The 115343-nt window shown below is 56.8% G+C and carries 107 protein-coding genes and 4 pseudogenes (1 of these 111 running past the window's edge); 51 read left to right on the top strand and 60 right to left on the bottom strand.

Going from position 1 to position 115343, the window contains the following annotated elements; genetic code table 11:
• Both UB90_RS10065 and UB90_RS10060 read left to right on the top strand, forming a co-directional pair.
• A protein-coding gene (locus UB90_RS10065) for a hypothetical protein (RefSeq protein ID WP_065326824.1) crosses the window boundary here: on the top strand, positions 1–155 show its final stretch. It extends 424 nt beyond the left edge of the window; the window shows 155 of its 579 coding nt (coding positions 425–579); its start codon lies beyond the left edge, outside the window; it ends in the stop codon at positions 153–155.
• Entirely contained in the window at positions 152–1564 is a 1413-nt protein-coding gene (locus UB90_RS10060; protein WP_065326825.1) for a T6SS phospholipase effector Tle1-like catalytic domain-containing protein, read from the top strand. Before UB90_RS10065 ends, UB90_RS10060 begins: the two co-directional genes overlap by 4 nt.
• Positions 1565–1569: 5 nt before the next feature.
• Here UB90_RS10060 and UB90_RS10055 read toward each other — a convergent pair whose 3' ends face one another.
• The 5 genes from UB90_RS10055 to UB90_RS10035 form a co-directional block, all read right to left on the bottom strand.
• Entirely contained in the window at positions 1570–2631 is a 1062-nt protein-coding gene (locus tag UB90_RS10055) for a DUF4123 domain-containing protein (RefSeq protein WP_065331938.1), read from the bottom strand.
• A gap of 216 nt (positions 2632–2847) precedes the next feature.
• Positions 2848–4050, bottom strand: coding sequence for an acetylornithine deacetylase (gene argE, locus UB90_RS10050; RefSeq protein WP_065326827.1), 1203 nt, complete (start codon positions 4048–4050; stop codon positions 2848–2850).
• Complete coding sequence (locus UB90_RS10045) at positions 4050–5534, bottom strand: tripartite tricarboxylate transporter permease (protein WP_065326828.1); 1485 nt, start codon at positions 5532–5534, stop codon at positions 4050–4052. The genes argE and UB90_RS10045 overlap by 1 nt, the downstream gene beginning before the upstream one ends.
• A gap of 12 nt (positions 5535–5546) precedes the next feature.
• Positions 5547–6041, bottom strand: coding sequence for a tripartite tricarboxylate transporter TctB family protein (locus UB90_RS10040; protein ID WP_009178314.1), 495 nt, complete (start codon positions 6039–6041; stop codon positions 5547–5549).
• Between the two features lie 105 nt (positions 6042–6146).
• Complete coding sequence (locus UB90_RS10035; protein WP_065326829.1) at positions 6147–7118, bottom strand: Bug family tripartite tricarboxylate transporter substrate binding protein; 972 nt, start codon at positions 7116–7118, stop codon at positions 6147–6149.
• A 120-nt stretch (positions 7119–7238) separates the two neighbouring features.
• Here UB90_RS10035 and UB90_RS10030 point away from each other — a divergent pair, with 120 nt between their 5' ends.
• Positions 7239–8150, top strand: a complete 912-nt coding sequence (locus UB90_RS10030; protein WP_065326830.1) for a LysR family transcriptional regulator — start codon at positions 7239–7241, stop codon at positions 8148–8150.
• A gap of 62 nt (positions 8151–8212) precedes the next feature.
• Here UB90_RS10030 and UB90_RS10025 read toward each other — a convergent pair whose 3' ends face one another.
• From UB90_RS10025 to UB90_RS09990, 8 genes are all read right to left on the bottom strand, one after another.
• Complete coding sequence (locus UB90_RS10025) at positions 8213–9223, bottom strand: ABC transporter permease (protein WP_005613843.1); 1011 nt, start codon at positions 9221–9223, stop codon at positions 8213–8215.
• Complete coding sequence (locus UB90_RS10020; protein ID WP_065326831.1) at positions 9220–10722, bottom strand: sugar ABC transporter ATP-binding protein; 1503 nt, start codon at positions 10720–10722, stop codon at positions 9220–9222. Before UB90_RS10020 ends, UB90_RS10025 begins: the two co-directional genes overlap by 4 nt.
• A gap of 63 nt (positions 10723–10785) precedes the next feature.
• Positions 10786–11856, bottom strand: a complete 1071-nt coding sequence (gene torT, locus UB90_RS10015) for a TMAO reductase system periplasmic protein TorT (RefSeq protein ID WP_065326832.1) — start codon at positions 11854–11856, stop codon at positions 10786–10788.
• Between the two features lie 92 nt (positions 11857–11948).
• A complete protein-coding gene (locus UB90_RS10010; RefSeq protein WP_065326833.1) occupies positions 11949–12920 on the bottom strand; it encodes a 5-oxoprolinase subunit C family protein in 972 nt (323 codons plus the stop codon).
• The gene (locus UB90_RS10005; protein WP_005613853.1) at positions 12910–13785 is read right to left on the bottom strand and encodes a 5-oxoprolinase subunit B family protein; all 876 of its coding nucleotides are present in this window, start codon (positions 13783–13785) and stop codon (positions 12910–12912) included. The genes UB90_RS10010 and UB90_RS10005 overlap by 11 nt, the downstream gene beginning before the upstream one ends.
• Complete coding sequence (locus UB90_RS10000; RefSeq protein ID WP_065326834.1) at positions 13782–15158, bottom strand: acetyl-CoA carboxylase biotin carboxylase subunit; 1377 nt, start codon at positions 15156–15158, stop codon at positions 13782–13784. Before UB90_RS10000 ends, UB90_RS10005 begins: the two co-directional genes overlap by 4 nt.
• Positions 15159–15161: 3 nt before the next feature.
• Complete coding sequence (locus UB90_RS09995; RefSeq protein ID WP_009178373.1) at positions 15162–15395, bottom strand: acetyl-CoA carboxylase; 234 nt, start codon at positions 15393–15395, stop codon at positions 15162–15164.
• 36 nt (positions 15396–15431) lie between these two features.
• Positions 15432–16211 (bottom strand): 5-oxoprolinase subunit PxpA, encoded by a 780-nt coding sequence (locus tag UB90_RS09990; RefSeq protein WP_198528126.1) that lies wholly within the window; start codon positions 16209–16211, stop codon positions 15432–15434.
• Between the two features lie 276 nt (positions 16212–16487).
• Here UB90_RS09990 and UB90_RS09985 point away from each other — a divergent pair, with 276 nt between their 5' ends.
• Positions 16488–17405: a LysR family transcriptional regulator gene (locus UB90_RS09985; RefSeq protein ID WP_005613861.1), complete on the top strand. Its 918-nt coding sequence runs from the start codon at positions 16488–16490 to the stop codon at positions 17403–17405.
• Here the strand turns inward: UB90_RS09985 and UB90_RS09980 are convergent.
• Positions 17402–17974: a cupin domain-containing protein gene (locus UB90_RS09980; RefSeq protein ID WP_065322419.1), complete on the bottom strand. Its 573-nt coding sequence runs from the start codon at positions 17972–17974 to the stop codon at positions 17402–17404. The two genes, UB90_RS09985 and UB90_RS09980, sit on opposite strands and share 4 nt — an antisense overlap.
• 144 nt (positions 17975–18118) lie before the next feature.
• On the opposite strand from UB90_RS09980, the gene UB90_RS09975 reads away from it, so the two are divergent.
• The 6 genes from UB90_RS09975 to UB90_RS09950 all read left to right on the top strand — a co-directional run bounded on the left by UB90_RS09975 (position 18119) and on the right by UB90_RS09950 (position 24317).
• Positions 18119–19396 (top strand): 4-aminobutyrate--2-oxoglutarate transaminase, encoded by a 1278-nt coding sequence (locus tag UB90_RS09975; RefSeq protein ID WP_065331936.1) that lies wholly within the window; start codon positions 18119–18121, stop codon positions 19394–19396.
• Position 19397: 1 nt separating this feature from the next.
• Positions 19398–20867: an NAD-dependent succinate-semialdehyde dehydrogenase gene (locus UB90_RS09970; protein ID WP_065331935.1), complete on the top strand. Its 1470-nt coding sequence runs from the start codon at positions 19398–19400 to the stop codon at positions 20865–20867.
• A gap of 409 nt (positions 20868–21276) precedes the next feature.
• Positions 21277–21636, top strand: coding sequence for an RtcB family protein (locus UB90_RS09965; protein ID WP_065326837.1), 360 nt, complete (start codon positions 21277–21279; stop codon positions 21634–21636).
• 206 nt (positions 21637–21842) lie between these two features.
• Positions 21843–22259 (top strand): hypothetical protein, encoded by a 417-nt coding sequence (locus UB90_RS09960; protein ID WP_065326838.1) that lies wholly within the window; start codon positions 21843–21845, stop codon positions 22257–22259.
• 97 nt (positions 22260–22356) lie between these two features.
• A complete protein-coding gene (locus UB90_RS09955) occupies positions 22357–22632 on the top strand; it encodes a hypothetical protein (protein WP_065326839.1) in 276 nt (91 codons plus the stop codon).
• A gap of 11 nt (positions 22633–22643) precedes the next feature.
• On the top strand, positions 22644–24317 hold the full coding sequence (locus UB90_RS09950) for a S8 family peptidase (RefSeq protein ID WP_065326840.1): 1674 nt from the start codon (positions 22644–22646) through the stop codon (positions 24315–24317).
• A gap of 240 nt (positions 24318–24557) precedes the next feature.
• Here the strand turns inward: UB90_RS09950 and UB90_RS09945 are convergent, their stop codons facing one another.
• Positions 24558–25328: a helix-turn-helix transcriptional regulator gene (locus UB90_RS09945; RefSeq protein WP_131818804.1), complete on the bottom strand. Its 771-nt coding sequence runs from the start codon at positions 25326–25328 to the stop codon at positions 24558–24560.
• A 179-nt stretch (positions 25329–25507) separates the two neighbouring features.
• Here UB90_RS09945 and UB90_RS09940 point away from each other — a divergent pair, with 179 nt between their 5' ends.
• Genes UB90_RS09940 through UB90_RS09930 form a run of 3 tightly spaced genes read left to right on the top strand, consistent with a single transcriptional unit; the run spans position 25508 to position 29640 of the window.
• The gene (locus UB90_RS09940; RefSeq protein ID WP_227512082.1) at positions 25508–27400 is read left to right on the top strand and encodes a transcriptional regulator; all 1893 of its coding nucleotides are present in this window, start codon (positions 25508–25510) and stop codon (positions 27398–27400) included.
• Between the two features lie 12 nt (positions 27401–27412).
• Positions 27413–28261, top strand: coding sequence for a phosphatase PAP2 family protein (locus UB90_RS09935; protein ID WP_081285556.1), 849 nt, complete (start codon positions 27413–27415; stop codon positions 28259–28261).
• Positions 28261–29640, top strand: coding sequence for a S8/S53 family peptidase (locus UB90_RS09930; RefSeq protein WP_065326843.1), 1380 nt, complete (start codon positions 28261–28263; stop codon positions 29638–29640). The genes UB90_RS09935 and UB90_RS09930 overlap by 1 nt, the downstream gene beginning before the upstream one ends.
• 58 nt (positions 29641–29698) lie before the next feature.
• Here the strand turns inward: UB90_RS09930 and UB90_RS09925 are convergent.
• Positions 29699–30045 (bottom strand): annotated as a pseudogene (locus UB90_RS09925) (integrase core domain-containing protein); the annotation flags it as partial.
• 285 nt (positions 30046–30330) lie between these two features.
• On the opposite strand from UB90_RS09925, the gene UB90_RS23225 reads away from it, so the two are divergent.
• Positions 30331–30456, top strand: coding sequence for a hypothetical protein (locus tag UB90_RS23225; RefSeq protein ID WP_264753310.1), 126 nt, complete (start codon positions 30331–30333; stop codon positions 30454–30456).
• 2022 nt (positions 30457–32478) lie between these two features.
• Here UB90_RS23225 and UB90_RS23220 read toward each other — a convergent pair.
• On the bottom strand, positions 32479–32853 hold the full coding sequence (locus UB90_RS23220) for an ArsR/SmtB family transcription factor (RefSeq protein ID WP_065326846.1): 375 nt from the start codon (positions 32851–32853) through the stop codon (positions 32479–32481).
• A gap of 49 nt (positions 32854–32902) precedes the next feature.
• On the opposite strand from UB90_RS23220, the gene UB90_RS09910 reads away from it, so the two are divergent.
• Entirely contained in the window at positions 32903–33349 is a 447-nt protein-coding gene (locus tag UB90_RS09910; protein WP_065326847.1) for an SRPBCC domain-containing protein, read from the top strand.
• Positions 33350–33389: 40 nt separating this feature from the next.
• Here UB90_RS09910 and UB90_RS09905 read toward each other — a convergent pair whose 3' ends face one another.
• From UB90_RS09905 to UB90_RS09875, 7 genes are all read right to left on the bottom strand, one after another.
• Positions 33390–35123 carry a SulP family inorganic anion transporter gene (locus UB90_RS09905; RefSeq protein ID WP_065326848.1) on the bottom strand — a complete coding sequence of 578 codons (1734 nt, stop codon included), beginning with the start codon at positions 35121–35123 and terminating at the stop codon, positions 33390–33392.
• Positions 35124–35242: 119 nt separating this feature from the next.
• Complete coding sequence (locus UB90_RS09900) at positions 35243–36922, bottom strand: bifunctional protein tyrosine phosphatase family protein/NAD(P)/FAD-dependent oxidoreductase (RefSeq protein WP_065326849.1); 1680 nt, start codon at positions 36920–36922, stop codon at positions 35243–35245.
• Positions 36923–36943: 21 nt separating this feature from the next.
• Complete coding sequence (locus tag UB90_RS09895) at positions 36944–37828, bottom strand: MBL fold metallo-hydrolase (protein ID WP_065326850.1); 885 nt, start codon at positions 37826–37828, stop codon at positions 36944–36946.
• 27 nt (positions 37829–37855) lie between these two features.
• Positions 37856–38284, bottom strand: a complete 429-nt coding sequence (locus UB90_RS09890; RefSeq protein ID WP_065322353.1) for a DUF6691 family protein — start codon at positions 38282–38284, stop codon at positions 37856–37858.
• 4 nt (positions 38285–38288) lie between these two features.
• Positions 38289–38720 (bottom strand): YeeE/YedE family protein, encoded by a 432-nt coding sequence (locus UB90_RS09885; RefSeq protein ID WP_065326851.1) that lies wholly within the window; start codon positions 38718–38720, stop codon positions 38289–38291.
• A 3-nt stretch (positions 38721–38723) separates the two neighbouring features.
• Complete coding sequence (locus UB90_RS09880; RefSeq protein ID WP_065326852.1) at positions 38724–38936, bottom strand: YgaP family membrane protein; 213 nt, start codon at positions 38934–38936, stop codon at positions 38724–38726.
• Between the two features lie 98 nt (positions 38937–39034).
• Positions 39035–39700: a Crp/Fnr family transcriptional regulator gene (locus tag UB90_RS09875; protein ID WP_065326853.1), complete on the bottom strand. Its 666-nt coding sequence runs from the start codon at positions 39698–39700 to the stop codon at positions 39035–39037.
• Between the two features lie 267 nt (positions 39701–39967).
• Here UB90_RS09875 and UB90_RS09870 point away from each other — a divergent pair, with 267 nt between their 5' ends.
• Both UB90_RS09870 and cydB read left to right on the top strand, forming a co-directional pair.
• A complete protein-coding gene (locus UB90_RS09870) occupies positions 39968–41392 on the top strand; it encodes a cytochrome ubiquinol oxidase subunit I (protein WP_204161387.1) in 1425 nt (474 codons plus the stop codon).
• Positions 41389–42390, top strand: coding sequence for a cytochrome d ubiquinol oxidase subunit II (gene cydB / locus UB90_RS09865; RefSeq protein ID WP_065326855.1), 1002 nt, complete (start codon positions 41389–41391; stop codon positions 42388–42390). Before UB90_RS09870 ends, cydB begins: the two co-directional genes overlap by 4 nt.
• Before the next feature lie 149 nt (positions 42391–42539).
• Here the strand turns inward: cydB and UB90_RS09860 are convergent, their stop codons facing one another.
• The 7 genes from UB90_RS09860 to UB90_RS09830 form a co-directional block, all read right to left on the bottom strand.
• Entirely contained in the window at positions 42540–44159 is a 1620-nt protein-coding gene (locus UB90_RS09860; RefSeq protein ID WP_081285555.1) for an FGGY-family carbohydrate kinase, read from the bottom strand.
• On the bottom strand, positions 44156–44803 hold the full coding sequence (locus UB90_RS09855; RefSeq protein WP_065326856.1) for a nucleoside/nucleotide kinase family protein: 648 nt from the start codon (positions 44801–44803) through the stop codon (positions 44156–44158). Before UB90_RS09855 ends, UB90_RS09860 begins: the two co-directional genes overlap by 4 nt.
• Positions 44803–45651 carry a sugar phosphate isomerase/epimerase family protein gene (locus UB90_RS09850; RefSeq protein ID WP_065326857.1) on the bottom strand — a complete coding sequence of 283 codons (849 nt, stop codon included), beginning with the start codon at positions 45649–45651 and terminating at the stop codon, positions 44803–44805. The genes UB90_RS09855 and UB90_RS09850 overlap by 1 nt, the downstream gene beginning before the upstream one ends.
• Positions 45651–46661 (bottom strand): ABC transporter permease, encoded by a 1011-nt coding sequence (locus UB90_RS09845; RefSeq protein ID WP_065326858.1) that lies wholly within the window; start codon positions 46659–46661, stop codon positions 45651–45653. Before UB90_RS09845 ends, UB90_RS09850 begins: the two co-directional genes overlap by 1 nt.
• Complete coding sequence (locus UB90_RS09840) at positions 46658–47650, bottom strand: ABC transporter permease (RefSeq protein WP_065326859.1); 993 nt, start codon at positions 47648–47650, stop codon at positions 46658–46660. Before UB90_RS09840 ends, UB90_RS09845 begins: the two co-directional genes overlap by 4 nt.
• Positions 47643–49148, bottom strand: coding sequence for a sugar ABC transporter ATP-binding protein (locus tag UB90_RS09835; protein ID WP_065326860.1), 1506 nt, complete (start codon positions 49146–49148; stop codon positions 47643–47645). Before UB90_RS09835 ends, UB90_RS09840 begins: the two co-directional genes overlap by 8 nt.
• A 75-nt stretch (positions 49149–49223) precedes the next feature.
• Entirely contained in the window at positions 49224–50207 is a 984-nt protein-coding gene (locus UB90_RS09830) for a substrate-binding domain-containing protein (protein WP_065326861.1), read from the bottom strand.
• Positions 50208–50444: 237 nt separating this feature from the next.
• On the opposite strand from UB90_RS09830, the gene UB90_RS09825 reads away from it, so the two are divergent.
• Complete coding sequence (locus UB90_RS09825) at positions 50445–51467, top strand: LacI family DNA-binding transcriptional regulator (RefSeq protein ID WP_225264278.1); 1023 nt, start codon at positions 50445–50447, stop codon at positions 51465–51467.
• 215 nt (positions 51468–51682) lie between these two features.
• Here the strand turns inward: UB90_RS09825 and UB90_RS09820 are convergent, their stop codons facing one another.
• The 5 genes from UB90_RS09820 to UB90_RS09800 all read right to left on the bottom strand — a co-directional run bounded on the left by UB90_RS09820 (position 51683) and on the right by UB90_RS09800 (position 57681).
• Positions 51683–53311, bottom strand: a complete 1629-nt coding sequence (locus tag UB90_RS09820) for an ABC transporter ATP-binding protein (protein ID WP_065326863.1) — start codon at positions 53309–53311, stop codon at positions 51683–51685.
• Positions 53308–54147 carry an ABC transporter permease gene (locus tag UB90_RS09815; protein ID WP_005613188.1) on the bottom strand — a complete coding sequence of 280 codons (840 nt, stop codon included), beginning with the start codon at positions 54145–54147 and terminating at the stop codon, positions 53308–53310. The genes UB90_RS09820 and UB90_RS09815 overlap by 4 nt, the downstream gene beginning before the upstream one ends.
• A complete protein-coding gene (locus tag UB90_RS09810) occupies positions 54144–55115 on the bottom strand; it encodes an ABC transporter permease (protein ID WP_005613190.1) in 972 nt (323 codons plus the stop codon). The genes UB90_RS09815 and UB90_RS09810 overlap by 4 nt, the downstream gene beginning before the upstream one ends.
• A 75-nt stretch (positions 55116–55190) precedes the next feature.
• Entirely contained in the window at positions 55191–56765 is a 1575-nt protein-coding gene (locus tag UB90_RS09805) for an ABC transporter substrate-binding protein (protein WP_065326864.1), read from the bottom strand.
• 97 nt (positions 56766–56862) lie between these two features.
• A complete protein-coding gene (locus UB90_RS09800; RefSeq protein ID WP_065326865.1) occupies positions 56863–57681 on the bottom strand; it encodes a GntR family transcriptional regulator in 819 nt (272 codons plus the stop codon).
• On the opposite strand from UB90_RS09800, the gene UB90_RS09795 reads away from it, so the two are divergent.
• From UB90_RS09795 to UB90_RS09775, 5 genes are read left to right on the top strand one after another with little or no spacing between them, the layout of a single operon-like run.
• Positions 57643–58674 (top strand): histone deacetylase family protein, encoded by a 1032-nt coding sequence (locus UB90_RS09795; protein ID WP_227512081.1) that lies wholly within the window; start codon positions 57643–57645, stop codon positions 58672–58674. The two genes, UB90_RS09800 and UB90_RS09795, sit on opposite strands and share 39 nt — an antisense overlap.
• Positions 58671–60233, top strand: a complete 1563-nt coding sequence (locus UB90_RS09790) for an acetolactate synthase large subunit (protein ID WP_065326867.1) — start codon at positions 58671–58673, stop codon at positions 60231–60233. The genes UB90_RS09795 and UB90_RS09790 overlap by 4 nt, the downstream gene beginning before the upstream one ends.
• Before the next feature lie 18 nt (positions 60234–60251).
• Positions 60252–61541, top strand: coding sequence for an ArgE/DapE family deacylase (locus tag UB90_RS09785; RefSeq protein ID WP_065326868.1), 1290 nt, complete (start codon positions 60252–60254; stop codon positions 61539–61541).
• The gene (locus UB90_RS09780; RefSeq protein WP_065326869.1) at positions 61538–62647 is read left to right on the top strand and encodes a phosphotransferase; all 1110 of its coding nucleotides are present in this window, start codon (positions 61538–61540) and stop codon (positions 62645–62647) included. Before UB90_RS09785 ends, UB90_RS09780 begins: the two co-directional genes overlap by 4 nt.
• Before the next feature lie 8 nt (positions 62648–62655).
• Positions 62656–63981 (top strand): aspartate aminotransferase family protein, encoded by a 1326-nt coding sequence (locus UB90_RS09775; RefSeq protein ID WP_065326870.1) that lies wholly within the window; start codon positions 62656–62658, stop codon positions 63979–63981.
• A 47-nt stretch (positions 63982–64028) separates the two neighbouring features.
• Here UB90_RS09775 and UB90_RS09770 read toward each other — a convergent pair whose 3' ends face one another.
• From UB90_RS09770 to UB90_RS09760, 3 genes are all read right to left on the bottom strand, one after another.
• Complete coding sequence (locus UB90_RS09770; RefSeq protein ID WP_009178354.1) at positions 64029–65168, bottom strand: AI-2E family transporter; 1140 nt, start codon at positions 65166–65168, stop codon at positions 64029–64031.
• Between the two features lie 320 nt (positions 65169–65488).
• On the bottom strand, positions 65489–66058 hold the full coding sequence (locus UB90_RS09765) for a tetratricopeptide repeat protein (RefSeq protein WP_065326871.1): 570 nt from the start codon (positions 66056–66058) through the stop codon (positions 65489–65491).
• Positions 66059–66106: 48 nt separating this feature from the next.
• Positions 66107–66583: an Lrp/AsnC family transcriptional regulator gene (locus UB90_RS09760; protein ID WP_005613216.1), complete on the bottom strand. Its 477-nt coding sequence runs from the start codon at positions 66581–66583 to the stop codon at positions 66107–66109.
• Positions 66584–66695: 112 nt separating this feature from the next.
• Here UB90_RS09760 and putA point away from each other — a divergent pair, with 112 nt between their 5' ends.
• The 3 genes from putA to UB90_RS22445 all read left to right on the top strand — a co-directional run bounded on the left by putA (position 66696) and on the right by UB90_RS22445 (position 71465).
• Positions 66696–70103, top strand: coding sequence for a bifunctional proline dehydrogenase/L-glutamate gamma-semialdehyde dehydrogenase PutA (putA, locus tag UB90_RS09755; protein ID WP_065326872.1), 3408 nt, complete (start codon positions 66696–66698; stop codon positions 70101–70103).
• Between the two features lie 178 nt (positions 70104–70281).
• Positions 70282–71052 (top strand): rhomboid family intramembrane serine protease, encoded by a 771-nt coding sequence (locus tag UB90_RS09750; protein ID WP_065326873.1) that lies wholly within the window; start codon positions 70282–70284, stop codon positions 71050–71052.
• A 26-nt stretch (positions 71053–71078) separates the two neighbouring features.
• Positions 71079–71465: a GFA family protein gene (locus tag UB90_RS22445; protein ID WP_065322378.1), complete on the top strand. Its 387-nt coding sequence runs from the start codon at positions 71079–71081 to the stop codon at positions 71463–71465.
• A 183-nt stretch (positions 71466–71648) separates the two neighbouring features.
• On the opposite strand, the gene UB90_RS09745 is transcribed toward UB90_RS22445, so the two are convergent.
• On the bottom strand, positions 71649–72434 hold the full coding sequence (locus UB90_RS09745) for an inositol monophosphatase family protein (RefSeq protein WP_005613750.1): 786 nt from the start codon (positions 72432–72434) through the stop codon (positions 71649–71651).
• Between the two features lie 187 nt (positions 72435–72621).
• The gene (locus UB90_RS09740; RefSeq protein WP_065326874.1) at positions 72622–73527 is read right to left on the bottom strand and encodes a LysR family transcriptional regulator; all 906 of its coding nucleotides are present in this window, start codon (positions 73525–73527) and stop codon (positions 72622–72624) included.
• Positions 73528–73684: 157 nt separating this feature from the next.
• On the opposite strand from UB90_RS09740, the gene metF reads away from it, so the two are divergent.
• Complete coding sequence (gene metF, locus UB90_RS09735; protein ID WP_009178414.1) at positions 73685–74554, top strand: methylenetetrahydrofolate reductase [NAD(P)H]; 870 nt, start codon at positions 73685–73687, stop codon at positions 74552–74554.
• 58 nt (positions 74555–74612) lie between these two features.
• On the top strand, positions 74613–75095 hold the full coding sequence (locus UB90_RS09730; RefSeq protein ID WP_065326875.1) for a PaaI family thioesterase: 483 nt from the start codon (positions 74613–74615) through the stop codon (positions 75093–75095).
• 21 nt (positions 75096–75116) lie between these two features.
• Here UB90_RS09730 and UB90_RS09725 read toward each other — a convergent pair whose 3' ends face one another.
• Entirely contained in the window at positions 75117–76130 is a 1014-nt protein-coding gene (locus UB90_RS09725; RefSeq protein ID WP_065326876.1) for an alpha/beta hydrolase, read from the bottom strand.
• Positions 76131–76181: 51 nt separating this feature from the next.
• Between UB90_RS09725 and UB90_RS09720 the strand changes: the two genes are divergently transcribed.
• Positions 76182–76790: a GNAT family N-acetyltransferase gene (locus UB90_RS09720; RefSeq protein WP_065326877.1), complete on the top strand. Its 609-nt coding sequence runs from the start codon at positions 76182–76184 to the stop codon at positions 76788–76790.
• A 25-nt stretch (positions 76791–76815) separates the two neighbouring features.
• Here the strand turns inward: UB90_RS09720 and UB90_RS09715 are convergent, their stop codons facing one another.
• A complete protein-coding gene (locus tag UB90_RS09715; RefSeq protein WP_009178488.1) occupies positions 76816–77901 on the bottom strand; it encodes a DUF2235 domain-containing protein in 1086 nt (361 codons plus the stop codon).
• Positions 77879–80188 carry a xanthine dehydrogenase family protein molybdopterin-binding subunit gene (locus UB90_RS09710; protein WP_065326878.1) on the bottom strand — a complete coding sequence of 770 codons (2310 nt, stop codon included), beginning with the start codon at positions 80186–80188 and terminating at the stop codon, positions 77879–77881. Before UB90_RS09710 ends, UB90_RS09715 begins: the two co-directional genes overlap by 23 nt.
• 553 nt (positions 80189–80741) lie before the next feature.
• Here UB90_RS09710 and UB90_RS09705 point away from each other — a divergent pair.
• From UB90_RS09705 to UB90_RS09665, 9 genes are all read left to right on the top strand, one after another.
• Positions 80742–83828 (top strand): valine--tRNA ligase, encoded by a 3087-nt coding sequence (locus UB90_RS09705; RefSeq protein WP_065326902.1) that lies wholly within the window; start codon positions 80742–80744, stop codon positions 83826–83828.
• 215 nt (positions 83829–84043) lie between these two features.
• Complete coding sequence (locus tag UB90_RS09700) at positions 84044–84337, top strand: DUF1330 domain-containing protein (protein ID WP_009178550.1); 294 nt, start codon at positions 84044–84046, stop codon at positions 84335–84337.
• A gap of 22 nt (positions 84338–84359) precedes the next feature.
• The gene (locus UB90_RS09695) at positions 84360–84830 is read left to right on the top strand and encodes a tellurite resistance TerB family protein (RefSeq protein ID WP_009178455.1); all 471 of its coding nucleotides are present in this window, start codon (positions 84360–84362) and stop codon (positions 84828–84830) included.
• Entirely contained in the window at positions 84827–85270 is a 444-nt protein-coding gene (locus UB90_RS09690; RefSeq protein WP_005613680.1) for a tellurite resistance TerB family protein, read from the top strand. Before UB90_RS09695 ends, UB90_RS09690 begins: the two co-directional genes overlap by 4 nt.
• A complete protein-coding gene (locus UB90_RS09685) occupies positions 85267–86037 on the top strand; it encodes a phosphate/phosphite/phosphonate ABC transporter substrate-binding protein (RefSeq protein WP_065326879.1) in 771 nt (256 codons plus the stop codon). Before UB90_RS09690 ends, UB90_RS09685 begins: the two co-directional genes overlap by 4 nt.
• Before the next feature lie 180 nt (positions 86038–86217).
• A complete protein-coding gene (locus UB90_RS09680) occupies positions 86218–86997 on the top strand; it encodes an ABC transporter ATP-binding protein (protein ID WP_065326880.1) in 780 nt (259 codons plus the stop codon).
• Positions 86998–87034: 37 nt separating this feature from the next.
• Positions 87035–87742, top strand: coding sequence for a transporter substrate-binding domain-containing protein (locus UB90_RS09675; RefSeq protein ID WP_065326881.1), 708 nt, complete (start codon positions 87035–87037; stop codon positions 87740–87742).
• Positions 87743–87855: 113 nt separating this feature from the next.
• Positions 87856–88749 (top strand): ABC transporter permease, encoded by an 894-nt coding sequence (locus tag UB90_RS09670; RefSeq protein ID WP_074712595.1) that lies wholly within the window; start codon positions 87856–87858, stop codon positions 88747–88749.
• Positions 88746–89552, top strand: coding sequence for an ABC transporter permease (locus UB90_RS09665; RefSeq protein ID WP_005613672.1), 807 nt, complete (start codon positions 88746–88748; stop codon positions 89550–89552). The genes UB90_RS09670 and UB90_RS09665 overlap by 4 nt, the downstream gene beginning before the upstream one ends.
• Positions 89553–89616: 64 nt before the next feature.
• Here UB90_RS09665 and phaC read toward each other — a convergent pair whose 3' ends face one another.
• Positions 89617–91443 (bottom strand): class I poly(R)-hydroxyalkanoic acid synthase, encoded by a 1827-nt coding sequence (gene phaC, locus UB90_RS09660; protein ID WP_065326882.1) that lies wholly within the window; start codon positions 91441–91443, stop codon positions 89617–89619.
• A gap of 148 nt (positions 91444–91591) precedes the next feature.
• Here phaC and phaZ point away from each other — a divergent pair, with 148 nt between their 5' ends.
• Together phaZ and UB90_RS22965 are read left to right on the top strand one after the other, a co-directional pair.
• Positions 91592–92863 carry a polyhydroxyalkanoate depolymerase gene (gene phaZ, locus UB90_RS09655; RefSeq protein ID WP_005613670.1) on the top strand — a complete coding sequence of 424 codons (1272 nt, stop codon included), beginning with the start codon at positions 91592–91594 and terminating at the stop codon, positions 92861–92863.
• Between the two features lie 11 nt (positions 92864–92874).
• Positions 92875–93465, top strand: a complete 591-nt coding sequence (locus UB90_RS22965; protein ID WP_065326883.1) for a DUF6151 family protein — start codon at positions 92875–92877, stop codon at positions 93463–93465.
• 8 nt (positions 93466–93473) lie between these two features.
• Here the strand turns inward: UB90_RS22965 and UB90_RS09645 are convergent, their stop codons facing one another.
• The 3 genes from UB90_RS09645 to UB90_RS09635 form a co-directional block, all read right to left on the bottom strand.
• The gene (locus UB90_RS09645) at positions 93474–94397 is read right to left on the bottom strand and encodes an alpha/beta fold hydrolase (RefSeq protein WP_050774636.1); all 924 of its coding nucleotides are present in this window, start codon (positions 94395–94397) and stop codon (positions 93474–93476) included.
• 100 nt (positions 94398–94497) lie between these two features.
• Positions 94498–94923, bottom strand: coding sequence for a VOC family protein (locus UB90_RS09640; RefSeq protein WP_005613665.1), 426 nt, complete (start codon positions 94921–94923; stop codon positions 94498–94500).
• 68 nt (positions 94924–94991) lie between these two features.
• Complete coding sequence (locus tag UB90_RS09635; RefSeq protein WP_065326884.1) at positions 94992–95744, bottom strand: alpha/beta fold hydrolase; 753 nt, start codon at positions 95742–95744, stop codon at positions 94992–94994.
• 244 nt (positions 95745–95988) lie between these two features.
• Between UB90_RS09635 and thrS the strand changes: the two genes are divergently transcribed.
• The 5 genes from thrS to UB90_RS09610 all read left to right on the top strand — a co-directional run bounded on the left by thrS (position 95989) and on the right by UB90_RS09610 (position 100749).
• Positions 95989–97935 (top strand): threonine--tRNA ligase, encoded by a 1947-nt coding sequence (thrS, locus tag UB90_RS09630; RefSeq protein ID WP_065326885.1) that lies wholly within the window; start codon positions 95989–95991, stop codon positions 97933–97935.
• A gap of 219 nt (positions 97936–98154) precedes the next feature.
• Positions 98155–98460: a BufA1 family periplasmic bufferin-type metallophore gene (locus UB90_RS09625; protein WP_005635688.1), complete on the top strand. Its 306-nt coding sequence runs from the start codon at positions 98155–98157 to the stop codon at positions 98458–98460.
• Positions 98461–98570: 110 nt separating this feature from the next.
• On the top strand, positions 98571–99431 hold the full coding sequence (gene bufB, locus UB90_RS09620; RefSeq protein WP_065326886.1) for an MNIO family bufferin maturase: 861 nt from the start codon (positions 98571–98573) through the stop codon (positions 99429–99431).
• Positions 99431–100177, top strand: coding sequence for an HvfC/BufC N-terminal domain-containing protein (locus UB90_RS09615; RefSeq protein ID WP_065326887.1), 747 nt, complete (start codon positions 99431–99433; stop codon positions 100175–100177). The genes bufB and UB90_RS09615 overlap by 1 nt, the downstream gene beginning before the upstream one ends.
• Before the next feature lie 8 nt (positions 100178–100185).
• Positions 100186–100749: a DoxX family membrane protein gene (locus UB90_RS09610; RefSeq protein ID WP_065326888.1), complete on the top strand. Its 564-nt coding sequence runs from the start codon at positions 100186–100188 to the stop codon at positions 100747–100749.
• A gap of 77 nt (positions 100750–100826) precedes the next feature.
• On the opposite strand, the gene UB90_RS09605 is transcribed toward UB90_RS09610, so the two are convergent.
• Positions 100827–101144 carry an ArsC/Spx/MgsR family protein gene (locus UB90_RS09605; RefSeq protein WP_065326889.1) on the bottom strand — a complete coding sequence of 106 codons (318 nt, stop codon included), beginning with the start codon at positions 101142–101144 and terminating at the stop codon, positions 100827–100829.
• A 222-nt stretch (positions 101145–101366) separates the two neighbouring features.
• Between UB90_RS09605 and UB90_RS09600 the strand changes: the two genes are divergently transcribed.
• Positions 101367–101573, top strand: coding sequence for a cold-shock protein (locus UB90_RS09600; protein WP_009178415.1), 207 nt, complete (start codon positions 101367–101369; stop codon positions 101571–101573).
• Positions 101574–101681: 108 nt separating this feature from the next.
• Here the strand turns inward: UB90_RS09600 and UB90_RS09595 are convergent, their stop codons facing one another.
• A complete protein-coding gene (locus UB90_RS09595) occupies positions 101682–102164 on the bottom strand; it encodes a dihydrofolate reductase (protein WP_065326890.1) in 483 nt (160 codons plus the stop codon).
• A 27-nt stretch (positions 102165–102191) separates the two neighbouring features.
• Positions 102192–103025, bottom strand: coding sequence for a thymidylate synthase (locus tag UB90_RS09590; RefSeq protein WP_009178470.1), 834 nt, complete (start codon positions 103023–103025; stop codon positions 102192–102194).
• A 149-nt stretch (positions 103026–103174) separates the two neighbouring features.
• Between UB90_RS09590 and UB90_RS09585 the strand changes: the two genes are divergently transcribed.
• Positions 103175–103603, top strand: coding sequence for a VOC family protein (locus tag UB90_RS09585; RefSeq protein ID WP_005640090.1), 429 nt, complete (start codon positions 103175–103177; stop codon positions 103601–103603).
• A gap of 546 nt (positions 103604–104149) precedes the next feature.
• Here the strand turns inward: UB90_RS09585 and UB90_RS09580 are convergent.
• The 3 genes from UB90_RS09580 to UB90_RS09570 all read right to left on the bottom strand — a co-directional run bounded on the left by UB90_RS09580 (position 104150) and on the right by UB90_RS09570 (position 105403).
• On the bottom strand, positions 104150–104647 hold the full coding sequence (locus tag UB90_RS09580) for a MarR family winged helix-turn-helix transcriptional regulator (protein ID WP_009178464.1): 498 nt from the start codon (positions 104645–104647) through the stop codon (positions 104150–104152).
• Between the two features lie 79 nt (positions 104648–104726).
• Positions 104727–105005 (bottom strand): succinate dehydrogenase assembly factor 2, encoded by a 279-nt coding sequence (locus UB90_RS09575; protein ID WP_065326891.1) that lies wholly within the window; start codon positions 105003–105005, stop codon positions 104727–104729.
• Complete coding sequence (locus UB90_RS09570) at positions 105002–105403, bottom strand: helix-turn-helix domain-containing protein (RefSeq protein ID WP_005640082.1); 402 nt, start codon at positions 105401–105403, stop codon at positions 105002–105004. Before UB90_RS09570 ends, UB90_RS09575 begins: the two co-directional genes overlap by 4 nt.
• Positions 105404–105487: 84 nt before the next feature.
• Between UB90_RS09570 and UB90_RS09565 the strand changes: the two genes are divergently transcribed.
• Positions 105488–106690: a pyridoxal phosphate-dependent aminotransferase gene (locus tag UB90_RS09565; RefSeq protein ID WP_065326892.1), complete on the top strand. Its 1203-nt coding sequence runs from the start codon at positions 105488–105490 to the stop codon at positions 106688–106690.
• Between the two features lie 287 nt (positions 106691–106977).
• A complete protein-coding gene (locus UB90_RS09560; protein ID WP_065326893.1) occupies positions 106978–107382 on the top strand; it encodes a hypothetical protein in 405 nt (134 codons plus the stop codon).
• A 65-nt stretch (positions 107383–107447) separates the two neighbouring features.
• Here the strand turns inward: UB90_RS09560 and UB90_RS09555 are convergent, their stop codons facing one another.
• The 4 genes from UB90_RS09555 to UB90_RS09540 form a co-directional block, all read right to left on the bottom strand.
• Positions 107448–108866 (bottom strand): MATE family efflux transporter, encoded by a 1419-nt coding sequence (locus tag UB90_RS09555; protein WP_065326894.1) that lies wholly within the window; start codon positions 108864–108866, stop codon positions 107448–107450.
• Positions 108867–109027: 161 nt separating this feature from the next.
• The gene (locus UB90_RS09550; RefSeq protein WP_065326895.1) at positions 109028–110011 is read right to left on the bottom strand and encodes a nickel/cobalt transporter; all 984 of its coding nucleotides are present in this window, start codon (positions 110009–110011) and stop codon (positions 109028–109030) included.
• A gap of 4 nt (positions 110012–110015) precedes the next feature.
• Positions 110016–110654 carry a DUF1007 family protein gene (locus tag UB90_RS09545; RefSeq protein WP_065326896.1) on the bottom strand — a complete coding sequence of 213 codons (639 nt, stop codon included), beginning with the start codon at positions 110652–110654 and terminating at the stop codon, positions 110016–110018.
• 96 nt (positions 110655–110750) lie between these two features.
• On the bottom strand, positions 110751–111359 hold the full coding sequence (locus UB90_RS09540; RefSeq protein ID WP_009178326.1) for a peroxidase-related enzyme: 609 nt from the start codon (positions 111357–111359) through the stop codon (positions 110751–110753).
• A 373-nt stretch (positions 111360–111732) separates the two neighbouring features.
• Here UB90_RS09540 and parE point away from each other — a divergent pair, with 373 nt between their 5' ends.
• A complete protein-coding gene (gene parE / locus UB90_RS09535) occupies positions 111733–113691 on the top strand; it encodes a DNA topoisomerase IV subunit B (RefSeq protein WP_065326897.1) in 1959 nt (652 codons plus the stop codon).
• Between the two features lie 142 nt (positions 113692–113833).
• On the opposite strand, the pseudogene UB90_RS22440 reads toward parE, so the two are convergent.
• Positions 113834–114144: pseudogene (locus UB90_RS22440) on the bottom strand (IS3 family transposase); the annotation flags it as partial.
• 52 nt (positions 114145–114196) lie between these two features.
• On the opposite strand from UB90_RS22440, the pseudogene UB90_RS09530 reads away from it, so the two are divergent.
• Positions 114197–114448, top strand: a pseudogene (locus UB90_RS09530) (integrase core domain-containing protein); the annotation flags it as partial.
• 376 nt (positions 114449–114824) lie between these two features.
• Here UB90_RS09530 and UB90_RS09525 read toward each other — a convergent pair.
• Positions 114825–115343: pseudogene (locus UB90_RS09525) on the bottom strand (hypothetical protein); the annotation flags it as partial.

The raw sequence follows: 115343 nt of genomic DNA, 5'->3' as shown, positions 1-115343 counted from the left end.
GCAAGGATCTCGCGTCCGAATGCGGTACACGCACCCCCACGCAAGATCGAGATATCTCTGCCGAGGTCGATGCACACGCGCTATTGGCCGAAGCGCTTCGTTTTGATTACCCACCCGTCCCAGATCAGACCACCTGCCCGGAGCCTGCATCATGAGCTTGACCGAGAGCGCATCACAACAATCTCAAGGCCTCAACCGATCTGCCGGGAATATCGCGCAGACCTGCCCGGCGGTCACACTCGAAATCGGGGTGTTTTTTGATGGCACCGGTAACAACGCGGCAAACGTCCGGGGACCTTCAAGTGACTATTCGGACAGTTATAACTCGTCGCTCACAAACGTCGTGCTGCTCAATGACCTTTACCAATATTCCTCTCGTTACTGGACCCGCAACTCTTGCGGTTATGCCATCAAGCGCGATCGAATTTACATGGAAGGCATTGGCACCACTGCTGGCGAAGCTGACTGGAACCCACGAAACAAAACTGGCGCAGCGGTGGGCATGGGCCCAACCGGTGTAGAAGCCCGTGTTTTTGACGCCTGTGTCGAGGTCGGCAATCGCGTGAGACGATTAAGCCCCGGTGTGGAGCCGACTGAGGTCGTGCTGGACGTGTTTGGCTTTAGTCGAGGCGCGGCGGCAGCGCGCTACTTCGTCAATTGCTTTCGTCAGGGTTTCATCGAATATGACGCGCTGGACTATTCTCTGCTGCGTGGCGTTCATGTCGATCATAATCGCGCCTCCCTCCCCGCAGGGCGCAATGTACGCATTCGGTTCGTTGGAATTTTCGACACGGTTGCAGCCGTCGGGCTTGGCACCAATGACGACAACGGCCCCGTAAACGTCCATATGTCCACTGCCCAGGCTGATGGCATTATGCACCTCGTGGCAGAAAACGAATATCGAGAGAATTTCCGCCTCAATCATAACACACCCGGAGGGGGGCCATATAAATCCTGCACAGGCGCGCATTCGGACATCGGTGGCGGTTACGCGGGCACCGGCAGTGAAGCGCTGGTGGAGAAAGCAAGAACCAGAACCTTTCATAGCCGTGCAGATGCCGAGGCAGCACGTGCTGCGGATGTCGCCGAAGCCGCTGCGGCGCGAGACTCGCTCGAGAGTTTCTATGTTAGCGAAGGCTGGATTGATCGAGGCGACCCGCGTGGCGGCCTGATTAACGAGCCGGGTCCGATCAGAGAAACACCCGCTCGGGGCCTTGCCGGTTTCGTGGCGAATATTTACAGCTATACCACCGCTGCGCGCCTCGACAGACCGTGGGTTCAGCTCGGCCTGTCCCGTATCCCACTTGCGATGATGTACGACGCGGCCGTTGCAGGCGGCGTTCCATTGGGCGATCTGCCAACCAGTGGCGAATATGCCATCCCAGGAGACCTGCAAACCTTAGCTCAAACCATGCGATCCGGCGGAACACCCTCTGCTGATATGCGACGCGTCGCCTTGCGCGATTTTGGGCATATGTCGTCAAACTTCGACAAGATCGGCATGTCGCCAGAACCGGGCTTTGAGCGTTCAATCGACTGGAATGACGCCGGTCAGGCCAAATGATTTGATCACTCGGCCTCGTGCGCGATCATCTCGTCTTTGACTTGGGCAAACCGCCATTCGGCGGGTTTCTCCATACGCCCCATGATCTGAAGCACTGACTTTGCGTCCTTTTGCTGTTCAAACGTGGGGCCGTATTGAACCTCCCAGACGCAGAGCAAATACAGCATATCCAGCTGCGTAAAACCGTATCCAATCATCCGCCGCATGGTCGCATCACATAGCATGAGCAACTGATCTCGGTCCGGCAGGTCTATTTCAAACGGTGTGTCTCTTAGTTTATCCGCAATCAGCCCTACATCACGTCGCCACTGTAAATGCGAAAAGATCTCTAAATCTGCCTGATCAAGCCGAAAGCTGCCGCGCTCAGCTGTCACGTGTTTGAGCTCGCGATTGGGCGTACAACGGACCAGAGAGTTTGCGCCATCCAACGCATGCACTGGAAACCACATCGCCATGAGTGGCTCCGACATATCATGAGGATGAAACCAACGCGCCGCTTTTGGCGCACGAGTATCAAGTCCAGAGAAATACGCCTCGGCACATACAGGCTCCCAGAAACGGAAAAAATACGCCCGTTCGTGCGCGTCCAGCACCCGCATAAAACGCCGCAAATGCGTCCGCAGCTGCGAGAGCGAGAGCGACGTTTGCACAAAAATCCCAGCTTGCGCCGCCCAGAACGCACCGGCTTTGACCGTTCCATCCTCTGATGTGGTCAGCAATGCGCGCAGCAGGTCAGACTCTTTTGGCAACCTGACCAGATAGGGGGCCGCATCGCCCGCGGCACTCGCCAGTTCCCCGGAAAACAGGCTCACATGCTCAAGACCTTCCGCCTCCAACAATACAGGGAGGCTTTCAAGACAGCTGGCATCCAAGACCGCAAAGATTGCACCATCTGGGGACAAGAAATCATCAGGAAGAACCTCCTGAGGTGTCACCGCTTGACCGATCTTTTGGACGACCGGCAAGCCTTCATCAAAGCGCTTGATTTCTACCGCAGACACGGGCGAAGGGCCTTTTCCATTCACCGCATCAGCACCAATATTTTGCCAATAGTCCTCGTCTGCCATTGTCCCGGCACATCCCAAAATCATACAATAATTTTAAGGCACTATGAGCCTGCGGAGGGACAAATTCAAGGTAGAGTTGAAATAGGAATGCTCTGGTCACAACGCCGCAAACGATACCGCGAAAGGCCTCCTAACCGATCCCCAAAAGACAAACGCGGACCCGTTACAAGAACGAGGCCGCGTCAACTCAGTAATAAAAGACACTAGAGATATTGATCAGGGGGTCGGCTCTGACAAAAACTCAACGACCTTTCCCAGAAAACGCAGGCATTCCCCAAGTTGTTCAAGCTCGACAAACTCGTTGGGTTTATGCGCTTGCTCGATTGATCCCGGCCCTACGATGACGGATGGAATCCCACCGATTTGTTCGAAGACACCACCCTCTGAGCCATACGACACCTTACCGCCCCACGCGGGCATAAGATGCGCGTATCGATTAAACCCAGTGGTGTTACGAGCCTCTCCCATCGCTGGATACGAGAATATTTGCTCAAAACGAATACCTGTTCCGGGGATTTTCTCTTCCATGGGGCGCACGATATCGCAGGTGATGTCCGCCAGCAGGCTCTTCATATCCTGCTCGGGCTCCATCCCGCTGATAGAGCGTAATTCGAACGTAAATTCACAGCTGTCGGGCGTCACATTGGTTGCAACGCCACCCTGTACCATCGTCACCAGCATAGTGGCGTGCGCAACGGTAAAGTCCTGATCAAACGGGCCCTCCAGCTCATAGCGCTTGCCACATTCAGAGATGCGCTCCACCGCTTTGGAAGCGAATTCAATCGCGTTCACATGCTCAGGAGCAAAGGAAGAATGGCCAGCCGTTCCCGTCACATGAGCCCGCATGGCGATTTTGCCTTTTTGCCCAGTGATCAGCTTCATCATCGACGGCTCACCGATGATCGCAAACTCTGGTGGTACCGGCAATTGCTTCAGATACTCTGCAATCGCTGGCGCTCCCAGACAGCCCACTTCCTCATCATAGGAAAAGCACAGATAGACAGGACGCGACAGCTTGGCCGCCGCCAGCTGCGGTGCAACAGCCATTGCGCAGGCCGCGAACCCTTTCATATCGCAGGCCCCACGACCATAGAGCTTGCCGTCTCGGACCTCCGCCACGAAAGGGTTGCTCTGCCATTCCGGCTCCTCTGCGGGGACCACATCCGTGTGGCCCGACCAAACAACCCCGGCAGTGTCCTTTGGACCAAAGGCCGCGACAAGGTTGGCTTTGGCTCCGGTCTCATCCGGCAAAATCGTGATCCGCGCGCCCAAGTCACCGAGGTAATCCGCCATGTGATCAATGAGCGGGCGGTTGGGATTACGAGAGACCGTATCGAATGAGATCAGCTTTGCCAGATGCTCTGCAGCCTTTCCGGTCAGGTCATCAGATGCGAAGCTCATTTCGCTCAGGAGTGTCATTACGCGACTCGCCTTTCTTTTGATTTAGTAAATTCGCGGCGGATGGTTAGCCCAACGACAAAGATGATCAGCGCTGCGAAGACCCATGTGATCGGTGAAGAGAGCAACACCGCGGGATCACCACGCGAAATCGCCAATGCGCGGCGCAAGTTTTCTTCGATCATTGGCCCCAGGATAAACGCGATCAGGAAGGGTGCAGCGGGAATGTTCAGCAGGAACATTGCAAACCCCACAACTCCCATGACCAACAACACCGCCACGTCGAATGTGCTGGAGGCAATGGAGTAAATTCCAAAGATACAAAGCAGGAGCACCAAGGGTGTCAGCAATGTCTGTGGAATATGCGCCACCTTGGAGAACATGCGCATGGTGATTTTTCCTGCGAACAGCAAAAGCACCGAAGACACCAGCATACCAATCAATAGCATGTAGATCTCATGCATGTTGGTCTGAAACAGCAGTGGACCGGGTGTCAGGCCTTGGATCATGAATGCGCCAAGCATCACACCGGTGATCACATCACCCGGCACGCCAAGCGCCAGCAAAGGGATCATCGTTGCACCACATGCGCCATTGTTGGCGGATTCCGATGCGGCGATCCCTTCTAATTCACCTTTGCCGAAATTGCTGCCGTTCTTTGAGCTGCGTTGGGCTTCGCCATAGGAGAAGAACGCCGCAGATGATGGGCCGATGCCCGGAATAGCACCAAGAATAGACCCGATCACGGACCCTTTCAGGATACTGCGCAGCGACCCCATGAACTCTTCTCGGGTGACATGTTGTGCGCCGAGTGCAGCAGCCTCTTCAGTTTTGCTGGCGCGCATCACCACCAGTTTAATCAATTCAGGCAACGCAAAGAGACCGATCAAGACGGGCGCAATTGAAAGACCCGCCTGCATGTCAGGTACAAAGGCAAACCGGAAGGAACCGTACATGTCCTCGCCCACCGTCGCCAGCAACAGCCCAAGAGATGCCGAGACCATCCCCAAGAGCAGCGAATTCCCGGAAACCCCTGCAACAGTGGTTAATGCAAAGAGCATCAGCATGAAGAACTCGGGCGGCCCGATATGGAGCGCCAGCAGCGCCAAAGGTGCCGCAAAGAAAATCAGCGACATGTTCGACAAGAAATCGCCGATCACCGAAGAATAAAGCGCCATGTTCAGGGCTTTGCCTGCCTTGCCCTGTTGCGCAAGCGGGTAGCCATCAAGGGCCGTACACGCCGCCGAGGCGGTGCCAGGCGTCTTGATCAGGATGGCTGAAACCGACCCGCCGTAGGTAGACCCTTTATACAAGGCAACCAGCAGAAGGATCGACGGCACCGGATCCATGTAAAAGGTAAACGGCAGCGCCAGCGTCACCGCCATCGTCCCCGTCATGCCGGGGATAGCCCCGACGATCACACCGCCCCAGATGCCAGCGACCATGATCAGAAGGTTCTGCAACGTGGCAACAGCCACCAGTGCAGCGAGAATCTCGTTTAGCATCAGTATCTCCGATCAGAAACCGAGCATCTTGGTGAGTTCACCCTTGGGGAACTGCGTACCAAGCGCGGAGTGAAAGAACATCAACAGCAGTATCGGCGCACCGATGGATAGGAGTGCAATCCAGACCCGGTAACTGCGTTCTCCGGTCATCAAGACAATGGAGAAGGTCAAAAGCATCGTCGCGACCAGGAATCCGACGTAAGGCATCACGACGAAGAACAACACAAAGGCCAGCAGCAAGCCCGCAAACCGAAATCCCATGCGAGCAAGTGAACTGCCGTCTGTGTCGATGGGTTCCTCTGCGTCCTCATTGCCCTGTCGCGCAACAATCAACGCCAAAACGCCAAGCACGATACCAACCACGGAAACGGTCCACGGCCACATGTCAGGCGGTGGCGCAAACCCCGGGATAAAGGCGGGACGTGGCACAAATACGGGCACAAGATAGAAGGCACTGAGCGCAAAGAACGCGACAACCAACAGCCCCCGCAAAACGGGCTTCGTCATGGCAATGCTCCTGAAGATGTAGGGATCTCGTTTGAGGTGGCCCCAGCCACAACGGCTGGGCCTATGAGCGGCAGGTGGATGCCAGAGCACCCACCTGCAACAGGCTTAGTTCGGCAGATAGCCAAAGTCTTTGGCAAGGCCATTGAACAGTTCGTACTGGCTCTTTGCGTAGTCAGTCATATCGACAGTTCCAATGGTCGAGATCGAGCCGCGACGGGACGCAAGCTCCAGCCATTTTTCATCCGTCGCGACTTGGCCCAGAACCTCCTGCCATTTGGCGAGTACCTCTTCAGGCAGGTCTTTGGGGGCATAAAGCGCACTCCAGCCGGTGATCTGACCGGCTTTTTCGTAACCAAGCTCTTGGGCGGTCGCGACCTCCGGCAGGCTTTCTACGCGCTTCGGTGCAAAAACCATCAGCGCTTTCATGTCGCCACTCTCGATATGGGGCATCAGCGAACCCGCAGCCATGGCCACAAAGTCTACATGCCCACCCAAGAGCGCGGTCGCAAGCGCACCGCCACCTTTGTATGGCACCAGCGTGGCAGCTGTGAGGGGGTCCAGATCATTATCGGCCAAGAGCGCCTGCGTGGTGAAACCATCAATCGCAGTTGCACCGGACGCGGCATAAGTCATAGCGCCGTTGCTGTCTTTGATCGTTGTGACCAGATCCTCGACGTTTTCATAAGGCGCATCGCTGCGCACGGCCAAAATCATTGGCGTCGCCTCGAGCGCGCCTACAAATGTGTAAGCATCCCACGGAACTGCGGAATCAGGCGTCACGGCAGGAGAGAGCGCCATGCCAACCCGCGCGAGCAGCAGCGTATAGCCGTCCGCATCGGCCTCGGAAACGAAACGCGCGCCGTTCATACCACCTGCGCCGGGTTTGTTCATCACGGTGACAGGCTGTTCCAGAAAAGGCTGCGCGGTTTCTGCCAGTGCACGACCAGCAAGATCGGATGCGCCGCCCGGTCCGTAAGGCACCACAAGCGTCACCGCCTGCTCAGGATAAGACTGAGCCAGCGCGGCTCCGCTTGCTGCCACCACTGCAAATGCAATCGATCCGATTAGTTTTTTCATGAGTACCTCACGTTTCGTCCGGGTTTCCGGAGCTGTTGGATGGCACCAACATTCACAGTATGCGAAATTTGACAATAGAGGCGTATTAGTTGCATAAACTGCATACTGAGGGGGCGATTTATGTTCAAGACACGGGAATTAAAGGCCTTTGACGCCTATATGCGGCTGGGTGGCGTGAAGCTGGCGGCGGAACAATTGGATACAAGTCAGCCAATGGTGAGCCGCTTGCTGTCCTCATTAGAGGAAAAAACAGGATTCGAACTGTTCCAACGCAAGCGAAACCGGCTCGCTCCGACGGCAGAGGCCTTTCGGTTTCATCAAACTGTGGTGCGACATTTGGCCGGGCTTCGCAATCTGGAGCAAGAGGCCAACGCCATCGCGAGCGGTCAGGTTGGGCATCTCGTGATCGCGGCGCAACCGGTGTTTTGCGATACATTCTTGCTTGATGCACTGGCGCAGTTTCGGAAAACTCATCCTGAGGCCACTGTACAAATCGCTGATGTCGGAATGGAGGAAATGCTGCGTATGATCAGCGAACAGCGCTGTGATCTGGCGTTTGGCATTACCCTCAACGCTGAGGCATTTGGCGGTGATGCACTCTCTTTGGCCCATTGTGAGGCTCAGTGCATTCTTCCCAAAGGCCATTCGTTAGGAGAAGTGGAAGAGATCCCCCTTCCCCGCTTACGCCGGGAAATGTTCATTGATCTTGCACAAGGCAGCCCGCTGCGACGCCGCATCGATCACATGATGGACACCATTCAGGTTCATCGCACGATTGCTGCTGAACTGCGTACGATTCACGGTATTGTCCGTCTCGTGGAACGTGGTGAAGGTGTCGCAATTGTCGATCCCGTCGCCCGGCAACTCCTTGATCTGGAAAAGGTTTCCATCCACCGCCTGATCCCTGCAATCACGTGGGACATTGCGCAGTTCATCCCCCATGAGCGTCCGCTCAGCACCGTTGGACAAGCCTTTGCAGCAGCGGTCGCGCATGAAATCGACAATCTGAAACGCGATGGTGTCGTGTCCTGAGCCTCTGCACCATGCTGGCGGTCACGGCTAAAGCGCGAACCCGCCAGCACTGAATTGCAGTGTCATGAGCCACCCATAATCATCCGGTAGCGAAGTTGGTCGAAAATCACCGCCAAGATCAGAAGCGCGCCCAGCAGAACCATTTGCATATAAGAGGAAATCTGCGCGAGGTTCATCCCGTTTTGCACAAGAACAATGAAGAACCCGCCCAAAACCACGTTTTCAACACGCCCGATACCACCCCGCAATGAGACTCCCGCGATAACACAGGCCGCAATCGACTCCAGCGTGATGGTACCACCCAGATTGGCCTCGCCACTTTCAACCCGCGCCGTCAGTAGCAACCCCGTCAACGATGCAATCAAGGCGCACCCGACGTAGGCCATCATCAGCGTGCGTTTCGTGTTAATCGCCGACAGATGCGCTGCTTTGATGTTGCCGCCAACGGCATAGACTTGTGTGCCAAGCGATGTACGTGACATAAATACCCACATCGCCACGATACAGAGCAGAGCAACAATCACCGGGACTGGAACGCCCCAAAGGCGACCAAACCCAAACACATCCGCAAACGCAAAAGGCAGACCCGAGACCGGCACGCCACCCGTAAGCAACAGCGCAGCACCACCAGCGAGAGAAGACGCCCCGAGTGTCATGATGAAGGGCGAGACATCGAAATAGGCGACACCAATGCCATTCAGCAACCCCACACAGGCCGCCGCAGCAAAACCTGCCAAAGCACCAAGCAGGATCACTAGAAAGATCGCATCCGGAAATATGCCAGCGAGCCAGACCATGACCGTTGCACTCACAACAGACGTAAGCGCAATCGCCGTCCCAACCGAGAGATCAAACCCGCCGGAGATCAGCACCAGCATCTGCCCGAGCGAAACCAGCACCAAATAGACCGACTGACGCATCACATTGACGAGGTTCTGGCCCGTCAGAAACTTGGGCGACAGCAGGGTGAAAACCACCAGCGCCCCAAGCAGAAAGAAGGGTAAGACCCCAACCCGGACGAATATTTTTCGGATCAATCCGGGAAAGCTGAATGGCATGGTGTCGGTGGTCATAGTGTGGCTCCGGTTTCATCGAAGAAGTATTTGAGGACAGTGTCCTCCGTCATGTCCTGCCCACTCAGCTCTGCCGAGATGCGGCCATGGGCGAGGACCAGAAGGCGGTGTGCGATATTCATCGCTTCGGGCAGATCAGAGGAGATGACGACAATCGCCTTACCGGCCTCAGCAAGCTGTTTGATCAACAGATAGAGCGCCGCACGGGTACCCATATCGACGCCTACGGTAGGCTCGTCAAAAATGAGCAGATCAGCCTCCTGACCAAAGCATTTGCCAAACAGCGCCTTTTGCTGATTGCCCCCTGAGAGTTGCGAGACAGGCTTATTCCGGTAGCCTGCGTGCAGCTCTACATGATCGGATATCTGATCAATTGAGCCGTTGACCGCTCGCCAGCGAACAAACGGGCTCCCGCCCTCATTCCGCATCCCCGACACGATATTCACAGCGAGGTTGTCTCGGGCGGTAGTGGCCAGATCAAGCCCTTCGGCCTTTCTGTCAGGTGACAAATAGTACATACCACCTTTGATGATATGGCGGGTGGTCGCGCCGGTAATATCGCGCCCCTTAAAGGTCACTGTGCCTGATTGAACTGGCGTTAACCCCATGACAGCACGGAACAGACGGGATTTCCCCGACCCGACCAACCCGGCGACTCCGAGCACCTCGCCCCTGCGAACTTGAAAACGCGCGTTTGAGATGCCCGGCGCATGAAGCCCTGCGACCTCCAGAAGTATCTCACCGGGATCATTGGTGATGCTGGGATAGATCTGATCAAAAGAGCGCCCCGTCATCATCTCGACAAGGGCATCGTCATTGGTATCGGCCATCGCGACCGTGCCGATGACCGCGCCATCCCGAAGAACTGTGACCCGTTCGGCGATCCGCGCAAATTCCTGAATACGGTGCGAGATATAGACAATGCCGACGCCACGCGCTTTCAGCTTCGTCACGAAATCAAACAGATGGTCGACCTCTCGATCTGTGAGCGATGCCGTCGGCTCATCCAAAATCAGCACCTTGAGGTCGCCGTGAAAGGCTTTGGTGATCTCAACCATCTGCTGCTGCGCCCGCGACAGACGTGCAACGATGGCAGACGGGTCTATGTCAAATCCCAACTCTTCAAGCATCTCTCGCGATCGCGCCCGCATGGCGCGGTGGTCCAGAAACGGGCCGCGCCGCAGTTCCCAGCCGAGGAAAATATTCTGGGCCACTGTCAGGGTCGGGATCAGCGAAAATTCCTGAAAGACTGTGTAGATACCTTTGGCCTGCGCTTGGGCGACACTGTCAAAACTCACAGTCTCACCGTCGAGCCGGATACTGCCTTTGGTTGGGGTATTCGCGCCTGCGAGCATCGAAATCAGCGTGGATTTCCCTGCGCCGTTTTCACCAAACAACACATGCACCTCGCCCGGCTCCAGATCGAAATCGACATGATCCAGTGCCACAACGCCGGGATATTGCTTCGTCAGGCCGCGTGTCTCGATCAGCTTGGACATCGCTACTTCCTTGTATATTGCAGGCCGGGCGGGGAGAAAGGTCCCGACCTGCAGTTGTCTTGCTTACTGAGTGACGCTGAAGACCGGAGAGAACCCATCTGGCGGCAAAATATTCCCGCGCGCCACGTCCTTCATGTTGTTCTGATCCACAACAAAGATCTTGGGGCCCACGTGTTTGAGGTAATCCTTGCCCTCAAGCACACGCACCGCCTGATCGATCGCAATGCGACCCTGAATAACCATCGAGTCCGCTGGCGCACCGGTGATGAATCCGCGTTGAATGCCGGTGTAGACGCCCGGTGTCATGTAAAACGCAAGAATGTCGACCTCACCTTTTAGACCCCGCTCGCGGATCACACCCTGTGCGGCCTCTGCTGTAACGGCCGTACCTGCGATGTACTTGATCTCCGGATTGGCCTGCAGCACGTCCTCGACCAGCTTGAGCTGCGCCTCTTTGCCGGTGTCGCCATAACGTGGTTCCAGCACGTTGACTGCGGAGCCTTCGACCGCCGCAAGAAAGCCCGTATTGGCAGCCTCAACCCAACCAGCACCTGCCGGTCCGGGGAACCAGCCCACAGTCACAGGGTCAGAACCTGCGGGGTGTTTTTCTGCAAGATATTTGCCGGTCTCAAACCCCATGGTGCGGAACGAGACCAGAGATTTGGCCGCAATATCGGTGGAAGACACGCCATTGATCACGTCAATCACAGGGATGCCTTGCCCCGCTACTTCACTGATGACGTTGTTCAAACCATCATATGAGATCGCACCAACGACGACCGCATCTGCACCGCTTGCCACGCAATCCTCGATCTGACTGATCTGAGAGTTGAGCTCGGTGTATCCTCCGGCTTCGACCACATTCAGATTGACGCCAAGACGCTCAGCCTCAGCCACAACGCCATAGTCGACTCCCAGCCAATATGCATCTTTCATATGGGGAAAGGAGACGCAGATATTCCACGGCTTCTCCGCAGCCGCCAGTGGTTCGTAGGTGACGTCCGACACCGTGCCACCTGCGGAAAACGCAGGCGTGACTTCTTCAGCGGGGTAGGGAAACCACGCCTCGTCGGCGAGGGCCGGAAGGGCCACCGACACCAGCAGCGCGGAGGCTGTATTCAGGAAAAGCTTCATCGTTCTGACTCCTTGTTGGTTCATCAGGTATTGGGCGAAGGGCATCGCCAGACTGATTTTAGGTGGAGACGGGCTCCGGGAGTTGTCAGGCGCTACAAGAGCGCCTGACGGATCTGCTCGATGGTCTCTTTTCGAACCTTTCGAGCGGAAAGCGCCTGATCCATATCAACGCGCTCAAATTTGACCGGGGCGTTGGGCTGCAACTGCCCGATCAGGTCCATATCGGCGGAAATCACGGCCCCCAGGGTAAAATACCCCCCACCGGAAACCGCATCGCGGTGTAGCACGATCGGCTCCAGGCCGCCGGGCACCTGAATGGAGCCGTAAGAATAGCAGCCATCCACGATATTGGAGGGGTCAGAGCCAGCCCCAAAGGGTTGCTCGCGCGCGACAAATTCCATCTGCTGCCCGCCCCGGAACCGATAACCCATCCGGTCCGCTTCTGGCGCAACAGTCCAGTCATCGTCAAAAAAGGCGTTCTGGCTCTTTTCCGTGAGGCGGTGCCAGTACAGACCGGGCAGAACCCGCAACACTGCAGGTTTCCCAGGACGGCGACGTAACGCTTGCGGAACACTGCGCCCGTCAGAACCTTCCATAGCCTTGCCCACCGGGATCACGTCCCCCGCAGCAACCGGACGCCCCTCAAAACCACCAAGCGCCCCAATGGCATAGGTTGAGCGCGATCCCAGAGCAGGAGGCGTGTCGATTCCGCCGGACACAGCGATGTAGATGCGCGCGCCCTCTTTCAGGAACCCAAAGGACAGCACTTGCCCAGCTTTTACTCTGAAACTCGTCCAAGTGTCGCGCGGCGCACCATCCAGCATCACAGGCAATTCTGCACCGGTCACGGCAACTGTCATATCCGCGCCAAATTTGACCTCTGGCCCCATAAAGACCGCTTCCAGACAGGCGGCCCCATCCTCATTCCCGACCAGCATATTGGCGGCAGTCAACGCCAGGCGATCCATCGCACCCCCCTCGGGGATACCAAGGTGGAAATAGCCCGGACGGCCCAGATCCTGAACGGTGGTTGCAAGTCCCGGTTTGACAATCTCAAGCGTCATTGAGCGCCTCCATCAGTTTGGCGTTGAAACCGGTCATGTCCTTATTGAAGGCATCAAGATCAAAGGCGACCTCTGCGATCTTGGGCGTGTAGCTGCCCTCTTCGACCTGCTGGGAGATCACATCATATTCCGCTCGGTCAATCGGCTTCCATTTGACGATATCTCCGGGGCGGAAGAAGACCATGAAGTCTTTGAGATAGCTAATCTTTTGCTCGGGATCGAAGATCGGCATCGGGGTAATCCCGAACATCTGATACCCGCCGGCACCGCGCACCGAATAGATACAGGAAAAACAGCCGCCATAGCCTACCGTCAGTTTTGGTGTATCTGTTCGCGGCCTCAGATACTTGGGCACTTCCAACTGCTTGTCACGTTCAACCAACTGATAAAGGAAGGGCAATCCCGACACGAACCCAACCATGGACACAAACCATGGTTGTGAATGATGCGCCTCAATGAACGCGGCAGCGCTGTCGTAACCATTGATCCGCGCGGCATAATCCAGATCAGTACCCGAAGGATCCTGATGACGCTCACGAAACCGCATCAGTGTTTCATGCGTCCAAGGATCTTCATAAAAAACCGGAATCTCGATAATCCGCGTGTCCAGACGTTTTTCCTGCGCCTGAGCCTCGCCTTCGAGCTCCTTGATCCGGGTCATCATCTCATCCGGAGCGATGACATCCGGGTCGAACCGAACCTCAAAGGAGGCATTCGCCGGGCAAATCTCGGTCACACCGGGGATGTCGGCTTCCCGCACCAGTTTTGACAGCGAGAGCGCGATAAAGAACGCATCAAGCGACATCTCATCGTCGACCTCGACATAAACATGTTCATCGCCCCCGTAGGTGTAGCGCGTTTTCATGCAGCATCTCCTTTCGCGGTGAGGTTCCCAGCTTCGAGCCAAGGTTCGAGCCATTGGGTGTGAAAGTCGCCCGCCCGCACATTCGGGTCGGCCGCCAGAGCAAGGTGCAGCGGCGCCGTAGTCTTGGTGCCTGCGATTTCCAATTCGGTGAGAGCATTCACCAGCTTGTCGATCGCCGCATCACGGGTTTCAGCATGCACAATGACCTTGCCCAAGAGAGAGTCATAGAAGGGCGGGATCTGATATCCCTCTGACAAGAAGTGATCAAAACGCACCCCCTCCCCTGATGGCATTTTCAAAGACGTCACCTGACCGGGCCAAGGCATAAAATCCATGTAGGGATCTTCTGCGCAGAGACGCACCTCAATGGAATGACCAGTGCGTGTAATTTCATCCTGCGTCATCGACAGCTTTGCCCCGCCGCAGACGTTGATCATCTCGGCAACCAGATCCACCCCGGTCAGCATTTCCGTTACCGGATGCTCAACCTGGATGCGGGTGTTCATCTCGATAAAGAAGAATTCGTTCGCGGCCTCGTCAAAAAGATATTCAAGCGTACCCGCCCCGCGATAGTTCACGGCTTTTGCAAGCGCGACAGCAGACGCGCAAAGCGCCTCGCGCGTCTTCTCATCCAGACAGGCCGCCCCGGCCTCTTCCCAGACTTTTTGGCGGCGGCGCTGCAACGAACACTCTCGCTCAAAACAATGAACAGCAGCCTCACCATCGCCAAGAATTTGCACCTCGATATGGCGCGGCGACAGGATGGCACGTTCGACATAAAGTCCGCCATCGCCAAAGGCGGCCTCGGCTTCGGCCTTGGCTTGCGGCGCGAGGGACTTCAGCTCTTCGACGGTTTTGGCAACACGGATGCCGCGTCCGCCGCCGCCCGCGGCGGCCTTGATCATCACTGGAAAGCCAATCTGTTCGGCAATGGAGACGGCCTCAGCGACACTCTCAACGCGCCCATCGGACCCCGGCACCACCGGCACGCCCGCAGCCTCGGCGGCTTGCCGGGCGGCAACCTTATCCCCCATCCGCTCGATGGTGTCGGCGGACGGGCCGACAAAAATGAGACCTGAGGCCTCTACCGCACGCACAAATGCCGGGCTTTCGGACAAGAACCCATAGCCGGGATGAATGGCATCAGCGCCCGTGGCTTTGGCCGCCTGCAGGATCGCATCGATGTTCAGATAGCTTTCCTTGGCAGGCGCGGGACCAATGGAGACCGCCTCATCCGCGAGTTTAACGGCCAACATGTCGCTATCGGCCTCGGAGTGAGCCTGAATGGAATGGATGCCGAGCGCCTGCGCGGCCCGAACGATCCGCACGGCAATTTCACCCCGGTTTGCAATAAATAGTCGCTGGATTGCCATGGCCTATTTCAACTCCGCCACGACATCACCCGCAGTGACGGGCGCTGCATTTTGAACGGCATATTTTTCAAATGTGCCCGGCTCTTCGGCGGTGACCTGAATGAAGGTTTTCATCACTTCGATCAGACCAATGACGTCACCCACAGCGACGGCATCTCCAGCAGATTTAAACGGAGGCTCTTCTGGCGAGGCCTGATGATAGAAAGTACCGGGCAGCGGAGATTGGATATTGGACATGTTGGTATCCCTGTTGTTATCTTTTGTAGGTGCGGTTCAGGCCGCTTGGATCACCGCCGAGGACGGCGCGATCGTGATGTTGTTTGCGGTCAATTCGCGACGGATTGCGCGACCGATTTCAACGGCACCGGGCGTGTCTGAGTGAAAGCAGATCGATTCAAACTCGATATCGATATCGCTGCCATCGACCGTGGTCACCTTCCCCTCAAGACAGGCCCGCAGGCATTTCTGCGCGATCGCATCCGGGCTGAGCCGCCCCACCTTACGGGTGAAGACGATGGAACCATCCTTGCCGTAATCGCGATCTGCATAGAACTCGCGCACCACCGGATGGCCTAGGCGTTTGGCGATGGCATAGGTCTTTGAGATATCCATACAGTAGACGATCAAATCCCCGCTGATGGCCGCGAGGCTTTCGATCATCAACCGGGACAGCTCCTCATTGCGCGCAGCCTCCATGTAGAGCGCGCCATGCGGTTTTACATGTTGCAGGCGGATGCCATGGCGACGCCCAAACTCGCGCACCGCGCCGACCTGATAGATGATATCATTGACCAGTTCCTCAGGCGTGGTGTCGATGTATCGACGGCCAAACCCCTGCAGGTCGCGGTAACCCGGATGTGCCCCGAGACCGACACCGTAATGATTGGCCAGCTTAATCACCCGATCCATCGAATTTGGATCACCTGCATGAAAACCAGCAGCAATATTCGCGGATGAAATGAGCTCCATCAGCTGGTCATCAGGTGCTTCGCCCAGCACCCAGTGGCCAAAACCTTCACCCATGTCACAGTTGAGATCGACAATATTTCGCATCACACGCCCTTGGAATTTCTGATCCTTCGAGCATGCGGAGCCGCTCGCATTTTTGTAAAGTTCATTTATCAGAAACCGCATTATCGCAAAATCCGAACACACTAGCCTCGCGAAAATCCTGAATATTAGGCATGGTTAGCGCTTAGAGGCGGTGCGAGATCACTTTTTCCGCAACCAATGATTGCATTATCGGATATTTCGATAATATGGTTGCGGAGTTTCAGAAGGAGAGGAATAGTCGCGCCAAACTGTACGCCCCTCAGAGAGGACAAATCTATGAATCTGAGACAGCTAAAATACTTCCTCGCCACCGCCGAACTGGGTCAGGTCAGCCGTGCCGCGTCAGAGCTGTCGATTTCTCAATCCTCCGTCACCTCCGCCATAAGAGAACTGGAACAGAGCATGGGCACGACGCTGTTTAATCGCACAGCTCATGGCATGGATCTGACTCCAACCGGCCGCGATCTTCTAAGCGCTGCGCGCGACGTGATGGAGAAAGTGCAGATCGCGCAGGACATCGGGCAGAACCATTCCGATGTGACCGGCACCATCAATATCGCTGCCACCTATACGGTCTGCGGCTACTTCCTGCCCTACCATCTTGATCGGTTGAGCCATCGCTTTCCCAATCTGACGATCAATATCTCTGAGCTGAACCGCGAAAGTATCGAAGAGGGCCTGATTTCCAACCGGTTTGATGTCGCCGTGATCCTGACATCAAACACCTCCAATCCTGAACTGGCCACGCAAACCCTAATGCGTTCACACCGCCGTTTGTGGGTGCCGCAGAACCACACGCTGGCCGGGCGCGAATTTGCTACGTTCGAGGAAGTGGCAGAACACGACTACATCATGCTGACGGTGGACGAAGCCGCCAATACGTCGATGAAGTACTGGGGGCCGACTGGACTGGTGCCGCGTGTACGCATGCGCACGTCCTCGACCGAAGCTGTACGGTCCATGGTCGCCAATGGGCTTGGGGTTACGATCCTGTCCGATATGGTCTACCGACCGTGGTCTCTGGAAGGGCGCCGTATCTCGACGCTGGTGATGGACCGTGAGATCCCCTCCATGGATGTGGGCCTTGCATGGCGGCGCAATCAGGACATGCCCAATGCAGCCCGCCACTTCGTCGATTATTTCCGCAACGCCTATTTGTCGCCGCAGATGGCACACACAGCTTGGCGCGGCTAAAATGTTGGCGGGGTGCAGGCGCTGACCAGAACGCATTTCTCAGGCCCGATCTGACGAAATCTATGCGGGGCGCGGCTGTCAAAATAGTAGGCATCTCCGGGTCCTAGAATTTTGCGCTCGGCCCCAACCGTGATTTCCACCCGACCGGACAGCACGATCCCGCCTTCCTCACCTTCGTGACCATACATGACACGACCAGTATCAGCGCCGATCTCGTAGGTCTCATAGAGGATCATCATCTGACGCCCAAAGAGGTTTGCACCCACTTGTTTCAAGGAAAGCTTCCCCTTGCCGATCTCCGTCAGGTCCTCAGCCGCATAAAAACTGGTTTTTTCCAGCTCCGGTTCAAAGGCAAAAAACTCTGACAGGCTGATCGGAATCCCATCCAGAATTCGCCTGAGCGCACCAACGGATGGGTTCATCTTACCCGATTCAATCAGCGAGATCGTGGAGTTCGGCACGCCGGTTTTCTTTGCCAACGCCCGTTGTGACACACCGCTCTGTTCACGCACGGCGCGCAGACGCTGTCCCAGTTCGTAGTCTTCAGAGTTTGCGTTTGTGTTGTTCAATATTGACAAACTCCTGATATCTGACCCAGTAAAAACAGTATGTTATTATAAATAAGAAACAAACTATCGCGCAAAACTCAACGCCATATCCTGCTGTGCATCTCAACAACCCGGCCGATGCGCCACTCACACAGGACTGATCAGATGCTCAATGCCGAAATTTCCCGCCGTCGCGACGCCGCTATATCCCGGGGTGTCGGCATGCAAACGCAGGTCTATGTCTCCCGTGCGAGCGGTGCAGAAGTCTGGGATGTGGAAGGACGCCGCTATATTGATTTCGCGGCTGGAATTGCCGTTGTGAATACCGGCCATTGTCACCCCAAGGTGATGGAGGCCGTGCGCGCACAAAGCGAGGCATTTACCCACACTTGCCACCAGGTCCTGCCATATGAAAACTACATTCGGCTGGCCGAACGCCTGAACGACAAGGTGCCGGGCAACTTTGACAAAAAGACCGTTTTTGTCACCACCGGAGCCGAAGCCGTCGAGAACGCGATCAAAATCGCGCGTGCCGCAACCGGACGATCTGCCGTCATCGCCTTTGGCGGCGGATTCCACGGTCGCACCTTCATGGGAATGAGCCTCACCGGCAAGGTTGCACCCTATAAGAAAGGGTTCGGTGCGATGATGCCCGATGTCTTTCACGTCCCCTTCCCTGCCGATCTTCATGGGATCTCAACATCCGATGCCCTGACGGCGATCGAGAAGCTGTTTAAAGCAGACCTCGATCCTGATCGCGTCGCCGCAATTATTCTGGAGCCGGTTCAGGGTGAGGGTGGATTTTATCCCGCACCGACTGAGCTGATGCGCGGATTGCGCGAACTTTGCGACTCCCATGGCATTTTGTTGATCGCAGATGAGGTCCAGACCGGGTTTGCCCGCACCGGACATCTCTTTGCGATGGAAGGCTATGATGTGGCTGCGGACATCACCACAATGGCAAAGGGTCTTGCCGGTGGTCTGCCACTTGCAGCTGTGACCGGACGCGCTGAAATCATGGACGCCGCCGCACCCGGCGGCTTGGGTGGCACCTATGGCGGCAACCCTTTGGGCATTGCCGAAGCGCATGCGGTCTTGGATGTCATCGAAGAAGAAGACCTGTGTGGCAGGGCAAATGAACTCGGTTCGCGGCTCAAGCAACGTCTCAGCGCGATCCGCGAAACAGTACCCGAAATCGCTGACATACGCGGCCCCGGTTTCATGGTTGCGGCAGAGTTTTATTCGGCGGATGGATCTGTACCGAACCCGGATATGGCCAATGCAATCCGTACCGAGGCCCTGAACCGGGGGCTGGTTTTGCTGACCTGCGGTGTCTACGGCAACGTAATCCGTTTCCTCGCTCCGCTCACCATTCCCGATGGCGTGTTTTCTGAGGCTCTCGACATTCTCGAGGCATCAATCTCTGCCGTGAAGGGAGCCTGAAATGACCGACCTATTGTCTGTTTGGTTAAAAACCCCAAGCCTGCTGGAGACCCGCGCTTATGTGAACGGCCAGTGGATAGAAAGCGGTAGAAAGTTCGATGTTACCGATCCAGCCACCGGTCGACTGGTGGCGCAGGTCTCAGATTTCGACGTCGCAACGACCGCAAACGCAATTGATGCTGCCCAGGCTGCTGGCCCTGCATGGGCGGCTCTCACCGGCAAGGAACGCAGCACGATTTTGCGGCGTTGGCACGATCTGCTCATTGAAAATGCCGACGACCTTGCCACCATTCTCACCGCTGAAATGGGTAAACCATGGGCGGAGGCACGCGGCGAGATCCTATATGGGGCGTCCTTTATCGAATGGTTCGCAGAAGAGGCCAAACGGGTCTACGGCGACGTGATCCCCGGCCATCAGCGTGACAAGCGCATTATGGTTCTGAAACAGCCCGTGGGCGTTGTCGGCTCCATCACGCCTTGGAACTTTCCAAACGCGATGATCGCGCGCAAGGTTGCGCCGGCTCTGGCTGCAGGCTGCACCTTTGTTGCGCGCCCAGCCGAATTGACCCCGCTGTCGGCGCTCGCCATGGCTGTTTTGGCAGAACGGGCGGGTGTGCCCGCTGGCGTGTTCAACGTCATCCCCTCCACCGATGCATCCGGCGTGGGGCAAGAACTTTGCACAAACCCAAAGGTGCGCAAGATTACCTTTACCGGTTCCACGCGCGTCGGGCGCATTCTGATGGAACAGGCTGCCGGTACGATCAAAAAAATGTCGTTAGAGCTGGGCGGAAACGCACCCTTTATTGTGTTTGATGACGCCGATCTTGATCAGGCAATTGAGGGGGCCATGATTGCGAAGTTCCGAAACAACGGCCAAACTTGCGTCTGCGCAAACCGTATTTATGTGCAAGACAGCGTCTATGATGCCTTTGCTGCCAAGCTCGCCGACAAGGTTCAGACCCTTCAGGTCGGTAATGGCTTTGATCAGGATGTGACCACGGGCCCGCTGATAAATGATGCAGCCCTGCGCAAAGTAGAGGCTCATATCTCTGATGCAGTGGGGAAAGGCGCAAAGATCCTCACCGGCGGCGCACGTTCCGATCTGGGTGGTACGTTCTTTACACCAACCGTGCTGCGCGATGTGAACCAGCATATGGTGGTATGCCATGAGGAAACTTTTGGCCCGCTAGCAGCCTTGGTTCGCTTTGAAACAGAAGACGAAGTGATCGCGATGGCCAACGACAGCGACTTTGGACTGGCAGCCTATTTCTACGCGCGCGATCTGAGCCGCGTCTGGCGCGTGGCCGAAGCATTGGAAAGCGGCATGGTCGGGATCAATACTGGCCTTATCTCTACCGAGGTCGCTCCTTTCGGTGGCATCAAACAGTCCGGGCTTGGGCGCGAAGGGTCCAAATATGGCATCGAGGATTTTCTAGAGATCAAGAACATCTGCCTCGGTGGCATGGCCTAAGGCGTACCTACATACGCCGGGATGCCCACTTAAAGTAGGCTTCTCGTGGTGCCTATTTGGCCCAACAAACTCTGGCGCGTTCGCTTCCAAGCTGCCTCATACGTGGCTTGGTAAAGCGCCTGCATCAGGCCAGCAGCCTTCGTTCAACAGGTGGCAGGCTGTCCTGTCACGCGATTGCATCACTTCCCTCATCTTCTGGGAGCGGGGGCTACACAAGATGAGAGCCACGATCTAACAAGGCGATACTTTTCACCCGCAACAGACAGGAGGGTAAGACATGACCGATACCATCAACACTTCCCTTCCGCTGGATCTGATGCGGCTCTGATCCCCACTCGGGTTTCCCACATTCGTATCGATCCATCTGCGACCCTCTCAGGTCGCTTTTACTTCTATGGAAAGATGAAAGATGGGCAATCCCATTTCTGGGGAACGAAGCGCTGCTGGCGCTCAGGTTTCCAAATTTTACAGCCACGCAACATGGATTGACGGGCGCTCTGAAGAACAACTCCAACAAGTGGCGGGCTGGCCCGGCATGAAAGCTGTCGCTGGCTTTCCTGATCTGCATCCAGGTCGCTACGGCCCGGTGGGGGCGGCCTTTTTGGCCGACCGGATTTGGCCTCAACTTGTTGGGCCAGATATCGGCTGTGGCATGGCACTGTTTCGCCTCGATCTGCCCAGGCGTCGCCTGAAACATGGACGCTTCATGGGCAGTTGCAGCGTGGTGAACCACATCGAGTTTTTGAGGGTCGCCATTTCAAAGAGGTAAAATGAACTACTCGGGGTGGCTCGGTGCCGCCCCTTTCTCCCTTAATTGGGCAAACCCAAAAGAAGCAGGCACGCCGCCCGCACAAAATCACGTCCCCCATAAGAGACCCGGATTTCTCCAAAGAGGTCCTCACCTCTCCTTTGCCGCAGCGAAAACAGACCTGCCAGATCACTGGCGCAGTTTTCAAACCGATAAAGGATTACCAAATGTCTGATTATACCGCCGCCGAATTGCAGGAAATGGAAGCTGAGTTTTCGGCTATGGATGCCGAATTCGCAGGCCTCGGCCTTGAGGAGATGGACAGCGAGTTTGGCGAGGCTTTTGCCGAACTGGACGCGGAACTGGATGCTGCAGGGATCAGCCTGCTGGATGTCGAGGCGACGTCGATCAGTGAAATGGCCGACAATGACTATGATGCACAGTTCATTGGCCGGTTTCTGCGGAACAAAGCAAAAAAGCTGATCGCCACCGTCGTCCGTCTGGTCAAGCGTTACGGCAAATGCGCCAAATGCGCCCCCAAAGTTCTGGCGGCTGTGAAGTATTTCAAAGCAAAGAAATACGCCTCCGCAATCCGTGCAGCCTATGACGCCTATCGCTGCATCCGGGCTTGCACAAAGAAGTAACACCCGCCCGCGAGACCATGCATCTCCTCCCTCATGGTCTCGCGACCCCATTGGCCGGGTCTGCAACAGTGTCCGGCACGCCCAACAGGAGCCCCCAATGACACGCCCTATCATCCCCAGCGATCAAGAGATAATTGATGCATTCCTCGCGGAACATGAGGCCACTGAAATTGTGGCCGAACCGCTGTCAAATGACGCGTCCATCGACAGGTTGATCGCTCAACTCGAGGCCAGCTTTGCAACCGTCACAGAACTGACCAAACCCACCCGTACCAACGAAGAAAATCTACGCCACGCAGTGCGCGACCTTGCCAGCCGTCTCGAAGAGATCGCCACCGATCTGGCGCTGATCAATCAGCAACTCAACGCGTGAAGGATAAGACAATGCATGAGGTCACATCCCGCAAAGATCGCAAGCCTACCCGCCGTTTCATCATCGGCAAACCGGCAAGCCAACCCGCTCACCTGCAAGAAGTGGATCTTGAAGCACTGGGAGCGGAACTCGCACAGCGCCAAGAGAAAATCGCCGCCCAAACCGTGGATGGTGCGCCAGCTGCACCGATGGCTTTTAAAGCGATGCGCGACCCGGACAGTCAAAAAATCCATACTCTGCAAGTCGAACTGACCGACGCACACGCAGATGAGTTGCGCACCCGTCATGGCGAGGCCCTGATCATCGAAGAAGATCATGATCTTGAAATGTTCACCCTCAGCCCCGGCATTGATGCATTTGAAATGAGCATGGCCCGTGAGCTATCCACGCAAAGCGACGAGTTGAAAGTCACTTTGAAAGTGGTGGACGAAAACGACACGCCGCTGCCCAAGGTGCAGGTCGATCTCGCCGGTGATTTATGGTCAGATCGGCAAGTGACCAATACCCAAGGCAAAGTGACGCTTAAGCTGTTTGGCGAAACGCTGGACAGTCTGACCCAACTGCGCCTGAAACCTGCCAATGGCTATTGGAGCCGCGTGATCAAGGCCCCGTCGCTGGCAGCACAGAATAACGTCGTACGGCTCACCGCATTGCCGGTCTCACTTGAAGGGCCACAGGCCAACATGTGGGGCAATGAGACCATTGGCAATGTCGCAATGCCCCAAGGTGAGAGGGTGCGCGTTGCCGTGATCGACAGTGGCTTTGCTGATGGGCACCCTGATGTCGTTGCCGCCGGTGGCCGCGGGTTTGCCGAAGATGGTGATCCGGAAGAAGATTGGAAAACCGACGACAGCGGCCATGGCACCCATGTGACTGGCACCATTGGTGCGCTCAACAATGCCATCGGAATGCGCGGCGTTGCAGACAAGGTCGATATCTTTGCTTTGCGCGTTTTTCCGGGGGCCAGTATCTCTAAGCTCATGGCAGCGATCGACACCGCAATCCAACTGCAGGTCGACATCGTCAATATGTCCCTTGGCGGCCCCAATCCCAGCACGCTTTTGCAACAACGTATGCAGGCCGCGCGGCAAGCGGGAATCCTATTGGTAGCCGCTGCCGGGAATAACGCAGGCCCCGTGATGTATCCTGCCGCCTACCCGGAGGTCATGGCCGTTGCTGCCATCGGCAAACTGGGAACCTTTCCCGAAGACAGTTTCCACGCCCGCCACATTACCCCGCAAGTCAGCGCCGACGGCACCTATTTTGCGGCGGGATTCACCTGCCGGGGCCCAGAGATCAATGTTTGCGGTCCGGGGGTTGCAATTATCTCAACTGTGCCCGGCGATGCCTACGTTTCAAATGACGGCACATCCATGGCTTCGCCTCATATCGCAGGTGTTGCGGCCGTCCTTTTGGCTCAAAATCCTCAGATCCAGGCGATGCCGCGCAGCGACGCCCGTTCGCAGTCGCTGTTTCAAGCTGTGCTGGATGCTGCCCACCCTCTCGGTCTACCCGCAGACTTCGAGGGAAGCGGACTGCCCCTTCTCACTGGGAATGCCCCCCCCATGCCGCAGCCGGGTGAGGGCGAAATCCCGTCCAAACCGCCTATGGACGGCCTAGATACGGTGGCTGACCTGATCCAAAAAGCACTGGACGCGGCAAAATTAATTCGTGAACAGGCCTGATGCATTACCTCAAGGCCACGGGCAACCACACTCCGCATGGCTCATCCATGCGGAGATTTCGTGGCTTTCTTCGTCGCAGACGATAAAGGGCTTCGCCCCTCTTGGCCTATGGCCAATTCACCCGAGGATATTTGCCGTTAGAAGAGATTAGAGGCAGCACGTTTCTTCTAACTCCAAATATCCCGGAGCACGAGGCAGAGCCTCGCCTCGCCGCTGCGATCTCAGCATATACCGGATGGCTCACGCACAGTGCAACGTCGCCTGTTCCACTTGCATCACTCCCGCCTGAACCGCTGAAACCGCCAGTGCTGTGCGGTTCGCAGCACCAGTTTTTTGCATAATTGATTTCACATCGCTCTTCACTGTCGTGAGCGGTACACTCAGCACGCGGGCAATCTCTTTATTGGGTGCCCCGCGCAACAACTGCCCCAATACCTGTGTTTCACGTTGGGTCAAACCCGTCTTGATCGACCGAAAATTCGCCAGTGGACGGGTACTTTGGACAAGCCGGTGCAGAACATCAGCTGCCCCATCAGGAAGGACACGCTGACCTTCTGCCACCAGTCGCACATATTGCGGAAACGTCGAAAGCGGCGCGCTAGACTGAACGCATCCGACAGGCCCGCTCGCAAATATTCGTGCCAACTGCGCCGCATCGAAGCCCGGCACCACCAACATGGATCGCAATCGCGGTTGATCTTGATGCAGCTTCGCTAACGCCCCAAATGTCACTTCGGACAATCCTTCCCCCACATCCATCACAAGAACATCGGCGGTGCCGACCGCATTGCCCCTGCATTTGCACAGCGTTAGAAAGCTCTCGGTCGAGATGGAGAAGCGAATGCCATCTTGCTCCAATACGGCGCCCAAAGCAGATGTGAAAAACGAATTTCGAGACACTAATAAAACTTTCATGGTGTGATCCCCGCAGAAAATCGAAATCTTTAAAACGCGTCCATGATGGCGGAGCCGCGTTAGCTCGCCGTGAAGCTTACCCAGCGTAAGCTTCACGCATCATGCGAGGGAATTACTCCGTACGATCAAGGAATTGGCGGTAACATGCGCGCACTGCTTCGCATCGTCTGCAGAGTGTCTGCATCAGCGCCTAACGCTCTAGGCTCCAATACGTTAACGCTTCACTAACGCCAGCCTTGGCAGGGTGATTCCTGCATTTGGGCGGGAAGTGGAAAATGCTTTTGAACACGAAACCATTGGAATACGCCTTAAACGTAAACGGAAAGTCGTCCTTTTCACAGCCTAGCCTTTCCTCAACAGGTGGGGCCTGCGCCGCGATCACAAGGACGCACACTAGTCCCTCTTCTCTTCCAAATGCACCAGATTCTCCACATACTCGGTCTATGCCGACGCCAACACAAATCGTAGCTAAGCTTTTTGTGATCGGCCCCCTCCGATTGAGTGATGGGGCCGGGAACACGGTGACGCCGCGCAGTAAAAAGGCCTGCGCGCTTTTGGCTCTGTTGGCATTGGCACCACGGTGTCAGCGCACGCGTGTGTGGCTGCGCGACAAACTCTGGAGCGAAAGCTGCGAGCGAAAATCCTCGACAAGCCTGCGTCAACTTCTGTTCGAACTGCGCCGTGATCTAGGTGGGCTTTTTGATGCGATGTTCGAAGTGGACCGGCATGCCATCATGCTCCGGCGCGATGCAGTCTGGATCGACATACGCAATATCGAAACGGACATTAACACGTTCACGGCCCTCAGAGTAACGGCTGAAACCGATCTTCTTGAAGGGATTGACGTGGCGGATGAAGAGTTCGAGGACTGGTTGCTGCTGGAACGTCAAGCTTGGCGCAATCGCGCAGCAGATCTCTTTGAACAAGTCGCGCAACTGCCTCACACCGCCCTACCGCCTGAACAACCCTCGGTCGCAGCCTTCAGTGAAACGGCCCCCGAGGCCCGTCTTTGCGTTGGCGTCATGCCGAACATACAGCAAGGGTGTGGTGCCGACACAGCGTTTATCGCCGATCACCTCGTTGAGGGGATTGTCCAAAACCTCAGAGAGTTGCATCCGCTCGACATTTACGACCTGCGCGACTCAAGTGGCCCATCCGATGGGCTGCTCAGCGCTGGCAACACCGATTATCTGCTGCGCGTGCGGGCACTTCAAATCCGTCATTCTCTGACACTCACGTTCTTCTTTTACTCAGCCAAAAACATGGCTTTGGAGTGGAGCCAGTCCATTCAGACCAGCGTTAATGAGGCGCTGACGTATGACAGTTACGTGCTTGCGGGTTTCATCAATCAGAATGTCGACCGCATTTCGCGGCATTTCGAACGACGCCTGAAATCAGATTTCACGGAACAACCCAAGCCCATGGTCGCCGCCATGTCGGCGCTGAACATGATGTTTCGACTTGACGATCGCGCTTTGGAAAACGCCGAGGCCATGTTGCGTGATCATGCCGATAAGACCTCATCGGGTCTGTTCGATGCCATGCGCGCCTATGCGACCAGCTTCAAAGTGGGCGAGAACCTTGGCGTGCTTGGTCCTCGCGATGTGAATGCCACGGACGCGCTGGCCCGCGGCGCACTGAGCGGCAACCCGTTTAATTCAATTTCACTGGCCTGTTTGGCACATGCAATGGGTTATGTGTTTCATGAACACGGGCTCGCCAGCGACCTGCTGGAAAAGGCATTGAGGCTCAACCCGAACCAGGCATTTGTGTGGGATCATTACGCGCTGAACCGGATGTATGTTGGTGATTTCGAAGCCGCGCATAAGGCGGCCGAGCGTGCAGTCTACTTGGGCAGCTTCAGCCCGCTGAGCTACAGCTACGACACCACACTCGCGATGACCTCGACCATGCTGGGTCGGAACCAACTGGCCATCGCATCGAGTCGCAATGCACTGCGCAAACAACCCAAATTTGCGGCTGCCATGCGATATCTGCTCGTAAATCTCTCAAGACTGGACCGAGAAGACGAAGCGCGTAGCACTTACGAAACGCTCCTTCTACGCGACCCCGATTTCGCCGATCCAGAAGTTCAAAAAGCTCGTTTTCGCCTTGTTCAAAAAGGCACTGAAACAGACCTGATTTCAACGATCAAGAAGTTTACTTAAAGGGAGACACCATTGAGTATTCAGGATATTTTAACCCAGCACCGGTTCACCGTGACCTCCACGGGCCTGCGCCTTGACGATCAGGCCGAAGCGCCGGTCGACAACCCTGACGCCGCAGCGATCGCAGGCGCGACCCTGTCGCTGTTATCATTAAATCGCAATAGAAACAGAAATCGCAACAGGAACCGCAACCGCAACAGATCTCTGAACAACGCCGCCGGTGCCGCGCTGCAAGAACCGTGGAAAGAACGTGAACTTCTGCATGATCTACGGTCAGAGTGGCAGGATTTGCCTTTGCCTTTGCCACCCAATGCCGAAGGGTTACGCCGACATGCTCTTGATCTTCTGGTCAAACAAGCCCTGCGTACCACTCCCCAAGAGTCCGGGCGCGAAGCAGAGATTCTCCGCGAGGCCAATATCGAACTTTCGGGCTATCTGCGCCCTTTGGGTATTGAGGAACTGGGGGGGTATGACGCCACCGAAGGGCTTTTCTACCTTATCCTCGCCCTAACCGATGAAATCGGATTGCGCTACAAGGACCGCTATAACGTGTTACGCCCCAATCAGATCGAGCCGCGTCTGCGCCCGCTTCTGCCCAATCCGCCGCATCAATCCTATCCGTCAAACCATTCCTTCCAGTCATTTTCGATCGCGTTTTTGTTCTCTCGGATCTTGCCAGAACATCCTGCAAGTTCTGAGCTATTCAACAGCGCCCGACGCATTGCGGAAAATCGTGAATGGGCCGGACTGCATTATGCCTGCGATACGCAGGCCGGATATCAATTGGCTCGTATGATCGCGCCGGTGCTTGAAAAAGTCTGCAAGAAGCAAATGCTCGCAGCCCAAGCGGAGTGGCTCTAATGGGACAAACTGAAACCGATCTGACCGTCACCGGGCAGGAAAACTATCCGCACTATGACGCGCTGTGGCACTTGAAAACACTGGGTGTTCTGGATGCCCGGAACGCGCCCCTCGGTTGGACACCGACACCGCCTCAGAAACCGACGCGTGTGGCGGTGATTGACACATCTGTCGCACCAGAGCACCCCAACCTGAAGAACACGATCAACACAGCGCTTTCAATCGACTTCTTTTCTGCACGCCTTGGCTCTTTTCCCTATCGTGGCGCGCTGGATACGCTCGATTTGGACTGGGACACCAACATCGCTGATGGGTTACCACATTCTGTACGCCTGCTAACCGAGTTCACCGACAGGCTATCCAACGGAAGCGCGGCCCATAACAATAGGGTTCAGCCCTGCACGCTACCCGATTTTTCGGGTCACGGAACCTGTATTGCTGGTCTTGTCGGCGCCCGTCCCTGCATCACCGAAAAACGCCTTGCGTCCGGCGAGACTGAGCCGCTCGCTCTGCCCTATTCCGGTGTCGATCCGATGTGCGAAATTGTCCAGATCTCCACCAATTTTGATCCCGAACCAGAGGGCATGATCCTTGCCTTTTTATATGCGGAACTCATTCAGGCCGATGTGATCCTGCTGCCGCGCACGATCTCAGACCCCAGTCGGGTAGTACCGGAACTGGGTGATGTGATGCTGGGCAGTCACAACATCAAGGATCTAGTTCGGCAGGTGGCTGCTTCTCCGGTCCATGACGACATGTGGAGCGAACTGGCGGAACTCATTGTTAATATCTCACAAAACAGGCCGATCGTCTGCGCCGCTGGCAACGCCAATGAAGAAGGCGCGATCTACCCTGCCAATCTGGCCACCGAACACAATGGCATCATCTCGGTCGGGGCGATCAACGCCAAAGGCTTTCTCAGCAGCTATTCCGGGCGTCAGGGTATCACCGTATTCGCCCCCAGCAACGATGCCGAGGCCTTCGATGCCAGTCAGGTGCGTCTTGACGAACGGAATCCCGAATACGACCCCATCGGAGTGCCCCCAAGCACCGACAATGACAAGTTCTCAAGCTTTGACGTGATCAGCACCGACGTCCCCGGCCCCGCAGGGTATTCCGGCAGCCCGTTTGCCGGTGCGTCATTGGATGGCTCCTTGCGCGAGTACGGATCCTATTTCAGCCGGTTCGGGGGAACGTCTGCGGCCTCCGCGTTGGTGGCCGGCTTCATATCGCTGGGGCGTTCTGTTGGCGATTGTCCCGCAGACTCCGGAAGCGCAGCAAAATCCTGGCTTCTGGCCAAAAGCCATCCGCAGTCCGACGGCGATATTCCTTTAAACGTGCCATGCTGGTCTGGAAGTCCTCAGTTCCCTGATACATAATACAAAATCTAAGACGAGGCGCAGGGGACACTCCTCTGAGTGACCTGCCACTGAATTTTCATCCAGCCGCGACCGGAGCCCGGTTGGTATTTACGCAGGTTAAGAAATCGCCCGACGCGCGGAGCTTTCATCTCGCGCAGCGGGGTGGGCGATTGCGATGGTGAGGGCCAGCGCGTAGCCAGCCGGGGTCTGGTAATCCACGGCCGAATGCGATCGCTCTGTGTTGTAGTCGGCGGCCCAGTCAGCGATCACAACACGCGCGCGAGCCGAGTTGCAGAACATGGTCCCATTGAGCAGCTCATCGCGCATCCGACCATTGGAACTCTCGACGAAGCCGTTCTGCATCGGCTTGCTTGGCGCGATGTAATGCCATTCGATCTTCTTTTCGGAGCACCATCGCAGAATTATCCGTCGTCACGGGCATCGACATGGATCCTCATCTGGGCATTGATACGACCTGCCATCTCCTCACTCACGCCCATGGAAGCGAGGCGGGGCTTGCCCGATCTCTTCGGGCTTAGGGCGCTTGTTGGCCATCTGTTTCCTCCGTTTTCCTAAACATAGCGGAGGACCACTTCAGTGGGGGAAGACCACGAAGGCTGCGTCAAGTTTGCAGCCCGCCTCGATCTTTAGCAGTTCTTCTTGTTGATGGGTGGCGCGGCAGTCACCCACCACCAAGACGCACAGCGCATGAGGGCACTGGTGGTCGAGCGAGACAGGCTTGCGATGCAGCTTGAAGACGTTGCCCGAAAAGCCACCGAGCAGGCAGAGCAGATCCTGTCACTCAATGCAGAACTAGGAAAATTCCATGGCTGAGCAGTCAAATATCGAATGGACAGATCACACGTTCAACTCATGGGGAGGATGCCAGAAAATCGCGCCGGAACGGGCGCGCCTGACTCTGTGCGCTGACCGAAGTGCAAACTGCTGACAAAAAGCCCGCCACCCGCGAGTTTGCCAGATGGAAAAAGGAACGCCCCCACGCAAAATCTGTGCGTGACCATCCCAGAAACTGTGATTGAGGCCCGATCCGCAGCCGTTATCACCCCAGAAATTGGGGCGCTATCCGGGAAAATCGTTTGTTTCCTCTACCCAAAATTTGGGGGCATTTATAGATATAGCCATGGGCAGAAGGTTCTTCAGAGCGGTTTACTCACATTCCAATGACGGCTGACGGAAACCATCAACGATATAGTCCCGCCCCTGCCTCACAGCCGTAAGCGTGTAAACGCAGTCATTGGAATAGGGAACGTATGTTGTTGTGGAGCCAAGAACGGTTGCAGATCCTCCCGCCCCATAAATCGTGGCGGATGTTGGCGACGTCGTGGGAAACATCCCGCTATTGGTCCTTTTCCATTGGAAAGCTCGGCGACCGTCCGACAGGTCAAGCGTATGCGAGGGGGGGCCGTAATCCAGAATAGCTTCCGAAATCGGTTTCCCCACGTATCCTTGCATAACTTGGCTCGCGCATCCGGCGAGAAACAATACGGATAGAAGTAACAGGCGCATTGAGTAGAATCCTTTCAAGCAATCTCCCTATTCATTTCGAAAGAGAGAGGCAGGTCAATGGTCACTCACGGTCGCCACACTCGCAACCCATTCTCAGCAAAGGACGCGACCGATAGCTTGCGGGCGCTGGATATCCGGCGCTGGGCACGCGATGGACTGTTGCGGCCTGCAACCCGGTTTCATTGGCAGTGGAGGGTTGGCGAGGAAGTAACTGCGTCCATTGAAGTGCAGATCGAAACACGTCACACCTTGCGCCTGATCTATCGCAGCCGATCACCCGGCACAGAGTTTAGGGGCTTTGATTACGCAGTCTTGATGGATTGGACCTCTTGCCAGTTCGGAGGCGAACGCCCTTGGTTCCGTTGCCCAGCAAAAGGTTGTGGAAGCCGCGCAGCCAAGCTGTATGGGGGCGCTGTATTCGCATGTCGGCGTTGCTTACCCTTCTCAGCAAGAAGATGCCCCTGATCGCGCAGCGCGGCGTTGCGAGCGACTGCGGGCGCGCCTTGGTTGGCATGGTGGAATTTTTGACTTCCCGGAGGGCAAACCCAAAGGGATGCACTGGCGAACCTATGAGCGCTTGCGGCGCGGCGCAGATGATGCCGCGCGGGAAGCCTGCGCTTTGTTCTTGGAGTGCTATGGACACGACCCCGCGACTAGACGCTTGATTTCGAGCATGACGGATTTTGACGACGTAGCAATACGTGAAAGGGGGACTTAAAGGGAGACTAGACGAGCATCACCTGAAAGTACCTGATATTTTTCATGTAGTTAAGATGGCGCAATGGTGCCCCCACACGGACTCGAACCGCGGACCTACTGATTCATACCACTACGACTTTCGCCGCCACGCATATGGCGCTTTGTGGTCTGGACTTTCTCTTCACCATGACCCCGAAAGGCTTTAGGTGGGTGCCGTCAAGTCTCTACACGTTCAATCCAAGTCGCCTCGGAAAGCTTCGCTCGGGATTGCCAACAGCCGAAGCTGCTAAGGTTTCCCCGAATTTGACACCAGTTCACCTCAACGTTTCCATCGAGGGCTGCAACTTGCCTCAGAATTGAGCCTGAGACGACGCTACAAATCAGTTGCTCTACCAGCTGAGCTATAGGGGCACAAACACTACACTTTTTCTCACATTCAGTGACCAACCAAAGGTTACAGCCAGCTAAAACGCAAGTAGCGAGAACGTCGTCCTCGCCGTGCAGAGCGTTTATCGCGACAGGATTTAAAAGACAAGATCGTTTCTTGCCAAATGTGTTGAGTTTTTTTGCCCGTCATGAAGGTGGGGCATAACCTTAGGTTTCACCGGTCGCATGGACAGTTGCCTTCGTTTACTTGATCTGGTCCTGAGCCTGCATGGACAGCTCATTCAGCTCTGCGTCATCGCTTTCAACGCCCGCTTTTAGATCAGAAAGCACAGAAGCTGCATATTCTGCATAGGGCCCAATCCAGCGCGTCTGCAGATCGTGGATGGGCAGTGCGTCAAAGTGGTTCCACCTCTCTCTTCCGCGTCGCTCGACGACGACCAACCCAGCTCTTTCCAGTACGCGCAAGTGCTGCATCACAGTGCACCGATCAAGTTCATGCATCGCCTCGCACAAGTGACCTGTCGTTTGCGGTCCTGACCTCAACAGGTCAAGGAGCCGCCGTCTCACTCTGTGCCCAAGTGCTTTGAACAAAGCATCGTATTGGTCTTCTATTGACATGTTATAATTTTATAACATTAATTGTGTGAAGAAAAGGGAGGAATACCCAATGGAACCAAAATTCACCGTCGCTGGACGTATTTCCAAACCTGTCGAAGAGGTTTTCAAAGCTGTGGTCGAACCGGGTCAGCTTACGCAGTACTTTGCGACGGGTGGTGCGTCAGGGAGGCTGGAGGCCGGTGTAGAAGTCGCGTGGAATTTCCATGAAAGCACTGGCGCATGCCCTGTACTGGTTCAGGAGGTCGTGCCCAACCGCAAGATTGTCCTACAGTGGGAGCCGGAAAAAGACTCCGCAACATGGACGACAGTTACTATGGAATTTCAACCGCTTGATGATGGTCGGACATTGGTTCGGATCACTGAATTTGGTTGGCCTTCAACGCCTGACGGTCTGTCCTCGTCTTTTGTAAACTGCGAAGGATGGACAGGCATGATCTGCGCGATGAAGGCATGGCTTGAGCACGGTATCAACCTGAGAGAAGGTTTCTACAAGTAACCACATTTTTCCCGGTCAGACGAACGAAGTCACGCGGTCGCTAACGCGCAGCGTTGGATTGCGGCGAGTTCATGAGACTGCTCCAAGCCTCATACTGCGACAGGTAGATTCTACCGTTCAACTCCTCGACAAAGTGCGAACGTTGCAATCGATCCATCACTGGCCCCTTCACCTCGGACAAATGCAGCCCCACTCCCATGTCTTTCAGGCGATGATTGATGGCTTCCAAGCTTTCGAGAGCGGAATAATCGACCACATTCACTGCAGAGAACATCAATACCACGTGTTTGATGGCGCAGCCCTCGGTGACTCGCTTCTGGATCAGATCCTCTAGGAAGCGCGCGTTCACAAAATAGAGGCTCTCATCCACCCGCAGCGATACAAGTGTAGGGTCGGTTTCGACGTCGTGACGGTCAATGTTGCGAAAATGTTGCGTGCCGGGGACCAAGCCAACTTCTGCGACATGCGGACGCGAGGTTTTGTAAAGGTGCAAAACAATGGAGGTCAACACACCTGCTGCAACACCGATTTCGACCCCGAATGTCAGCGTCAGCAGGATCGTTGCCGCCACAGCCACAAAATCCGCGTGAGAATAATTCCACGTCTTTTTCAGGATCGAGAGATCGACGAGACTTAGAACAGCGACGATGATCGTCGCGGCGAGCGTTGCGTTGGGTAGAAAATGCACCAACGGGGTAAGTGCAACGGCAGCGATCGCGAGGCCGATCGCGGTGAATGCCCCCGCTGCAGGCGTTTCAGCGCCAGCGTCAAAGTTCACAACCGAGCGCGCAAAACCACCCGTGACAGGATAGCCGCCTGTAAAAGCGGCTCCAAGGTTTGCCGCGCCCAGCCCTATCAACTCCTTATCTGGGTCTATGCGCTGACGTTTCTTTGCTGCGAGCGTCTGAGCGACCGAAACGGATTCAACAAATCCAATGATGGAAATGAGGATCGCAGGGATCAAGAGCGCGCTGAGCAGATCAGGCGAGAGGCCAGGCCATGTGAGTGGGGGTAGGCTTTGCGGAACTTCTCCAACGATTTTCACTCCTCGATCCGCGAGATCAAAGATCCATACCACCAGGGTTGTGGTCACGACAGCGGCTACCGGACCAGCTTTGGTCAGGATGTCGGCCAGCAACGTAGGGGTTCCGACCCGCAGCAATGTTGGTTTCAGATTTTTACGTACCCAAAACAGAAAAACCGTTCCGGTGACACCAATAGAAACCGTGATCCAGTTGATATCCCCGACATGCGTTAGGATCGAATAGAGCATCTCTGGCAATGTATGCCCACCCGCATTGATGCCTAGGATATGTTTGATCTGACTGGTTGCGATCAACACACCAGAGGCCGTGATAAACCCTGCAATGACCGGATGGCTCAGGAAATTGGCCAGAAACCCAAGCCTGAAGACGCCCATCAGCACCAAAAAGCTACCTGAAAGGAAGGCAAGCGTGAGCGCTGCGACTGCGTATCCTATTGTCCCTTGTTCAGCGACCTGCCCCACCGCTGAAGCCGTCAATAAAGAGACCACAGCGACCGGGCCGACAGCCAATGCGCGGCTAGTTCCAAACACCGCGTAAAGAATGATGGGAGCGATAGAGGCATAAATCCCGGCTTCCGGCGGCAATCCGGCCAACAAGGCGTAAGCAAGCGACTGCGGGATCAACATGATCGTTACGATCACGGCCGCAATCAAATCATTGGAGAGCGCCGATTTGTTATAGGTCCGACCCCATTCGAGGATTGGGAAGTACTGACGCAAACTGTGCATCTTTAATTTACTGTCCTTTCGCAGCCTTCCGCGTCTCGTGAACTGAGGCACAGCTGGTTTGGATGGGGGGCAGGGATTATTGCGTTTTGCGCGCCATCCCTGATCGCGTGATCGCGTGTCTATTCGGCAGCGGCCTTCAGATTTTCCGGCTTAGCCATCCACTCTTTACCTTTCAACATGGCTTGCCAATAAATTGGCGGGAGCATCTTTTCCTTGAGAAACCATGCTGCACGGGTTGGTTTAGTGCCATCCAAAAGCCACCTTGGAAACGAGGGATTCAACACACCGCCATACCCAAACTCTGCCAGCACAATCTTGCCGCGCTCAACGGTCAGCGGGCATGAGCCATAGCCGTCATACTGAGCCACAGCAGATCCTCCGGCAATGTCGGCGACAATGTTCTCGGCCACGGTCGGCGCCTGTTTGCGCGCCGCAGCGGCTGTTTTGGCGTTTGGCGCGTTCATCACATCTCCCAGAGACCAGATGTTATCGAACTGAGCGTGACGCAATGTTGCCTGATCCACATCGACCCAGCCAGCCGCATCCGCAAGCGGCGAAACCCGAATGAAATCGGGTGCGACCTGCGGCGGGCAAACATGCAGCATGTCAAACTCTACGTTGATCTCGCGGGAATCTGAACCCGGTTGCGATAACTTGAAAGTTGCTGTTTTTGCAGGTCCATCTACGGCAATCAGAGTGTGGAAAAAGTTCAGCGTTGCGTTGTATTTCTCGACGTATTTCATCAGGGCGGGAACGTAGTCCTTCACACCAAACAACACTCCCCCTGCGTTCATAAACTGGATGTCGATGTCCTTGCCGACACCTCGGCGGAACCAAGCATCGCCAGACAGATACATCGCTTTTTGTGGCGCACCTGCGCATTTGATTGGCATTGGCGGCTGTGTAAAAACCGCCCTGCCCCGCGTCATCTCTTGCACCAGTTGCCAAGTATATGGGGCAAGGTCGTAGCGGTAGTTTGATGTTACGCCATTGCGCCCCAAGGTTTCTTCGAGGCCTTCAACCTGCCCCCAATCGAGCTTAAGGCCCGGACAGACGACGAGGCGGCCATACTTCACCACCCGGCACCCGTCCAAGATGACCGCATTGTTCTGGGGTTCAAAGGCGGCAACTGCGGCCTTGATCCACGTCACATCGCGGGGAATGAGGCTGCCCATGGTTTTGGCGGTTTGGCTCGCACTGAAAATTCCACCGCCCACCATCGTCCAACCGGGCTGATAGTAATGGATATCTGCGGGATCAATCACTGCAATCGAGAGATTTGACTTGCGCGCTTTCAGGCTCGCTGCGACCGAGATGCCGGCAGCGCCGGCGCCAACGATGACCACATCAAATTTTGCGTCTCCGGTATCGGTCGGCGTTCGGCCTCCATTGGCGATACGCCGCGCAACCCCGCTCATATCAAACCCAGCCGCCTTGGTTGCCGTAAGAATTTCGGACATTGGGCGCGTCTGTGCTTCGCTGAGCGACCAGAGAGTCGCTGAGCGGGTGCCACTGCGGCAATAGGCTAAAAGCGGGCGGGGCGACTCTTCTAAGGCGTCACGAAACGCGGCGACATCCTCATCTGTAACCATGCCGGACTGGACAGGCAGGTAGCGCGCTTCAATTCCAGCAAGCTTTGCTACGGCATCGATTTCTTCAAACGAAGGCTGATCTGCCCCTTCTCCATCAGGCCGGTTGCAAATGATTGCGCGAAACCCTTTGGCCTTGATCTCGGCCACATCCTTTTTCGTGACCTGCGGGCTTACCGTGATTTTGGATGAAATCTCTCTGAGTTCCATGAATTCCTCCCGGGCAGATTGTTACAGACCGTTGACGGGTACCTTGAGCATTGGGCGCCCATCCTTATCGGTTGGTACTTCACCAGCGCGCATATTCACCTGCAGGGACGGAATGATGAGTTTCGGCATATCAAGCTGGGCATCCCGTTCAGTGCGAAACTTGACGAATTCCTCCTTCGTCTTGCCACCGCCGACATGGATGTTGTGCTCTTTTTCTTCGCCTACGGTGGTTTCCCAAGCGATATCGCGACCATTGGGGCCATAGTCGTGACACATAAAGAGGCGCATCTCATCAGGTAGCCTGAGCACTTTTTGAATACTGTCATAAAGCGTTCCGGCGTCGCCTCCCGGGAAATCGGCGCGTGCGGAACCGCCATCAGGCATAAAGAGCGTATCACCGACAAAAGCCGCATTCCCCACCACATGGACCATGCATGCGGGTGTGTGGCCCGGCGTATACATCGCAAATGCCTGCATAGTGCCGATTGTATAGGTGTCGCCATCCTCAAGGAGGCGATCAAACTGCGAACCGTCTCGCTGAAACTCGGTTCCTTCGTTAAAGATCTTGCCGAAGGTATCCTGCACGACCATGATCTTTGAACCAATTCCGATTTTGCCACCCAACTTGTCTTGAATGTATGGCGCGGCGGAAAGATGGTCTGCATGCACATGGGTCTCGATGATCCATTCGAGTTGCAGGCCCTGAGATTGGATTTGATGGATCAGTTCATCCGCATGATCGTAAGTGATACGCCCGGCGGCATAGTCGATGTCCATCACACTATCGATGATTGCGCAGGCATTTGAGGCTGGATCTTTTACGATGTAGCTGATGGTATTGGTGGCGTCGTCAAAGAAGGACTGAACCTCAGGTTTGACATCCATATTCACGGGATAAGTGGTCATTTGGCCTCCTCCGGGCATTGTGTCGCGTTACGATGTGGCCTTTAGCGGCAAATTGGACAGCAGGCGGCGCAGGAAGAAACCGCCGACGACAGCGCATAAAAACAGCGCAACTTCCCAACGGCCTGTTCCAAGGGCGGGAATGGCTGCACCGGGGCAAAATCCTGCAATGCCCCAGCCGATACCAAAAAGCGCCGAGCCACCAATCAGCTTCGCATCGATCAGTGTTGATGTGGGGATCTGAAAGCGATCCGAAAAGAGGGGCGTGTCGCGCTTCCACACCAGCCGGTAGCCAAGAAAAGTCACCGTCAGAGCGCCCGCCATCACAAAGGCCAGACTGGGATCCCAACTCCCCATCACATCAAAGAAATTCAGCACCTTGGCAGGATTCATCATGCCAGAGAGCGCGATCCCGATCCCAAAGACGAGCCCGGTAAGAACCGTGTAAATCAGTTGCATAGGTTCAGCCTCCGAACGCGTGTCGTATCAGGTAAACCGTGATGGCAGCCGTCGCCATAAATGTCGGCACCGCCACAATGGAACGCAGAGAGAGGCGGGACAATCCGCATATGCCATGCCCCGATGTGCAGCCAGAGCCAAGACTTGCACCTAATCCCACGATGAGACCGCCAACCACGATCATGATCGGGCTTGAGGGGACTGAGATCTCAGGCATCGTGCCCGTCACGACAAAAATTGCGCCCGGCGCAATCAACATGCCAGCAATCAAAGCAACACGCCATGTGGCCTCTTGGCGCGAGGTCACGAACACTGCACCAGACAATATCCCCGTCGCCCCCAAAATGCGCCCAAGTCCAAGCATGAGCAGTACCACAGCCAGCCCGACTAAAGCCCCGCCGCCGAAAGACATCAAAGGTGTAAAGGCCGTTTCCATCAATTATCTCCTGCAGGTTTTCACGCCGAGGATCGAATAGATCGGGCACACCCTGAGCGCGGCGACCAACAGCATCACGACGCCTATTGCTGCAGCGCCATATTTGGCGAGAACGCTATCGAAAAACGGCATCCCACTCAGAAATGCGAGGTATAATAGCGCGAGACCGAGCGCGATGCGCAGCAGGCGATCAAGTGTTCCGACATTGGGCGCCATAACGTCCTCCAAACTGAATTCGATTGGACAAGAGGTACAGGACGGGCTTGGGCGGTTCAGTGATATTGTCACTTAAGCGCGATTTTCATGCTGCAAGCTCAATCGCTATCCGCAAGCCCCCGCAGTGCTGGTTTGTTGGTGATGGTGATCCGCCCCCGAGATTGCGCGATCAACTCGCGCTTTTGGAAATCATGTAACACGCGCGAGATCACCTCGCGTGCTGTACCCAACTCGCTGGCGATCTGCTGGTGCGTTGCGGCGATCTCTTTGTCGCCACCTGCAAGTGTCAGAAGTCGATCCGCGAGGCGCACATCAATCCGACCAAAGGCCACATCATCCACCACGCGCAGCAAATCAATCAGCCTGCGTGAATAGGCTGCGAAAACAAACGAGCGGAACGCGGGCTCCTCTGCCACCAATCTGTCAAAGGCCAACTTGGGCAACACAATAACGGTGATATCACTCTCTGCGACGCCTTCGGCATTATAAGCCTCTTCGGTCAGCATACAGGCGGTTGTCAGCACACAGCTTTCCCCGGCATCGACCCGATAAAGCACAATATCGCGGCCATTGTCAGACGTCTGAGAAACGCGAATGGTGCCGTCAAACAGGAACAATAAACTGTCGGGCAGGTTTTCCGGGCCAAAGACCTGCTGTCCTTTTGCGTAGTGCCGAATCTGTGCGACGTTAAGCAGGCGGTCGCGGACCAGACGCGGCAATGCCTTCGTGCCCTGAAATTTCTCTGTCCAGTCACCTATGGCCATAAACCCCTCCCTAAATGCGACAAAGCCGCCCAACAGCCGCGCCAATTGACGCAGCGATCATGCGGCAAGTTGAAGCGATTACAGAGTATTACGAGGACGCCCCCCATAGTTCGCTTGCTCTCGTCGCTCAAATTTCTATTTGCGATGTAGGTTATGTGCAACTTCGGTGACCTTGTCACTGACCCGGTGAGCCGCGAGCCGCTAGGCAATCACCAGCCGCACTTGCCCATCGCGGATATCGAGGACCGAGCGAAAAGGACCGACATCATGCTCGACAGTTTCAGTGCAGAGACATTGGCACGCATACAGTTCGCTTTCACCGTTTCATTTCATATCATCTTCCCCGCGTTCTCCATCGGGCTTGCCAGTTTTCTGGCGGTTTTGAACGGGTTATGGATGAAAACCCGAGATCAAACCTATCTGACACTGTTCAACTACTGGAAAAAGATCTTTGCCGTGGCCTTTGGGATGGGGGTCGTGTCGGGGATTGTAATGTCATATCAGTTTGGCACCAATTGGTCGGTTTTTTCCGACAAGGCCGGACCGGTTGTGGGCCCCCTCATGGCCTATGAAGTCCTGTCGGCCTTCTTTCTGGAGGCGGGTTTCCTCGGCATCATGCTGTTCGGGCGAGAGCGCGTGGGCGAGAAGCTCCATATGTTTGCAACCGCCATGGTCGCCTTTGGTACGTTGATGTCGGCCACATGGATCCTGAGCGTAAACAGCTGGATGCAGACCCCAGCAGGGTTTTCGATTGCCGAGAACGGGCAATTCATTCCCGAGGACTGGTGGCAGATCGTCTTCAACCCCTCCTTCCCCTACCGTTTGGTGCATATGGTTCTGGCGGCCTTTCTGACGACATCGCTGGTGGTTGGGGCAGTGGGGGCGCTGCATCTGCTACGCGATCGCAGCGATCAGGAAGCGCGGCGTATGTTTTCCATGGCCATGTGGATGGCGGCGATTGTCACACCGCTGCAAATCTATGCGGGCGACATGCATGGGCTCAATACCCTTGAGTACCAGCCCGCAAAAGTCATGGCGATGGAAGGCCACTACGAGAGCCACCCGGACGGTGCGCCGCTCATTTTGTTCGGCATTGTAAATCAGGCTGAACGACAGATTGATTACGCGCTCGAAATCCCAAAACTAAGCTCTCTCATCCTCAAGCATTCGCTGAACGCGCCACTTGATGGTCTGGACACGATCCCCGACGATGAAGAGCCGCCCGTCGCCATTGTGTTCTACAGCTTCCGGGTGATGGTCGGGCTTGGCTTTGCGATGCTCGGGCTGGGCCTCTGGAGCCTTTGGGCCCGCTATCGCGGCACATTGTTCACAACACCTTGGCTGCACCGCGCAGCAATCTTGATGGGTCCGACCGGCTTTATTGCGGTTCTGGCAGGATGGATCACCACAGAAGTTGGGCGACAACCTTATACCGTCTACGGCCTCCTGCGAACGAGCGATAGTCTTGCGCCCGTCGCGGCCCCAGCCGTTGCGACCTCACTCGTTGCCTTCATTATTGTCTACTTCTTCGTCTTTGGTGCGGGCACATACTACCTGCTGCGTATGATGAACAAACGCCCGGCAACACCACGCCTTGGTCTTAGAGACGGTCCAATCCGCACTGCCGGGATCACACCGGCGCAACAGATCGAAGAAGACTTCATCCCCGGCGAAAAGGACACTGCTCAATGATATTCGATCTTGCGTTCATCTGGGCGGGGCTCATTGCTTTTGCAGTCCTGACCTATGTCATCCTTGACGGGTTCGATCTTGGTATCGGTATCTTGTTCCCTTTTGGGAAATCCGAACAAGACCGAGACCTGATGATGAATTCTGTCGCACCGGTTTGGGACGGTAACGAGACATGGCTGGTTCTTGGTGGTGGTGGTCTGTTTGCGGTCTTTCCACTCGCCTATGCCATCGTGATGCCGGCTCTCTACATGCCGATCATACTCATGCTCTTGGCGTTGGTGTTTCGCGGCGTCTCCTTTGAATATCGCTGGCGCACTCAGAACAAACGCCTATGGGATATCGCTTTCTTCGGCGGGTCGTTTGTCGCGGCCCTATGTCAGGGTATCGCGCTGGGCGCATTGGTGCAGGGGATCGAAATCGACGGGCGCGCCTATGCAGGTGGCTGGTTCGATTGGCTCACGCCGTTTTCCGTGCTGACCGGATTTGCCGTTGTGATCGGCTACGCCTTGCTTGGCGCGACGTGGCTTGTGCTCAAGACGGAGCATGACATTCAAATGCAAATGCGAGGCTATGCATGGTGGCTTGGCGCTGCAACGCTCGGCCTCATCGGTCTCGTCAGTCTTCTGACCCCGTTTCAGGAGCCAGAGTACTTTCAGCGCTGGTTCAATCTTCCCGGCAGCCTATTTTCCATGATCGTACCCTTGTTGATGCTGGGCCTGACCTGGGCCTTCTTTCGAGGGCTGAACGATGGCAAGGATGCGCAGCCGTTTTGGGCCGCACTTGGGTTCTTTGTGGTGAGCTATATCGGCATCGGCATCAGCTTCTATCCGATGATGGTCCCGCCCTCCCTGACCATCTGGGAGGCGTCCGCCCCTGATGCGAGCCTTGCCTTTACGCTGGTCGGAGCCGCGATCCTCATCCCCATCATTTTGGGCTATACAGCCTACGCCTACTGGGTATTTCGCGGCAAGATGGATCCGTCAGAGGGCTATCACTGATGAAGCTAAAATGGGTTTGGTTTATCGGCCTCTGGATTGTCAGCGTCGCAATCCTCGGGGTGGTCGCAATGCTTATTCGTGCGATGATCCTATGAATGCGGTGTGAGTGCTGTGCCTACCCATGTGGCGCAGCACTCACCATAACCAAGCTAGCGGCTTTCGATTGTCGCTAGCCTTGCAGCCACACTCTGCAATTCTGTAAATGCATCGAACCGCTGCTGATGCTGAGCTGCATAGCTGCTGTTTGGTGTTGCCCGACGGGCGACCCGTGACATATTCGGCATCGCATCCGTCAACGCGCCGTATCGCCCCGCCGCAACGGCCGCCAGCATGGCCGATCCCAACAGTACCGGTTCTGTGCTCTCTGTGACCTCAACCGGCAAGCCCGTGGCATCAGCCAAAACCTGACAAGACAGCGGATGTGTACCTGCACCCCCGGAGACGGACAAAGCCCGCACCGTTATGCCCTGCCCGGCCTGTGCCTGCAGAATTTGACGTAACCCGTAAGCAAGGCCGCATAATCCAGCCAAATAGAGCGCCACAAGACTGTCGATACCTTGTTGCAATCCCAGACCTGCTACCACTGCACGGCGTTTGGGATCAGCAAATGGCGCGCGGTTACCCAAGTACTCGGGCACCACATGCAACCCATGGGCCAGTCCAACCGCCTCGCTAGGGTGTGCAACCTTGTTGAGTGCCTGATCTGCGAGCCATTGTGTCAGGCCCATACCACATTCTGCCGCCAGTTGCGCGGCTTCGGCACTTGCAGGATGCGATGCGGTGAGTTGATCCAAGGCCGCGCCCGCTGCAGACTGGCCGCCCTCATTGAGCCAAAGCCCCGGCACCATCGCGGACCGATATGGCCCCCAAACACCGGGGACAAAATGTGCAACAGTGCTGGACGTCATCGTGCAGGACGACGTGCCAAAGACGTAGGCCATTGTCTGGCATGCCGCATCCGATGCGCCACTGGCCCCAACGGTCCCCACACCACCCGCATGTGCATCAATCAGCCCTGCAGCCACCGCGACACCTGCCCTCAAGCCCATCTCTGCTGCCGCTTGCTGTGTCAGGCCCTTCCCCAGAGAGGTCCCGGCTGGGACAACTCGGGGTCCGATCCGGGCGAACTCCTGATCAACCAGATCACCTAATCCTATGCTATGAAAATATCCGGCATCCCAACGATCTTCATGGGCGAGATATGTCCACTTGCAGGTCACGGTACAAATCGAGCGCTCCAATGCACCGCTGGCTTTCCACGTCAGAAAATCCGTCAGATCAAAGAAATGAGCAGCGGATGAATAAACCTCGGGCAGGTTTTCACGTAACCAGAGCAACTTGGGCGTTTGCATCTCGGGCGAGATCGTGCCGCCCACATAATCCAACACAGAATGGCCGTTCGCGTTGATCCGTTCCGCCTGCGTGCGGGCACGGTGATCAGACCAGACGATAATATCTCGCTCCGGATGGTTTGGGTCACCCACTCCGGATGTCGCGCCCTGCACCACCAGTGAGCAGGTGGCGTCAAATCCAATGCCAACGATCAAATCAGGATCGACTTCTGCCCCGGCCACTGCCTCGCGCACACTCGCGCAGACCGAGCGCCAGACCTGAGCGCTGGATTGTTCAAAATGCCCAGTATCAGAGCGATGCATTTCTAATGCGGTCTTCGCACTGCTGATCAAATGCCCCCGGTTGTCAAATACACCTGCCCGGGCCGATCCGGTGCCCACGTCCACGCCGAGAAAATACTGCATAGTATCGCTCATGCTGGTGTCTCCTGTCGCAATATAAGATCCGCCACCCGGCTCTTCGCGATCACTTCTCGACCGTTGGGCAGATCGTTAGCTTCAAGCTTGTGGAGTATTTGTTCTTCGGTCAGTTGATAGTGCAGCCACCGCTGCCGCAACCGCGCGGCTAGCACGGGTTCGGGCACATCAATCAGGACAGTTTTGTCGAACCGTGGCTGCAGGCGATCCCATGGAGACTGCGCGAGGAGAAGATAGTTGCCTTCGATGATAATCAGCCGGGCCTTGCGATCAATCAGGCGTGCTGATCCGCGTGAAATTTCCAGATCCCGATCGAACACCGGCACGGCCACCGTATCTTCATGATCGTCCTGAAGTCTTTGTAAGACCGAAAGCAGTCCGCCCACGTCAAATGTATCTGGCGCGCCCTTCCATGGCCGACGCCCCTTGGTTTCCAGAATGGCATCGTCAAAGTGGAAACCATCCATGGGGAGCACCGCGCTTTCACCGGGGCGGCGCGCCTCTAACCATCTGTGGAGGGTCTCCGCTGTGGTGCTTTTGCCAGAACCCGGTGCTCCGGCAATTGCCAGAAACCGCCGTCCGGGTGCGTCCATCAGCGTGAGAGCCTCCGCAAAGAGACCCTCCATGTCGATCACACGTGACATCAGATCAGTCGGTATTGCGCAGCCTTGTTGCGCAGAAACGGAAGACCTTTGGACATCACCTCATCATGGTCACGCGCCACCGGGCGCCAAACGGCCAGACCAAAGCCCACCTCAGGCGGCATATTGATAAAGCTCTCCATTGCTAGCCCGCCCTTGAAATCAATCGCTTTCAAGGTGGCGAAGATTTCGTCCCAGTCGCAGCACCCCTCACCCGGTGTGCCACGGTCACTTTCGGACAGGTGGATGTAACGCAGATAGTCGCGTGCATCGAGGATACCGTTGGCGGCACCTTTTTCCTCGATGTTCATGTGATAGGTGTCGAGGTGGATGAAGATATTGTCGGACCCTACGCGCTCAATCATGTCACGGGCCTGCCAACCGGTATTGATCAGGTGGTTCTCGTAACGGTTCACCGGCTCAATACCAAATAGCAAACCCACCGATTTCGCATAAGCCGCCGCGGCCTCAAGGACGCGCGCAACGTTGTCGTATTCTCCTTCGGTTGGATAGGTGCCGGTGCGCTGCCCGATCCCACCAAACGTCACACCGGAGAGAGCCTCTGCGCCGCAGGCCTTGGTTTTATCGATCGCGAGTTTCAGATAGGTGATCGCGCCCTCCGGGTTGACCGAAGCCCAGTATTGTTCTGGCAAACCCAAAGAGCAAACCGCCCGCAATCCGCTGCGCTCAAGCAGGGCCGCAGTATGGGTCGTGTCGACCTCAGCGGGGCGGAGCATCGGGATTTCGATGAAATCGACCCCATAGGCTTGTGCTCCGGTCACGGCGCGCTCTGCGCCTTCGCGATCCCAATTCATCGTCCACATGCTGGTATGTACGCCAAAGCCTTGCATTATTTATCCTTTCCGGAGAATACGTCGATTAACCGCCGCAGGCGGCCGGATCGCAGAACCATGACGGCGATCAGAAACAGGCCCCATACGGCCGTTGCGAGATGTTGATTAGCGCCAATCAGATTGAGGCCCGAAGACAGCACCTGCAGGATCACCAGCGCGATGATGACGGGGGCAACGCGGCCATGCCCGCCAAAGGGATCAATCCCGCCGAGGAAGCACGCCAGCACCGTGATCAGCAGCATGGCCTCACCGTGACCCACGCGCACCGAATTGAACCGCGCCGCCATCAGGATGCCCGCTATCGCGCATAGCACCCCAGACAGCATGTAGATCAGCACCAGCGTGCGCTTGGCATTGAGGCCGGCATACTCCGCTGCCCGCATGTTCGAGCCGGTCATATAGACCGAAAACCCATGTGGCGTGCGGCGTAGCAATACATGCCATCCAAGCGCGATCAGGCCAAACAGGATCAGCGGCACGGGAATACCGATCAGGGAGCCATGACCCAGAACACGCATGTAGTCAGGAAAGCCGGAAATGTCGCCGCCCCGGGTCAGGAACTCGCCCAGCCCCCGCAGAAAGATCATCATCGCAAGCGACACAAGGATCGGATGTGCGCCCACATAAGCGACCACCGCCCCCATCGCAGCGCCCGCCAGTGCGCCGACCAGCAAGGCCAGCGCGCAACCGAGTATAAAGGCCCCGATGCCCGCTTCGGCCCCGCCGAACTGCATGATGGTCCATGCCAGCGTCAGCCCGCAAATATTCGCGGTAAACACGATGGCGAGGTTTAGGCCCCCCGACAGGATTGGCGCCAGCATCGCAAGGGTCAGCAGGCCCAGGAGCGGCATCTGAAATCCCATCGACCCAAGGTTCGCACCCGTCAAGAACCTCGGAGAGGCCAGCGAGAAGAGCAACACCAGCAGGCCCAGCATTGCCAGCAGCCCGAGGTTTTCACCATGAGGACCGGTTTTGATCCGGGACATGCGTGACAACAGCGCGGTCATGAGCGAGCCTCCTTGCGACGTGGCCGCAGCGACAGATCGATATTGGATGTTGAAATGGCGATCAGGATGGCGGCGCCGATAATCATCTGGAAGGCAAAGGGCGAGACCCCGAGCAAGTTCAGCCCGTTTTGCGTGATGGCGACAAACATGACGCCGAGGATGCAGCCCAAAATGGTCCCCTTGCCGCCGCCCAGCCGAGCGCCCCCTAGAACAACCGCAGCCAAGACCTCCAACTCGCGCCCATACAGCGCATTGGGCACCACCTCCTTTACGATATTGACCTGACAGAGACCGGCGATGCCCGCCATCAACCCCATCCAGCCAAAGGCGACCCCCTGCATCACAGCGATATTGACGCCGGCACGGCGCGCACCTTCGGGATTGTCGCCGAATGCATAGAGCTGACGGCCAATATTGCTGCGCTGGATCAAGGCCCAGGTGGCGATCACGCAGCCGATCATCACCGCGACCGACAGTGTCAACTCCGACCAAATGCCTTGCGCATTTTCATACTCGAAGATGAAGATACGCGCGGTCCACCAATCGGGCAGATCGTAGATGTTGCGTCCACCGCTGAAGAACATCAGCAGGCCGAAGAAGGCGTTGAATGTGGCGATGGTCACCACAATCGAGATGATGCGGAAACCGTGGATCAGCCACGCATTGAGCAGCCCAAGCAGGATGCCGAGTGAGCCGCAAAACAGGAACCCCAGCAACCAGTTGCCGCCGCCGACACTGATCAACAGCTTGGCGGCGATGTACTGCACCACCGAAGAGGCCACCGCAAAAGAGATATCAATCCCGCCTGCAATCAACACCACCAGCAGCCCAACCGCCCAGATCAGGTTGACGGCACTGTTGTTCAGGAGCGAGGTCAGGTTGGGCAAGGTGGCAAATTGCGGCGCGGCCACGGCTAGCGCGATACAGATGAGCGCCAGCACCACGGCCAGCCGAAGCTCGATCTTATAGGGTCGCAAGAGATCACGCATAGATCCGCTCCTCAAGTTGGGGGACAGTGATGTCACGCGGGTCATAGGTCTGACGAATGCGGCCATCCGCCATGTGCAGGATGCGGTCGGAATGATACATGACCTCGGTGACCTCATCCGAGATCAACAGGATCGCCAGCCCCTCTTCCGCCAAGGTGCGAACGATGCGGAAAATGCCCGCACGCGCGCCGACATCGACCCCCACGGTGGGGCTGTCGAGGATCAACAGGCGCGGTTCCGTGGCCAGCCATTTGGCCAGCACCACCTTTTGCTGATTGCCGCCGGACAGGGTTGAGATCGCATCCTCGGGCGAACCAATCTTGACGCCCAATTCACGGATCCAGTGATTGACAGTCGCCGCTTTGTCGCGATCCGAGATCAGTCCGGTTGCAGTGGTCAGTTTTTGCAAAATCGAAATCACCGTATTGTCGGCAATCGATTGTTTCTGAAGAAGACCAAGCGACAGGCGATCTTCGGAAACATACGCAAGCCCGCGCTTGATTGCGTCGCGGATACTGCCGGGCCGGTATGATGCTCCTTCCAGCCGCATCTCTCCCGTATCAGCGGGGCGCAGCCCCATCATCACATGGGCCAGCTCGGTTCGCCCGGCGCCGATCAGCCCGGTCAGCCCGAGGACCTCGCCCGCACGAATGTCAAAAGACACATCGGCAAATTCACCCTGACGCGACAGGCCCTTGGCCTCGAATACAACATCTGCGTCAGGCAGATCCCGCGCGACCACCTCGTGCTCGATCAGATGCCCGGTCATCAGCTCCCCTAGTCGAGCCTGCGTCATCCCTTCGGTCGGATACACTCCGACCAGATTGCCATCCCGGACCACCGTGACCCGTTCTGCAATATCAAGCACCTCTGCCAAACGGTGACTGACAAACACAATGGCGACCCCGGCGGCAGAGAGTTTGCGCACAATGTCCAGCAAGCGGTCGGTTTCGGATTGGGTCAAAGACGCTGTTGGTTCATCCATGAAAATGAGCCGCGCGTCGTTCATCAACGCCCGCGCAATCGCCACCACCTGTCGTTGCGCAATCGGCAGATCGTTGAGCGGCGCAGCCAGATCCATGGTCACGCCCAGACGGGACAGAACCTCGCCGGATCTTTCAACCATCTCGCGATAGCGCACCGACTGGGGGCGCAGACCAACCAGATCGTCAAAGGCAATGTTCTCCGCCACGCTCATATGTGGAAACAGTGCGAGATCCTGCCAGATCACCGACACGCCGCGCTGACGGGCTTGCACCGGCGTGATCCGGTCAACAGCCTCGCCGAAAAGCTCGATCAACCCTGCCTGTTCGGGTTGATGCACCCCTGTTACCACTTTGATAAGGGTCGATTTTCCGCAGCCGTTCTCGCCCGCGAGACAATGCACCTCGCCCGCGCGTACTTCAAAATCGACCTGATTCAGTGCCTGCACCCCGCCAAAGGCCTTGGAGACCTTATGCAGTCGCAGCGCAAATTGTTCTGCCGGAGCAGGTGTCATGGATCACCTCTGTTTACTGGTGGTAGATGAGGGCAAGACCGTGCCTGTGCCCTCATCCGCCGGATGGTCAGGCGCTCAGAGCCCTTTTTCGGCCAGATCGTCCACCGTCTCGGCGTTGATCTCCAAGAGGTTGTCGGTGATGATATCTCGGCCTTCGACATCTGGTTCGACCACGCCGAGCCCCGGAATATCGGTGCCGGACTCGATTTTCTCACCCTTCACCAGCATCTCGCCGAGAGTGACAAATACCTCGCCTGCCTGCGCCGGGTTCCACATATAGCCACCAGTCAGCACGCCCGAGTGGATCATTTTGCGACCCTGCCCGGGCGAGAATGGTCCCATGACCTGAATTTCACCGGTCTTGCGGCGTTCCTCCACCGCGCGGCCAGCCCCGATCGGTCCCTGGCTGCCAAATGCGAGAAAGCCCTTGAGGTCCGGATTTGCAGCGATCAGGTCCAACGCAGTCGAGCGGCTGTCATCGACATTCTCAGCGACTCCATACCGGTCGCCAACGATTTTGAGATCCGGACGGTTCTCATCCATCCACGCAATTGCCGCATCAGCCCATGCATTGTGCAGCGGCACGGTCAGAGAACCCACATAGACCGCATAGCTGCCGCCCTCTTCGGTTTTGTCAGACAGCAGTTTGGCATGCGCCTCGCCAAAGCCCTCGGCCGAGGCCAGTTCGAAATTCCAGTCAACATTCTCAAGGCCTGGCCCTTCGTGCGAGATCACGATGATACCGGCATCGCGCGCTTTCTTGAGCACCGGCTCCAATGCGGCTTCGTCATTCGGGACCACGCCAATCACGTCGACACCTTTTGCGATCAGATCTTCGATCGCCTGCACCTGCAAAGCCGGGTCAGCGGAGACAGGGCCGATCATTTCTGCATCGACACCCAGTTCGGCGGCGCGGCGCGCGATCCCGTCTTCCATGGCGTTAAACCACGGGATACCGCCAATTTTGACGACAATCCCCATGGAAGTCTCGGCAACCGCAGTGCTCGCCATTCCAACGGTCAACGCCAATGCGCTGACCAGTCCGGTCAATCTCTTCATATCTTCCTCCCTTGCGCAGGCCAATCCCGCGTCTCCTGTCGTGCAACTACGCTCGCACTTGCACAACCGATTGTGCAACCAGTGCTAAAAAAAGCCACTCGCCTCCTCAGCGATCATGGCTTACAGCGATTCTGCGCTGCACAATCGATGTTGCACAGTAACACGAAAGCAGGACAAACTGTCAACGGCTGTTCACATCCGATAGTCAGTTGCGCATTTGTCGCATATGTCATGGTCATGACGGACACGCAGAAAAAGACGATCTACGACATTGCCAAACGCGCGGGCGCTTCGCCTTCGACGGTGAGTGCGGCGCTGAATGGTACGTGGAAAAAACGCCGCATCGCGCAGGCAACCGCTGAGCGCATTATCGAGATTGCCCGCGAACATGGATATTCTGCGAACCTACAGGCACGCGCCCTTCGCACATCCCGTTCGGGGTTGGTCGCTTTGTTGATGCCAGAATATAATCGGTTCTTCTCCAATATCGCACAGACGTTTTCCCAAGAAGTCCGTGCTCGCAATCAATGCCCGGTCATTATTTCCACTGGACGCGACCCCGATGAGGAACGGTCGACCGTGGCAGACCTGACCTCTTGGTCGATCGATGCGATTTTCTTTGTTGGTACTGTTGCCCCCGACGATTTGAGCCATCAATGCCGTGCAGCGGGCATTCCACATGTCTTTGTTGACCAACCCTGCGCGATTGCGCCCTCTGTGGTTACAGACAGCCGCACCGGCGCGCGCATTCTGACCCGAGAAATTATCGCCTCGATGACCAAACGCGGGAGGAGCTTCGGCGATGACCCGCGCGAGACAGTCTATTTTGTAGGCGGCGATAGAACGCTGCCCTCGACCAAGAACCGTGTCGACGGCTTTAGCGAAGAGATGTACGCGCAAGTAGGCCAGATATCAGCAAAGCAGATCTTGGCTTCTACCTATGATTTGGAGGCCGCAACACGCACGATCACGGAGCTTTACGCACAGTTGGGGGGGCTACCCGCAGGTTTGTTCATCAACTCAGACTCGGTCTTCGAGGGTACTCTCAGGTTTTTGGCGACTCTACCTGAACACGAATTGTCCGCCTGCTCATTTGGTTGTTTTGACTATGAGCCCTTTGGTCAGCTGCTCAGGTTTCCTGTTCACATGATGCGTCAGCGCCATAAAATGCTGGTTCAACGTGCATTCGCACTTCTCGAAAATGAGACCCCTCCTGTGATCGAATACGTGCAGCCCGAACTCTACCGCGCGGCGGATTAGAGCCTTAGAAGGCATGCCGCGCGAACCTGCCCGCATGATCGTCATATGCCCCGGCCAACCGGGCGGGTTACACAAGTCTTCCGGCGGCAACTCCGCGTTGTGGCTCAAGACCTTGCGTGCAAACCGGATCGCTGCTGTTCAAAAGGTACCTGCAGGCAACCGCAGTGGGATGTTTTGACATGCCGCACTGCGATTACCCTGCCGAAATTCATCCCTTATCCTTTGTTGGCGGCCGCTAGACTGCGTTCGTAATCTTGCCCCGGAATAGCCTCTAGGAGACTGCTGGTATAAGCGGTGTCGGGATCGTGCAGCACCTTATTGACAGGCCCGGCTTCGACGATCTGCCCTTTTTGCATCACGATAATACGGTCACAAATACGTGCCGCTACGCGTAAATCGTGAGTGATGAATAGCATCGACAGATGCAATCGCTCCTTCAGTTCAGCCAGCAAATCCAACACCTGCGCCTGAATAGATACATCAAGCGCCGAGACGGCCTCATCCGCGATAATGATCGCAGGCTCCAGTGCAAGTGCGCGTGCGATGCCTATTCGTTGTCGTTGGCCACCGGAGAACTCATGCGGGAAACGCTTCATCGCGGTTTCATCCAAACCGACCAATTCGAGTAACTCTCGGGCTTTGGCCTTCGCTTCTTTGTCGGGCATACCATAGGCGATCATGCCTTCCGTAAGGATCCGTGAAACACGCGCACGAGGATTAAGCGATGAAAACGGATCTTGGAAGATCATTTGCAGTTTGCGTCGCTGTGCGTGCAATTCAGCGCCAGACATATGGGCAATATCGACGCCGTCCATCAACACCCGCCCCCCGTCAGGATGAAGCAGGCGCACCAGGCACCGACCGACGGTTGATTTGCCCGACCCAGATTCTCCAACGATGCCAATGGTCTCGCCCGCGTAGAGATCGAAGCTCACATCTTGCACGGCCTTCACGACCCGGCGCTTGCCAAACAACGTGCCAGAGCCGGTCGAGAAGGTCTTTTGCAAACCTTCGACCTTGAGCAAAGGCGCGCGCTCGACCTCTTCGACGGGTTCTGTTTTGGTCAGCCGCGGGATCGCGTCGATCAATGCACGGGTGTAGGGGTGTTGCGGGTTCAACAACACATCCGGCGCACGACCGGCTTCAACAATCTCGCCCTTTTTCATGACGATCACCCGGTCGGCGATATCCGCCACCACGCCAAAATCATGGGTGATAAAGATTACAGCCATGCCACGCTTTTTCCGCAGATCCTCGATCAGCGCAAGAATTTGCGCCTGTGTTGTCACATCAAGCGCAGTGGTCGGTTCATCTGCGATCAGGATGTCCGGTTCCAGTGCCAATGCCATGGCGATCATAACCCGTTGCCTTTGCCCGCCGGATAGCTGGAAAGGATAGGCTCTGATCGCCGCTTCCGGATCTGGGATACCGACTTCATCCAGCAGTTTGAGGGCCCGTGCGCGCCGTTCGGCACCCGTCAGCGCGCCGTGGGCCTCAAACACTTCGGAAATCTGAGCCCCGACACGCATGAGGGGGTTAAGCGCGCTGAGTGGCTCCTGAAAGATCATCGAGATGCGACTGCCGCGCAGCTTCAGCAACTCGTTTTCCGACAAATCAAGGATCGACTGGCCGTCAAAAGTGATGCTGCCACTATCTGGCTCGACACCTTGCGGTAACAAACCCATGACAGCATTGGCGGACATGGACTTTCCCGATCCGCTTTCTCCAACGATGCAGAGAATTTCACCAGAGGCGAGATCAAAATTGATGTTTTTGGCCGCGTAAAGCCGATCCGCTCCGAGTGGCAAGGCGATAGAGAGGTCACGTATGCTGAGCAGGGTCATTCGGATTTCCTCGTCAAGCGTGGGTTCAACGCATCATTCAGGCCCTCGCCGATCAAGTTCAGCGCCAGCACGGTCAAGAGGATCGCCATCCCCGGCAGGAACGACAGCCACCACGCGGTGCGGATCACGGTGCGCGCCGCACCGATCATATAGCCCCATGACATGATGTTCGGATCACCCAGACCAAGGAAAGAAAGCGAGCTTTCCAAGAGGATCGCCTGTGCGACCATAAGCGACGCGAGCACAATGATCGGCGGCAGCGCATTTGGCAGGATGTGGCGGAGGATGATTTGCAGATTGCCGAGGCCAGAAAGGCTGGCTGCTTCCACAAACTCACGGGTTCTGAGCGACAAAACCTCGCCCCGTACAAGCCGCGCCACAGGCGGCCATGACACGATAGAAATTGCGATGATCACAAAGGTCAGGCTGGGCTGAAAGATTGCCAATAGCACAATCGCCAAAGCAAAACTCGGAATTGTTTGAAAAAACTCCGTAAATCGCATCAGCGCATCATCTGTACGCCCGGCGAAATATCCCGCTGCCGCGCCGACAGGAACGCCGATTGCAAGTGCAACGATTGTGGAAACTAAGCCCACCAAGAGGCTGACATAGGCCCCATGAGCGAGGCCCGACAGCACATTGCGACCAAGCGCATCGGTGCCCAGTGGCAACCCATCCTGAGTAAACGGTGGCAGGAACGGACGTTGCACCATTTTCCACGGACTTTGTGGAAAGAGGAAAGGTGCGAGAATGGCTGTCGCGATAACAAGTGTCAGGATTACCAGACCGATCACCGCGCCTCGATTATAGCTGAAACGTGTCCAAAAGCTCTTCATGTTGTCAGCCTTATCCGCGGATCAACAATGACATAGATGACATCCGTGATCAGATTGAACAGCAGTACCATGGCCGCTGAGATGTAAAAGACGCCAAGGATGACGTTGTAATCCCGTTGGTTTATGGCTTCGAACATCAGCCGCCCGATGCCAGGCCATGCAAAAACGGTCTCAGTTAGAATTGCTCCGCCGAAAATTTGCCCGGCTTGTAGGCCAGCGAGTGTAATGACCGGTAAAAGTGCGTTTCTCAGAATGTGCCGTCGCTGGATCACGCCACGAGACAACCCTTTGGCACGTGCTGTCTTCACAAAATCCAACCGCGAAACTTCGAGCATCGAAGCGCGTGTCATGCGCATGTAAATCGCAGTAAAAAACAGCCCCAGTGTGGACGCTGGCAGCACCAGGTGTTTGGCGACGTCGAGCACATGAGCCAGTCCCGTGTAACCCGCGCCGATTGTGGAGTAGCCAAATCCCGGCAACCATTCGAGCCAAACGGAAAACACGAGTGTCGCCATCAGCGCCACCCAGAACAGAGGGGTTGCATAAAACAGGAGCGCAAAGGTGGAAATGATCGTATCTCCCCACCGTCCTTGCCGAGCTGAGGCCGCCACACCCGCGGCGACACCCAGCACCAGCGACAGCACAAATGCGACGCCCGTCAGCAATAGCGTTGCAGGCAAGCGGTCCCCAATCATTTCGGCGACCGGCATCTGCTGGCGGAAGGAATACCCCAGATCGAGTTGCACCGCGCCTTTGATATAAAGCCACAACTGGACATAAAGGGGTTGGTCCAGTCCAAAATTGGCACGCAGGTCTGCAAGGAATTTTTCGTCTGCTGCTCCGGCTTCACCGGCCATCACAGCCGCAGGATCACCCGGCGCCGCATGGATCAGCAAGAAATTGAAGACAAGAATGGCCAGCAGAATAAAGACTGCCTTGATCAACCTGCCCAAAATGAAACGTATCACACTATCCGCCCCGTTTGGTTCCGAGAAGTGTCCGGGCCGCCAAAACGGCCCAGACCTTGAGCGTTTTCGCTCTTGTTACTTGTCGATCCAGACGTCACGGAACCCGTCATTCACACCAAACGCAGTGTTGACGGGGTTCTTCACATCACAGCGGTAGATCGTGGGGAAACCCAGTTCCAGCAGCCAGATATTTGGCACATCTTCAACGATCTTATCTTGGATCGTTTTGTAGGCGGCCATGCGGTCATCGGGGCTGGCCATCAGCGCAGCGGCGTCAAACAGTTTGTCCGTCTCGGGGTTTTGGTAATCCGCCACGTTATTCCATGGCGAGCCGGGGGCAGCATTGTCGCCCATATAGGTCCGCGAAACGCCCAGTGCCGGATCGCCATATTGGTAGAGATAGGTAAAAGCGAGATCGAAATCACGATCCGCAACCTTCTGGTTCCAACCCGCTACGTCAGAAGGCACGATCTCGGTTGTCATACCGATTTCACTGAGGTTCTGTTTGACCGCCTCGGCCCAACGCTGCCATGTCTCGCCGTAGGGCAGGCCCAGAATGCGGATGGTTTCCCCGTTGTAGCTGCTTTCAGCAAGCAGAGCTTTGGCCTGATCGGGGTCATACGAAATGTCTGGCGTATCGCCATCGTAAAACCGGGTGGAGGAGGAGAGTGGGCCGGTCGCAACCTTGCCAAGGCCATTCCACAGAGCATCCTTGGCAAACTCACGATCGATGCCGTGCATAATGGCCTTGCGCACCTTCACATCATCGAGCGGCTTATTGTCATTATTGACCCACATCCATGACAGCGGACCAAAATACTCCCACCCTTTGTCGGTGATGCAGGTATTGTCCATCGCTTGAATCCGCGCCACGTCAAAATTTTCGACAGAACCGCCCGGCAGAACATCCACCTTACCGGTTTCATAGGCCACCGCACGCGAGGCGGCGTCTGGGATCACGTGATAGTAGACTTCATCCACATAGGGTTTCCCCTCCATGTAGTAGTCTTCGTTTTTCACGAGATGGATAAAGCTGCCCTTCTCCCATTTGTCGAACTTAAAAGGACCGGTGCCAATCGGCGTGTTGTTTGCCGGGTTATTGGCAAAATCCGTCCCTTCATAGATGTGCTTGGGGATCATGGGCGCGGTGCCCGCCTCAAAAATACCGATAAACGGGCCGAAAGGTTGCTTCAGCTTGAACACAACCGTGTAGTCATCCGGTGTCTCGATACTCTCGACGTGCTCCATATAGGTGCGCATGCGCGAGTGCGTCTCGCGCAGGAACTTATCCATGGAAAATTCGACATCGGCCGAGGTGAACGGTTCTCCATCATGAAAGACCACGCCCTTGCGCAATTTGAAGGTATAGGTCTTGCCGTCTTCTGAAATCTCCCACGACTCCGCCAATTGGCCCTCAGGCTTCAGGTCAAAATCATAGCGCAAGAGGCTCTCATAAATGTCGCCCCCGACCATCTGCGTCGGCCCGTTCTGCACAAGGCCGATCATGAGGCTGGGCGGCTCTGGCTGGATTACGACATTTAGCGTGCCCCCCGCCTTGGGTGTGCCATCTTGCGCGGCGAGCGGCCCGGCGAGCGCCAGCGCTAAAACGGCTGCGGTCAATTTTGTAGTTTTAAACATGTCTTTCCCCATTGGCTCATGTTGAATCTATTCCGCGAGCACGTTCGATCTGGCGCCGATTTGCGCGTTCGCTAGTCACTAGACCTGCGCTGTGCAGGGTTTGGATGTCTCAATCGTTGGTCGTGAATGACTCAATGTATCTGATGATCCCCTCCTTTGCGTCATCGATGTCCGCACGCATTGCAGCAGCCGCGGCGGCAGGGTCGCGATTCTCGCAGGCTGCAACAATTGTTTGATGATGTCGAACCAAGGCGACCTGTTCACGGGCGTAGTACCCGGCAATCAATGGCCCCATTCGCAACCAAAGCCTGCTGAGGATGGCCAAAAGAATGGGCATATCGGCCCCTTCGACCAATGCAAAATGGAACTCCTGATTGTACTTCACAGCCTGAGACCAGCGCCCGGCTTTTGCAGCTGCCTCATTTTTCTCAACGATCTGATTTAGGCGGCGAATTTCCTTCGGACCCACCATCTCGGCAGCGCGGCTTGCGGCAAAGCCTTCCAACTCTCGCCGAATGCTCGCGATTTCAAGATACTGAGCCTTGGTCGGCACCGGCACACGGACATCGCGCATGCTCCGTTGCTCCAGCGCCTCATCTCGCAACAGTCGCTGCACCGCATCCCGAACCGGAGTCGAACTGGTCCCCAGACGCTCCGCGAGTCCCCGAATTGTCACCTTTTCATTAGGACGCAGCTTGCCACTGACCAAGTCCTGACTAAGCCGCTGATAGATGGCGTCACCCAATGATACTTGATTGATTTCGGCCATCGTGCCCTCTTCTTGGTTGACCAATTCATGGTCTATTTTGATGCATGATGCATCATTTTTGTTGAGTTGGCAAATTTGAACTGCAATGCTCTGGCACAACACTATTGGTCCACAGGGAATATGATGAGAGTCTTTTTTGACGAACGCCAGCTGCGCCATGCGCCGACTCATTACTTTCGGCGCGGGGCGGCGATGCCGCATCAAGAACAGCCCGAACGTGCTGAAATTCTACGCGATATGTTGATCGGCGAAGGGTTCGAAATCACCAAGCCACAGGACCATGGGCTGGACCCGATCAAGGCGGTTCACAATCCAGACTATGTCGATTTCCTGCCCACCGCCCACGCCCGTTTTGTTGAAAGCGCGGGGTCAGAGGCACTGGCGATTCCCACGATGCACCCCGGTGTGCGACGTGGCAAAGTGCCAAAGGATATTCATGGTCAATTGGGCTGGTGGATGACTGATACATCGACTCCCTTGACCGAAGGCACATGGGACGCCGCCTATTGGTCGGCGCAAACGGCAGTGCAAACCGCTGAAACCATCGCGTCAGGGGAGCGCGCGGCCTATGCCCTCTGCCGTCCGCCGGGCCATCACGCGATGCGCGATTGTGCCAACGGATTTTGCTTTTTCAACAATGCCGCGATCGCCGCGCATCACCTGACGCGAACCTACACTAAGGTCGCGCTGATTGACGTGGATGTGCATACCGGGAATGGCTCTCTCGATATTTTTTATGAACGCGGCGACGTTTTCTTTTGCTCTCTGCATCCAGATCCCGCGACCTATCCGACATTCTTCCTTGGTCATGCGGATGAAACGGGCGAAGGGGACGGGGCTGGAAAATCGCTGAACCTGCTGCTTGAACAAGGCGCGAGCCAAGAAGATGTGTTGGCCACGCTTGACACAGGGCTCTCGGCGATACGCGACTTTGGTGCAGAGGCGTTGGTTGTTTCGCTTGGCTTTGACATGGCGGTTGATGACCCGCTTGCCGCCGTCTCGGTCTATCCAGAAGGCTTTGCCGAAATGGCACGACGGTTGGCAGCGCTCAACCTTCCGACAGCTCTCATTCAGGAGGGCGGTTACCTTGGACCCTCGCTGGCCGACAACGCCAGATCTTTTCTCACAGCATTCCGCGAGGCCAGTTCATGAGCAAGACACCTGAGACAATGAACGGCGCCGAGAGCGTTGTTCGAAGCCTGCATGCGGGTGGGGTCGATGTCTGTTTCGCCAATCCCGGCACGTCCGAGATGCAATTCGTCGACGCATTGGACCGAACCAAACTGATGCGCTGTGTGCTTGGGCTTTTTGAGGGCGTGGTAACAGGGGCTGCCGATGGGTATGCGCGCATGGCCCAGAAACCGGCCGTAACCTTGCTGCATCTTGCGCCCGGTTTCGCCAATGCGGCCGCCAATCTGCACAATGCCCGCAAAGCGCGCGTGCCGATGCTGAACCTCGTAGGCGATCATGCGTTGCGCCATCAAAAATACGACGCGCCACTGTCTGCAGATGTTGAGGGCGCGTGCGCGCCATTCAGTGACTGGGTGCGCTCGGGCCGCGATGCAGGCAGTTTTGCAGCCGACGCGATGACCGCTTTGGCCGTGGCACAAAGCAAGCCTGGAAAGATTGCCTCGCTCATTGCACCTGCAGACATTGGTTGGGATGCAGGCGGCAAGATGGCAACTGTTGTTGCCCCACACGCCGCGGGCCCGCTTGACGAACGCGCGCTCGATGCTGCGATCAGGGCGCTCGAAAGCGGCGAGAAAACCGTTTTACTTGTGGGCAGTTCGGTGTTGGAGAACCCGGATGCCATGGCCGTATTGCATGGCATCGCGGCAAAGACCGGGGCGGATATCCTCGCGCCCACATCAAACCGCCGTATAGAGCGCGGTCACGGGCATTTTGCGATCAATAAAATCCCCTATCCGATCAATGCCGCGCTCGAATGCCTCGCGCCCTACAGACGCGCAATCCTGATCGAGACCCCACCGCCGGTGGCGTTTTTTGCCTACCCCGGCAGACCAAGTCTGCTTCTGCCAACAGACTGCCACACTGTCACACTGGCTGCCGTTGACGGCGATGGTCCCGCCGCCTTGGCGGCCCTGGCCGATTGCATCGGAGCCAAAGCCGCCACACCGCATGACTCTGAAAGACCCGCACGACCGCAAGCCGGGGCAATAACCTTGCAGAACCTCGGCGCGGCTCTCGCGCATGCGTTGCCGGAAAATGCCATCGTGGTTGATGAGGCGGTATCATCTGGCGGGGCCACCTTCCCTGCGGGAGACAGCGCCGCGCCCAACACATGGCTAGCGCTTACTGGCGGGTCGATCGGTATCGGCATACCGCTCTCTGCCGGGGCTGCCATTGCCTGCCCGGATCGTCCGGTGATCACGCTTCAGGCGGATGGGTCAGCGATGTACACTATTCAGGCGCTTTGGACGCAAGCGCGAGAAAACTCCAACGTCACCACGGTCATTCTCGCCAATCAGTCATATGAAATTTTGAAGGGCGAGCTGCACAATGTCGGCGCGCAACCCGGTCCCGATGCCTTGAGCATGCTGAACCTCGACCGCCCACAGTTGGATTTCGTGGCACTTGCCAAAGGGATGGGGGTTCCCGGCATACGCGTCGAAGACATAACCGATCTGATGCGCACCATTGAGGATGCAGCGAAAGAACCCGGCCCCTTCCTCATCGAAGCGATGCTCTAATCCCTGAAAGGAAACGACATGTCCCTCGATCCAGACCTCAAAGCGCGCATCCTTCAGGCGGTTGACGACGGGTTCGCAGACCAAATCAGCTATACGCAACAATTGGTGCAAATCCCATCGTTGCGCGGCCACGAGCATGCAATCCAGGATCTTCTGTTTCGCACCTTACAAAATCGTGGCTATGCGATGGACCGTTTCAAGATGGACCGTGCTGCAATCGAGGCGCATCCGGGCGGTTCGAAATACTCAGACGACCACTCCGACGCCCCAATCGTGGTGGGAATCCACCGTCCAGCCAAAGAGGTTGGTCGCTCATTGATCCTTCAATCTCATCTCGATGTGGTGCCGGAGGGGCTGCACGATATGTGGGATAACCCGCCCTTCTCCGCCAGAATTGAAGGAGACTGGATGTATGGCCGGGGCGCGGGCGATATGAAGGCGGGGGCAGCGGCAAATATTTTTGCACTGGATGCGCTGCGCCGGATCGGGCTGCAACCGGCTGCAACGGTTTACATACAATCTGTGGTGGAGGAAGAATCCACCGGCAACGGTGCTTTGCAGACCTTTTTACAGGGCTACACCGCTGATGCAGTGCTGATCCCAGAGCCGGAAGAGGAAATGCTGGTGCGTGCCAATACCGGCGTCATCTGGTTTCAGGTGCAGGTGCGTGGCGTCCCTGTGCATGTGCGTGAAATGGGCGAAGGCGCAAATGCGATTGATGCGGCCACCCGCGTCATCACAGCCCTGCGCGCCATGGAGGAGGATTGGAACGCCGAGAAAGGAAACCATCCCCATTTCGAGGAGGAAGCACATCCGATCAACCTCAATATAGGCAAGATTGAAGGTGGCGATTGGGCCTCTTCGGTGCCGTCGTGGTGCAACATCGATTGCCGTGTTTCCATCTACCCCGGCCGCAGTGCAGAAGACGCCGCACGCGAAATCACCGAACGGGTCAAAGCCTTCGCCCAGACCGATGGTTTCTTGTCCAACAATCCGCCAAAGATCGTCTTTAACGGCTTTCATGCCGAAGGCTACGTGCTGGAGCTGGGCAGCGAGGCCGAAGCGGTGTTGGAACGCGCCCACGAGAGCGCCATCGGCGCACCGCTTCAATCCTTTATGACAGCCGGTTATCTCGATACGCGGGTATATGCGCTCTATAACAAGATCCCGGCGCTCTGCTACGGACCGAAGTCGCGCAATATTCACGGGATAAATGAATCCGTCAGCCTCAGTTCGATCAAGAAAATCACCCAAGCCATGGCACTGTTTATCGCCGAATGGTGTGGGACTGAGGACATCACCCCATGAGCGATGCGGGGTTAATCCCACGAAACGGTCTCCCCCCTTTTCTGAGCGGAGTGCTGCTCGAAGAGGCCAGCCCTAAAACGGATTTGCTGGCGCAGGATCCCCCCGCTTTTGATTGCGCGCTTGCAGCAGAAACCGCCTTGCGGTGTTATGGCCTGTCAGGCGCGATCAAACCGTTATCGGCGGAAAAAGACGCCAACTTCCTGATTACCCTGCCAACAGGCGAACGGGCGCTCCTGAAGATCACCAATGCTGCCGAAGCGCGCACGGTAACAGATATGCAGACTGCGGCGCTGATGCATCTTGCCGCAACCGATCCCACCCTGCCCGTACAACGGATCTGCGCCAGCCTGAACGGCAAAGCTGCGGAGATTGTCACGGCATCTGACGGTCAAAGCCACGTTGTGCGGCTGATGTCTTATCTGGAAGGAACGACCCTCAGTCATGCAACGCCCGGCCCCAACCTTTACCCTGCATTGGGAAACTTCCATGCGCGCGTAACTCGTGGTTTGCGTAGCTTTTTTCACGCCGGCGGAAATCATTTCCTGCAATGGGACATCAAACGGGCGCACCATTTACGTCCACTTTTGACGGATATGCAGGACATCAACCTGCGCGCTCAATTGGAGCGCACGCTTGATCACTTTGAGGCTGAAATCGCGCCATTGCTGCCGCGTCTCAGAGCGCAGATCGTGCATAATGATTTTAATCCGCACAATATTTTGGTCGATGCTCCCCATGCCACCTACCCCGTTGGGCTGATTGATTTTGGGGATATGGTGCACACGCCGATTGCATGCGATCTTGCCGTGGCCTGCTCCTATCAGATCGGAAGTGGAACCGATCCGCTGCGTGCGATCTGCGAGATGGTGGCAGGCTATACGAACTGCCTCCAGCTAGAGCCTGATGAAATCGCACTTTTGCCAAGCCTCATTCGCCTGCGCCATACCACAACGCTTGCTATCGGTGCGTCGCGCGCGCGCCGGTATCCAGCTAATGCGCCGTACATTCTACGCAATGCTGACGCCGCGCAGCGTGGGCTTGCCACGCTTGACCAAATTGGTGACGCAACCGTGATCAACGCCCTGAAACGCGCGGCGGCAATATAGAGTGACCCATGACCATGATAAACGCCTATGACAGTGCTCGGGCGAGCGCGCTCGACGCAACCGACAAGGCCCTGATCGACCGCCGGACCAAGGCGCTTGGTCCAGCTTACCGGCTCTTTTACGATCAGCCGCTGCATATCCAGCGCAGTGAAGGGGTCTGGCTTTGGGACAAGGACGGACGCCGATATCTGGATGCGTATAACAACGTCGCATCTGTCGGTCATTGCCATCCCCATGTGGTGGAGGCAATTTCCAACCAGCTCAGCACCTTGAACACCCACACCCGTTATCTGCATGAAGGCGTTGTGAACTATGCTGAGCGTCTATTGGCAACAATGCCTGACCCACTTGGGCATGTCATGTTCACCTGCACCGGGTCTGAGGCAAACGATATCGCCCTGCGTATTGCACGAAGTTATACCCGGCGGCAGGGCGTGATCGTTACCCGTCTTGCCTATCACGGGCTGACCGAAGCGGTTGCCGAACTTTCCCCCTCGTTAGGGGAATTCACCCCACGCAGTTCCCGCATCCGCCTGATTGATGCCCCGGATACGTTACGTATCCCTGCAGCCGAACAAGGTCCCAAACTCGCAACCGATCTGGCACACGCGATTGCGCAGATGCGTGCCGATGGGATTGAGCCTGCCGCATTCATTGTCGACACGATCTTTTCTAGCGACGGTTTGCACCCTGATCCGGCGGGTTTTCTGCAACCGGCAGTCGATCTGATTCGCGCCGAGGGCGGGCTTTTTATCGCCGACGAAGTGCAGCCCGGCTTTGCCCGTACAGGAGATACGTTCTGGGGATTTCAACGCCATGGGGTCGTGCCCGACATGGTCACTATGGGCAAACCTATGGGCAATGGTTTCCCACTTTCGGGAGCTGCGATGCGGCCCGAACTCGTTCAGGAGTTTGGAGAGAAAGCGCGTTATTTCAACACCTTTGGCGGAAACCCTGTCGCTGCAGCCGCGGGAATGGCAGTGCTTGATGTGATCGCGGAGGAAGGTTTGCAAGCCAACGCCGCTAAAGTAGGCGCATTCCTCAAGGCGGGTTTGCAGCATATCGCGACCCGATACCCGAAGATCGGTCATGTTCGAGGCGCTGGATTGTTTCTCGCGGTCGAATGCATCACCTCGCACGAGACGCATAGACCTGATGCAACGCTTGCGCATTTTGTAGTCAATCACTTGCGCGAAAACGGTGTTCTCATAAGCGCGACAGGCCCGGGAGCTAATATTCTCAAAATCCGCCCGCCACTTGCCTTGCAGCAGACCGAAGCACAACTTTTCTTGGATGCCATTGAGGCCGCGTTCGCAGCTGCAACTCAGCGATGAGCATTCTTGTGGGGGGGGAACTGCGCTACTCGCGCCGAGGCGCAAATTCAAAGTGCCTTCCGGTCCTCGATTTCATCGTTAAAGCGATCGAGTTCGCGCTCATCTTCTGGAAGGCCTTCCCGAGAGAGCAAGACTGCAACCTTTCGCAACCCGGGTACATGGCTGCAGATTACCAGCATCATGACCATGATCGGAACCGACAGAAACATGCCAGGTACGCCCCAGACGGCTCCCCAGAATGCAAGGCTCAAGATGATCCCAAAAGAAGACAAACGCAGCGCGCGGCCCATTAGCAAAGGGTCGATCACATTGCCATTCACAAACTGAATCAGCCCCGTGATCAAGAACAGCAAGGCGGTCGAGGTGGGTTCTCCGGTTTCAACGAACCCAACCAACGCCACCATCCCCGTCGCAACAATGGAGCCAATGTTGGGGATGTAATTCAGTATGAAGGTCAAGATGCCCAGAGACAGTGCCAATTCGATGCCAAAGAATGACGCGACTGCATACACCATTACGCCAGTGATCACACTCACGGCGGTTTTGACGAGTAGGTAGTAGTTCACGCGGTGAATGATCGAGGTAATGATCTTGTTCGCACGTTCGGCCTGAGCCTCATCACCGAAGAAATTCGACATTTTGGTGCTAAACCAAATGCGCTCCGCAAACAAAAAACCAACAAATAGAATAACCAGAACTGTGCCCTGCATCAGGTTGCCAGCTTGCCCGGCAACGGTGCGTACATAGCTCGACAATTCGACACTGTTCAACGAGTTGAGCACAGCCCGTTCCACGTCTTCACCCATCCATGCAAAAAGAGAGGCCACCGCAGATGGCGCGCGTTCCGCATAAGACAGCGTCGTACTCAGCACTGTATTAAGTTGCGCCAAAAGGATCGACGACAACAACAGCAATGCGGTGGAAATGAGCAATAACGCCGCAACCGATGCAAGCCAGTTTGGCACACCTAGTCGCCCAATGCGCTGACGTGCGATCAGGCGGATCACATCTGAGGTGAGCGAAAATAAGATAATCGCAACAGCCAATGAAATAAGAAGAAAACGTGCCTGAACCAGCAAGAACAAGACCACAGCAAACGCGATAATGATCAGCGCAACCGTACGCAGCCGAGCATGGCTTTCGACTTCATCCAAAAACCCTGACATCTTGTTGCTATCTTTCGACATGATCCCGCTTTCTTGCCTGATGGGACTATGGACTTCTCGGCGAGATGACACAATTCGATCAGCGAATGCAAATACGACGTCACCTCCAGTGGTTTCACCCCTCAAAGGGCACAGTATGATCGGCCAGATGGGATCAGGGGTGATACCACGTAGATGACGAATGCGATGACGGATTGGAAGATATCAGGGTGCTTTTAGGCGCGAAGCACAGTCTTTTGCCTAATACGCAGGCACGCCATCTAGGCGTCGCTCAACCAGAAGAGATCAAGCGTGTACAGACCCCTGCCCGCCTCCATACGCAAATCAATGGATACCTGAGCCTAGAGTTCGACCGCATCATCTGCCAACGGCCCGCCTGGGTCGAGAAGATACCGCTCTGGCAGCCACGGGTTGAGGTTAAGCGCCTCTTGGAGGGTCGCTCTTGCCTCATCAAGGCGCGACAACCCCAGAAGCGATAATGCCCGGCCACTTAGGGCAGCGACATGCTGTGGAGACAACTCCAAGGCGCGGTTCAGATCGCGTAGCGCGGCGGCAAAATCGCGGCGCAGATAATGCACAAAAGCACGTTGGTTATAGCCCTCGGCATATTCCGGGCAATAATCGATCAGCCGATCAAAATCCGATAACGCCCCCAGAAAGTCATAGGCGGAGCGACGTGTCATTCCGCGATCCAGAATTTCTTGCGCGCGGGCGTCGGGCGCATCCGCCCAAAACTCCCAAAGCTGATTGCCGAGGCGCTGTGCCTCAGCTTCACTCTCCGCCGCCTGAACGTCTGCCAATAGTGCTGCAATCGATGCGGAGTGGTCCGGTGCTTCCGGGCATCCCTGCGCGAAGGCCGTACTGGATAGGGCAAAAGTAAAAACAGTGGGCAACACGACACGCATAAACATGTTATATAGGTGGTGCTCATGCGACCGCAGGCAAGTCACATTTGCGCGTCAGATCGGTCCGAGGCCCGCGTCGTCCTTTACCGCTTGCATCGACATGTAGGTCGAAGTGGAAGAAACATGCGGCAGGGAGGAGATCTTCTCACCCAGAACTGCGCGGAAATCTGACATGGATCGGCAGCGAACTTTCAGCAGATAGTCAAAATGTGAGGCCAGCATATGAACCTCTTCGATTTCGGCCACTTGCACCACCGCAGCGTTGAACGACGCCAGCGCCGCCTCGCGCGTGTCGGTGAGTTTCACCTCAACGAACGCCACGTGATCAAGCCCCAGCCGGATCGGATCAATCATGGCGCGGTAGCCCTGAATGATCCCTTCCGTCTCCAGCCGCTTCAACCGTGCCTGCGTGGGCGATTTCGACAGGCCGATAGCGCGGGCCAAGTCAGATACGGAACTGCGGCCATTGTGGCTCAACTCGCGCAGAATCGCCTGATCGAACCGGTCCAATCCGGGAAAGCGCGATTGCATCAAAAACCCTCCGCAAATAAACGCATTTGTCCTGTACTATCGCAACAATCAGGACAAATGACCAGTGAGGACAGGATAAAAGGGGAAAAATCTCTGACCAAGGGGAACAGAAATGACTCGTGATATGCGCTTGCGCGACCGGATTGATGCCGGAACCTATGTGGACCAGGCCAACATGCGCGACGCGCTGGTGGCACAGGCTGCTCTTTCCGAGGCGGATCGCTCTGCCATCTGCGCCTCCGCCACCCAATTGGTGACGGACATTCGCGGCCATTCCTCGCCCGGCTTGATGGAGGTCTTCCTCGCTGAATATGGCCTGTCGACCGACGAAGGCGTGGCACTGATGTGTCTGGCCGAGGCGCTGCTGCGGGTACCGGATGCGGATACCATTGACGCACTTATCGAGGATAAAATCGCCCCCTCGGACTGGGGCAAACATATGGGAAAATCGACCTCTTCGCTGGTCAATGCCTCCACTTGGGCGCTCATGCTGACCGGCAAAGTACTGGACGAGGAAAAAAGCCCCGTCGGTGCCCTGCGCGGCGCGATCAAACGTCTGGGTGAGCCGGTCATCCGCACCGCCGTTGGTCGCGCGATGAAGGAGATGGGACGCCAGTTCGTATTGGGCGAGACCATCGAGAGCGCGATGAAGCGCGCTTCCGGGATGGAAGCCAAAGGCTATACCTATTCTTATGACATGCTGGGCGAGGCTGCGCGGACCGAAGCCGATGCATCGCGCTATCACCTTGCCTACTCCCGCGCGATCTCAGCTATTGCCAGTGCTTGCACAAGCAGCGACATCCGCGAAAACCCCGGCATCTCAGTCAAGCTTTCGGCGCTGCACCCGCGCTACGAGATCGCCAAAGAAGCCTCGGTCAAGCAACAACTGGTGCCGCGCCTGAAGGCACTGGCGCTGTTGGCCAAGGCTGCAAAAATGGGTCTCAACATCGACGCCGAGGAGGCCGACCGCCTGTCGATCTCGCTCGAAGTGATCGAGGAGGTGATCTCTGATCCAGCACTCAAGGGCTGGGACGGCTTTGGTGTTGTCGTTCAAGCCTATGGTCCACGCACCGGGCTGGCGATTGATGCGCTCTACGAGATGGCGGAAAAATACGACCGCCGCTTCATGGTGCGTCTGGTGAAAGGGGCCTATTGGGACACCGAGATCAAACGCGCTCAGGTTGAGGGGATGGACGGCTTTCCGGTCTTCACCTCCAAGGCGCTCACGGATGTGTCCTATATCGCCAATGCGCGCAAACTCCTGTCGCGCACAGATCGGATCTACCCGCAGTTTGCCACCCACAATGCTCACACCGTCAGCGCCATTTTGCACATGGCCGAGGACGGTCAGGCCTATGAGTTCCAGCGCCTGCACGGCATGGGTGAGACCCTGCACCAGATGGTGATGGACAAGAACAAAACCCGCTGCCGCATCTACGCGCCGGTTGGGGCGCACCGCGATCTGCTCGCCTATTTGGTGCGGCGTCTTCTGGAAAACGGCGCCAACTCCTCCTTCGTGAACCAGATCGTGGACGAAGACGTGCCGCCAAGCGAGGTTGCAGCGGATCCTTTCCTGCAGGTGGACGACCTGTCGACGGATATTCCCACCGGCCCGAACCTGTTCCAGCCGGAACGGACCAACTCCAAAGGGTTCGATCTGCGTCACGCGCCAACTTTGGCCGCGATCGAACAAGCCCGCGCCCCTTTCCGCGATGCCACATGGGACGCGGTGCCACTGATCGCGGGCGAGGCAACGCCTGAAACCCGCGTTGCGGTCACTAACCCCAGCGATCTCAGCGAAATCGGTTCCGTCGCCCAATCCAGCGCCGAGGATGTGGAACTTGCCCTTGCCTCCGCCAATATTTGGGACGCTCCAGCAAAGGTGCGCGCGGCGGCGCTCAACAAAGCGGCCGACCTCTATGAAGCCAATTTTGGCGAGTTGTTCGCGCTTCTGGCCCGTGAAGCAGGCAAAACCCAGATGGACGCTGTGGCGGAACTGCGCGAGGCGGTGGATTTCCTTCGCTATTACGCTTCCCGCATCCCCAATGCTGCACCTGCAGGGATCTTTACCTGCATTTCGCCGTGGAACTTCCCACTGGCGATCTTCACCGGACAGGTGTCGGCGGCGCTCGCTGCAGGCAACGCTGTGCTGGCCAAACCTGCCGATCAAACTCCGTTGGTGGCCTTCCGAGCGGTTGAGCTGATGCACGAGGCAGGTGTTCCGCGCGAAGTGCTGCAGTTCCTGCCCGGTCGTGGCTCCAAGGTTGGTGCGGCGATCACCGGTGATGCGCGTGTAGGTGGTGTGGCCTTCACCGGCTCTACCGCGACGGCCATGCGCATCCGTTCGGCCATGGCTGAGCATTGCGCGCCCGGCACGCCCCTGATCGCCGAAACCGGTGGTCTGAACGCGATGATCGTGGACTCTACCGCACTGCCGGAACAGGCCGTGCAAGCCGTGGTCGAGAGCGCGTTTCAGTCTGCGGGCCAGCGCTGCTCGGCGCTGCGTTGCCTCTACCTGCAAGAGGACGTCGCCGAAGATGTGCTGACCATGCTCAAGGGCGCAATGGAAGTGCTGGATCTTGACGATCCATGGCATCTGTCCACCGACAGTGGCCCGGTTATCGACGAAGGTTCGCGCGCAAAAATCCTCGCCCACATTGACCAGGCCCGCACTGAAGGCCGCGTGCTCAAGGAAATGCAGGCCCCGCAGGGAGGGACATTTGTTGGCCCGACGATGATCTCGATCGGCGGGATCAGTGATCTCAAAGAAGAGATCTTTGGTCCGGTACTACATGTGGCAACCTTCAAGTCGCGCGAACTTGATGACGTGATCGATGCCATCAACGTCACTGGTTATGGGCTGACCTTTGGTCTGCAAACCCGGATTGATGACCGCGTGCAGCACGTGTGTGACCGTATCCACGCGGGCAACATCTATGTGAACCGCAACCAGATCGGCGCAATCGTTGGCAGCCAACCCTTTGGCGGCGAGGGCCTTTCCGGCACCGGACCCAAGGCGGGTGGCCCCAACTATCTGGCCCGGTTCTGCGCCCCGGATCGCCGCCAGAGCACTGCTGTTTGGGATCAGACCATGGGCGAAATCCCCGGCGAGAGCGGCCAGCCCGGACGCCCGGAAACCACCTCCCTGCCCGGCCCTACAGGTGAATCGAACCGTCTGACGGTTTCGGCGCGGGCGCCTCTGTTGTGCATGGGCCCCGGCAAGGATGCCGTTACCGAACAGGCCAAAATGGTCACGGATCTCGGTGGAACCGCGATTAAGGCCAACGGAATGGTAGATCTGCATCGTCTCCAGCATCTCGACGGGATCTCCGGCGTGTTGTGGTGGGGCGATGAGGCCACCGGTCGCGAAATCGAACAAAGCCTCGCCAAACGTGACGGACCGATTGTCCCGCTCATCCCCGGAGCCCCGGACCGCGCACGCGTCCTCGCGGAACGTCACGTCTGCGTCGATACCACCGCCGCCGGTGGTAACGCGGCCCTTCTGGGCGGCAACGGCTAACGCTCACCTCGAACAATCCTCGCCGCCCATCCTTGGGGCGGGCGGCGAGGCCTTTTTAGACATAAGTTTCCCGTGGACCTAAGGTCACCTCAGTCGCACACTTCAGATCAGGCGAGACATATCGCCCAAACCTGCCATTTCGCTTGACCTCCCCGCGTCAACGGCTCAGCGTCAGCGCATGTTTCCTCTACGCGACCACAACCCATCTGGCCGAACGCCCTATGTCGTCTATCTGCTGATGGCGGCCAATATTCTTGGCTATCTTTGGTATTCCACGAGCTTCCCCACCGACCGCAGTATGGCGTTGTTCTACGCCACTTTCGCTGCTGTCCCGCGCGAGATCATGATGGGGGACGCACCGCTCACCTTGCTCACTTCCATGTTCATTCATGGCGGTATTATGCATCTGGCCGGCAATATGCTGTTTTTGTGGATCTTCGGCGACAATATGGAAGACGAGATGGGCCATCTACCCTTCTTGTTGTTCTATCTCGTCTCAGGCGTCGGCGCGACGCTCGTACATGTGATGTCTGCACCAATGTCCAATGTCCCTTTAGTCGGAGCATCTGGTGCGATCGCGGGCGTTATGGGGGGCTATCTCTTGATGTTCCCAAAGGCGCGCGTCGATATATTGATCATTCTGATCATCTTCTTTCGCATCATTCCCATACCCGCCTTCATCATGCTCGGGCTTTGGCTTGCAATGCAGTTTTTTGGTGGCCTCAATGCCGATCCGAACCTTGGTGGTGTCGCATACTGGGCACATGCTGGCGGCTTCTTCATCGGACTGGCACTTACGGTTCCGCTCTGGCTCAAACGCGGCGGGCCCAGATACTGGTCTCGCACCCATGGCCAGCCCCCTCACCCGGAAACCACCTATAGTGCAAGCCGCATCCCACGGGTGGCCAGAAATCTTCCACGTCGCCCCAGTGGACCATGGGGCAAATAACATAACTTCTGCCAAAGGAGGCGTACATGGAACACCACACCGCCAGCTGCCACTGTGGCGCGGTCGAGATCACTGCCGCTTTTCCACAGGGCCTCGCCTCTGCAAGCCGTTGTGATTGTTCCTTCTGCCTGCGCAGGGGTGCGGCAGCCGTCACCGCCCATGCAGACTCTGTCGAACTCTTGCGCGGAGGCGACAATCTGAGCCTCTACACTTGGGGCACACACACTGCGAAACATTATTTTTGCAAAACCTGCGGCATATACGTCTACCACCAACGCCGCTCAAACCCGTCCGAATGCGGAGTAAACCTCGGCTGTATCGACGCGGGCAATCCGCGCACCCATGCGCAAACATACGGCGAAATTCCTTGGAATGACGGGGTTAACCACCCTTCAGACCGCACAACCGATTAGTGCAGCCCTGCGTTTTCACCTTTTGCAAATACCTCCGCCGGAGGCATCCGACAGGAGACACGAACGATGCGCCTCTGGTGCAGCAAAAGCACCTGCGTTCAACGAGAAACACCCCGCTGCGGTATGACGCAACTGGGGTGTCTTCAAACTCTGTCGCCACCTTAAGGCAGCCAAGCAGCCTTATCAGCCGCGGATCACCTTGGTGAAGTTCTCAAAGATCGGCTCGTTGGCGCAAATCACGTCACCGCTCTCGATGATTGACTCATCGGCGTCCAAAGCTTCGCACAGACCACCCGCCTCTTTGACGATGATGATCCCAGCCGCCAAATCCCAAGCGTTGAGGCGGCGTTCCCAGAATCCCTCGTAACGACCCGCAGCCACATAGGCCATATCAAGCGCCGCCGCCCCCCAGCGCCGCACCCCGGCACAGGCAGGCATCAGACGCGCCAGATCATGCAGAGTTTCCGGCAGGTCTGCACGACCTGCAAAGGGCAGACCAGTAGCAAAAATCGACTCGATCATGCGATGACGGGCAGAGACGCGAATGCGGGTCTCATTCATCCAAGCGCCTGCGCCTTTTTCGGCAAAGAACATCTCGTCTTTGGCGGCGTCATAAATCACCCCTGCAACGATCTTGCCTTTATGTTCCAGCGCGATGGAGACTGCCCAATGGGGCAGACCGTGCAAAAAGTTGGTGGTGCCATCCAAGGGGTCCACGATCCAACGACGCGTTGGATCTTCGCCGGGGGTTTCGCCCCCCTCTTCAGCAAGCCAGCCATAGGTGGGACGCGCGCCCATCAGCTCGTCTTTGAGGATCTTCTCGGCGGCGATATCCGCGCGGCTCACAAAATCTCCGGCCCCCTTGGTGGAGACCTGCAGGTTTTCCACTTCGCGGAAATCCTTCACCAGGGAACGGCCTGCCTTGCGAGCGGCCTTGATCATCACGTTGAGATTTGCGCTACCAATCATTGTACGAGCTGTCCTTGCGGGGGAGATGTCGGTCAAAGGGTGCCCATACACGGGCTGGCCGCAGTTGCCAAGAGGCCAAGCCCTGTTGCGAGGAAGTTTCAGCCATGCACTGGGCGCATAAGAACGACGGCGACAATGCGCCCCCGCATCTAAAACATCGTTCTTACAGGCCCAATAGCAGGCGGGTCTATTGCTGTTGCAGCTTGCGTGCTTCGACACGTGCGAGCCGGATCAGCTCTTGCATAAAAGGCTTGCTCTCATCATCGCTGCGAATGGCTGCATAAAGCCTGCGGGTAATGCCCTCTTTGGTCAGCGGGCGCGTGACGTAATCCGAGGAATATTTCACCTCACGCACCACCCAGTCCGGCAGCACCGAAACACCGCGATTGGAGGCCACGAGCAAGAGGATCACCGCCGTCAGCTCGACCTTGCGAATACTTGCAGGCTCCACCCCGGCCGGAATCAGAAGCTGGCTGAACACATCAAGGCGCGTGCGCTCCACAGGATAGGTAATGAGCGTTTGACCGCGAAAATCTTCTGCCTCCACATAGGGTTTGCAGGCAAGCGCATGCTGGGCAGAGGCCACAAACACCGGATTGTAATCAAAAAGCTCAATAAAGGTGACACCGGACATGTCCTCGGGGTCGGATGTGACCACCAGATCCACCTCCTCGCGCATCAACGCAGGCATCGCCTCAAAGGCCAAACCGGGACGGATGTCCACATCCACATCGCCCCAGCTTTTGCGAAACCCCTCAAGCACCGGAAACAACCATTCAAAACAGGCGTGACATTCAATGGCGATATGAAGCCGCCCCGCCTCGCCGTCACGCAGGGCAGAGAATTCTGCCTGTGCCGCTTCGACCTGTGGCAAGACCTGTTCCGCCAGCCGCAACAGGCGCAACCCCGCTGCCGAGAGTTTCATCGGCTTGGAACGGCGTAGAAACAACTCTACCCCGGCCTGTTCTTCCAGCCCTTTGATCTGATGGCTAAGCGCGCTTTGGGTGATGTTCAGCTGATCCGCAGCCCGCGCCAATCCTCCCGCCTCATGGATCGCCTTGATGGTGCGAAGGTGACGAAACTCGATATGCATACTTCGATCCGCCTCATGTTGTTCTTGAGAAATATGAGTTTGATTCACTGATAGCTCTCATGTGAAAAGGGGTCAAACCTGATGCGACACAAGTGACGCAAAACACGACATTCCGAGCGCACGACCAAGGGCGCTCCGCCTCCGAGGAGCCACGACAGTGACCACGCCAGAGATTTCCTTTGAATTCTTTCCGCCCAAAAACCTCGAAGCATCCTTCCGGCTTTGGGACACGGTGCAGTCTCTGGCACCGCTGGCACCGCGCTTTGTGTCCGTCACCTACGGTGCGGGCGGCACCACTCGCGAATTGACCCGCGATGCAGTGACGACGCTGCATAAGAACTCCGGCCTCAAGGTTGCGGCGCATTTGACCTGCGTGTCTGCAACGCGACAGGAAACCCTCGACATTGCGGATCAATACGCCGCGGCAGGCATCACGGATATTGTTGCGCTGCGTGGCGACCCGCCGAAAGAACAGGGCCGTTTCACCCCGACTGAGGATGGCTTTGGTTCTTCAGTGGAACTGATCGAAGCGCTGGCGGCCAAGGGTAAATTCAACCTGCGCGTCGGGGCCTACCCTGAGAGCCACCCCGAAGCTGCCAGCCAGCAGGCCAATGTGGAGTGGCTCAAGCGCAAACTGGACGCCGGAGCCGATGAGGCGCTGACGCAATTTTTCTTTGAGGCCGAGAGCTTCTTCCGCTTCCGCGATGCCTGCGCCAAGGCGGGCATTGACACCGATCGTATCACTCCCGGCATTCTGCCGATCGAGAACTGGAAAGGTGTGCGCCGCTTTGCCGAAGCCTGTGGCACAACCATTCCGGCGTGGCTCGACGAGGCCTTTGAGAAAGCACAGCGCGATGATCGTTGCGACCTACTGGCGACGGCACTTTGCAGTGAACTCTGCACTGAACTTCTGGATGGCGGCGTGAAGAAGCTGCATTTCTACACGTTGAATCGCCCGGAACTGACCCGCGATGTGTGCCATGCGCTTGGTGTAAAATCCAAAGCGCGCCTGCAGAACGTCGCGTAACACTTGTTGAGCCCATGGCGCCCTCCTAGCGTTTGCACAACGCAGACTGGAGGACGTCATGTCGGTTGCAAAATCCCCCACGGACCTGATGCCGCTCGCTGAGGTCGCGCAGATCTCTGGTCTTGATTTCATGACCGGCATCCTTGAGGGTCGCATGCCCGGCCCGCCGATTGGCGAAACACTTGGCTATCACCTGAAGAGCGTTGAGCCGGGCCGTGTCGTGTTTCGCGGCACACCCGAATTCAACGTCACCAACCCGATGGGCACCGTGCATGGCGGGTGGTACGGCACGCTATTGGATAGTGCCATGGCCTGCTCCGTGATGACCCGTGTACCGAAAGGTTCCGTCTACACAACGCTTGAACTCAAGATCAATATCTTACGCTCCATCCCACTTGGCATGACCATTGATTGCTGGGGCGAAATCGATCACGTGGGGCGCTCGACGGGTGTTGCTCATGGCGAAATCCGTGGGGTCGAGGATGGCAAGCTCTATGCGACGGGGTCGACCACCTGTATCGTGATGAAAGTTGCCCCGTGATCTAACGGTCCAATCCACCTCTCAGGGATCGTTCGCCGATTGGGCCAAGATCCAGTCGGAAATCATATCCAACGCCCCCGGTGCAAAGGCGTGCCGCCCCTCAAAGAAAAAGCGCAGCTTTGCATGCCACGGCCATTCATCAACCAATTGATAGTTATAGGGACCCGCCCGAAGTAACCCATGAGTGGCCTCCGGCCAAAGCTGGATTTGAGTGCCAGCAGCTCCATCTACTAATAGATCTTGGTAAGCCGCAGCATCTGCCTGCGCATCGACATTCAGATCTTTCGCCCCCCAAATCGCCAAGACAGGCAAGGTTTGCGCTGCCAGATCAGCACTGGCATCAACCGTGCGATTGATACGGATGAAGCGCCAGCGCGCCGGTGTCATATCCTCTGGCAAATCCGCAGGTGGGCGATCGGCGGAGAATAAAATCTCATCCTGTTTTGCCGCGTCACGCAGTCTCTGCTCGATCTCTTCAGTGCCGCGTCCTTCTCGCACTAGCCGCGTCCGGGTGTAATACTCGCCCTGCGCTTGCCACGAAACTGCTGGCCCAATCAGCACAAGGAAATCTGAGACTTCGGGCTCCAGTTGTGGCAACACCCAGCCTGCTTGCGAAAACCCCATTGCCCCAACTGGTATGTTTTCAAATCGTAAATCCAGCTCTGCCAGCGCCACGCGGGTTTCCATTGCACGGTCCGCCATCGACTGCATCAACCAATCCCCTGCAGACGCACCTATGCCCGGCTTATCCCACGCCGCTACCGCAATTCCGCGATCCAACAAAGTGTTGATTAAGGGCGCATACCCCCCGTTCGAGGTACGATCCTGCGGCCCGTCCCCGTGAACCAGCACAATCGCCGCACGCGGTGCATCATCGGGTAACCAGAGCGTGCCTGAAACCTCGCCCTGAAGCGTGCGAAATTGAAATGCAGTACTGTTACGCCACCCCAGATCATGATCCAGCAGACGCCAGAATACGAGTGCCGCCAGCAAACAGGCAACAACGCCTGCGGCGATGAAAATGTGTCTCTTCAATTGAATGCCGCCTTATAAAAATCCATATCTCTTTGGATTTAGGGAGGCATCATGACAAACTCAAACGGCGAGTCCGCAAAATATGTCATTGAATCGGGCCTGCGACCGGAACATCGCGCCCAAGCCGCGCGCGGGTATTGGCAGGCGTTTTCACGCAAATTGCGCTATCCGCTTGGACCAGAACAGAAGGCCATCACCTTTGTTGAGCGTGTTCTGCAGCCAGATCACGCAATCAGCGCCGTCTCTGCATCTGGTGACTTTCTCGGTGCGGCCGGCTTCAAAACCCCCAATGGCAGCTTTATCGGAGGCGAGTTCGATGATCTGCGTCAGGTCTATGGCCTGTTTGGAGCGGTTTGGCGTGGCCTGTTGGTCAGCACTCTGGAGCGCGCGTGCGAGAACGGAACCCTCTTGATGGATGGGATTTTTGTCGAACCCCGAGCGCGCGGCTTGGGTGTGGGCACGGCGCTCTTGCACGCGATCATGGGTCATGCCGCGCATTCTCAGCTACAACGGGTCCGTCTGGATGTCATCGACACCAATCCGCGGGCGCGCGCACTCTATGAGCGCGAGGGTTTTGTGGTCCAAGACGTGAAAAAACTCGGGCTGGCCGCGCCCATCTTTGGTTTTTCTACGGCGACCGAAATGATCAAGCAGGTCTGAAATTCGAACCTGCGCCAATCGCTCATCACAGACGGGTCTGACGCATAAACATATTCAGCCAATTCCCCGATTTCTTAGGTGAATCCCCCACCTGAACGCTGGGATGGATTTTTTCACTTGGATCTTGTCCAACTTTACGGCGACTGCGCATCAGGAAAATCTTGCCCCAACCCGACCACGTTCCCACCGAGGGCGCATCCGGATCAACCGGAAAACGCATGCGCCAATCGCGTGGTAGAGGCAGACCTGACATTTCCGCCCGCTCCAGCATCCAGACAAGAGGTATGTTCGCCAGTGGACGCGCCGCATCGTAATCCCCGAGCTGGCCACCCACATCGCCATGGGCTCCGCGAAACCAGACTTGTTCAAGCTGGCCAGAATAATCGGGCGTCGTTTTCCACAGCACAGGCGTATAGACGTCGCGCGTCTCGTTCAGCGCAAGCGCGTGATACCCCGCCTTCACATGAGAGCCGAGTTTGTGGTCATGAAAGGCGTGACGTACCTCGGACCATTGCCACAATAGCGGCAAACGGAAACCAAGCGCCTTGACTGTGTCCCATGCGCCGACCATTTCCACCTCAACCTCTGGGTGGCAATAGGCATCGCGAAAGGCGGCACGGATTTCTGTACCACTGCCCATCTGATAATGGCGATAGGCCGTGCGGATATGGCGCACCGTGGCAAACTCGGTCCGCACTAGCCCAACCGCGCCGAGCATCCCCGCCAGCGAGCGCACTGCATATGCGCCGCGCGAATAGCCCAGAAGGTAGATTTTATCACCGGGGCGATAGCGCGATGCTAGGTAGCCGTAAGCGCGGCGGATCTTGCGATTGATGCCACGCCCAATCATCACGTCTGCGGTTTTGTTCCACGCGCTCCATTGCACGCCCGCCTCATAGTAGACCGAAACCCGTGGCCCCATTTCCTTGCACAGGCGATAAGCCGTCCCGGCATGGGTTTCACGCCCCGGCTCCAGCGTCGACATAGTGCCGTCAAGGATGATCACATGACATTGCGGACCACGTTGAGCGGTCTCTGAGGATTGCGCGGACAGCAGCCGAGGCCGTCCGAACAATCCCAGAACTGATTTACTCAGCCGCTTGAGGAACATCCTTGATCAACTCCCATAGTTTGACCGGTGTGAACGGCATGTCCACCTGCCGGATGCCCTGATCCCAGAGCGCGTCCTGAACCGCATTGGCCACGGCCGCCAGCGCGCCAACGGTCCCTGCCTCGCCACAGCCCTTCATGCCCATAGGGTTCTGGGTGGAGGGCACAGGTTCGGACGTGAAGCCAACCCAAGGCATATCCTCAGCGCGGGGCATCGCGTAGTCCATGAACGTTGCCGTGAGCAACTGGCCATCGGCATCATAAACCACATGTTCAAGCATCGCCTGCCCGAGGCCCTGCGCGACCCCGCCATGAACCTGACCTTCGGCAAGCATCGGGTTGATCAGATTACCAAAATCATCGACCACCGTATAGCGGTCCACACGCGATTGTCCGGTCTCCGTGTCGATCACGACCTCCGCGAGGTGGGCACCATTGGGGAAAGATCGCCCCGGCAATGAAGCCTCCGCCTGATGGCGCAACAGGTCCGTGCGCCCCCTTTCACGTGCAAGATCAGCCGCTTCGAGCACCGTTGGTGTCAGGTTCGACCCCGGTGCGCGGAAGGTCTCACCATCAAAGTCGACAGCACTCTCTTCGACGCCCATTTCCTCCGCAAGGAAGGGTGTGAAGGCCGCCACCATCTTATCGACCGTGGCCAGGGTTGCATTGGCCTGCGTCGTGACAGACCGAGAGCCGCCCGTACCGCCGCCCTTGGCAATACGGTCACTGTCACCTTGGATGACCTCAATCGCACTGACAGGAATGCCGGTCTGGTCCGCAAGGAACTTGGCAAAGACAGTTTCGTGTCCTTGTCCGTTGCTTTGCGTGCCCACATAGATGTTCACCCGGCCGTCCTCCAGAAATTCGACGTCTGCGGTTTCTGAAGGATCGCCCAAAATACTTTCGATATAGTAACAAAGGCCCGCGCCCCGGTAACGTCCCTCTGCCGCATTCTTTGCGCGCCGGGTTTCAAATCCAGCCAGGTCGGCCTCTTGCACCAGCCGGTCGAGGACGAGATTAAAATCGCCGACGTCATAGGTTTCATCGGTGACGGTCTTGTAGGGAAATTTTTGAGGCGCGATGAAATTCCTGCGCCGCAGTTCCATCGGGTCAACACCGAGATCCCGCGCCGCGCGGTCCATTACCCGCTCCAGCACATAAATGGCCTCTGGTCGCCCCGCGCCGCGATAGGCATCGACCTGCGTTGTGTTGGTATAGATGCCATCGACCTCCAGCCACGCAGTCTGAATGTCGTAAACCCCAGCAAGTACGCGCGAAAACAGCTGCGTCTGGATCGGCTGACCAAAGTGGGAGTTATAAGCCCCAAGGTTACATTGCGTGTGGACACGGTAAGCCGTGATTTTCAGATTTTCATCAAAGGCCAATTCAGCCAGAGAGGTCAGATCTCGCCCGCCGTTGTCGCTCAGCATTGCTTCGGTACGATCCGACATCCAGCCAACTGGCCGATCAAGAACTCGCGCCGCATGCGCCACTGCAAAATATTCTGGATACGGCATTGCCTTCATGCCAAAGCCGCCGCCCACATCCGGCGTCACCACATGCACATTGTCTTCTGAGAGATGTAATTTCTTGGCCAGTTGCTCTTTCATGGCCCAGACACCTTGCCCGCCGTAGTGGAAATGCATCCGACCATCTTCCCAAGTGGCGTGGCAACCGCGTGGCTCCATCGAATTTACAATGATCCGGTTGTCGGCCACTTGCAGGCTCACTCTGTGGGCGGCCTGCGCAAAGGCAGCTTCTGTCGCCTCTCTATCGCCAAGACCCCAGTTGAAGGCGCGATTGTCCGACGCTTCCGGGTGGATCTGGGGTCCCCCCACTGTCAGGCCCAGTTTCACATCGAGATCATCATAGTCGAACTCGATCATCTCAGCCGCGTCACGGGCCTGTTCCATGGTCTCAGCGATGACCACCGCCACAGGCTCGCCGACGTAGCGCACACGATGACCCGCCAGCACGGGGCGCTCGGGAGCCGCGCCCTTGCTGCCGTCGATATTATTCACCACCACCCCGTCCAGATGGGCCTCAATACCGGCCTCAACCAGATCGGCCTGCGTGATCACCAGATGAACACCATCCGCCTCGCGCGCATCCTCGACGTTGAGTGTCGTGATCTCACCATGGGCGACGGGGCTGCGAAAGACAAAGGCCCGCAACGCGCCCTGTGGCATCGTATCTTCGATGTAGCGACCCTGACCTGTCAGCAAACGCTGATCTTCCACCCGTGCGAGCGGCTGACTTTTTCCAAATTTCTCGACGCGTTGGTTCATGAGATGGCTCCCTCTGCCTGCGCTCAGCTCAGGCGGAGCCTAATGCGCGAGACAGGCTTGTCCAGTGATCGCGTGACAATGCTGAGAGAAAATTCCAGCCGCTATCACTCGATACATGGTCACAGCGAACCTCGATGCGATGGTACTTGAGGTATTGCGCTGCGCGATGCGCATCGCGGTGGCGGGAGCAATTCCCTCGTGTATCAGCCAACAACACACCTAACGCCCAGAACAAGAAAGCCCCGGACCTCGTGTACCCGGTCAGGTTCGCGGGATACGCGTCAGACCTGACCGGGCACGAGTACCGGGACTTTCAAATGGAGGGGGGCGCAGTTGGGAGTGGTGAGTGGGGTGGGCTGCGTCCCTTGGCGACCTTTATTTCAAATAAGACTTAATAGCGGGTTATCGGCACACACCCAGCTTGCAAGATCTGCAAAGTTTTCCACGATGGTTCGACACTTTCCCTTTGAAGCGGCATTCGTTATTGGAGGACCAAATGCGGGCTTTGACCCACTATCTGAGATTTCAAGACGCGACGCACGGGGCATCTGACATGGCACTGGACAAGACCTTTAACGCAGCCGAGGCGGAGAGCCGCCTGTTTGACGCTTGGGAAAAGGCGGGCTGTTTTACCGCAAGCGCAAACGCCAAGCCCGGCGCGTCGACCTATTGCATCATGATCCCGCCCCCAAACGTCACCGGCGTCTTGCACATGGGTCATGCTTTCAACAATACATTGCAGGATATCCTGATCCGTTGGAAGCGTATGCAGGGCTTTGACACGCTATGGCAGCCCGGCACCGATCATGCAGGGATCGCCACGCAGATGGTGGTGGAGCGCAAGCTGGCGGAAACCCAGCAGCCTTCGCGTCGCGAACTGGGGCGCGAGAAGTTCTTGGAGAAAGTCTGGGAATGGAAAGAACAGTCCGGCGGCACCATCATCAACCAGCTCAAGCGCCTCGGCGCGTCGTGTGACTATGGTCGCACCGCCTTCACCATGGCGGGTGCGGCGGGCGACACCCGCACCGGGCATGAGAACTCGCCCAACTTCCACGATGCGGTCATCAAGGTCTTTGTGGAGATGTACAACAAGGGCCTGATCTACCGTGGCAAGCGGCTGGTCAACTGGGACCCGCATTTCGAGACTGCGATTTCCGACCTTGAGGTGGAAAATATCGAAGTCGCCGGCCACATGTGGCATTTTAAGTACCCGCTGGCGGGCGGCGCGACCTACACCTACGTCGAGAAAGACGAAGACGGCAACGTCACGCTTGAGGAAGAGCGTGACTATATCTCCATCGCCACCACCCGCCCCGAAACTATGCTGGGCGATGGCGCGGTTGCGGTGCACCCTTCGGACGAGCGCTATGCGCCTATCGTCGGCAAACTGGTGGAAATCCCGGTCGGCCCCAAGGAACACCGCCGCCTGATCCCGATCATCACCGATGAATACCCGGACAAGGACTTTGGCTCGGGTGCTGTGAAGATCACCGGCGCGCATGACTTCAATGACTATCAGGTCGCCAAACGCGGCGGTATTCCGATGTATCGCCTGATGGACATGAAGGGCGCGATGCGCGCCGATGGTGCCCCCTACGCCAATGAGGCCGCCAAAGCTCAGGCCCATGCCAAAGGTGCGGAGTTCACCGAGAACGAGGTGGATGCCATCAACCTCGTCCCCGATCACCTGCGCGGATTGGACCGCTTTGAGGCGCGCAAGCTGGTGGTGCAGGAAATCACCGACGAGGGCCTCGCGGTGATGCAGACCATCACCTCATTGGTGAAGGATGAGGACGGCAACGAAACCGAGGTCACGCAGATCGTGCCTTACGTCGAAAACAAGCCGATCATGCAGCCCTTTGGCGACCGCTCCAAGGTGGTGATTGAGCCGATGCTGACCGACCAATGGTTCGTCGACGCCGAAAAGGTTGTAGGCCCGGCACTGGATGCCGTGCGCAATGGCGATGTTAAGATCATGCCGGAGTCGGGCGAGAAGACCTATTTCCACTGGCTGGAAAACATCGAGCCCTGGTGCATCTCGCGCCAGCTCTGGTGGGGGCATCAGATCCCGGTCTGGTACGTCCCGGGTGAGGACGACTGGTATCCAATCTGTGCCGCGACCGAAGAGGAAGCGCTTGAAAAAGCCCGCCTGCAATCCGCCGAGGGCACCGAATTCCGCATTGTTGCAGATCAGCAGGAAGCGGTCGAAATCCTCGCCGAACAGCGCAAGCTGATGGATGTGCGCACCGAAGGCACCATCCGGAGCTTTGAGGGGCCGATGCAGGTGCCGATGTTCCGTGACCCCGACGTGCTGGACACTTGGTTCTCTTCCGGCCTCTGGCCGATCGGCACGCTGGGCTGGCCGGAATGGACCGAGGAGACGTCCAAGTATTTCCCGACCTCGACCCTAGTCACCGGTCAGGACATCCTGTTCTTCTGGGTTGCGCGCATGATGATGATGCAGCTGGCGGTGCTGGACGAAAACCTGCCGGTGCAGGAGCGCATCCCCTTTGACACCGTCTACCTGCATGGCCTCGTGCGCGATGCCAAGGGCAAGAAGATGTCGAAATCCACCGGCAATGTGGTCGACCCGCTGGAAATCATCGAGGAATACGGCGCCGACGCGCTGCGCTTCACCAATGCGGCGATGGCCTCTCTAGGTGGCGTGCTGAAACTGGATATGCAGCGCATCGCGGGCTATCGCAACTTCGGCACCAAGCTGTGGAACGCCGTGCGTTTTGCCGAGATGAACGAGGTCTTTGCCGACGCCGTGCCGCAGCTGACCGTCGACCAGCTCGCCCCCAGGGCCGCCGTCAACGCCTGGATCATCGGCGAAACTACCCGCGTGCGCGAGGCGGTGGACGAGGCTATGGAGGGTTTCCGCTTCAACGACGCGGCACAGGCGCTTTATGGCTTTGTCTGGGGCAAGGTCTGCGACTGGTATGTGGAGCTGTCAAAGCCGCTGCTGCAAGGCGATGATGCCAAGGCACAGGCCGAGACTCGCGCCACCATGCGTTGGGTGATGGATCAGTGCATGATCCTGTTGCACCCGATCATGCCCTTCATCACCGAGGAGCTTTGGGGCGCGACAGGCACGCGCGCCACGATGCTGGTGCATGCAGACTGGCCGACCTACACGGCCGCCGATCTGGTGAAGCCCGAGGCGGATGCGGAGATGAACTGGGTAATCTCGGTCATCGAGAACACCCGCTCTGCCCGCGCTCAGATGCATGTGCCCGCCGGGCTTTATGTGGATATGCTGGTCACCGATATCGACGACGCCGGTCAGGCCGCCTGGGACGCCAATGAGACGCTGATCAAACGCCTTGCGCGTATTGAGAACCTGAGCAAGGTCGAGACCGCGCCCAAGGGCTGCGTGTCGATTTCTGCGCCCGGTGCGTCCTTCCTGCTGCCGCTGGCCGACATCATCGACATCGACGGCGAAAAGGCACGGCTGGAGAAATCCCTCGGCAAGCTCGCAAAGGAACTCGGCGGTCTGCGTGGTCGATTGAACAACCCCAAATTTGTGGCCTCGGCCCCTGATGAGGTGGTTGAAGAGGCCCGCGAAAACCTTGCTGCACGCGAAGAGGAAGAAACCAAGCTCAAAGAGGCACTTGCCCGCCTTGCTGAAATCGGTTGATGCGGCTGTAGTCCGTTCAACAAAACGCCCGGACACTGGTTCCGGGCGTTTTGTTTTGTAACGTTATGCACCCAAGCTGCACACCGAGGGCCTTTCCCCGTGAAATTATCGACAATCGCCTATAGGTGGTGATTGCCAAAGCCCGTGTTCTGGTTCAGCTTGGAACGCGAAACGATAGAGGCCGGTCACCGGCCCGGAGAAGGTGGGGAAAGAACATGGCCAAGGGGTATTGGGTCGCACATGTCGATATTGACGACATGGAGCGCTACAAGGCGTATATTGATGCCAATGCAGTCCCTTTTCGCGAGTATGGTGCACGATTTCTGGTCCGAGGTGGGACGAAAGAAGTGCGCGAAGGACAGATGCGCGCGCGCACTGTTGTGATTGAGTTTGAGGACTTCACCACGGCCAAAGCCTGCTATGATAGCGTCGCTTACCAGCAGGCCAAGGCGCTCAGAGATCCGGTTTCGACCGGCGATATGGAAATAATCGAAGGCTACGACGGCTGACGCCGCCGAAGAGGAGTTTTTGATGCTGAAGAAGCTGTTTCAGGCCTTTCGCCCACCGCAAAGCCCGAACCTGCCCGATCCGGACGCAGAACTGGCGTTGGGGGCACTGTTGGTGCGGATTGCACAGTCCGACCGCGCCTATCTTGTGGAAGAGATCAGCCTGATCGACCGCATTCTGGCGCGCCTTTACGGCCACAACGCGCTTGAGGCCGCAAAGGTGCGCGCAACCTGTGAAAAACTGCATGCCGCCGCACCGGAGACGGATACATTTGGCCGCCTGATCCGCGAAACCACCGGCCTCGAAGAGCGTCTCGCGGCTTTGGATGCGCTGTGGGAAGTTGTGCTGGCGGACAATCGCGAGCACGAAGGCGAGATCGAAATCGTCAACGATGCCTGCAAGGCCATGGGCCTGTCGGTGATCGACAACAAACGTGCCCGCGCACGCGCACGCTCAAAATTGGACACGCAACCAGTGCCGCAGGGGGATGCATGATATTCAAGGATTTTCTGGATAAGCTGCTGGCCCCTGCCCCCGCGATCCTGCCAGACGAGGACGCGCGCCTTGCATTGACCGCATTGCTGGTACGCCTTGCGCGTTCGGATGAGAGTTATTCCGACACCGAGCGCGACCGAATTGATCGCATCCTGCGCAGCCGCTTCCAATTGGATTCTGGGGCCGCGCAAATCTTGCGGGAACAAGGCGAAGGGCTAGAGGCCGAGGCACCTGACACCGTACGCTTCACCCGCGCGATCAAAGACGCAGTCCCTTATGAGGACCGCACAGGGGTGGTGGAAACCCTTTGGCAGGTCGCCCTTGCAGATGGCAAACGTGACGCCGAAGAGGATGCCTTGATCCGCCTTGCCGCCAACCTTCTGGGCGTCAATGACGTCGACAGTGCAATGGCGCGCAAGCGGGCGGAGAGCCGCGCATGATCGCCCTACTGCCGATGTATGACCGCAAAGAGACGGCAGCAGCAAATGATGCGTTTTGGGCCGCCATTCGCGCAGAAATTGGACAAGGGCCCGAAGCTCTCACACGTGACATGGATCTTTGGCAGGCTTGGCGCTCGCCGGATTTGTTGTTGGCGCAGACCTGCGGGTTGCCCTATCGCGCTCGTCTTTATGGCGATGTCGAACTTGTGGGGACGCCTGATTATGGTCTGCCGGGGTGCCCCGAAGGACATTACAACAGCGTGATGATTGCCGATGCCGACCGCAAGGGCACTGCGTTGACGAAATTCGCCGGAAGCCGTTTTGCCTATAATGATCCGATATCGCAATCAGGCTGGGCTGCCGCGATGATGCGGATGCGCGCAGACGATATGTTGCCGGGCGAATTACTGGAAACAGGCAGTCATCAGGCCTCGGCCGAGGCCGTGGCGGAGGGGCGCGCAGATTTTGCCAGTATCGACGCGCTGACCTATCAGATGCTGCAAGACTATGAACCTGACCTGGTGTCGTCCCTATGCGAATTGGAACGCACCGAACCCACGCCAGCCCTGCCATTCATCACCGCGCTTTCGCAGGATGCAGGCGCGATCCTGTCTGCTTTGCAACGCGCACTGGATACGCTGGCGCCAGAGCACCGCGAAACCCTGCATCTGAAAAAAATCATCGCGACAACACCAAGTGACTACCTCGCGGTGCCAACCCCTCCGGGGCCAACCTTGGTGATGGACCGCCTTGCGCGCGCGCACTGAAATCCGCTGCGCGTCGGCGTACACCTCATCGGTGGGCATCAGGGGCAACTTTGCCCGTTCCGGCAGTTTCCGTAGCGAAATTGCCGTTTTGCCCCCTCTCGCACCCCCTTTGCGCATTGCAATCGACCGGAAAGTTGGTCCAATAGGGGCCACTTCACATAACAGCCGGACGATGTAACCTTGACCGACGAAACCCCTGTACTCGAAATCCGCGGATTGCATAAATCCTACGGCGACTTGGAAGTGATCAAAGGGGTGGATATCACCGCCAAGCGGGGCGATGTGGTGTCTCTGATCGGCTCGTCCGGTTCCGGCAAATCCACGCTTCTGCGCTGTTGCAACCTGCTCGAAGACAGTCAGCAGGGCGATATCCTGTTCAAAGGTGAGCCAATTTCGTGGCGCGGCAGTGGGATCACCCGCCAGCCCGCAGATCCCAAACAGGTGCTGCGCATCCGCACCAATCTGTCGATGGTGTTTCAGCAGTTCAACCTGTGGTCCCATATGACCATTCTGCAAAACGTGATGGAAGCACCGCTGACAGTGCTGAAGCGCGACCGTGCAGAGGTCGAAAAATCCGCCCGCAAGTATCTCGACCAAGTGGGAATCGGTGACAAATGTGACGTCTATCCTGCGCAGCTGTCCGGTGGCCAGCAACAGCGGGCCGCGATTGCGCGGGCGCTCTGCATGGAGCCCGAGGCGCTCTTGTTTGACGAGCCGACCTCTGCCCTTGACCCCGAGCTGGAGCAAGAGGTCGTGAAGGTCATCAAGGACCTCGCCAGCGAGGGCCGCACCATGCTTATCGTCACTCACGACATGCGTATGGCGGCTGATGTCTCTGATCATATTGTGTTCCTGCACAAGGGGCTGATCGAAGAAGAAGGCTGCCCTGACGAGATCTTTGGAAATACCCGCAGCGAACGGCTGCGGGCCTTCCTGTCGTCCACGCGACAGGCCCAATAACCAAAAACCAGACCAACACTATAACGGGAGTTACCACATGAAATCTCTGCTTCTTGCCTCTGCCGCTCTGGCACTGTCCGCAACCTTCGCAATGGCCGACACCATTCGCCTCGGCACCGAGGGCGGCTACCCTCCCTACAACTTCATCAACGATGCTGGTGAAGTTGACGGGTTCGAGCGCGAGCTGGGCGATGAGCTGTGCAAACGTGCCGAGCTGACCTGCGAGTGGGTCACCAACGACTGGGATTCGATCATTCCGAACCTGCTTTCGGGCAACTACGATGCCATCATCGCAGGCATGTCGATCACGGATGAGCGCAAAGAAGTTGTTGCGTTTACCGAAGGTTACACCCTACCCTCGCCCTCCGCTTATGCGGCGATGTCTGAAGGGCTCGACGTGAACGCAAGCGTTGTTGCAGCCCAGTCCGGCACCATTCAGGCCGCGCACGTGGCTGAATCCGGCGCAACCCTCGTTGAATTCCCGACCCCGGACGAAACCATTGCTGCCGTGAACTCCGGCGAAGTTGACGTGGTTATGGCCGACAAAGACTTCCTTGCGCCGATCGTTGAAGAAACCGATCTCGTCTTCCTTGGTGACGTCTATCTGGGCGGCGGCATCGGTATGGCGTTCCGTCAATCCGACGATGAACTGCGCGGCAAATTCGACGCAGCGATTGCATCAATGAAAGAAGACGGCACCCTCAACGAGATGCTCGACAAATGGGAGATCGAGGGCAAGTTCTGATCGCCCCGATCCCTAACTGAAACACGGGAGGGGGGCATCGGCCCCCTTTCCACTTTTGCCAGCGCAGCCCCTTTGCGCTAGCGCCCGCTCCCCATCAGAAGACGAGGCTCGCCATTTTTTCCTATTGCTCTGATCCGGCCACTCTGGAGGGCTTCCAGTGGCTGAGTTGCTATCTCACAACCGGCAAGCATTGGGCCTTTTACCTGTCTTTCGGGACGGTCCTATTGTTGCTGGCGATCACCGCGCCGCTGGCGCTCGCCTTCGGCTTCTTTGGTGCCAGCGCCGCCCGGTCACGTTTTCTGCCGCTGGCATGGTTCGGCAAGGGATATATCGCCATTGTGCGGGGCGTACCGGATATCGCCTTTTTCCTGTTTTTTGTCATCGCCTTGGACCAAGGGATCGAATGGCTCCGCCACAAGGTGAAATGCCCCGACTGGGACGAGCCGATCCGGCAGGGCAATGACTTCCTTGTGTGTCAGGTCGCCAAGATGCCGCTGAATACTGCGCCTCAGTGGATGCATGAAGTCTATGGGTTCAGCCTAGCGGTATTGACCTTTGCCATTGTGTTTGGCGCTTTTGCCGCAAACGTCCTGTTTGGCGCGATGCGTGCCGTGCCGCGCGCGCAGATCGAAACGGCTGAGGCTTATGGGATGACCACCCGTCAAACCTTCTGGCGTGTGCTTGTGCCGCAAATGTGGGTGTATGCGCTGCCGGGGCTTTCCAACCTCTGGATGGTCTTGATCAAGGCCACACCATTGTTGTTCCTGCTGGGTGTCGAAGACATCGTCTACTGGGCACGCGAATTGGGCGGCTCAAAAACCACGCGCTTTACGGACTATCCGCATGGCGACTGGCGCATGTGGTACTTCTTCGCGCTTCTGGTCTTCTATCTTGCCTTCACCAAAGTCTCTGAAATCGTACTGGCGCGCATTTCTCGCCGTCTGTCACATGGTCAGGCCACCTTGGCCGGAGAAGCACTGCGCAAGACGGAAGGAGCCTCCATATGAGCTGCTTTGAAACCTTTCAGGCCTATGCGCTACGCTCTCTGGGGTTTGGTGAACGGCTGTTGCCGCGCAGTGATTTCACCCTGTGCGACCAGTTCGTGCTGATCGGCTCCGGCCTGATCTGGAATGTCTACTTCGGCGTTATTGCAATCGTCACTGGGTTCTTCTTTGCCAATGCGCTTGCGGTGGCCAAAAACTCTCCGAAGCGCTGGCTACGGTCGCCTGCCAATGGGTTCATTTTTGTGTTCCGTGGCTCACCGCTGTTCATCCAGTTCTTCTTCGCCTACTTCGTGTTTCTGTCGCTCAAGAGTGTGTCGCCAATCTTTGATCCGCTCTCGGCCGCGTGGCTTGGTGCCTTGATCGTGTTGTTTCTCAACACCTCCGCTTATTCTGCCGAGATCTTCTATGGTGCGCTGCGCTCAATCCCCAAAGGGGATCTGGAGGCCGCCGATGCCTATGGGCTGTCCGGATGGAGCCGTTTCCGTCGGGTGATCTGGCCTACGATGATGCGGTTGGCGTGGCCGTCTTACACAAACGAGGCGATTTTCCTCTTTCATGCCACAACGCTGGTGTTCTTCTCGGGCTTTCCCGCGTGGCGACAGAAAGGGGATGCGCTCTATTACGCCAACTACTTCGCGGATAAGACCTTCAACCCCTTTGTGCCTTATCCAATTCTGGCGTTCTATTTCATCCTGCTGACACTGGTGATCATAGGACTGTTTGGCGTTATCAATACACGTCTCAACCGTCATATGCCGCAAGAATTGCGCCGCAAAATTCGCATACGCCCTCAGCTGATCCGCTAAAGATCACAGGGCACTATGACCAAGGCATCTGCCCCGCAGATCTGACGGCGGGGCAGAATTTTTATCAGCCTCGCGCTTTGGCGCGCACATATTGCCCCGGTGCCGAACCCAGAACAGGGTAGGATTTATGCGTCCCCGGTGCGCGAGCTTCCACTTGCTTGCCCGAGCGTTTCTTGAGCCATGCCTCCCAACGCGGCCACCATGACCCATCGTGAAAACCGGCCTCATCCATCCACGCATCCGCGTCCAGTTTCAGATCGTCGTTGACGTAATGGCCGTATTTGTTGCGGCTCACCGGATTAACGATACCCGCGATATGTCCGGACTGGCTGACGATAAAGTTCTTTGACCGCGACCCCATCTGCTGCACGCCACGATAGCATTGCTTCCACGCCGCGATATGATCCGTCTCGCAGGTGATCGCCATCAGCGGCACGTCGACGTCTCGCACATGCAGCGTGTGACCAAAGAGTTCGAACCCATCGGTCACAAACCGATTATCCTGACACAGCCCCCGCAAATACTGCACGGCCATCTTACCCGGCAGATTGGCACCATCGCCATTCCAAAAAAGCAGGTCGAACGCAGGCGGTGTTTCCCCCATCATGTAGCTTCGGATTGCCGGGCCATAGACCAAGTCATTGGCGCGCAAATAAGAAAACGTACGCGCCATGATGTAATGCGGCATGATGCCATCTTCGCCGATCTCAGCCTCAATCGCGTCGACAAAGTCATTTTGCAGGAAAGGTGTGAAATCCCCCTGATCCGAGAAATCCGTCAACGCCGTAAAGAAGGTTGCGGACTTCACCGACTTATCGCCACGTTGCTTCAAGAGCGACAAAGTCAGGCTGAGCGTGGTTCCCGCGATGCAGTAGCCAACGGCATTGACTTGCTTGGTACCGCAAATTTCCTTGGTAACCTCAATGGCTTTCAGGAATCCTTCCTCGATGTAATCTTCCATACCTACGTCGGCATAGTCGTGGTTCGGGTTGACCCATGACACGACAAAAAGACTGTAACCCTGATCCGTGATCCATTTGATCAGGCTGTTCTTCTCTTTCAAATCAAGAATATAGAACTTGTTGATCCAAGGTGGAAACAAAACGATCGGTGTTTCATGCACCGTCTGCGTGGTGGGGCTATATTGGATCAGTTCCATCATACGGTTGCGAAAGACCACCTCGCCGGGGGTGGTTGCGATATTGCGACCGATTTCAAAGGCCGTTTCATCCGCGAGACGTACGATCAATTCACCATCATTGGCCTCTAGGTCCGCGACGAGGTTTTCCAACCCGTCGATCAAGGATTGCCCGTCGGTTTCCAGCGCTTTTTCCAACGCATCCGGGTTGGTCGCGAGGAAATTTGTGGGAGCCATCATGTTAATGATTTGGTCGGCAAAATATCCCAGCCGCTGCCGGTCAACGCGGTCCAGATCCTCGACCTCCTCGACGGCAGTGCGGATGGCTTCTGCATTGGTTAAATATTGATCACGCAGGAATTTGAAATAAGGGTTGGTCTCCCACATCGGGTTGGAGAAGCGGCGATCAGTCGACCTTGGGGGCTCTGCGGTTTGGGCTTCGATCTCATCAGATTTCAACGCGTTGGCCATGATTTGCTGGGCCTCGGCGAAATTCTGAACCGACTTGCCCCAATACTGCACCTGCTGTTCCAGCAACCGTGTGGGATTTTGCGCCATCGCCGCCCAATAGGAGGATGCTGCACGCGCGAAAAGTTCTTGATTCGGAGCGTCCAAACCGGGGTTGTGGGTCTTCTTCTGCGCCAAAACATCCATCAAACGCTTCGACAGTTGCTCCACCCGCACCAGATTTTCCTTAAGTTGGTCAATCTGTTCCGCGGATGGTGCGTCTATATCCCTGTGCGTTGTTGTCATCTTAAGGAAACCCTTTTAATCTTTCTGCTGTGCAGAATACTTGTCCAGCCATTCTACGGCAAAGCGGCGAAAGGTCCGAATCCCCCGACTTGAGTCGGCAAAGATGAACCCAAACCGCGGCACGAAAAGCACCGCCAAGGAGACGCACATGCGCTACATGATGTCCTATGACCTGATGGAGACGGTTCGTAACGCGAACCAGTGGTTTGGCGCGACGGCGCTGTCCATGGCCTCCTACCCTGCCTTTGCGGCGCTCCCCAATCCAATGTTGAGCTGGATGGCCGCATGGGGGCAGGTCACAGAACGCAGTTTTGAGCGAATGGTAGCCAAGCCCGATTGGGGTATTCCAGCCACCACCCTGCCTGATGGTAAGGACCATTTGGTAGAAGTCGATACCGTTGTCGAAAAACCTTTTGGCGATCTCATTCATTTTCGGGTAACCGACCGCGCCGAGCAGCCGCGCAAGGTCTTGGTTGTTGCGCCGATGTCCGGCCATTACGCGACGCTCCTGCGCTCTACCGTCAAAAGCCTGATCGAGAACTGCGAAGTCTACGTGACAGACTGGCACAATGCCCGCGATATTCCGGTCTCTGCGGGCAAGTTCGATGTGGAGGATTACACGCTCTACCTCGTTGACTTCATGCGTGAACTTGGCCCCGATACCCATGTGGTCGCCGTCTGTCAGCCCGCACCGCTGACTCTCGCGGCCACGGCTTATCTGGCGGAAATCGACCCTAAGGCGCAGCCTTCGTCGCTGACACTGATCGGCGGTCCGGTCGATCCCGATGCAACGCCCACCGATGTTACCGACTTTGGCCACCGCGTCACCATGGGCCAACTCGAGCAAACCATGATCCAGCGTGTCGGTTTCAAATATAAGGGTGTGGGCCGTGCGGTTTATCCCGGCCTGCTGCAGCTGGCTTCATTCATGTCGATGAACATGGACCGCCATTCTAAGGCATTTTCGGAGCAGATCCTGCGCGTAAGCCGTGGTGAGGCCACTGATCACGATGCGCACAACCGTTTTTACGATGAATATCTCGCAGTGATGGATATGCCTGCGGAGTTTTATCTCTCAACCGTAGAGCGGGTGTTTAAGAACCGTGAAATCGCCAAGAACGAGTTCACTGTGCAAGGTCATAAGGTCGACATTGGCAAGATCACCGATGTCGCGGTCAAAACTGTTGAAGGGGCCAAGGACGATATATCTGCCCCCGGTCAGTGCATCGCCGCGCTTGATCTCTGTACCGGCCTGCCCGACTCGAAAAAGGCCAGCCATGTCGAACCGGATGCAGGGCACTATGGCATCTTTGCAGGTCGGTCCTGGCGCAACAACATTCGCCCGTTGGTGATTGACTTCATGGATGCAAACACCCGAAAGTCCTCGCGCAAACAGCCAAGTAAGACTGCAGCCAAATAAAGGAGCTTCCTATGCCCAGCACATCACCCGACGCTCTCGGTTTTTCATGTGCTTGTGGCAGCCTCTCCGGACATATTGATGCGGCTGCGGCAAAACAGGGGACACGCATAGTCTGCCACTGCGCGGACTGTCGCGCGGTTGAGCTTTATCATGGCGCGCCGGATCCAAAAGACAGCGGCGTGGACCTGCTACAACTGAACCCCGACATGGTCAAAATTGATCAGGGCGCAGAGCATTTACAGCTGCTGCAATTATCGCCAAGGGGGCTATATCGTTGGTACGCTGGGTGTTGCGGCACGCCTATGTTCAACAGCTTGCGCAAACCCCGGCTGCCTTTCATCGCTCTACGCAGTGCGCTTTTTGCAGAGCCTGATAGGCTTGGAAAAGTCGTGGCGCAAGCCTTCATTCCGCAGGCAGGCAAGCCCCCGCGCCATGATGGGGCCGCTCGGATGACCATGAAGCTCGCAAGCCGGATGATTTCTGCTTGGGTATCTGGACGCTGGCGACAGACACCCCTTTTTGACATCGAAAGCGGGTTGCCCGTGGCGCAGCCACTGGTCCTTTCAAAAGCAGAACGCAAGGCTCTGACACAAGAATCTTAAACCTAATATCAGGCGCTCGCACGGTATTCAGAGGTCAATTGCAGGACGTCTTCGGAAACTGGCTCCGAAGTAGCTGCGGTACTGTCCACTGCTGGAGTTTCCACAGCCACCGGACGCCGCCGGGACCGGCGGCTTGTCCAGACGGGTTCAGGTAGAGGATCAAGCGTTTCTTCGCACTTGGGCAGTAGCGCGTGTTCACCAACAATCCAGTTGTGCAAAATAGCCGACACCCGATCCGGTTGTTCCATCAAAGGCAGATGGCCAGCGTCCTCGATCATTTCGATCCGAGCATTTTTCATCAGTTCCGCAGTGAACAACTGCCGCTTCACCGGGATGATTTGGTCATGAACGCCACAGATCACCAATCCAGGCTGATCCGCCCGCATCAATGTGGCCTGTTGGTCCGACCGGCGCTGCAACATGCGACTTTGGGATACAAAAACATCCGCCCCAAGATCCTCTGCCATATCGGCAAGCTGCCCCATCACCTGATGCCGCAACGGTCCCGGTGCGAGTGCTGATGCCGGAATGACCTCTTCCATCACGCCGCGCAATCGCCCGGAACGGGCACGGATAATCCACGGTTCACGTTCTGCCGCTTTGGCCGGGGTTTCAGGCAGCGGCGTCGATCCGATCAGGCAAATCCCTGCTATGCGATCCGGCGCCTCCTGCAGCATTGCCATGGCGATCGAACCGCCAAGCCCCGCACCAACGACAGTAAACTTTTCGGGCATATGAACCAACAGCGAGGCGGCAACATCCTCGACCCTGTCAGCATTGAGAACCGGCGCAACCGTCACCGGCACATGCCGTGACAGTAATCGGATCTGGGGTTCCCAGACCCGTCCATCACTCATGAATCCCGGCACAACCACCAAAGGATGCGCCAACAACTGCGCTGGTTCAATCATATACATCTGCCCGTATTTCATGCGCCTATCTGTGACGCTTGGGTTCACTACACGTCCCAAAGTGCAGGGCAGCAAGGACTTTTTTATTTTGCGCAAAATTGGTTAAGGATGTGTGTCTTCCTCAATACCCAGCCCATCGAAACGCACCGTTCTCGGCAAGTGGTGAATAGGGGTTATGCGCTACTTCCCAGATATGCCCATCCGGCGCGCGGAAATATCCGATGGTGCCACCCCAAAACACAGCCCCTGCCTCACGCAGCACCGAGGCTCCCGCCGCACGCGCGCGTTCCATGAGCGCGGTAACGTCTTCGGCTTTGCGCACATTATGGCTCAGGGTCATGGCCCCAGTTCCGAGGTCCTCAACAGGCAGGTTCATATCCTCGGCCAGTTTCTCCAGCGGATAAAGCCCGATCGTCTGGGAAATCAGATCAAACGCAATGATGCCTTCTTCGCTCTCAACACGCTTCCAGCCCAGGCTTTCATAAAATTGCGCTGAGGCCTCCATATCACGCACCCCAAGCGTGATCAGGCTAATTCGTTGCTCCATTGTTCAATCCTCTCACATACAATTAACGTGCCTTCTTGCTACCCCATGCAGGAACAAAAAGCGAACACTTAATTCGCGTTGCCGCAGCAAACCTCCTCAACCGCTTTTTCAATAAGCGCCAAGCAGGCCTCATCGGAAAACCGATGATCCGCATCCTTTACCAACGTCAGTTGCATATCTTCGCAGGTCGCATGATCCAGCAGTCGCAATGCGGTCTCGGTAGAAACCGCCGTGTCTGCTGTCCCTTGCAGACAGCGCACAGGAAACGGTAAAATCAGATTGCTGCGCAACACGAGATTCTGGCGTCCGTTTTCCACCATCCGCTTGGTCACCACATAGGGTTCCATATAGTCGCTTGGCAACTCCACCCGACCATGGCGATCCAGCTCCGCCTTCTGCGCCGCACTGAAATTCGCCCAATAGCCATCCTCAGTGAAATCGGGTGCCGCCGCGATGGTCACCATCCCCTTGATCCGCGCTGCCCGCGCCTTGGCTAGCAAGAGTGCCTGCCAACCGCCCATAGAGGAGCCAACCGGCACGATGTCACCCTCGGTTAACGCATCCACCGCCGCCAGCGTGTCTGCGTGCCAATCGCCGATGCAGCCCTCCTCAAACTGGCCTGAGCTCTCGCCATGCCCGGAGTAGTCAAACCGCAGGAACGCCTGGCCGCGCGCCTTGGCCCAATCCTCCAGAAACAACGCCTTGGTGCCCTCCATGTCGGATTTCAATCCGCCTAAAAACACCACGCAGGGCCCCTGCCCTTCGGTCTTGTGATAGGCAATACGTCGTCCTTCAGCGGTGTCCAGATACTGCGGCGCCATTTGCATTCTCCCTAAAGCCTTCGTCGTCCCCACATGCCACGGCGCTGCAAGATTCGCCAATTCCTCACCACTTCTAACGCGAAATATCCCGGGGAGCGCGAGGGGCAGCGCCCCTCGCCCACACTGTCAGCAATTTTCCAACCGACACCTTGACCTTGCCCGCCCCCTCGGCCAAACAGCAAACACGCATATAACCCGCAACCGGGCGTTCAGTGGGCGCCAAACCGACGAGGAGAGCCAGCATATGGCCCAGATTTCCCTCACATTCCCCGATGGCAACGCACGATCCTACGACGCCGGCATCACGCTTGCAGAGGTCGCGGCCGACATCTCCACCTCGCTTGCCAAAAAAGCGATCTCCGCAACCGTGGACGGTCAGCACTGGGACCTGCAATGGCCCGTGACCAAGGATGCCGCCATCGCCATCCACACCATGAAGGACGAGGCGCAGGCCAATGAGCTGATCCGTCACGACCTCGCCCACATCATGGCGCGCGCGGTGCAGGAGATCTGGCCCGACACCAAGGTCACCATCGGTCCGGTCATTGAAAATGGCTGGTACTACGATTTCGACCGCGCCGAGCCGTTCACGCCCGAAGATCTCGGCACCATCGAAAAGAAGATGAAAGAGATCATCAACAAGCGCGAGCCGGTGACCACAGAGGTCTGGGACCGCGCACGTGCGGTGCAATATTACACCGACAACAACGAGCCCTATAAGGTCGAGCTGATCGACGCCATTCCCGGCGACGAGCCTTTGCGCATGTACTGGCACGGCGACTGGCAGGACCTCTGTCGCGGCCCGCACCTGCAGCACACCGGCCAGGTGCCCGGCGATGCTTTTAAGCTGATGTCCATTGCGGGTGCCTATTGGCGCGGCGACAGTGATCGCGCCATGCTGCAACGCATCTACGGCGTCGCCTTCACCGGCAAGGAAAAGCTCAAGGCGCATCTGACCATGCTGGAAGAGGCCGCCAAGCGCGACCACCGCAAGCTGGGCCGCGAGATGAACCTGTTTCACATGCAGGAAGAGGCCCCCGGTCAGATCTTCTGGCACCCTAATGGCTGGAAAATCTACACCACCTTGCAGGACTACATGCGCCGGATGCAGGACCGCGACGGCTATGTCGAGGTCAACACGCCGCAGGTGGTCGACCGCAAACTCTGGGAGGCTTCAGGCCACTGGGACAAATACCAGGAAAACATGTTCATCGTTGAGGTCGACGAGGACCACGCCCGTGAAAAGGCGGTGAACGCGCTAAAGCCGATGAACTGCCCCTGCCACGTTCAGGTCTTTAACCAGGGTCTGAAATCCTACCGCGACCTGCCCCTGCGCATGGCCGAGTTCGGCTCCTGCGCGCGCTATGAACCCTCGGGCGCGCTGCACGGCATCATGCGGGTGCGCGGCTTTACCCAGGACGATGGCCATATCTTCTGCGCCGAGGATCAGATCGAATCCGAGACCGCAAAATTCATCGCCTTCCTGTCCAAGGTCTATGCCGATCTCGGCTTTCACGACTGGACCATCAAACTGTCGACCCGCCCCGAAAAGCGCATCGGCAGCGACGAGAGCTGGGATCTGGTCGAAAAGGCGCTGGGGGATGCCTGCAAGGCCGCCGGCTACGAGTATGAGCTGCTGGAAGGCGAAGGCGCCTTTTATGGTCCGAAGCTGGAATTCACCCTGACCGACGCCATCGGCCGCAACTGGCAATGCGGCACCCTGCAGGTGGATCCCAACCTGCCGGAACGCCTGGATGCGAATTTCATCGGTCAGGACGGCAGCAAGCACCACCCCTTCATGCTGCACCGCGCCACATTGGGCTCCTTCGAACGTTTCATCGGCATCTTGATCGAGGAACACGCAGGCAAACTGCCGTTCTGGCTCGCACCGCGTCAGGTTGTTGTCGCGTCGATTACGTCGGAGGCCGATGACTATGTGAACGAGGTGGTCGCAACCCTGCGCGCCGCAGGCGTGCGGGCTGAGGCCGACATCCGCAATGAGAAGATCAACTACAAGGTTCGCGAACACTCCGTGGGCAAGGTGCCGGTCATTCTCGCCGTTGGCCACCGCGAGGTCGAGGAGCGCACGGTATCGGTGCGCCGCCTTGGCGAAAAGCAAACCAAGGTTGAAAGCCTCACAAATGTTACAGAAGAGCTCGCAAAGGCCGCGACGCCGCCGGATCTTCTGTAACAATTCTCGATATTCCTGCAATGAACGGCCCCCAATCGGGGGCCGTTTTGTTACAACCAGCCTAAAACCAAGGGAATATACGGTTCAACTGTGGCCGTTCTCTAACATCGACTGACGCAGGCGTGAGCCACGTGCTCGTGAGTTTGTTTACGCATCAATCCCCGGTTAGTGTGTTCTTGTCACTAAAGACGACGCATATCACTTCAGGAGGACACGCGTATGTCGACCACTAAGAAAACCCTTGCTGTTGCTGGCGCTGTTGCCGCAGCGCTGACCGCAGTTACTGCTCCGCATGCATCCGCACAGGCCAAAGAAAAATGCTACGGCGTCTCTCTTGCAGGCGACAATGACTGCGCCGCCGGTCCCGGCACGACCTGCGCAGGTACTTCGACCGTTGATTATCAAGGCAACGCATGGACCCTCGTTGATGCAGGCACCTGCGCCGATATGGATCTGCCTGCAATGGCAGACGGCACGGCGCGCAACGGCTCTCTGGAGCCGCTGGAGCGCGACCTGCCCGCATAATCCACTGCGATACTTTTCCGTGGGGGCGCACAATCGCGCCCTCGCGACCTGCTCCGTGTTGATTGACACGACTGTCTCTCTCCCTTCGCTTCATCGAAAAGAGGTGCGCCATGCCCGCACGTTCAGAGCATTCTCACCTGCCGAACGCCGCAGGTGTCGGTTATAAACCTCAGCATTTTCAGTCAATCATGGAAAATGCGGGCACGGTCGAGTGGCTGGAAATTCATGCGGAAAACTACATGGGCGACGGCGGTCGTCCCTTGGCGCAGTTGCGCCACCTGTCCGAGCGCTTTCCAATTTCGGTGCATGGTGTGGGTCTGTCGATCGGTGGCGAAGGTCCCCTTGACCCCGATCACCTCGCCCGGCTGAAACACCTTGTCGACTGGTTGAAACCTGCGAGCTTTTCCGAGCATCTGGCATGGTCCACCCATGATACTCATTTCTACAACGACCTGCTGCCGTTGCCTTACACGGATAGCACGCTCACGCGCGTCTGTGATCACATCAATCAGGTACAAGACCTGTTGGGACGGCAGATGCTGCTGGAGAACCCATCAAGCTACCTCGCCTTTGCTGAGAGTACTTGGGCAGAACCAGCATTCCTGAATGAGATTGCAAAGCGCACCGGCTGCGGGTTGCTCTTGGATGTGAACAACGTCTTTGTCTCGGCCACCAATCTTGGGTATCGGCCACAGGAATATATTGACGCCTATCCGATTGATCTGGTTGGTGAAATTCACTTGGGCGGGCATGACGAAGACGAAGACGACCATGGCCGCCCGCTGCTGATCGACAGCCACGGCGCAGAAGTGGTAGATCCGGTCTGGTCGCTGCTGGCCTATACGCTGGTGCGCTCGGGGCCCAAACCAACACTGGTGGAATGGGACACCGATGTGCCTGATTGGCCAGTGCTGGAAGCCGAGGCCGCCCGCGCCGCGAGTGCCCTGCACGCAGTCAAAGTGGCGGCCTGATGTCACGCGAAGAGCAATTCACCCGCGCCATTCTGGATGCGCGCCTGCCCGTCCCTGAGGGGCTGCTGGATGGCGTCGCGCGGCCCGCGGGGCGTCGTTTTAGCGTCTATCGCAACAATGTCGCCGTCTCCCTTACCGAGGCTTTGCATCAGGGGTTTCCTGTCATCGCGAAGCTTCTGGGACAACAGAACATGGACGGTCTGGCCGCAATGTATCTGCGCGCCCATCCTCCGTCCTCACCGTTGATGATGCATTACGGCGCGGGCTTTCCCGAATTTTTGGAAAACCTCGAACAGCTCTCTCACCTGGGTTATCTGGGCGATGTGGCGCGATTGGAACTTGCCCTACGCTGCAGCTACCATGCGGGTGACGCCACACCGTTGGACCCTGCGCGCCTTAGCGCGATGGCTCCACAAGATTTGATGCGTTGCCGTCTGCACTTTGCACCCGCGATGGGCCTGATGCGCTCGGATTGGCCGATTTTCTCCATCTGGCGCTATAACACCGAGCCAAACGCGCCGAAGCCGCAGGCAGGCGCCGAAGACCTATTGATCACCCGACCCGATTTTGACCCCATTCCGCAACTGCTTCCCAAAGGCAGTGCGGTCTGGATTGCCGCGCTTCAGGCAGGCGAGACACTCGGAGATGCAACCGATGCCGCTACAAATGAATTTCCTGATTTCGACCTCAGCGCCCCCTTGGCGCTCCTGATCGAGGGCTTGGCCCTCACCGACCTCTCGCAATAGGACTTCCCATGACCGCGTTGATTTCACTGCATAACGCCGCGTTCAACCTGATTGAGCGCGCGGGCAATTGGCTGATGCCGCTGTTTGCCCGTTTCACCTTTGCAGCTGTTTTGCTGCTTTATTACTGGAACTCCGGCCTGACCAAGCTGGGAGACGGGATCTTCGGCCTGTTCTCCCCTTCAATCGGAGCCTACAGCCAGATTTTCCCGAAACAACTCGAAGCCGCTGGCTACGACGTGTCGCAGTTCGGTGTCTTTCATTGGTTGGTGGTGATGGCTGGCACTTACGCAGAATTCTTGCTGCCGCTGCTGATCGTGATCGGGCTTGCTACGCGTCTCGCCGCTCTTGGCATGATCGGTTTTGTGGTGGTGCAGTCTCTCACCGATGTTTACGGGCACGGCGCAACGGACACCAAAACACTGGGTGCATGGTTTGATCGCTTTTCTGACAGCGTCATAATGGATCAACGGCTGTTGTGGGTCTTTGTGCTGGTGTTTCTGGTCGTAAAAGGTGCAGGCGCGCTATCGGTTGATGCCCTCTTGCGTCACCGCCACGCCGCAACCCAGGCCTGAGGTAGCATCCCTTCTCCTTAGAAACGGCGCGTCTGAACCGACCAAACGCGCCGTCTTTCTATCTAAAGTAGGGCTTCTCAGGCCACGCCGAGCGCTGATTTTACCTCAGCGTTCCAACCAAGAAAGAGCCGCCCCTCAGCTTCAATCAGCGGGCGTTTCATCAGACTCGGATGCTCTGCCACCAGCTCCAGTGGGGGTCTTGCACGCTCTTCGTCGCTCAAGCCACGCCACGTGGTCGAGCGGGTGTTAAGCAATGTGTCTGGAAATTGAGCATACGCTTGCTCCATCACATCTGCCGGAACTCCATCTTTGCGGACATCCACAAAATCAGCCGCAGGCAACGATTTCAATGCCTTGCGACATGTGTCGCATGTTTTCAGACCATAGAGCTTCACTTCAGCTTTCCCTTGCGCATGAAAGTTTCACACAATTTACGGTAGAGTCCCACCGATTTCCTTTGATTTTTCAAAACCCCGTGCCACACTAAAACGGGCCTGCGTTAACCAAGGGCTTGGATCACCTGGGCTTGGGCGTCGTTTGTTCGCCTCGGGACGGGAGATTGAAAGGTACTTTGAGCATGCTCAAAGTGAAGTGCAAGTGAGAAGGAGACACGGGACATGCCAACTGGCACCGTGAAATGGTTCAACACCACCAAGGGCTATGGTTTTATTGAACCCGATGAGGGCGGCAAGGACGTGTTTGTCCATATTTCCGCCGTCGAACGCTCTGGCCTGACCGGCCTGGCTGACAACCAAAAAGTGGGATATGAGCTGAGCGAAGGCCGAGATGGCCGACAAATGGCCGGCGATATTCGCCCGCTTTAAGGCCCCTCCCCCATAAAGATCTCTGCGTCCGACCCACGCTTCTGTGGCTTGGGCGCAGTTTTTATATTCCACAATCTCAAATCCGGCGCGCAGATTTCATGCCGTGGGTCAGTTCGGCTTGCGCAGGTACTCCGTCAGGACGCAGGCTGGCGTTTCCGTTCTCAATGGCAGACGCGCACCGATACGCCATTGGCTTTCGTCAAATGACGGAAAGAAGGCATCTGCATCAGAAATATCAAGCGCGACTTCAGTTATCATTAACCGATCCGCGATTTCCAGCATGCCTTTATAGATCCCTGCCCCACCAATCCCATAGATACGCGCATAGCCCTCGCACCGCGCTAAGGCAACGGCGTCCTCGATCGTTTTCACTACGGTTTCAGCCGCATCCGGGTTTGAGGACACAACAATATTCAGCCGGTTTTTCAGGGGCTTTACGGGTAAGCTGTCCCAAGTGTTGCGCCCCATAATAATAGCCCCGCCCAGCGTTTCGCGCTGAAAGGCTTTCATATCTTCGGGCGCGTGCCACGGGATATCGTTGTCCTTGCCGATGGCCCCGTTTCGAGCCCGAGCGACGATAAGTGTGATCATAAAAGTGCCTGCATGTATCTGGAGCGATCAAACCGCGACGGGCGCTTTGATGGTGGGATCAGGATCATAGCCGATGACTTCAAAATCCTCGTATTTGAAATCAAAGAGTGATGTCACATTCCGCGCGATGCGAATTTGTGGCAGCTGTTTCGGGGTACGGGACAGTTGCAGCTTCACTTGTTCCATGTGGTTTGAGTAAATATGCGCATCCCCCATGGTGTGCACAAATGTCCCAATCTCATAGCCGGTTACATGCGCAAGCATTTGCAAAAGCAGCGCATAAGACGCGATGTTGAACGGCACACCAAGGAACATGTCCGCGGAGCGTTGATAAAGCTGCAGATGCATTTTTCCGCCCAATACGCGTACCTGCCAGAGGCTATGACAGGGCGGCAGCGCCATATCGGGAACATCGGCCGGGTTCCATGCGGTCACAATCAGGCGGCGGCTGTCGGGGCTATTGCGGATCATTTTCACCAGATCGCTGATCTGATCCACCGTGCCTGCACGATATAGCGGCTCATCTCCCAAAGTGCCCTCTGCCAGTTCAAGTCGCGGAAACTTGCGCCACTGGTAACCATAAACCGGCCCAAGGTCGCCATTTTCATCCGCCCACTCGTCCCAGATCGAAACACCATTGTCTTTCAGGTATTTGATGTTGGTATCGCCGGACAAAAACCACAGAAGCTCGTGAATGATAGAGCGCAGGTGCAGCTTTTTTGTGGTGACCAGCGGGAAGCCATCGGCAAGATCATACCGCTGTTGCATGCCGAAACACGACAGGGTGCCCGTACCGGTGCGGTCCGTCGTCTCGACCCCGTGGTCAAGGATATGCTGCAAGGCGTCGTGATATTGCTGCATGGCGCGGGCCTCCTCTTTGCCCTCCGGTGATACCGTGCGAACTGGACAGTTCCAAGCAATTTACCCCGCCACCCTCGACATTCCAGCCTCAGAACTTAGGTTGACCCACGACACCGTATTATTTTGGCTGCTGGAAAAAAGGACGTCCTATGCCGCTCAAGTATCTGCACACCATGGTCCGAGTAAAAGATCTCGAAAAATCCATGGCTTTTTATGAACTTCTGGGTTTGAAGGAAATTCGCCGCCACGACAGTGAAGGCGGACGTTTTTCGCTGATCTTCATGGCACCTCCAGGTCAGGAAGAAGCTCCTATTGAATTGACGTGGAACTGGGATGGCGATGATGAACTGCCCTCAGACAGCCGTCACTTTGGCCATCTCGCCTATGAGGTCGATAATATCTATGAGATGTGCCAGCACCTGATGGACAATGGCGTCACCATCAACCGCCCGCCGCGCGATGGGCGTATGGCTTTTGTCCGCTCCCCTGACAATATCTCAATCGAGTTGCTGCAGGCAGGAGAGGCGCTTGCCGCTGCCGAGCCATGGGCGAGTATGGAAAACACCGGTCACTGGTGAGGTGCGCCGCCTATTGAGATATTCGGCTGATCGCACTTTCGAGGTACGGCACGAGATCGCTGAGTTCTTTTCTAAACCGATGTAAAAACAGCCCGGATCTGGCTCATGCCAGTCCGGGCTGATTGACAGCTTTCGCTGAAAGACCTGATTTGTCCGCGACAAATATCACGGACCGCCCGGTTCAAATTACGCTCGCGAGAAAAGAGAGCGCAACTTCAGTAACAGTATTGCAGCACCATTCCTGCACTGGTCGGGTGTCCCATGGGGTCACCGTCGCAGCATACCCGAAACAATGGGTAGCAACGTATTACATTCTCAACTGACAGATTGCCGAATTCTCCGGCTTCGGCAGTACCTCGGTTGCTTCTGCAACCGCCCTCATCTTACCATTTGAACCGTATTACGGCGTTTGGCTTGACCAGGTTGACAGATTTACCTTCTGATTTAATCCAATTGGCTGTTTTCGGTAGAGCCGAGACTGGCAAAAGGAGCAGACGTAAAGCTGTCTTATGTGTTCCACGAACCTTGCGGCCCGAAAAACGGTTTTTAATAGATGTAGCGAATCTGGTCAGACCAGTACCGCTCCATACGCTTGAGGGAACCGGTGATATCCTCGATCCCTTCGGCGCTGATTACACCTTTGTTTTCCAGACCCTCAGCATGACGCGAAAACAGCGACGCAACGATGTCGCGAATTTCACGACCACGGGGGGTCAGACGAACGCGAACCGACCGGCGGTCGATTTCGCAGCGTTGATGGTGCATATAGCCCATCTCCACCAGTTTCTTCAGGTTATAGCTGACGTTGCTACCCTGATAGTAGCCACGGGTTTTGAGTTCCCCCGCAGTCACTTCATTGTCGCCGATGTTAAACAGCAACAGAGCCTGCACCGCGTTGATGTCAAGGACACCCACGCGTTCAAACTCGTCCTTGATTACATCCAACAACAAGCGGTGCAGACGCTCCACCAGTGCAAGTGCATCAAGATAACCAGTCATGAACCCTTTGCGGTCTAGCTGGCTGATTGGTCGTTCCATACTCATTCAGCATCTCCGAATCGAAATTGCTTCATGACAAATGTGACTGGAATTTCCTGAAAATGCGTTAAACCGGATTTCTCTTTTATTTTTGGTATGTTCTAGAGATTTTATCAATGAGAGCGTTAAACCGTTCCGGTGCCGGTGCCTGACCCGTTACCCATTGGTAAAGATCCTGATCGTTTTCCCGCAAAAGGTGATCGTACTCACCCAATTGCGCGTCGGTCATTTCAGCCAGATTCGCAGCGGCAAAACCAGACAGCAAGATATCCATCTCTTTAATGCCGCGTCTCATGGAGCGCATCGTCAAGCGTTTGATGCGGATTTCACGGCTCTCTTCCAGATCAGCCTGCGCCTCGATCATTCTGCAGACTCCTGCGTGGCGACGAGACGCCGCAACGTCTTTTCAAGACGTCCGGCACGTTCAGCCTGTTGGCGCAAGTCTTCGCGCAAGCTACGCAATTCTCGTGCAATTGCAGCCATATCTTCCCCAAGCGTATCCTCGCTCGGTGCCGAAAGATCATCGCCCTCACCAGTCAAAAGCCAGCTCATCGACACATTCAACAGGCCAGACAGCATCGAGAGCTTATTGGCGCGTGGTTCAGACAGATCCTGCTCCCAACCGATCAGGGTGGTTTTCTTCACACCCATGCGGCGAGCCAGCTGCCCTTGGGTCATTCCTGCACTTTCGCGTGCGGCAGCAACGCGATCGCCAAAAGTCGCAGCATCGGGGCCATACCAGTCATTCATAATGTCGGTCATGCGGTCTCTCCTAAGTGGACGACTTGATTGCCGTTTGGCGCCACCCTAAGAGTTTTGAAGATGACATTCAAACCGAGGTCCGACATGTCCATTCTCTCTGCGACACTTTCCCGCGTGAAGCCTTCTCCGACCATTGCCGTCACCAACAAAGCGCGCGAATTGAAGGCGGCGGGGTGTGATGTGATCGGCCTTGGCGCGGGTGAACCCGATTTTGACACACCACAATCGATCAAAGACGCAGCAGCGCGGGCCATCGCAGAGGGGAAAACCAAGTACACAGCCGTCGACGGTATCCCGGAATTAAAGCAAGCCATCTGCGAGAAGTTCAAGCGTGACAATGGTCTCGAGTATCGCCCCGAGCAGGTCACCGTGAACTCGGGTGGTAAGCAGACGCTCTATAATGCATTGATGGCGACGCTAAATCCGGGGGATGAGGTCATCATCCCCGCGCCTTATTGGGTGAGCTATCCCGATATGGTTCTTCTCGCCGGGGGCACGCCCGTCGCGGTCGAGGCCAGCCTTGAGACCAATTTCAAGCTGACGCCAGATCAGCTCGACGCTGCAATCACTGATAAGACCAAGTGGTTCATCTTTAATTCTCCGTCCAATCCAACCGGTGCCGGCTATTCTCGTACCGAACTGAAGGCGCTGACGGATGTGCTGATGCGCCATCCGCATGTCTGGGTGATGACCGACGATATGTATGAGCATCTTGCGTATGACGACTTTGAGTTCTGCACCCCGGCGCAAGTGGAACCCGGCCTTTTTGATCGGACGCTCACTTGCAACGGTGTCTCTAAGGCCTACGCAATGACGGGCTGGCGGATTGGCTATGCTGCAGGACCAGAGGCGTTGATTGCAGCCATGCGTAAGGTGCAGTCGCAATCCACGTCAAATCCCTGTTCCGTCAGCCAATATGCTGCGCTGGAAGCATTGACGGGTCCGCAGGATTTCCTTGAAAGCAACAACGAGATATTTGTACGCCGCCGCAATCTTGTGGTGTCGATGTTGTCTGAGATCGAAGGGCTCACCTGCCCAGTGCCGGAGGGGGCGTTTTACGTCTATCCTTCCATTGCTGGCCTTATCGGCAAGACGACCCCAAAGGGCGTGGTCATCAATACCGACGAGGATTTTGCAAGCGCCCTCTTGGAAGAGGCGGATGTCGCGGTGGTCTTTGGCGCAGCTTTTGGCCTGTCACCAAATTTCCGCGTAAGCTACGCAACCTCTGACGAGGCGCTCAAAGAAGCCTGCAGCCGCATTCAACGGTTCTGTGCTGCACTGAACTGATTTTGCGCAGACCGAGTGCTGCGTGGCAGCGCTCGGTTGCGCGGGCTATTCCTCAAATTTTGAACCATATGAGGTTTTGCGCTGCGCTTCGCGCATCGCGGCGCGGCCCCCGCCCGGCCCAACCGGGCCAATGTCGCTTACCCTTAGGTAAGGGACATGCATGGGCGGGAGCTCGCCCGAACAAGAGGCGCTCAAAAACCATTCCTCTTTTCGATTCTTAGCCCCCTTTGCCCTAGAGCTCGGGCCTGATACGCTGAACCGACTGTCCAATCTCTTTCAGGGTTTTCATGACAACTGCCTTACCCGACTACTATTTTCGCATACGCGAGAACGGCGCAATCGTGTTCCGTCTCGACACCGAGAACCGCAATCGTCGTATTGAAATGGATCAAATCGCGGTGGTGAATCTCAGGAAGGGCGAGATAAAGCCCCACGGCGACACTGTCCTGAGCGTTGAAGATGAAGCCGCGATTGAGGCATGGGTCATTGAACGCACAGAACTGCTGCTTCATCGGGAGGTTGATGACATTCTGCGCACGGTGGACCACCTCAACCTGACCACTCAGTGGGCGCAATCACGGGCCAGCGACGATCAACTTGAAGCGGTGACCGACACGCTGCTTCTCGCGATGCATGATCTGCGCAATGTGCTGGTGCGCAAAAAAGCCGATCGTCTGGAACAGGATCGATAACCCTGCCGCACACGATCGGCCTTTTATGAAAGACGGACGTAATACGCTGAGCGGCCTAGCACGCGTTAGGCGGAGCCAGCCATTGCATCGCTCGGCGGTACATTCCCCGGTGGAGGGGTTTGAACGCGCCGTAATGCGTGGAGCCAAAAACGCAGCAATAGCAGAACACCCGCCGTGCTGAGGCCGAGGATCAGCCCGATCCAGACACCGACCCCACCCATTTCCGTGCGGAATCCGAGGATGTAGGAGGTCGGAACCCCTACCGCCCAGTAGCTGAGTGCTGCCATCACCATTGGCACGCCTGTATCCAGCAACCCGCGCAACAGCCCCAGCGCAATCGCCTGCATGCCATCCATCAGCTGAAACAGCCCAGCCATGGCCAAGAGAGACACACCAATTGCGAGGATCTCAGGTTTTTGTGGATCATCGGGATCAAGGAACAGCAGGATCAGAGGTTCCGGCGCAAGAAAGAACACCAGCGCTGTTGCCACCGCGATCACTAGAGAGGCCACCGTTACAACAATTGCTCCGCGTACCATATGCGCTTTATCCCCACGGCCCAACGCATTGCCCACACGAATGGTCGCCGCATTGGAGAGCCCAAGATGTGCCATGAATGTAAGACCAGCGACTGAGACCGCGATGCCATGCGCGGCCAGTGGCACGGTGCCGAGCCACCCCATCATCAGGGCAGAAGCGGAGAACAAGCTGACTTCGCACAGAGTTGTCAAACCGATGGGGAGACCATGGCGCACAATCTCACGCATCATCTCCCAGTCAGGGCGCTGCAGATTGCGCAGCAGGTCATGTTCCGGCAACCGCCACAGGGCGTAGGCCACCACAGCAACAACCGAAACGGATTGTGTCGCCAATGAAGCAAGTGCTGCACCTTGCAGGCCCATCTCCGGCAAGCCGAGATGACCAAAGATCAGCACGTAGTTCACGATTGCATTGACCACCGCAGCCATCACCGTGATCCAAAGCACCACCTGCGTGCGTTCCAGTCCCGCCAGATAGGATTTCAGCACCATCACCAATAGTGCTGGAAAAATCCCCCACCCCGCGATCCGCAGATAGGTACCAGCATCCGCAGCAACCTGTGCTTCTTGTCCTGCCGCCAGAAGGATCGCTTCCGAATACCACATCAAGGGCATCGACAGCACGCCATAGACCACTGACAACCACAGCCCCATACGGGTGGAGCGGCGAATACGGCGATGATCATCCGTCGCCACGGCAGAGGCGACCATCGGCATCACAGCAAAGGCGAAACCAGAACCAAGGATAAACCATACAAAGAAAAACGACTGCGCCAGCGTCACCGCCGCCAACTCATTCACACCATACCAACCCAGCATGACGGTGTCGGTCAAACCAATGGCAAACTGCGCCAAATGGCCACCAATCAGCGGCAGGCCAAGGATCGACAGCGCGCGAACATGCCCGCCGTAGCTCATCTGATCTGCAGGTTGTGTACTTGCCATTGTATCGGCCTCCTTCATGAGACACAGCCATTAGGACGCGTGCCCTGTATCGACAAGACAGCTTTTCGTACCGATACAATTGCACAAAGATCAGGCAGTCTGAAAACCGGCGAGAGCCCGCCTATAGCGGCTGCTCAGCGGTTCTGTCCGTTTAGAACAGGTCAGATGCTCCGCAATAGGAGCTGCAAACAAAGCGCCAAGACCAAGCCACCGGCACAGACCTCCAGGGCTGCAGCAATGCGCGCGCCTCCGGTGCCATCTCCTGACATCATACGCGCCAATAGTCCGCCCCGAACTCCCGCCGCCAGAAGCGCCACACAGAGAGTCACACTGGCGGTGCCGAGCCCCATGGCAAAAGCGCCTGCCACACCAGCCACAAGCACGTCGAGCCGCCACGTCAAAAGCAAAAAAAAGACGGCACCCGTACAGGGACGTGCCGCGATACTGAAGATGATCGCCGCCGCCTCGCGCCATGATCTGAGGTTCTCGGCCTCGCTCAGCGTCGGACCATGGCGATGACCGCAGCTGGAGCAGACCTCACCCGGACCATGATCATGGTGGTGTTCCGCATGAGTGTGATGATGATCGTGATGCCCATGATCGCCATGGTGGTCATGGCTGTGCCGCCGCGCATCCCAGAGCCGCCAGCCGCGCCGCAACCCCCGTAACAGCAGATACAGTCCCAATAGCGCCATCAACCCGTATGAGACCGGCGCCAAGAGGTTTTCAGCTGTCGCAGTCAGCCGTTCGCGCCCCCAGTCAAACATCCACACACCAGCCAAAACCAGCAGTACCGCAGTTGCGGCCTGCGCCAGTGACGACGCCACTGCAAGCGCCGACAAACGCCATAGTGTCACCGCACGCCCCAGACCATACCCACCGATCACGAGCTTGCCGTGGCCCGGACCTGCAGCATGAAAGAAACCATAGGCGAAACACACGCCCATCAGGCCCCACCATGCCCCGGGTTGGCCACCTTTGAGCGCCCGCAGGCCCCGCGCCATCGCGTTCTGAGCCTCCCGCTGCGCCTCAGCAGCCGCGCGCAAAACCTGATCCGCACCGCCCAATCCCCAGAGCCAAATCGCCAGCACAGCAACGGCAATCAGCGTGATCGCTGCGATAATTCCCGGCAGGTGGCGTGTCATTTTTTCAGCTCTCGCAATCCAGTGAAACCACTGCAGCAAAAGCCGAGCCGACCTCAGGGAAAGCATCCTCGGCCTGTTGCGTTGGCATCGCATAGAGCAGCTCTTCGACAAGCGTATAGGCCTGATCGAGATTGGGCGGCGTGATCGACGCCGAACATGGTCCGGTGACTTCGACCCCTTGGCTCAGATCATATGCGGTATAATATGTCGGATCATACATCCGTGCGGTCACGCCTTCAGCCTTCACCGGTGTCTCTTCGATGACCAACCGCCGATGACGGGTGATGATGACCCCGTCACGCACTTCAGTGCTCAAATGCTCCGGCGCACCCAGATGGAGGTTAAGATCCTGTTGGCTTAGGTAAAGATCGCCCTCGAACCCCTCGACCCAGTTCAAATCAAACCCTTTGAGCCGCTCAAGCTCTGCCGGGGTCAACTCACCATCCAGATCACTGTCGAGCATCATATCTTCAAAGACCAGAAGCGTGTAGAAATCGTCGTAGACCCACGTCACCTCGGCGGCTTGCACTATGCCTTCAGCGTCCACCTCAAGCTTCAGGCCGCTATCAACAAAAATATGCGGATGCGCCAACACCGGCAGTGGGGCGATAAGTGCAAGTAAAGTGGCGACAGGCTTCAGCATATCCGGACCCTAGCCAAGGCTCTGCCGCCGCTCAAGAGAACAAAACGCCGTGTTCCAAAGCTGTGCCAATTTCCGCCATCTGGATCTTGGTTTTCCCTATTGATGCCCCCAATCTTGCGGGTCATCACCATTGCCGGGACTAAGCCCCAGAACATCCCCCTTAGTGGAGCAACCAAGGCCCAGCACCGTGCGATTGGCATAGGCAAAATAGGCCACAACCTGATTGATCTCGAGAATTTCGCCATCGCCCAATCCAGCGTCACGGAGCGGTCGCAGATCTGCCTCGTCCATATCGGCGGGTTGTTCTGTGAGCTTGCGCGCATAATTCATCGCCGCTCTTTCGCTTGCTCTTACGGGCAAGGTCTTCATGTCCTGCGCCTCAATAGCCGCCCGGATCGCCTCTGCGCGTGTATCGTCCTGCATCAATCGTCTCAGACCTTGGTAATGATGTTCAACGCAGTATTCGCACCCGTTCAGTGAAGACACCCAAACGCCGATCATTTCCAGCACCCATTTGGGCAGCGCATTCCCGCTGTGGTGCAAGACGTTTTTATAGAGCGCCATATGCCCTTCCATCGAATGAGGCCGCAAGGAATGTGCCATCATGATATTGTCGACATTTCCATCCGGGCCGCTCACGCGATCATAAAGCTTGCGTAATTTTCCAGTTGCCTCGTTAAACGCAACAGTCTCGATCCAAGCCATCGTGTCCCCCATGCATACTGCAATTATGCTATTACGATCACGAGGTATTTCAATTGTTAAGGGCCTTCCAAATTGTAGAGTTTTTGTGAGCACAAGGCCAATATCGCCACGTATACACCGGTTTGCCGCCAACCTTGGCCATCAACCTCACATTCTCTTTGAATCATCCGCCACGGCTACCCGTACCTGAAGGAGAGATGGATCTTATGAGACAGCCCCCTGTTCAAAGCCTGCGACCGTGATCCTATCGTCAGCGGTCACAAATGCCCTTCTCTCCCTTATCCACAAGGGCACGCTGGCCTCTTCCCCCGCCGGACCACATGCGTCATAATGAACGACAATCAAACCCAACGATAAGAGCAGCGACCCGCACATGGCCGACGATCTCCTGAGCCCGTCCTCGTCTGACACCTATGACGCCTCCTCCATCGAAGTCCTCGAGGGCCTCGAACCTGTGCGTCAACGCCCCGGTATGTATATCGGCGGCACCGACGAGCGCGCGCTGCATCATATGGTTGCCGAAATCCTCGATAACTCGATGGACGAGGCCGTCGCAGGTCATGCCAACCGGATTGAGGTCGAACTGCACGAGGATTACTCGCTCACCGTACGCGACAACGGGCGTGGCATCCCGATCGACCCGCACCCAAAGTTTCCCGACAAATCCGCGCTGGAGGTGATCCTCTGTACGCTGCACGCAGGCGGTAAATTCTCCGGCAAGGCCTATCAGACCTCGGGCGGTCTGCATGGTGTGGGGTCTTCCGTTGTGAATGCACTGTCGGACTCGCTGGTGGTTCAGGTTGCCAAAAACAAGGAGTTGTTTGAGCAGCGATTTTCACGCGGCAAACCCTTGGGCGGTGTGGAAAAGATCGGTGCGGCCCCCAACCGGCGCGGCACCACCGTGACTTTTCATGCGGATGAGGAGATCTTTGGCTCTCACCGTTTCAAACCCGCGCGCTTGTTCAAACTGGTGCGTTCCAAGGCTTATCTGTTCTCGGGCGTCGAAATCCGCTGGAAATCTGCCATCACGGATGGGGAAACGCCACAAGAGGCCACCTTCCATTTTCCCGGCGGTCTGCGCGACTACCTGACTGAAGTATTGGGAAAATCCTCTGTCTATGCCGATGCACCTTTTGCGGGCAAAGTCGAATTCCGCGAAAAATTTGGCGAGCCGGGTTATGTGGAATGGGCGATCAACTGGACGCCCTCGCGCGATGGTTTCACCCAGAGCTACTGTAACACCGTCCCCACACCCGAGGGCGGCACCCATGTCGCCGGTTTTTGGGCCGCAATCCTCAAGGGGATCAAGGCTTACGGCGAATTGGTCGGCAACAAGAAGGCCGCCCAGATCACCCGCGACGACCTGATGGCGGGAGGCTGCGCACTGGTGTCGTGCTTTATTGCTGATCCCGCATTCGTCGGCCAGACCAAGGATCGCCTCTCCACCGAGGGCGCGGCCAAAATGGTCGAAAACTCCGTGCGTGACCACTTCGACAACTGGCTTGCCGCCGATACCAAATCCGCCGGCGCCATCCTCGATTTTCTGATCCTGCGCGCCGAGGAACGCCTGCGCCGCAAACAGGAAAAAGAGACCCAGCGCAAATCAGCCACCAAGAAGCTGCGCCTGCCCGGAAAGCTCACCGATTGTACCTCCAAGGATCGCGCCGGCACTGAATTGTTCATTGTCGAGGGCGACTCGGCGGGCGGGTCCGGCAAAGGGGCGCGCCACCGTGAATATCAGGCGCTCTTGCCCCTCAAGGGTAAGATCCTGAACGTGCTTGGTGCAGCTTCAGGCAAGCTCACGTCAAACGCCGAAATCCGCGATCTCTGCGAGGCACTGGGCGTGGGACTCGGCACCAAGTTCAACCTCGACGATCTGCGCTATGACAAGATCATCATCATGACCGATGCGGATGTCGACGGCGCCCATATCGCCTCGTTGCTGATGACCTTTTTCTTTACCCAGATGCGCCCGCTTATTGACGGCGGCCACCTCTATCTGGCCTGCCCGCCCCTGTTCCGCCTGACCCAAGGCGCTAAGCGTGTTTATTGCCTCGACGAAGCCGAGCGCGACATGTGGCTGGAGAAGGGTCTGGGCGGCAAAGGCAAGATCGACGTGAGCCGTTTCAAGGGTCTTGGTGAGATGGACGCCAAGGACTTGAAAGAGACCACCATGGACCCCAAAACCCGAAAATTGATCCGGGTCACCATCGACGAGGACGAACCCGGCGAGACCGGCGATCTGGTCGAGCGTCTGATGGGCAAGAAACCCGAACTGCGCTTCCAGTACATTCAGGAGAACGCGAAGTTCGTCGAAGAGCTGGATGTTTGAGGTACATTAAACGCCAATCATAGACCTTTTCTAGCGAAGGGGCTTTGATGATGTAACCGCCCCTCCCATGGCATCAATGTGTCAAGGTGGGTCTGCAACGATCCACATAGGAGAGCGGTCATGTCGGAGATTATCACCGTCGGGCTCGAACAACTCGCTCCACAGGAAGTGAGAAGTCGATTTCAATACCCAGTCCTTCGCGGTTGAAGTCGTTCAGAACGTTCAGGAGGCGGAATTGCCGTTCATGCCCAAGCCTGCCAGCCATGAAGTCGATGGACCAGACCTAATCCGGGGGATCGATTGTAGCGATGACGGCACGGCTCATTCATCCGGCTTTTCCCGTTTCAAACGCTTGCGCGGCTTAATCCTGAGGTTCAGCTCCAGCTTACGGTCGCATTTCTGTTTCCAGCCGTGCCCTTGGACATTTTGCAGGTACAGAGAACACAGGTCGAAACTCAGGGCAAGATCCCTCTCGTGACATTGCTGCGCAATGCACTGCCGGGCAGTGGAGCGATGGCATCAGGCCTTGAAGAACCGCATCTTGCTGGAAAACTACTGCCTGCCCGGTGACCTCAAGCAACAGATTGATGCCTTTGTCGACCATTACAACCACCGGCGCTATCACGAGAGCCTACAAAACCTCACCCCGGCTGATGTCTACTTCGGTCGTGGCAAGACCATTCTGAAACGACGAAAAAGGATCAAACAGAAGACAATCGAAACCCGGCGCTTGCCTCACCGCAAATCCGCCGCATAATCAAAGCAACCAGATGAGCCAGACCCTCTCTTAGGTCACGCCGCCATCTGTCCCAAAATCCCTGACGACGGACACCAAAATTACGCTACCGCTACCGACGCTACTGTAGAGCACAATACACTGTAGCAGGGACGCGCCCCAATAGCCGCCCAGCAAAACCGCGATCACACCAGAAATCATTCCTACGAATAGAACTCCCAATGTTCCTTCTCCCTTCATTGTGCCTAGACGCCGCAAGCTTGAGCAGCGAGCACTCACACAAATCCTACAATGCTGATGGTGAGAACCGGACAGGCTGCCTGATATTCCAGATGTCGTTTTCAGTAATCGAGGACCGGACACATACGCATCCGGTCCTAACTGACAGGAAACGCCTTTAGAGCAACCCACCTTCATCACTTCCGGTGAGGCCAGCCAGCAAGTCATCCCCAAGCAAGCCATCGGTCACACCAGCCAGCGGGTTACCATCGCCGAGGAGACCTCCAACAAGGCCATTTTCACCAAGCACCGTGTCAACTAGATCGTCAACAAGACCATCCTCGCCAAGCACGCCATCCACGACACCGTCCTCACCGAGAATACTTGCGAGGAGACTGTCAGAGTCGCCTAGCAACCCATCGGTCACGCCGCCCAGCGGTTTTCCTTCGCCGAGCAGTCCACCGATGAGGCCATCATCACCAAGAGCACCGCCAACAAGGCCGTCCTCGCCAAGGACACTATCAACAAGCCCCTCTTCGCCAAGCACACCGCCAAGAAGTCCGCCTGCATCACCCAGCAGCCCATCCGTCACGCCATCCAGCGGGTTCCCCTCGCCAAGAAGGTTTCCGATGAGGCCATCTTCACCGCCGAGCAAGCCGCCCACGAGGCCATCCTCGCCCAGAACCGTGTCAACCAC

It is taken from the genome of Tritonibacter mobilis, assembly GCF_001681715.1.
GTDB classification, from domain to species: Bacteria; Pseudomonadota; Alphaproteobacteria; order Rhodobacterales; family Rhodobacteraceae; genus Epibacterium; species Epibacterium mobile.
Note: the sequence above shows the minus strand (reverse complement) of the source record. Positions and strands in the feature narration are given on the sequence as shown.

Bases quoted from the DNA above. Each gene is read 5' to 3' on its own strand.
- UB90_RS10005 (WP_005613853.1), bottom strand. From the start codon at position 13,785: ATGAAAACGCGCTACACCTACGGGGGCGATGAACATGTTTATGTCGAG.
- UB90_RS09760 (WP_005613216.1), bottom strand. From the start codon at position 66,583: ATGCAATCGCGCTTTCCCGGATTGGACCGGTTCGATCAGGCGATTCTG.
- UB90_RS09575 (WP_065326891.1), bottom strand. From the start codon at position 105,005: ATGATCGAGGCGCAGGCTGATCTGGAAGAGAGCCGTGAAATCCGCATC.
- UB90_RS10060 (WP_065326825.1), top strand. From the start codon at position 152: ATGAGCTTGACCGAGAGCGCATCACAACAATCTCAAGGCCTCAACCGA.
- UB90_RS09730 (WP_065326875.1), top strand. From the start codon at position 74,613: ATGTCGGTTGCAAAATCCCCCACGGACCTGATGCCGCTCGCTGAGGTC.
- UB90_RS09710 (WP_065326878.1), bottom strand. From the start codon at position 80,188: ATGAACCAACGCGTCGAGAAATTTGGAAAAAGTCAGCCGCTCGCACGG.
- UB90_RS09785 (WP_065326868.1), top strand. From the start codon at position 60,252: ATGTCCCTCGATCCAGACCTCAAAGCGCGCATCCTTCAGGCGGTTGAC.
- UB90_RS10020 (WP_065326831.1), bottom strand. From the start codon at position 10,722: ATGTCCAAGCTGATCGAGACACGCGGCCTGACGAAGCAATATCCCGGC.
- thrS (WP_065326885.1), top strand. From the start codon at position 95,989: ATGGCCCAGATTTCCCTCACATTCCCCGATGGCAACGCACGATCCTAC.
- UB90_RS09610 (WP_065326888.1), top strand. From the start codon at position 100,186: ATGACCGCGTTGATTTCACTGCATAACGCCGCGTTCAACCTGATTGAG.
- UB90_RS09825 (WP_225264278.1), top strand. From the start codon at position 50,445: ATGACGGACACGCAGAAAAAGACGATCTACGACATTGCCAAACGCGCG.
- UB90_RS09805 (WP_065326864.1), bottom strand. From the start codon at position 56,765: ATGGGGAAAGACATGTTTAAAACTACAAAATTGACCGCAGCCGTTTTA.
- UB90_RS09715 (WP_009178488.1), bottom strand. From the start codon at position 77,901: ATGTTCCTCAAGCGGCTGAGTAAATCAGTTCTGGGATTGTTCGGACGG.
- UB90_RS09815 (WP_005613188.1), bottom strand. From the start codon at position 54,147: ATGAAGAGCTTTTGGACACGTTTCAGCTATAATCGAGGCGCGGTGATC.
- phaZ (WP_005613670.1), top strand. From the start codon at position 91,592: ATGCGCTACATGATGTCCTATGACCTGATGGAGACGGTTCGTAACGCG.
- UB90_RS09975 (WP_065331936.1), top strand. From the start codon at position 18,119: ATGCTCAATGCCGAAATTTCCCGCCGTCGCGACGCCGCTATATCCCGG.
- UB90_RS09885 (WP_065326851.1), bottom strand. From the start codon at position 38,720: ATGGAAACGGCCTTTACACCTTTGATGTCTTTCGGCGGCGGGGCTTTA.
- UB90_RS09590 (WP_009178470.1), bottom strand. From the start codon at position 103,025: ATGCAGCAATATCACGACGCCTTGCAGCATATCCTTGACCACGGGGTC.
- UB90_RS09840 (WP_065326859.1), bottom strand. From the start codon at position 47,650: ATGCGTGATCTCTTGCGACCCTATAAGATCGAGCTTCGGCTGGCCGTG.
- UB90_RS09740 (WP_065326874.1), bottom strand. From the start codon at position 73,527: ATGCATATCGAGTTTCGTCACCTTCGCACCATCAAGGCGATCCATGAG.
- UB90_RS10040 (WP_009178314.1), bottom strand. From the start codon at position 6,041: ATGACGAAGCCCGTTTTGCGGGGGCTGTTGGTTGTCGCGTTCTTTGCG.
- UB90_RS09895 (WP_065326850.1), bottom strand. From the start codon at position 37,828: ATGACCACTTATCCCGTGAATATGGATGTCAAACCTGAGGTTCAGTCC.
- UB90_RS09905 (WP_065326848.1), bottom strand. From the start codon at position 35,123: ATGCACAGTTTGCGTCAGTACTTCCCAATCCTCGAATGGGGTCGGACC.
- UB90_RS09690 (WP_005613680.1), top strand. From the start codon at position 84,827: ATGATATTCAAGGATTTTCTGGATAAGCTGCTGGCCCCTGCCCCCGCG.
- parE (WP_065326897.1), top strand. From the start codon at position 111,733: ATGGCCGACGATCTCCTGAGCCCGTCCTCGTCTGACACCTATGACGCC.
- UB90_RS09970 (WP_065331935.1), top strand. From the start codon at position 19,398: ATGACCGACCTATTGTCTGTTTGGTTAAAAACCCCAAGCCTGCTGGAG.
- UB90_RS09995 (WP_009178373.1), bottom strand. From the start codon at position 15,395: ATGTCCAATATCCAATCTCCGCTGCCCGGTACTTTCTATCATCAGGCC.
- UB90_RS09780 (WP_065326869.1), top strand. From the start codon at position 61,538: ATGAGCGATGCGGGGTTAATCCCACGAAACGGTCTCCCCCCTTTTCTG.
- UB90_RS09960 (WP_065326838.1), top strand. From the start codon at position 21,843: ATGTCTGATTATACCGCCGCCGAATTGCAGGAAATGGAAGCTGAGTTT.
- UB90_RS09910 (WP_065326847.1), top strand. From the start codon at position 32,903: ATGGAACCAAAATTCACCGTCGCTGGACGTATTTCCAAACCTGTCGAA.
- UB90_RS09875 (WP_065326853.1), bottom strand. From the start codon at position 39,700: ATGGCCATAGGTGACTGGACAGAGAAATTTCAGGGCACGAAGGCATTG.
- UB90_RS09930 (WP_065326843.1), top strand. From the start codon at position 28,261: ATGGGACAAACTGAAACCGATCTGACCGTCACCGGGCAGGAAAACTAT.
- UB90_RS23225 (WP_264753310.1), top strand. From the start codon at position 30,331: ATGAGGGCACTGGTGGTCGAGCGAGACAGGCTTGCGATGCAGCTTGAA.
- UB90_RS09800 (WP_065326865.1), bottom strand. From the start codon at position 57,681: ATGGCGCAGCTGGCGTTCGTCAAAAAAGACTCTCATCATATTCCCTGT.
- UB90_RS10035 (WP_065326829.1), bottom strand. From the start codon at position 7,118: ATGAAAAAACTAATCGGATCGATTGCATTTGCAGTGGTGGCAGCAAGC.
- UB90_RS09990 (WP_198528126.1), bottom strand. From the start codon at position 16,211: ATGCGAAATATTGTCGATCTCAACTGTGACATGGGTGAAGGTTTTGGC.
- UB90_RS09640 (WP_005613665.1), bottom strand. From the start codon at position 94,923: ATGGAGCAACGAATTAGCCTGATCACGCTTGGGGTGCGTGATATGGAG.
- torT (WP_065326832.1), bottom strand. From the start codon at position 11,856: ATGAAGCTTTTCCTGAATACAGCCTCCGCGCTGCTGGTGTCGGTGGCC.
- phaC (WP_065326882.1), bottom strand. From the start codon at position 91,443: ATGACAACAACGCACAGGGATATAGACGCACCATCCGCGGAACAGATT.
- UB90_RS22445 (WP_065322378.1), top strand. From the start codon at position 71,079: ATGGAACACCACACCGCCAGCTGCCACTGTGGCGCGGTCGAGATCACT.
- UB90_RS09685 (WP_065326879.1), top strand. From the start codon at position 85,267: ATGATCGCCCTACTGCCGATGTATGACCGCAAAGAGACGGCAGCAGCA.
- UB90_RS09565 (WP_065326892.1), top strand. From the start codon at position 105,488: ATGTCCATTCTCTCTGCGACACTTTCCCGCGTGAAGCCTTCTCCGACC.
- UB90_RS09700 (WP_009178550.1), top strand. From the start codon at position 84,044: ATGGCCAAGGGGTATTGGGTCGCACATGTCGATATTGACGACATGGAG.
- UB90_RS09855 (WP_065326856.1), bottom strand. From the start codon at position 44,803: ATGTCACGTGTGATCGACATGGAGGGTCTCTTTGCGGAGGCTCTCACG.
- UB90_RS09860 (WP_081285555.1), bottom strand. From the start codon at position 44,159: ATGAGCGATACTATGCAGTATTTTCTCGGCGTGGACGTGGGCACCGGA.
- UB90_RS10000 (WP_065326834.1), bottom strand. From the start codon at position 15,158: ATGGCAATCCAGCGACTATTTATTGCAAACCGGGGTGAAATTGCCGTG.
- UB90_RS09695 (WP_009178455.1), top strand. From the start codon at position 84,360: ATGCTGAAGAAGCTGTTTCAGGCCTTTCGCCCACCGCAAAGCCCGAAC.
- UB90_RS10055 (WP_065331938.1), bottom strand. From the start codon at position 2,631: ATGGCAGACGAGGACTATTGGCAAAATATTGGTGCTGATGCGGTGAAT.
- UB90_RS09850 (WP_065326857.1), bottom strand. From the start codon at position 45,651: ATGCAAGGCTTTGGCGTACATACCAGCATGTGGACGATGAATTGGGAT.
- UB90_RS09880 (WP_065326852.1), bottom strand. From the start codon at position 38,936: ATGGCGCCCAATGTCGGAACACTTGATCGCCTGCTGCGCATCGCGCTC.
- UB90_RS09720 (WP_065326877.1), top strand. From the start codon at position 76,182: ATGACAAACTCAAACGGCGAGTCCGCAAAATATGTCATTGAATCGGGC.
- UB90_RS09570 (WP_005640082.1), bottom strand. From the start codon at position 105,403: ATGACCGACATTATGAATGACTGGTATGGCCCCGATGCTGCGACTTTT.
- UB90_RS09890 (WP_065322353.1), bottom strand. From the start codon at position 38,284: ATGCAACTGATTTACACGGTTCTTACCGGGCTCGTCTTTGGGATCGGG.
- UB90_RS09745 (WP_005613750.1), bottom strand. From the start codon at position 72,434: ATGATTGGTAGCGCAAATCTCAACGTGATGATCAAGGCCGCTCGCAAG.
- UB90_RS09625 (WP_005635688.1), top strand. From the start codon at position 98,155: ATGTCGACCACTAAGAAAACCCTTGCTGTTGCTGGCGCTGTTGCCGCA.
- UB90_RS09985 (WP_005613861.1), top strand. From the start codon at position 16,488: ATGAATCTGAGACAGCTAAAATACTTCCTCGCCACCGCCGAACTGGGT.
- UB90_RS09750 (WP_065326873.1), top strand. From the start codon at position 70,282: ATGTTTCCTCTACGCGACCACAACCCATCTGGCCGAACGCCCTATGTC.
- UB90_RS09585 (WP_005640090.1), top strand. From the start codon at position 103,175: ATGCCGCTCAAGTATCTGCACACCATGGTCCGAGTAAAAGATCTCGAA.
- UB90_RS09545 (WP_065326896.1), bottom strand. From the start codon at position 110,654: ATGCTGAAGCCTGTCGCCACTTTACTTGCACTTATCGCCCCACTGCCG.
- UB90_RS09615 (WP_065326887.1), top strand. From the start codon at position 99,431: ATGTCACGCGAAGAGCAATTCACCCGCGCCATTCTGGATGCGCGCCTG.
- UB90_RS09965 (WP_065326837.1), top strand. From the start codon at position 21,277: ATGGGCAATCCCATTTCTGGGGAACGAAGCGCTGCTGGCGCTCAGGTT.
- UB90_RS09845 (WP_065326858.1), bottom strand. From the start codon at position 46,661: ATGACCGCGCTGTTGTCACGCATGTCCCGGATCAAAACCGGTCCTCAT.
- UB90_RS22965 (WP_065326883.1), top strand. From the start codon at position 92,875: ATGCCCAGCACATCACCCGACGCTCTCGGTTTTTCATGTGCTTGTGGC.
- UB90_RS09820 (WP_065326863.1), bottom strand. From the start codon at position 53,311: ATGACCCTGCTCAGCATACGTGACCTCTCTATCGCCTTGCCACTCGGA.
- UB90_RS09705 (WP_065326902.1), top strand. From the start codon at position 80,742: ATGGCACTGGACAAGACCTTTAACGCAGCCGAGGCGGAGAGCCGCCTG.
- UB90_RS09560 (WP_065326893.1), top strand. From the start codon at position 106,978: ATGACAACTGCCTTACCCGACTACTATTTTCGCATACGCGAGAACGGC.
- UB90_RS09790 (WP_065326867.1), top strand. From the start codon at position 58,671: ATGAGCAAGACACCTGAGACAATGAACGGCGCCGAGAGCGTTGTTCGA.
- UB90_RS09775 (WP_065326870.1), top strand. From the start codon at position 62,656: ATGACCATGATAAACGCCTATGACAGTGCTCGGGCGAGCGCGCTCGAC.
- cydB (WP_065326855.1), top strand. From the start codon at position 41,389: ATGATATTCGATCTTGCGTTCATCTGGGCGGGGCTCATTGCTTTTGCA.
- UB90_RS09955 (WP_065326839.1), top strand. From the start codon at position 22,357: ATGACACGCCCTATCATCCCCAGCGATCAAGAGATAATTGATGCATTC.
- UB90_RS09770 (WP_009178354.1), bottom strand. From the start codon at position 65,168: ATGTCGAAAGATAGCAACAAGATGTCAGGGTTTTTGGATGAAGTCGAA.
- UB90_RS09540 (WP_009178326.1), bottom strand. From the start codon at position 111,359: ATGGCTTGGATCGAGACTGTTGCGTTTAACGAGGCAACTGGAAAATTA.
- UB90_RS09870 (WP_204161387.1), top strand. From the start codon at position 39,968: ATGCTCGACAGTTTCAGTGCAGAGACATTGGCACGCATACAGTTCGCT.
- UB90_RS09555 (WP_065326894.1), bottom strand. From the start codon at position 108,866: ATGGCAAGTACACAACCTGCAGATCAGATGAGCTACGGCGGGCATGTT.
- UB90_RS09675 (WP_065326881.1), top strand. From the start codon at position 87,035: ATGAAATCTCTGCTTCTTGCCTCTGCCGCTCTGGCACTGTCCGCAACC.
- UB90_RS09600 (WP_009178415.1), top strand. From the start codon at position 101,367: ATGCCAACTGGCACCGTGAAATGGTTCAACACCACCAAGGGCTATGGT.
- UB90_RS09950 (WP_065326840.1), top strand. From the start codon at position 22,644: ATGCATGAGGTCACATCCCGCAAAGATCGCAAGCCTACCCGCCGTTTC.
- UB90_RS23220 (WP_065326846.1), bottom strand. From the start codon at position 32,853: ATGTCAATAGAAGACCAATACGATGCTTTGTTCAAAGCACTTGGGCAC.
- UB90_RS09795 (WP_227512081.1), top strand. From the start codon at position 57,643: ATGATGAGAGTCTTTTTTGACGAACGCCAGCTGCGCCATGCGCCGACT.
- UB90_RS09665 (WP_005613672.1), top strand. From the start codon at position 88,746: ATGAGCTGCTTTGAAACCTTTCAGGCCTATGCGCTACGCTCTCTGGGG.
- UB90_RS09595 (WP_065326890.1), bottom strand. From the start codon at position 102,164: ATGATCACACTTATCGTCGCTCGGGCTCGAAACGGGGCCATCGGCAAG.
- argE (WP_065326827.1), bottom strand. From the start codon at position 4,050: ATGACACTCCTGAGCGAAATGAGCTTCGCATCTGATGACCTGACCGGA.
- UB90_RS09580 (WP_009178464.1), bottom strand. From the start codon at position 104,647: ATGAGTATGGAACGACCAATCAGCCAGCTAGACCGCAAAGGGTTCATG.
- UB90_RS09835 (WP_065326860.1), bottom strand. From the start codon at position 49,148: ATGACACCTGCTCCGGCAGAACAATTTGCGCTGCGACTGCATAAGGTC.
- UB90_RS09645 (WP_050774636.1), bottom strand. From the start codon at position 94,397: ATGAAATACGGGCAGATGTATATGATTGAACCAGCGCAGTTGTTGGCG.
- UB90_RS09765 (WP_065326871.1), bottom strand. From the start codon at position 66,058: ATGTTTATGCGTGTCGTGTTGCCCACTGTTTTTACTTTTGCCCTATCC.
- UB90_RS10030 (WP_065326830.1), top strand. From the start codon at position 7,239: ATGTTCAAGACACGGGAATTAAAGGCCTTTGACGCCTATATGCGGCTG.
- UB90_RS10045 (WP_065326828.1), bottom strand. From the start codon at position 5,534: ATGCTAAACGAGATTCTCGCTGCACTGGTGGCTGTTGCCACGTTGCAG.
- bufB (WP_065326886.1), top strand. From the start codon at position 98,571: ATGCCCGCACGTTCAGAGCATTCTCACCTGCCGAACGCCGCAGGTGTC.
- UB90_RS09635 (WP_065326884.1), bottom strand. From the start codon at position 95,744: ATGGCGCCGCAGTATCTGGACACCGCTGAAGGACGACGTATTGCCTAT.
- UB90_RS09900 (WP_065326849.1), bottom strand. From the start codon at position 36,922: ATGGAACTCAGAGAGATTTCATCCAAAATCACGGTAAGCCCGCAGGTC.
- UB90_RS10010 (WP_065326833.1), bottom strand. From the start codon at position 12,920: ATGACGCTTGAGATTGTCAAACCGGGACTTGCAACCACCGTTCAGGAT.
- UB90_RS09940 (WP_227512082.1), top strand. From the start codon at position 25,508: ATGCTTTTGAACACGAAACCATTGGAATACGCCTTAAACGTAAACGGA.
- putA (WP_065326872.1), top strand. From the start codon at position 66,696: ATGACTCGTGATATGCGCTTGCGCGACCGGATTGATGCCGGAACCTAT.
- UB90_RS10025 (WP_005613843.1), bottom strand. From the start codon at position 9,223: ATGACCACCGACACCATGCCATTCAGCTTTCCCGGATTGATCCGAAAA.
- UB90_RS09830 (WP_065326861.1), bottom strand. From the start codon at position 50,207: ATGAAGAGATTGACCGGACTGGTCAGCGCATTGGCGTTGACCGTTGGA.
- UB90_RS09550 (WP_065326895.1), bottom strand. From the start codon at position 110,011: ATGACACGCCACCTGCCGGGAATTATCGCAGCGATCACGCTGATTGCC.